General features: G+C 59.0%; 87 protein-coding genes and 22 pseudogenes (1 of these 109 only partly in view). 55 read left to right on the top strand and 54 right to left on the bottom strand.

Translation table 11 applies throughout. From position 1 onward, the window contains the following. The 3 genes from B4968_RS09260 to B4968_RS09250 form a co-directional block, all read left to right on the top strand. A protein-coding gene (locus tag B4968_RS09260; protein WP_139792673.1) for a hypothetical protein crosses the window boundary here: on the top strand, positions 1–1,049 show its 3' portion. The gene continues 223 nt to the left of window position 1, outside the view; 1,049 of the gene's 1,272 nt are visible here — the last part of the coding sequence; the start codon falls outside the window, past its left edge; it ends in the stop codon at positions 1,047–1,049. A gap of 124 nt (positions 1,050–1,173) precedes the next feature. Then, positions 1,174–3,975 (top strand): protein kinase domain-containing protein, encoded by a 2,802-nt coding sequence (locus B4968_RS09255; protein ID WP_083098375.1) that lies wholly within the window; start codon positions 1,174–1,176, stop codon positions 3,973–3,975. 312 nt (positions 3,976–4,287) lie between these two features. Next, positions 4,288–4,764: a GNAT family N-acetyltransferase gene (locus B4968_RS09250; RefSeq protein ID WP_083098373.1), complete on the top strand. Its 477-nt coding sequence runs from the start codon at positions 4,288–4,290 to the stop codon at positions 4,762–4,764. Between the two features lie 304 nt (positions 4,765–5,068). Here the strand turns inward: B4968_RS09250 and B4968_RS09245 are convergent, their stop codons facing one another. Beyond that, a complete protein-coding gene (locus B4968_RS09245) occupies positions 5,069–7,069 on the bottom strand; it encodes a calcium-binding protein (protein WP_083098372.1) in 2,001 nt (666 codons plus the stop codon). Positions 7,070–8,038: 969 nt separating this feature from the next. On the opposite strand from B4968_RS09245, the gene B4968_RS09240 reads away from it, so the two are divergent. The 5 genes from B4968_RS09240 (at position 8,039) to B4968_RS09210 (ending at position 15,303) form a co-directional block, all read left to right on the top strand. After that, positions 8,039–9,925 carry a DUF3604 domain-containing protein gene (locus tag B4968_RS09240; protein ID WP_083098370.1) on the top strand — a complete coding sequence of 629 codons (1,887 nt, stop codon included), beginning with the start codon at positions 8,039–8,041 and terminating at the stop codon, positions 9,923–9,925. A 362-nt stretch (positions 9,926–10,287) separates the two neighbouring features. Next, entirely contained in the window at positions 10,288–11,127 is an 840-nt protein-coding gene (locus B4968_RS09230) for a hypothetical protein (protein WP_083098367.1), read from the top strand. 226 nt (positions 11,128–11,353) lie between these two features. Next, positions 11,354–12,205: a peptidyl-prolyl cis-trans isomerase gene (locus B4968_RS09225; RefSeq protein ID WP_083098366.1), complete on the top strand. Its 852-nt coding sequence runs from the start codon at positions 11,354–11,356 to the stop codon at positions 12,203–12,205. Beyond that, positions 12,205–13,221 (top strand): HupE/UreJ family protein, encoded by a 1,017-nt coding sequence (locus B4968_RS09220; RefSeq protein ID WP_083098364.1) that lies wholly within the window; start codon positions 12,205–12,207, stop codon positions 13,219–13,221. The genes B4968_RS09225 and B4968_RS09220 overlap by 1 nt, the downstream gene beginning before the upstream one ends. Positions 13,222–13,848: 627 nt before the next feature. Further along, entirely contained in the window at positions 13,849–15,303 is a 1,455-nt protein-coding gene (locus tag B4968_RS09210) for a sensor histidine kinase (RefSeq protein ID WP_161492562.1), read from the top strand. Between the two features lie 559 nt (positions 15,304–15,862). Here the strand turns inward: B4968_RS09210 and B4968_RS24310 are convergent. Both B4968_RS24310 and B4968_RS24305 read right to left on the bottom strand, forming a co-directional pair. Continuing rightward, positions 15,863–16,171 (bottom strand): glutathione S-transferase C-terminal domain-containing protein, encoded by a 309-nt coding sequence (locus tag B4968_RS24310; RefSeq protein WP_241525653.1) that lies wholly within the window; start codon positions 16,169–16,171, stop codon positions 15,863–15,865. Positions 16,172–16,310: 139 nt separating this feature from the next. Then, positions 16,311–16,484, bottom strand: a pseudogene (locus tag B4968_RS24305) (thioredoxin domain-containing protein); the annotation flags it as partial. Positions 16,485–16,715: 231 nt separating this feature from the next. On the opposite strand from B4968_RS24305, the gene B4968_RS24300 reads away from it, so the two are divergent. Continuing rightward, positions 16,716–17,714, top strand: a complete 999-nt coding sequence (locus B4968_RS24300; RefSeq protein WP_277620934.1) for an AMP-binding protein — start codon at positions 16,716–16,718, stop codon at positions 17,712–17,714. After that, positions 17,699–18,589 carry an AMP-binding enzyme gene (locus B4968_RS25180; protein WP_277620933.1) on the top strand — a complete coding sequence of 297 codons (891 nt, stop codon included), beginning with the start codon at positions 17,699–17,701 and terminating at the stop codon, positions 18,587–18,589. The genes B4968_RS24300 and B4968_RS25180 overlap by 16 nt, the downstream gene beginning before the upstream one ends. Before the next feature lie 77 nt (positions 18,590–18,666). On the opposite strand, the gene B4968_RS09195 is transcribed toward B4968_RS25180, so the two are convergent. Both B4968_RS09195 and B4968_RS09190 read right to left on the bottom strand, forming a co-directional pair. Beyond that, positions 18,667–19,056, bottom strand: coding sequence for a GFA family protein (locus tag B4968_RS09195; protein ID WP_083098359.1), 390 nt, complete (start codon positions 19,054–19,056; stop codon positions 18,667–18,669). Between the two features lie 57 nt (positions 19,057–19,113). Next, positions 19,114–21,387: pseudogene (locus B4968_RS09190) on the bottom strand (NADP-dependent malic enzyme). A gap of 184 nt (positions 21,388–21,571) precedes the next feature. Between B4968_RS09190 and B4968_RS09185 the strand changes: the two are divergent. From B4968_RS09185 to B4968_RS09160, 6 genes and pseudogenes are all read left to right on the top strand, one after another. Then, the gene (locus B4968_RS09185; RefSeq protein WP_083098358.1) at positions 21,572–22,666 is read left to right on the top strand and encodes a cupin domain-containing protein; all 1,095 of its coding nucleotides are present in this window, start codon (positions 21,572–21,574) and stop codon (positions 22,664–22,666) included. 160 nt (positions 22,667–22,826) lie between these two features. Next, positions 22,827–23,219: a cytidine deaminase gene (locus B4968_RS09180; RefSeq protein WP_083098356.1), complete on the top strand. Its 393-nt coding sequence runs from the start codon at positions 22,827–22,829 to the stop codon at positions 23,217–23,219. Between the two features lie 3 nt (positions 23,220–23,222). After that, positions 23,223–24,525 (top strand): annotated as a pseudogene (locus B4968_RS09175) (thymidine phosphorylase). Next, entirely contained in the window at positions 24,525–25,748 is a 1,224-nt protein-coding gene (locus tag B4968_RS09170; protein WP_083098355.1) for a phosphopentomutase, read from the top strand. Before B4968_RS09175 ends, B4968_RS09170 begins: the two are co-directional and overlap by 1 nt. Before the next feature lie 92 nt (positions 25,749–25,840). After that, positions 25,841–26,472: pseudogene (gene upp / locus B4968_RS09165) on the top strand (uracil phosphoribosyltransferase). A gap of 138 nt (positions 26,473–26,610) precedes the next feature. Next, positions 26,611–28,014 carry an SPOR domain-containing protein gene (locus B4968_RS09160; protein ID WP_083098353.1) on the top strand — a complete coding sequence of 468 codons (1,404 nt, stop codon included), beginning with the start codon at positions 26,611–26,613 and terminating at the stop codon, positions 28,012–28,014. A gap of 193 nt (positions 28,015–28,207) precedes the next feature. Here the strand turns inward: B4968_RS09160 and B4968_RS09155 are convergent. Then, positions 28,208–29,217, bottom strand: a pseudogene (locus B4968_RS09155) (hypothetical protein). A gap of 153 nt (positions 29,218–29,370) precedes the next feature. After that, positions 29,371–30,997 (bottom strand): annotated as a pseudogene (locus tag B4968_RS09150) (AMP-binding protein). A gap of 78 nt (positions 30,998–31,075) precedes the next feature. On the opposite strand from B4968_RS09150, the gene B4968_RS09145 reads away from it, so the two are divergent. The 4 genes from B4968_RS09145 to B4968_RS09135 all read left to right on the top strand — a co-directional run bounded on the left by B4968_RS09145 (position 31,076) and on the right by B4968_RS09135 (position 33,570). Beyond that, on the top strand, positions 31,076–32,011 hold the full coding sequence (locus B4968_RS09145; protein ID WP_083098440.1) for a DMT family transporter: 936 nt from the start codon (positions 31,076–31,078) through the stop codon (positions 32,009–32,011). Positions 32,012–32,099: 88 nt separating this feature from the next. Next, positions 32,100–32,795: a sulfotransferase family 2 domain-containing protein gene (locus tag B4968_RS09140; RefSeq protein WP_083098352.1), complete on the top strand. Its 696-nt coding sequence runs from the start codon at positions 32,100–32,102 to the stop codon at positions 32,793–32,795. 113 nt (positions 32,796–32,908) lie between these two features. Continuing rightward, the gene (locus B4968_RS24290) at positions 32,909–33,115 is read left to right on the top strand and encodes a Hint domain-containing protein (protein ID WP_241525652.1); all 207 of its coding nucleotides are present in this window, start codon (positions 32,909–32,911) and stop codon (positions 33,113–33,115) included. Next, the gene (locus tag B4968_RS09135) at positions 33,100–33,570 is read left to right on the top strand and encodes a Hint domain-containing protein (protein ID WP_241525651.1); all 471 of its coding nucleotides are present in this window, start codon (positions 33,100–33,102) and stop codon (positions 33,568–33,570) included. The genes B4968_RS24290 and B4968_RS09135 overlap by 16 nt, the downstream gene beginning before the upstream one ends. 245 nt (positions 33,571–33,815) lie before the next feature. Here B4968_RS09135 and B4968_RS09130 read toward each other — a convergent pair whose 3' ends face one another. The 10 genes and pseudogenes from B4968_RS09130 to B4968_RS09085 form a co-directional block, all read right to left on the bottom strand. Continuing rightward, positions 33,816–34,967 carry an amidohydrolase gene (locus tag B4968_RS09130; RefSeq protein WP_083098350.1) on the bottom strand — a complete coding sequence of 384 codons (1,152 nt, stop codon included), beginning with the start codon at positions 34,965–34,967 and terminating at the stop codon, positions 33,816–33,818. 311 nt (positions 34,968–35,278) lie between these two features. Continuing rightward, positions 35,279–37,485: pseudogene (locus tag B4968_RS09125) on the bottom strand (3-hydroxyacyl-CoA dehydrogenase NAD-binding domain-containing protein). Then, the gene (locus tag B4968_RS09120) at positions 37,482–37,967 is read right to left on the bottom strand and encodes a cupin domain-containing protein (RefSeq protein ID WP_083098349.1); all 486 of its coding nucleotides are present in this window, start codon (positions 37,965–37,967) and stop codon (positions 37,482–37,484) included. The pseudogene B4968_RS09125 and the gene B4968_RS09120 overlap by 4 nt, the downstream one beginning before the upstream one ends. Continuing rightward, a complete protein-coding gene (locus B4968_RS09115; RefSeq protein ID WP_083098347.1) occupies positions 37,967–39,178 on the bottom strand; it encodes an acetyl-CoA C-acetyltransferase in 1,212 nt (403 codons plus the stop codon). The genes B4968_RS09120 and B4968_RS09115 overlap by 1 nt, the downstream gene beginning before the upstream one ends. 10 nt (positions 39,179–39,188) lie before the next feature. Beyond that, a complete protein-coding gene (locus B4968_RS09110; protein WP_083098345.1) occupies positions 39,189–39,821 on the bottom strand; it encodes a glutathione S-transferase family protein in 633 nt (210 codons plus the stop codon). A gap of 280 nt (positions 39,822–40,101) precedes the next feature. Continuing rightward, entirely contained in the window at positions 40,102–41,253 is a 1,152-nt protein-coding gene (locus B4968_RS09105) for an acyl-CoA dehydrogenase family protein (protein ID WP_083098344.1), read from the bottom strand. 42 nt (positions 41,254–41,295) lie between these two features. After that, positions 41,296–41,508, bottom strand: a complete 213-nt coding sequence (locus B4968_RS09100) for a hypothetical protein (RefSeq protein ID WP_083098342.1) — start codon at positions 41,506–41,508, stop codon at positions 41,296–41,298. Positions 41,509–41,597: 89 nt separating this feature from the next. After that, a pseudogene (locus B4968_RS09095) lies at positions 41,598–43,379 on the bottom strand (acyl-CoA dehydrogenase C-terminal domain-containing protein). A gap of 82 nt (positions 43,380–43,461) precedes the next feature. Beyond that, positions 43,462–43,863, bottom strand: coding sequence for a MerR family transcriptional regulator (locus B4968_RS09090; protein WP_083098439.1), 402 nt, complete (start codon positions 43,861–43,863; stop codon positions 43,462–43,464). Positions 43,864–44,201: 338 nt separating this feature from the next. Continuing rightward, positions 44,202–44,570, bottom strand: coding sequence for a MerR family transcriptional regulator (locus tag B4968_RS09085; protein WP_083098340.1), 369 nt, complete (start codon positions 44,568–44,570; stop codon positions 44,202–44,204). 128 nt (positions 44,571–44,698) lie between these two features. On the opposite strand from B4968_RS09085, the gene B4968_RS09080 reads away from it, so the two are divergent. From B4968_RS09080 to B4968_RS09070, 3 genes and pseudogenes are all read left to right on the top strand, one after another. Continuing rightward, positions 44,699–45,121 (top strand): PaaI family thioesterase, encoded by a 423-nt coding sequence (locus B4968_RS09080; RefSeq protein ID WP_083098339.1) that lies wholly within the window; start codon positions 44,699–44,701, stop codon positions 45,119–45,121. Then, positions 45,118–45,637: pseudogene (locus tag B4968_RS09075) on the top strand (PaaI family thioesterase). Before B4968_RS09080 ends, B4968_RS09075 begins: the two are co-directional and overlap by 4 nt. Before the next feature lie 52 nt (positions 45,638–45,689). Beyond that, a complete protein-coding gene (locus tag B4968_RS09070; RefSeq protein ID WP_083098337.1) occupies positions 45,690–47,024 on the top strand; it encodes an MATE family efflux transporter in 1,335 nt (444 codons plus the stop codon). Between the two features lie 42 nt (positions 47,025–47,066). Here the strand turns inward: B4968_RS09070 and arsC are convergent, their stop codons facing one another. From arsC to B4968_RS09050, 4 genes are read right to left on the bottom strand one after another with little or no spacing between them, the layout of a single operon-like run. Continuing rightward, a complete protein-coding gene (gene arsC / locus B4968_RS09065) occupies positions 47,067–47,408 on the bottom strand; it encodes an arsenate reductase (glutaredoxin) (protein WP_083098335.1) in 342 nt (113 codons plus the stop codon). After that, positions 47,405–48,463 (bottom strand): quinone-dependent dihydroorotate dehydrogenase, encoded by a 1,059-nt coding sequence (locus B4968_RS09060; protein WP_083098333.1) that lies wholly within the window; start codon positions 48,461–48,463, stop codon positions 47,405–47,407. The genes arsC and B4968_RS09060 overlap by 4 nt, the downstream gene beginning before the upstream one ends. Next, positions 48,460–48,891 (bottom strand): DUF1330 domain-containing protein, encoded by a 432-nt coding sequence (locus B4968_RS09055; protein ID WP_083098331.1) that lies wholly within the window; start codon positions 48,889–48,891, stop codon positions 48,460–48,462. The genes B4968_RS09060 and B4968_RS09055 overlap by 4 nt, the downstream gene beginning before the upstream one ends. After that, positions 48,888–49,226, bottom strand: a complete 339-nt coding sequence (locus tag B4968_RS09050) for a DUF952 domain-containing protein (protein ID WP_083098329.1) — start codon at positions 49,224–49,226, stop codon at positions 48,888–48,890. Before B4968_RS09050 ends, B4968_RS09055 begins: the two co-directional genes overlap by 4 nt. A gap of 301 nt (positions 49,227–49,527) precedes the next feature. Between B4968_RS09050 and B4968_RS09045 the strand changes: the two are divergent. The 4 genes and pseudogenes from B4968_RS09045 (at position 49,528) to mnmH (ending at position 53,296) form a co-directional block, all read left to right on the top strand. Next, positions 49,528–51,104, top strand: a pseudogene (locus B4968_RS09045) (bifunctional metallophosphatase/5'-nucleotidase). A gap of 210 nt (positions 51,105–51,314) precedes the next feature. Then, positions 51,315–51,992, top strand: a complete 678-nt coding sequence (locus B4968_RS09040) for an SOS response-associated peptidase (protein ID WP_338153236.1) — start codon at positions 51,315–51,317, stop codon at positions 51,990–51,992. Beyond that, entirely contained in the window at positions 51,989–52,126 is a 138-nt protein-coding gene (locus B4968_RS25665; RefSeq protein WP_338153235.1) for a hypothetical protein, read from the top strand. Before B4968_RS09040 ends, B4968_RS25665 begins: the two co-directional genes overlap by 4 nt. 123 nt (positions 52,127–52,249) lie before the next feature. After that, positions 52,250–53,296 carry a tRNA 2-selenouridine(34) synthase MnmH gene (mnmH, locus tag B4968_RS09035; protein ID WP_083098328.1) on the top strand — a complete coding sequence of 349 codons (1,047 nt, stop codon included), beginning with the start codon at positions 52,250–52,252 and terminating at the stop codon, positions 53,294–53,296. Between the two features lie 357 nt (positions 53,297–53,653). Here the strand turns inward: mnmH and selD are convergent, their stop codons facing one another. The 7 genes from selD to B4968_RS09000 form a co-directional block, all read right to left on the bottom strand. Continuing rightward, a complete protein-coding gene (gene selD / locus B4968_RS09030) occupies positions 53,654–55,813 on the bottom strand; it encodes a selenide, water dikinase SelD (RefSeq protein WP_083098326.1) in 2,160 nt (719 codons plus the stop codon). A 177-nt stretch (positions 55,814–55,990) separates the two neighbouring features. Further along, positions 55,991–56,359 carry a Na+/H+ antiporter subunit G gene (locus B4968_RS09025; protein WP_083098325.1) on the bottom strand — a complete coding sequence of 123 codons (369 nt, stop codon included), beginning with the start codon at positions 56,357–56,359 and terminating at the stop codon, positions 55,991–55,993. Between the two features lie 13 nt (positions 56,360–56,372). After that, on the bottom strand, positions 56,373–56,642 hold the full coding sequence (locus tag B4968_RS09020; protein WP_083098323.1) for a K+/H+ antiporter subunit F: 270 nt from the start codon (positions 56,640–56,642) through the stop codon (positions 56,373–56,375). Further along, a complete protein-coding gene (locus tag B4968_RS09015) occupies positions 56,639–57,136 on the bottom strand; it encodes a Na+/H+ antiporter subunit E (protein WP_083098321.1) in 498 nt (165 codons plus the stop codon). Before B4968_RS09015 ends, B4968_RS09020 begins: the two co-directional genes overlap by 4 nt. Then, positions 57,133–58,725, bottom strand: coding sequence for a monovalent cation/H+ antiporter subunit D (locus B4968_RS09010; RefSeq protein WP_083098320.1), 1,593 nt, complete (start codon positions 58,723–58,725; stop codon positions 57,133–57,135). Before B4968_RS09010 ends, B4968_RS09015 begins: the two co-directional genes overlap by 4 nt. Beyond that, on the bottom strand, positions 58,722–59,075 hold the full coding sequence (locus B4968_RS09005) for a Na+/H+ antiporter subunit C (protein WP_083098436.1): 354 nt from the start codon (positions 59,073–59,075) through the stop codon (positions 58,722–58,724). The genes B4968_RS09010 and B4968_RS09005 overlap by 4 nt, the downstream gene beginning before the upstream one ends. A gap of 17 nt (positions 59,076–59,092) precedes the next feature. Next, positions 59,093–61,954, bottom strand: coding sequence for a monovalent cation/H+ antiporter subunit A (locus B4968_RS09000; RefSeq protein WP_083098318.1), 2,862 nt, complete (start codon positions 61,952–61,954; stop codon positions 59,093–59,095). Positions 61,955–62,364: 410 nt separating this feature from the next. Between B4968_RS09000 and B4968_RS08995 the strand changes: the two genes are divergently transcribed. After that, positions 62,365–62,835, top strand: coding sequence for a rhodanese-like domain-containing protein (locus B4968_RS08995; RefSeq protein WP_083098434.1), 471 nt, complete (start codon positions 62,365–62,367; stop codon positions 62,833–62,835). A gap of 14 nt (positions 62,836–62,849) precedes the next feature. Continuing rightward, complete coding sequence (locus B4968_RS08990; protein ID WP_338153234.1) at positions 62,850–63,572, top strand: CE1 family esterase; 723 nt, start codon at positions 62,850–62,852, stop codon at positions 63,570–63,572. Between the two features lie 426 nt (positions 63,573–63,998). On the opposite strand, the gene mdoH is transcribed toward B4968_RS08990, so the two are convergent. The 10 genes and pseudogenes from mdoH to B4968_RS08940 form a co-directional block, all read right to left on the bottom strand. After that, positions 63,999–65,885, bottom strand: a complete 1,887-nt coding sequence (mdoH, locus tag B4968_RS08985) for a glucans biosynthesis glucosyltransferase MdoH (RefSeq protein ID WP_083098317.1) — start codon at positions 65,883–65,885, stop codon at positions 63,999–64,001. Beyond that, on the bottom strand, positions 65,882–67,408 hold the full coding sequence (locus B4968_RS08980) for an OpgD/OpgG family glucan biosynthesis protein (RefSeq protein WP_083098315.1): 1,527 nt from the start codon (positions 67,406–67,408) through the stop codon (positions 65,882–65,884). Before B4968_RS08980 ends, mdoH begins: the two co-directional genes overlap by 4 nt. Next, positions 67,405–68,697: an OpgC family protein gene (locus B4968_RS08975; RefSeq protein ID WP_083098314.1), complete on the bottom strand. Its 1,293-nt coding sequence runs from the start codon at positions 68,695–68,697 to the stop codon at positions 67,405–67,407. Before B4968_RS08975 ends, B4968_RS08980 begins: the two co-directional genes overlap by 4 nt. Before the next feature lie 59 nt (positions 68,698–68,756). Next, positions 68,757–70,122, bottom strand: a pseudogene (locus tag B4968_RS08970) (tetratricopeptide repeat protein). A gap of 288 nt (positions 70,123–70,410) precedes the next feature. Next, a complete protein-coding gene (locus B4968_RS08965) occupies positions 70,411–71,670 on the bottom strand; it encodes a CaiB/BaiF CoA transferase family protein (RefSeq protein ID WP_420916499.1) in 1,260 nt (419 codons plus the stop codon). Continuing rightward, a pseudogene (locus B4968_RS08960) lies at positions 71,654–73,264 on the bottom strand (thiamine pyrophosphate-binding protein). The gene B4968_RS08965 and the pseudogene B4968_RS08960 overlap by 17 nt, the downstream one beginning before the upstream one ends. Positions 73,265–73,407: 143 nt before the next feature. Then, the gene (locus tag B4968_RS08955; RefSeq protein WP_083098311.1) at positions 73,408–73,968 is read right to left on the bottom strand and encodes a DUF302 domain-containing protein; all 561 of its coding nucleotides are present in this window, start codon (positions 73,966–73,968) and stop codon (positions 73,408–73,410) included. 210 nt (positions 73,969–74,178) lie between these two features. Then, positions 74,179–75,237, bottom strand: coding sequence for a YeeE/YedE family protein (locus tag B4968_RS08950; RefSeq protein ID WP_083098309.1), 1,059 nt, complete (start codon positions 75,235–75,237; stop codon positions 74,179–74,181). Between the two features lie 323 nt (positions 75,238–75,560). Then, on the bottom strand, positions 75,561–75,902 hold the full coding sequence (locus B4968_RS08945; protein ID WP_083098308.1) for an ArsR/SmtB family transcription factor: 342 nt from the start codon (positions 75,900–75,902) through the stop codon (positions 75,561–75,563). 62 nt (positions 75,903–75,964) lie between these two features. After that, positions 75,965–76,419: pseudogene (locus tag B4968_RS08940) on the bottom strand (thioredoxin fold domain-containing protein). A gap of 95 nt (positions 76,420–76,514) precedes the next feature. Here B4968_RS08940 and B4968_RS08935 point away from each other — a divergent pair. The 11 genes and pseudogenes from B4968_RS08935 to B4968_RS24285 all read left to right on the top strand — a co-directional run bounded on the left by B4968_RS08935 (position 76,515) and on the right by B4968_RS24285 (position 86,574). After that, a pseudogene (locus tag B4968_RS08935) lies at positions 76,515–77,252 on the top strand (cytochrome c biogenesis CcdA family protein). A gap of 42 nt (positions 77,253–77,294) precedes the next feature. Next, the gene (locus B4968_RS08930) at positions 77,295–77,873 is read left to right on the top strand and encodes a thioredoxin family protein (protein ID WP_083098306.1); all 579 of its coding nucleotides are present in this window, start codon (positions 77,295–77,297) and stop codon (positions 77,871–77,873) included. 124 nt (positions 77,874–77,997) lie between these two features. Then, complete coding sequence (gene soxX, locus B4968_RS08925) at positions 77,998–78,474, top strand: sulfur oxidation c-type cytochrome SoxX (RefSeq protein WP_083098305.1); 477 nt, start codon at positions 77,998–78,000, stop codon at positions 78,472–78,474. A gap of 50 nt (positions 78,475–78,524) precedes the next feature. Then, entirely contained in the window at positions 78,525–78,941 is a 417-nt protein-coding gene (soxY, locus tag B4968_RS08920; RefSeq protein WP_083098303.1) for a thiosulfate oxidation carrier protein SoxY, read from the top strand. Positions 78,942–79,039: 98 nt separating this feature from the next. Further along, complete coding sequence (gene soxZ, locus B4968_RS08915; protein ID WP_083098302.1) at positions 79,040–79,369, top strand: thiosulfate oxidation carrier complex protein SoxZ; 330 nt, start codon at positions 79,040–79,042, stop codon at positions 79,367–79,369. 75 nt (positions 79,370–79,444) lie between these two features. Next, on the top strand, positions 79,445–80,296 hold the full coding sequence (gene soxA / locus B4968_RS08910; protein WP_083098300.1) for a sulfur oxidation c-type cytochrome SoxA: 852 nt from the start codon (positions 79,445–79,447) through the stop codon (positions 80,294–80,296). Between the two features lie 114 nt (positions 80,297–80,410). Further along, positions 80,411–82,121: pseudogene (gene soxB, locus B4968_RS08905) on the top strand (thiosulfohydrolase SoxB). Between the two features lie 119 nt (positions 82,122–82,240). Then, a complete protein-coding gene (gene soxC / locus B4968_RS08900) occupies positions 82,241–83,521 on the top strand; it encodes a sulfite dehydrogenase (RefSeq protein WP_083098299.1) in 1,281 nt (426 codons plus the stop codon). Continuing rightward, positions 83,505–84,566 (top strand): c-type cytochrome, encoded by a 1,062-nt coding sequence (locus B4968_RS08895; protein ID WP_083098297.1) that lies wholly within the window; start codon positions 83,505–83,507, stop codon positions 84,564–84,566. The genes soxC and B4968_RS08895 overlap by 17 nt, the downstream gene beginning before the upstream one ends. Before the next feature lie 369 nt (positions 84,567–84,935). Then, entirely contained in the window at positions 84,936–86,027 is a 1,092-nt protein-coding gene (locus B4968_RS08890) for a class I SAM-dependent methyltransferase (RefSeq protein WP_241525650.1), read from the top strand. Next, positions 86,020–86,574, top strand: coding sequence for a hypothetical protein (locus B4968_RS24285; protein ID WP_241525649.1), 555 nt, complete (start codon positions 86,020–86,022; stop codon positions 86,572–86,574). Before B4968_RS08890 ends, B4968_RS24285 begins: the two co-directional genes overlap by 8 nt. Before the next feature lie 145 nt (positions 86,575–86,719). On the opposite strand, the gene B4968_RS08885 is transcribed toward B4968_RS24285, so the two are convergent. After that, the gene (locus B4968_RS08885; RefSeq protein WP_083098432.1) at positions 86,720–87,727 is read right to left on the bottom strand and encodes a GlxA family transcriptional regulator; all 1,008 of its coding nucleotides are present in this window, start codon (positions 87,725–87,727) and stop codon (positions 86,720–86,722) included. 359 nt (positions 87,728–88,086) lie between these two features. On the opposite strand from B4968_RS08885, the gene B4968_RS08880 reads away from it, so the two are divergent. From B4968_RS08880 to B4968_RS08850, 7 genes and pseudogenes are all read left to right on the top strand, one after another. Next, positions 88,087–88,719 carry an ATP-dependent Clp protease proteolytic subunit gene (locus B4968_RS08880; protein WP_083098296.1) on the top strand — a complete coding sequence of 211 codons (633 nt, stop codon included), beginning with the start codon at positions 88,087–88,089 and terminating at the stop codon, positions 88,717–88,719. Between the two features lie 143 nt (positions 88,720–88,862). Then, positions 88,863–90,132, top strand: a pseudogene (gene clpX / locus B4968_RS08875) (ATP-dependent Clp protease ATP-binding subunit ClpX). Positions 90,133–90,234: 102 nt separating this feature from the next. Next, positions 90,235–90,597 (top strand): RidA family protein, encoded by a 363-nt coding sequence (locus B4968_RS08870; protein WP_083098294.1) that lies wholly within the window; start codon positions 90,235–90,237, stop codon positions 90,595–90,597. A 251-nt stretch (positions 90,598–90,848) separates the two neighbouring features. Then, positions 90,849–91,412 (top strand): glyoxalase superfamily protein, encoded by a 564-nt coding sequence (locus B4968_RS08865; protein WP_083098293.1) that lies wholly within the window; start codon positions 90,849–90,851, stop codon positions 91,410–91,412. A 113-nt stretch (positions 91,413–91,525) separates the two neighbouring features. Continuing rightward, a pseudogene (locus tag B4968_RS08860) lies at positions 91,526–91,910 on the top strand (NADH:ubiquinone oxidoreductase subunit NDUFA12). Between the two features lie 125 nt (positions 91,911–92,035). Continuing rightward, positions 92,036–92,488: an outer membrane lipid asymmetry maintenance protein MlaD gene (mlaD, locus tag B4968_RS08855; protein WP_083098291.1), complete on the top strand. Its 453-nt coding sequence runs from the start codon at positions 92,036–92,038 to the stop codon at positions 92,486–92,488. An 80-nt stretch (positions 92,489–92,568) separates the two neighbouring features. Then, on the top strand, positions 92,569–92,922 hold the full coding sequence (locus B4968_RS08850; RefSeq protein ID WP_241525656.1) for a DUF2155 domain-containing protein: 354 nt from the start codon (positions 92,569–92,571) through the stop codon (positions 92,920–92,922). On the opposite strand, the gene aat is transcribed toward B4968_RS08850, so the two are convergent. The 4 genes from aat to B4968_RS08830 all read right to left on the bottom strand — a co-directional run bounded on the left by aat (position 92,886) and on the right by B4968_RS08830 (position 96,192). Continuing rightward, positions 92,886–93,518 carry a leucyl/phenylalanyl-tRNA--protein transferase gene (aat, locus tag B4968_RS08845; protein WP_083098290.1) on the bottom strand — a complete coding sequence of 211 codons (633 nt, stop codon included), beginning with the start codon at positions 93,516–93,518 and terminating at the stop codon, positions 92,886–92,888. The two genes, B4968_RS08850 and aat, sit on opposite strands and share 37 nt — an antisense overlap. A gap of 105 nt (positions 93,519–93,623) precedes the next feature. After that, positions 93,624–94,973, bottom strand: coding sequence for an acetyl-CoA carboxylase biotin carboxylase subunit (gene accC / locus B4968_RS08840; protein WP_083098288.1), 1,350 nt, complete (start codon positions 94,971–94,973; stop codon positions 93,624–93,626). 9 nt (positions 94,974–94,982) lie between these two features. Further along, the gene (gene accB, locus B4968_RS08835; RefSeq protein ID WP_083098287.1) at positions 94,983–95,471 is read right to left on the bottom strand and encodes an acetyl-CoA carboxylase biotin carboxyl carrier protein; all 489 of its coding nucleotides are present in this window, start codon (positions 95,469–95,471) and stop codon (positions 94,983–94,985) included. Positions 95,472–95,652: 181 nt separating this feature from the next. Continuing rightward, on the bottom strand, positions 95,653–96,192 hold the full coding sequence (locus tag B4968_RS08830; RefSeq protein WP_083098285.1) for a helix-turn-helix domain-containing protein: 540 nt from the start codon (positions 96,190–96,192) through the stop codon (positions 95,653–95,655). A 120-nt stretch (positions 96,193–96,312) separates the two neighbouring features. On the opposite strand from B4968_RS08830, the gene B4968_RS08825 reads away from it, so the two are divergent. Continuing rightward, positions 96,313–97,818 (top strand): class I adenylate-forming enzyme family protein, encoded by a 1,506-nt coding sequence (locus B4968_RS08825; RefSeq protein ID WP_083098284.1) that lies wholly within the window; start codon positions 96,313–96,315, stop codon positions 97,816–97,818. A gap of 157 nt (positions 97,819–97,975) precedes the next feature. Here the strand turns inward: B4968_RS08825 and B4968_RS08820 are convergent. The 5 genes and pseudogenes from B4968_RS08820 to B4968_RS08800 all read right to left on the bottom strand — a co-directional run bounded on the left by B4968_RS08820 (position 97,976) and on the right by B4968_RS08800 (position 103,302). Beyond that, positions 97,976–98,732: pseudogene (locus B4968_RS08820) on the bottom strand (ABC transporter ATP-binding protein). A gap of 76 nt (positions 98,733–98,808) precedes the next feature. Beyond that, positions 98,809–99,564, bottom strand: coding sequence for an ABC transporter ATP-binding protein (locus B4968_RS08815; RefSeq protein WP_083098282.1), 756 nt, complete (start codon positions 99,562–99,564; stop codon positions 98,809–98,811). Positions 99,565–99,576: 12 nt separating this feature from the next. Then, positions 99,577–100,779: a branched-chain amino acid ABC transporter permease gene (locus tag B4968_RS08810; protein WP_083098281.1), complete on the bottom strand. Its 1,203-nt coding sequence runs from the start codon at positions 100,777–100,779 to the stop codon at positions 99,577–99,579. 4 nt (positions 100,780–100,783) lie between these two features. Next, entirely contained in the window at positions 100,784–101,806 is a 1,023-nt protein-coding gene (locus B4968_RS08805; protein WP_083098279.1) for a branched-chain amino acid ABC transporter permease, read from the bottom strand. 149 nt (positions 101,807–101,955) lie between these two features. Then, the gene (locus B4968_RS08800) at positions 101,956–103,302 is read right to left on the bottom strand and encodes a substrate-binding protein (protein WP_083098277.1); all 1,347 of its coding nucleotides are present in this window, start codon (positions 103,300–103,302) and stop codon (positions 101,956–101,958) included. A gap of 232 nt (positions 103,303–103,534) precedes the next feature. On the opposite strand from B4968_RS08800, the pseudogene B4968_RS08795 reads away from it, so the two are divergent. The 5 genes and pseudogenes from B4968_RS08795 to B4968_RS08775 all read left to right on the top strand — a co-directional run bounded on the left by B4968_RS08795 (position 103,535) and on the right by B4968_RS08775 (position 109,804). Continuing rightward, positions 103,535–104,833 (top strand): annotated as a pseudogene (locus tag B4968_RS08795) (short-chain fatty acyl-CoA regulator family protein). Between the two features lie 95 nt (positions 104,834–104,928). Continuing rightward, on the top strand, positions 104,929–105,354 hold the full coding sequence (locus B4968_RS08790) for a response regulator transcription factor (protein ID WP_083098276.1): 426 nt from the start codon (positions 104,929–104,931) through the stop codon (positions 105,352–105,354). Positions 105,355–105,367: 13 nt separating this feature from the next. Next, the gene (locus tag B4968_RS08785; RefSeq protein WP_173907539.1) at positions 105,368–105,691 is read left to right on the top strand and encodes a hypothetical protein; all 324 of its coding nucleotides are present in this window, start codon (positions 105,368–105,370) and stop codon (positions 105,689–105,691) included. Next, a pseudogene (locus B4968_RS08780) lies at positions 105,691–108,380 on the top strand (ATP-binding protein). Before B4968_RS08785 ends, B4968_RS08780 begins: the two are co-directional and overlap by 1 nt. Positions 108,381–108,448: 68 nt before the next feature. After that, positions 108,449–109,804, top strand: a complete 1,356-nt coding sequence (locus B4968_RS08775) for a FliM/FliN family flagellar motor switch protein (RefSeq protein WP_083098273.1) — start codon at positions 108,449–108,451, stop codon at positions 109,802–109,804. Between the two features lie 247 nt (positions 109,805–110,051). Here B4968_RS08775 and B4968_RS08770 read toward each other — a convergent pair whose 3' ends face one another. The 4 genes and pseudogenes from B4968_RS08770 to B4968_RS08755 form a co-directional block, all read right to left on the bottom strand. Further along, the gene (locus B4968_RS08770) at positions 110,052–110,477 is read right to left on the bottom strand and encodes a protein tyrosine phosphatase family protein (RefSeq protein ID WP_083098272.1); all 426 of its coding nucleotides are present in this window, start codon (positions 110,475–110,477) and stop codon (positions 110,052–110,054) included. A 9-nt stretch (positions 110,478–110,486) separates the two neighbouring features. Continuing rightward, the gene (locus B4968_RS08765; protein WP_083098270.1) at positions 110,487–110,921 is read right to left on the bottom strand and encodes a DUF6691 family protein; all 435 of its coding nucleotides are present in this window, start codon (positions 110,919–110,921) and stop codon (positions 110,487–110,489) included. Beyond that, positions 110,921–111,349 (bottom strand): annotated as a pseudogene (locus tag B4968_RS08760) (YeeE/YedE family protein). The gene B4968_RS08765 and the pseudogene B4968_RS08760 overlap by 1 nt, the downstream one beginning before the upstream one ends. A gap of 124 nt (positions 111,350–111,473) precedes the next feature. After that, positions 111,474–112,337 carry an MBL fold metallo-hydrolase gene (locus tag B4968_RS08755; protein WP_083098269.1) on the bottom strand — a complete coding sequence of 288 codons (864 nt, stop codon included), beginning with the start codon at positions 112,335–112,337 and terminating at the stop codon, positions 111,474–111,476. A 315-nt stretch (positions 112,338–112,652) separates the two neighbouring features. On the opposite strand from B4968_RS08755, the gene B4968_RS08750 reads away from it, so the two are divergent. Next, positions 112,653–112,886, top strand: a complete 234-nt coding sequence (locus B4968_RS08750) for a hypothetical protein (protein ID WP_083098267.1) — start codon at positions 112,653–112,655, stop codon at positions 112,884–112,886. 160 nt (positions 112,887–113,046) lie between these two features. Here the strand turns inward: B4968_RS08750 and B4968_RS08745 are convergent. Beyond that, positions 113,047–113,266 (bottom strand): annotated as a pseudogene (locus B4968_RS08745) (hypothetical protein). Positions 113,267–113,673: 407 nt separating this feature from the next. Here B4968_RS08745 and B4968_RS08740 point away from each other — a divergent pair. After that, positions 113,674–113,940: a DUF2312 domain-containing protein gene (locus B4968_RS08740; protein ID WP_083098423.1), complete on the top strand. Its 267-nt coding sequence runs from the start codon at positions 113,674–113,676 to the stop codon at positions 113,938–113,940. 594 nt (positions 113,941–114,534) lie between these two features. Here B4968_RS08740 and B4968_RS08735 read toward each other — a convergent pair. Beyond that, positions 114,535–115,224, bottom strand: a complete 690-nt coding sequence (locus B4968_RS08735; protein WP_083098266.1) for a response regulator — start codon at positions 115,222–115,224, stop codon at positions 114,535–114,537. Between the last annotated feature and the right edge of the window lie 119 nt (positions 115,225–115,343).

The raw sequence follows: 115,343 nt of genomic DNA, 5'->3' as shown, positions 1-115,343 counted from the left end.
CCTGCCCGGAAGCCCCCCCGGGCGGAATTGCCAAGCGGACCAAGGCCTTTCTGATGCTGATCAAGATGCCAATGAAAGTCATTTTCCTGGACGCAAACGGTGCCGTTATCCAAGATGACGGAGAGGACGAAACCAGCGACGATGCCGAAGGCGCGACGCAGGCCCCGCTGGCCGAAGACACGCCGGGCCATAAAGCTGCCCCCGATCAAGCTGCGGCTTGGGCAAGGGTCGAGAGCATGACGACGGCGATGGTGCAGAAAATGGCTGACCAGGGCGCTGCAAAGGCCGGGCAGGTGCAAGCCGCCTGGAAGGCGGCACAGGCCGCTGCCGCAGCAGGAGATTTTGCCACCGCAACTGCGGTTGTTGCCAAGCTTAAACCCATTCTGACAGCCTTTTCTGGACAGGCCTCTGATGCTGCGCAGGCGCCGGATGCTCTGGCGGCGCAATGGGCCAAGGCACAGGCCGCCATAGGGCCGCGATATGAAATGGCAATGGCGTTACAACCCGAAAACGCGGGTAAATTGCGCGCCGCCTGGGCAATGGCAGTGCAAAAGGCCGATGGCGCAGATTTTCAGGCCGCCTTAACGATAATAGCCCGCCTAGAACCCGCCGTGGAAGCCGTGATAGCCGCCGGCCCCGCGCAGTCCGTGGTTGCTGCCGGTACGGTGGCATTCCAGAAATCCCGGGTTCTGTGGGTCACAGCGCGCAGTAAAATGATGGCAGAGGTTCATAAACTGGCAGAGGCCATCAACGCTGCCGCCGAAGGCGATGAACTGGCCGATGAGATCCGCGCCGCTGCGGCTGATATCGTGGCAGAGGTCGAACAGATCGACACCAGACTGCAAGAGGCGCTGGATAGTCTGACCAATGCCGAAGGGGCCAGTCGGGACGCGATGAAACGCCAGGCGGCAGGCATTTTAGCAGAGTATCAGGCGCTGCTTGCCAAAGGTATTTTCACACGGATTGATGACAATCCGTTTGCGCCCGTGTCGGTCGCGACCACAGCACGAAATGCGTTGAACGTGATTTCCCGAACCCTGGCCGCCTAAATGGCGTTGCCCGGTTAAGGCGCAGCAGCTGGTTGCGGGGTGTATATTATTTCGTCTCCTCGGAAACAGCCTGCCTTTCCCTGCATACGCCCTCCGGAGCCTCTGGATTTCAAAGGAACAGATTATGCCCGCTACTCAAGAACAAATTAAATGGCTGAAGCTCGCGAGCGCGAAAAATCCGAAGAAAAGCAAGAAGAAAATCATGCGCGAGTATGAAGATTTTGAACGCCGCAGAAATAGAGTCGAAGAGCTCCTCACCGGTATCAGCTATGTCGGGAGCAATAATCCTCGCGGCAAATTGGTTGAGATTGTAAAAGCCGCAGATGAGATTGCCAAAGGTGGCGATTTCAAGGGGGCCTATGACCAGCTTCTCCTAGCGAAGGAAATGGCAAGTATTTACATCAGGAAATTTCCAAAAAGTGAGGCCGCAAATAATATCCGGCCAAAGCTTGAGCTGATTTCACATAATTTCCTGGAAAGAGCCTCGATTGTCGATCGGTTCGAAGCAACGGTTCGACATGTCACCGAAACGCTGAAAGGGCTTCTGCCGGTTTCTGGCGCGCAAACATTCGAAGAGGCTATAAATCGCGCGTCGAGGCTGGCGGAATTGGAGCCGGAATTGCGGGCCTCTTGCTACGAATTTATCGCCAATATACCTGTGAATGAAAAATTGTCATCTTTTGGCTATAGCCAATTGGAGGGTTTAAAGGTTTTAATTCAGGCATTTGAGCTGGCTGACAAAGGCCATCTGGTTGCGTCAGAGTACGCGCTTGCGCAGGAGCTGACCAGTATCTACGAACAGTATAAAGACCGCTTCAAGCCGCATGATTTCCAGACACTTGCAGAGCAGGCGCTGCTGAAATTCGAATTAAAGGTTCAGGACCTCAAGGATACCGAGCGGATGCACGCGCTGTATCAAGACGAAAACAAAGGCGGGGATGCCCAAAGCCAAAAGGCTGTGTCCGGTCTGAGAAAGAATTCCGAACATGAAGTGCTGCGTCTGGAGAAAGAAGAAGACCGGCTGCGTCTTGCGCAGCAACAATACCTCGATCTCCAAGATGAATTTAATACACAGACAGAACGTGACGCGGTTACACCTGCAAATGGGTTGGATCAGTTTTTTATCGCGGATGTTCTCTCTGATTTATTCAGCCCTGATGAGATGAAGGAAACTAGCAACGGGTCTTTATTCGTTAGCTTGTCAGATAAGCGACTTAAAGAGGTTAAGCACTATGCGGTGAGTCGGCTTACTGAGCACCTGGCAATTCTGGATACCGATGCGGATGAGTTTTTCCAACTTATGGCATGGCAGGCTCCGGAATATGCCGACCGCATTTTGCAAGATGTGTTCAACGGAAGTAAAATATCCGGAGTATACGATACCTGTTTGGAAATTGGCAAAGCGCTGAATGCGGTGGCCTGCCTACACTGCCCTGATCAGATGAGTGATGATGGCCACTCGCTTTCCTTTGGCGGTACGGATTATGTCTTAGACCGAATTCTGAAATCCGGCGGTAACGCCAGGGCGTGTCGATTTGTTGATCCAGAAACAAACAGGACGATAGTTGTTAAGACCAGCCTGAATGCGAGGGATACCGGCAAGGTGGCGATTGAGTTGGAGAACCACCGACGTCTGATGAACAATTTGGCTCCCGGGGGGAGGGCCGAAAGCGGACTTGTTGCTTTGGAAGGGCTGGCCCGCAGCCCGGATGGTCTGGTGCATATGATATTGGAAGATGTGCAGGGCGGCGATCTTGAGGATGTGGCGAAAACAATGTCTGTCTTGTCTGACGCAGGTATTTTGCCCGCATCGGCGCGGCAAATTCTGATGTGCGACGTCATTGTCAACACTGCCCGCGCCATGAAGGAGATGGAAGCAAGCGGTCTGGTGCATGGTGACCTGAAGGGCGAAAACGTCATGATGACCAGCGATGGCCGCATCAAGATCATCGACTTTGGTGAATCTGACTTCATTGACACGCACCTGGGCGGGGCGGATACGCGGGGGGCGACACCGGGATATGTCTCTCCTGATTTGGCCCAACACCCAAAACACATGGACGCGCGGGCAGATACCTTTGCCCTTGGTGGCATGTTGCAAAAGCTGATCCTTACAGACACCCCGCGCGATGGCAGGACCTACAGCGCGGGCAGCATGGGCAAATTGATCGCCAGTCTGAAAGAAACAGACCGAGATAACCGCCCAAGCCTTGACGCTGTAATGTTCAATACCCTGCATGCATCAGGGGCGGCAGATTTTGCTCAGTCAGACATCGAAAAACTAAAAGAGGCCATGGCGGAAACCGCGTCAATGGTGTCTCGAATAGAGACCCAGATTAGCGCGGATGAGATCGCACAGAACATGCCTAATTGTGGCTCAGTGGTGTCAGAAGGGGATGTAAGTCTCAGAAAGCTCAAGAGTTTAGTTGGCGGCTTGGAAAGTAAGATTGTCAAGCTACGCAATGGCGCGCGGGGAGATAAGGCGAGCTACCTGATGAGCATCAAACCGGAAATCGCGGCTTATCAGCAGGAAATCGATTTTCTAAATCAAAAAGTCAAAGCGGCGATGAAGGCTAAGTCTGTTCAGGCGGAAATGGCTTTTGCAACGGCTTTGGCCAACCCTGAGCTTAAGGTAAGGATTACCCTGGCCGACCAGACCGGCAACATTCCCCTGCCGCGGCTTTATACCGAGCGCAGTGTGATGGTCGAAAAACTGGATAGGCTGAGGCATGAGTTTGAACAGTCGCTGTTTCCACCAGATCAAGCCGATTTTGAAAAAGCCGAAGGTCTGAGCGCCCGGATTGAAAAGGGCGAAGACAATCTTCGCCTTTTGGATGATGCGGTTTATGCGGCCGTCGATGAGCAGGCGAAGTTTTTCCTGAGTCAGGAAAAGCTGAAAGCCGTGGCGAAGGCCTTTGAAAGATAGGCGCGCAAGTCATAGCCGAAAGTCATAGCCGCAGGGCAAAGCCGGCGCGTTTGCTTTGCGGGTCTGGCAGCGCATGCCTATGTCGGGGATCGGAAAATCTGGCGGCCTCTCTCGCGCCCCCAGCGACATCCCACTAGCTCCTCCCGCTATCTCTGGCTTGCAGCCTGCAGAACGCCTCAGGGCCTCAGCGCACCGACGAGGGCAACGACCCTCCTGCTGCAGCGCCGCCAGATCGCCTCAAGCCGTCTTGCAATTTTTCTGCAGAGTGGCGAGAGTCTGCTTGCAAACTATTCCCGTTAAAAGGCGCGGCTTATGGAAAACGAAATCACCATTCGAGACGCGTCTCAAGCCGACTTTGCTCAATGGCGAACGCTCTGGGATCAATACAATGCGTTCTACGGCAGAGTTGGCGCCACGGCTCTTTCCGAAGAGATTGTATTGACGACATGGCACAGGTTCCTCGATCCAGCTGAGCCTGTACAATGTTTGCTCGCCGAGAATCAGGAACAACTTGTTGGTTTGGCTCATTTTATTTCGCACCGAAACACTATAACGGTTGAAAATACCTGCTACCTGCGAGACCTCTTCTCGCGGCCCTCATTGCGCGGCAAAGGCATTGGTCGCAGGCTAATTGCGGAATTTTATGATCGGGCAAAACAGGCGGGAACGATCGGTGTTTACTGGCATACGCACTCTTCTAACGAAACAGCGATGAGGCTTTATGATCGCGTAGCGACGAACACCGAGTTCGTTGTCTACAGAGAGACGCTTTCAAAAACTCCAATTTGAACCAGCCATTAGGCGCATATGCAGCGAGGGGGCGCATGCGTAGCTAATGGGCGCTTGCTGCGCCCTGCTGTTGTCCAACCCCAAAGTTTCCTTGCAAGCCTTACCGATGACCGGATCTCACGCGGCATCGCAGCGGTTTCAGGCTGTGTTCCCAGGGCGAGGACATGTCCTCAAACAGGAGGGCGCACGGGTGTGTGGCAGCCTTGGTCTTCGCTCTGGATGGTGCGGATCATGCCGAGGCCGACGGGGCCTGGGCCTTCTTTGTCTTTCCCGTCTTAAATCGTTTAGATTCAGAGCAGCAGGGCTACAAAAGCAAGTTGGTTTCTGTGAGATCTGAGAGGTTGGTATCGCGCAGCACAAGGCTGTCACCACCGCCAAGGCTGAAGACCAAATCACCGCCGTTTTGCGCGGCAGACCCCTGCGCGTCAGCGAGATCGTCAAATTCAAAATCGGTCAGATCCAGATTATCAACTGCTGCATCGAAATCGACGATTTCATCCGCCCCGCCTGTGCGTGCAAAGAGGAAGCTGTCGCTTCCTGCTCCGCCGTAGAGCAGGTCGTTTCCACGGCCCCCGTTCAGGACACCCGAACCTTGACCGCCATAAAGTGTGTCGGAGCCTAGACCGCCCTCCAGCGTATCCTTTCCGCCCCCACCGTAGAGCGTGTCGTTGCCAGCTTCTCCGTCCAGGGCATCGTTGCCCGAGCCGCCAGACAGAGTGTCGCCTCCGGCGTTGCTAAAGCAACGATCATTGCCTGCACCGCCAAAAATGAGGTCGTCACCATTGCCACCCGCGACCTTATCGGCGCCAGAGCCGCCAAAGACCGTGTCGTCTCCCGCTCCGGCATTGATACTGTCGTTGCCTGCATCCCCGTCCAATCGGTCATTGCCAGATTGACCAAGCAAAGTATCGTTGTCTTCACCTCCCCGCAGGACATCGTTTCCATCGCCGCCTTCCAAGGTGTCATTGCCTGCAAATCCCAGCAGGGTATCGTGTTCATCGCCGCCCACGATGGAGTCATTGGTCTGGTTCTGATCATCCCCCGAGATCGAGACATCTGCGTCCAGAGTGAGCTCAATTTGGATAAGCTCATAGGGTGACAAAGTCACATTTAAATTGTTTGACCAGAGCGTGTTATGATCAATCGCGACCAGCTGTGCATCAGCATCAGCCTCCAACGGGTCATTGTTGGGGGTATCATCCACCGCGATTACGGTTGCGTGAATATGATGGCCTGGATAGTCCGATCTCAGGTCCAGAATGGTCGAGGTGATATCGATATCCGCGTCCACCGCTGACGCGATATAGAGGACAACTTTTTTGTTGTCGGTGCTTCTGAACGTATAGCTATAGCCAAGGTCTGTTCCGGATGTGCTGGTGAAGAGGTAGTCGCCTCTACTGAGCTCGTTATTGTTGCTGGGATCCGCCAGTCTGGTGCCGCTCAGGGCGTCCTTCATTAAGCGGAACAGATACCCTGTCGGCGTCAACTCATCCTCAAACTGCTCACTCAGGCTGCCATTGCCGTCACCGGTCGCCTGGGTCGTCCAGATTGTCGCAAAGTCAACGCCGCTTTGAATAATATCGGCGAAGAGGCCGACAAACAGGGGGAGGCGCTCAAAACCGGTGATGGTGTTAACCCTGTCAGCCCGCACGTTCCATTCCGTGGTCACGTAGTCGAGGCCGGATATATCCCAGGGGACATTTAAATTGGCGACGTCTGTTTCAAGACGCCCCAGGCGCGTTGTGGCAACCGTAGGGTCGAAATCCAAGGCGTCAATGACACCGTCGCTATTATGGTCTTTGTCGTCGGTGCGAAAATATAGGTGATCGATAAATCCATCCACCGCAGCGCGTTCGATGCTGCCAAATTCATTCAGAATTTCTATGTTATCGTGAATGCCATTGTTATCCCCGTCTTGTTTGCCATCGCTATTGGTCTGCACCCAAATCTTCGGATCATCTGTGGTTGCGGATTCTGAAATGGCCTCGTTCACCCACTTTGCAATAAGGCTCGATACTCTGCCAAACTCCGAGGGGGACCAACCGTCCAAATTGTACCATTCATTGCCAATTTCAAAGGCGAGGATATCTGCGTCTCCGAAATTCCCGTTCAATAATTTCTTTACAAAGTTCTTAATTGCATCCTTTGCAATGGGCTTGTCATTTGCATCCCGTTTCAGGTCGCGGGTTGCCGGATCAAAATATCGCCAGGTCGGCAGTACCACTACTATCTGTGCGTTTTCCTGATTGGCGATCGAGATGAAATCGCTGATGGGGACAACGTCTGCCTGAGTCCCATTAAACACTGCTGGCTGCACAGATATATCCGGATTGCTTGGATCAAAGTGGTTCTCTGTGCCTGTGCCTCCCGGATATCGCAGAATGGTGGGCTCAACAAGATCAAAAATCTCATCAATCGGATATTGATTGTCGTCCTAATGAACAAACTCATAGCCTGTGCCAAAATGATTTTCGCTGATCGTATTGTTAATCAGGGATCCTTGCGTTTCGAGGGTTTCAGCAGTGTGCATGTGATTTTTGTTCCTATGGATTTGGCAAAAAGACTGGATTTTGAGAGAGCTCATGACACGTCATATGCAATTTTTACGTGGGCAAAGATCGCATTGCAATCAGTAGTAGTGTAGTTCTCACCATTAATGCGATGGTGGCCTGTTTGCTGTCGGAGAAAATTATATTCAATCGATGGCGAAAGGGGAGGGCGGTTGAATCTTTTCGCGATCGCCGGACCGCTCAGGCATTCCAATGGGGGCGGGAAATTGATGGATGTACGCCTGACGCCCGCCCGATATAACAAGCGCCGCCACAGAGTGCGGCCCCGGTATCGCTGCGCACTGACCGCGTCGTTTCAAGGCGCGCCCAGCTATCTGTAACACTAGAAAATCTGAATTTGAAAAATTGTGGAGAACGTTCTTTTTTCGAAAGCTCGTCAGGGTCTAACTTTTTAGGGCGTTCCCCGGTTAACATAGTGTTAATCTGGGGGGAGGGTCGCGCCGAAGTGTCTTGAAATATTAGAGATTTTGAATTTTGCGAAAAAACCAATACCATTAAATGCGGGCTGAACAGCAATTGCGCCGCTCAGCGTGCTCCTTTTGAGACAAGGAGAAGGGGGTAAGACGAGGATAAAAACGATCCAGAATGACTGACCCTGTGGCAGGGGCAGATCAGGCCCAAAGGTCGCATCTACAGCGGGCCAAAAATGACAGCTGACCAAATAGAACAACTGACCAAATCAATTTGATATGTTGGAGAGAGAAATGTCCGGAATTAGGAACGCAGTTAAATGGATAGGCCTGCTCGTTTTTGCTGCACCAGCAGCGGCACAGGATTTGTTCCCGCCCAAAGATCAGGTTCCCGCGCCAAAGGCAGAGTACTCTCCTTTTGTGGGCGACCATTTCCCCAATCGCCCAATGTTTGGTGATACCCACCTGCACACCTCCTGGTCGGGGGATGCGGGGCTTGTCGGTGCGTCGATTGGACCAGACGACGCCTACCGGGTTTCCCGGGGGGAAGAAATCCGCAGCCATCAGGGGATGCGGGTGCGGCTGCATAAGCCATTGGACTGGGTGGTGATTGCGGACCATGCAGAGAACCTTGGGGTTGCCGATTTTATCGACCGGTCAGATCCGATTTGTCTGGCCAATGTGGTCTGCAAACGCTGGCATGATATGAACAGATCAGGGCAGGGCTATGATGCCTTTCTGGAATTTGTGCGCGACATCACCACCGATCAGATCAACGAGCCCCGGATGATGGAGGCCATCTGGAAGCGGGTGGCGGAAAACGCTGACAAGTATTACCAGCCCGGCGTGTTCTCGACCTTTACGGGCTTTGAGTGGTCGCCGCATCTTGCAGGCGACAATATGCACCGGGTGGTGATCTTCCGTGACGGGGCAGAAAAGACCACTCAGGTAAATCCGTTCTCCTCGCATAACTCCATCGATCCCGAAGACCTCTGGCGCTATCTGGAGGGCTATGAAGAAAAGACCGGAGGGCAGGCTTTGACGCTGGCGCATAATGGCAACCTGTCAAACGGCAAGATGTTTGACGATGTGACCTGGACCGGCCAGCCGCTGACCAAAGACTACGCCGAGCTGCGGATGCGCTATGAGATGATCTATGAGGTCACGCAGATCATAGGTGACGGCGAAACCCACCCGGATCTGTCGCCCAATGATGAGTTTGCCGATTTTGAGCGGATGGATCTGGGCAATATCATGGGAGAGGTGGCCAAGACGCCTGAGATGCTGCCGCGTGAGTATGCCCGTGCGGCCCTGATGCGGGGTTTGGCCTACGACAAAGAGCTTGGAGCGAACCCGTTCAAATTTGGCCTTGCGGGCTCAACAGATGCCCATACGGGCATTCCAACCACGCGTGAGGATAACTTTTTTGGCAAGGCCGCCCCCTATGAGCCCGCAGCGGATCGTTGGGAACATGTGCTGATCAAAGGCATCGTGCCAGAGCTGTCCTTGCTGGTCAAAGACACCGGAGCCTCGGGTCTGACAGGGGTCTGGGCACGGGAAAACACCCGCGAAGAGATCTTTGACGCCTTTGCCCGCAAAGAAGTCTATGCCACCACCGGATCGCGTATTTCGGTGCGGGTCTTTGCGGGCTGGGATTTTGACGCTGATGAGGTGGAAACTCAGGATTTTGCCCGTGAAGGCTATGCCCGTGGTGTTCCAATGGGCGGCGATCTGAGCGCCGCACCCGAAGGCGAGGCGCCCCGTCTGATCATCCGTGCCCTGCGGGATCCTGACAATGCCAATCTGGACCGGGTCCAGGTGGTCAAGGGCTGGCTGGATGCCGATGGCTCGCTCGAAGAACGCATCTATGATGTGGCCTGTTCGGATCAGCGTGCCATTGCGGAGCGCCGCTGTGCAACCGAAGTCGGGTCTACCGTTGATGTGGCAGAGGCCTCCTATAGCAACTCTATTGGGGACCCGCTGCTGACAGGATTTTGGCAGGACCCAGATTTCGACGCCAGCCAACGCGCCTTTTACTATGTGCGGGTGATCGAGATCCCCAAGCCCCGCTGGACAGCCTATGACGCCAAATTCTTTGGCACCGAGATGCCCGAAGAAACCCCGATGGTGGTGCAGGACCGCGCCTATACCTCGCCGATCTGGTACGCGCCAGAAGGGTAAGATTTTTCCGTGGGCGGTGATTTGAGCCGTCCCCAGAAACCACCTTAAAGAATATCGGGAGATCTTGCTGAACACGATCCTTCGCGCGCTTGGCTTGGCGGGGGGGATGGTAACACCGGTCGCTGCTGATGATTTTGCAGAGGGACAAAAGGTGTTTGATACCCAGATTGGGAGGTTGACGTTCGATCACGGCTATGCCGCGCCTGAGACCACCCAGGCGCTCTATGACAGTCTTGGTTTTCCAGCGGGCTGTTCAGGTCTATCTCCGGGCGCTGCCCTTTGTCTCGATGCAGGCGATGCATGAGGCGTACTCCGCCTTTGGCGGCGGCAGGGGCACGTAGCTGCCCATTCACGAAAACCGGTTGAAGCCAAACACCATTGTCTTCACCGGCAATGCCACAACCATTTATGGCTACAACACCTTCCTTCTTGAACCGGACCAGCCAACAGTGAGCGAAGTGCCAAGCGATGTGCTGGGGGGATCAACAATGCCTGGCAGGGTGCCTTTGCCGCTGACTCGAACCAGCGGAGCAGTGAAGAACGAGCGGAGCAGTGAAAAGGACAAGCAAGCAGAGCCATACATCGGCATATTGCCGGTTTTGCAATTCATGGTGCCCTGGTCGGCCGTGCTGGAGCTGCGCTCACCGGAAAGCCGGACACCGCCGCCCGAACAGGTGGTCTACACCCGAAAACTGCCGTTTTTTGCCCAGAACGCCATCGACCGGGGGTATGCGTTGCCGCAGCCTTTTGGGCTTAGCCTTATGGGGGCTGCCGAACGTGAATGTTTTGGCAGCTTCGGCAGAGCTGTCGGCTCCGTGCCACTGACCGTGTCGGTCAATGTGGAGAAATTTCTGCCATCGCCGATTGGTCGCCCGACCAATCCCTGCGGCCTGGTTGAGGGTAATTTTGCCGCCGAGGTCGATACCAAAGTTTTGACAATGGGTATTATTGCCACCCATGGGTGGCGCAATTATTGGCAGTCTGGTGCTCTCTCCGGAACGGCCTCAGTCGGCAGCCGATCAGAAACCGTGATCCGCTCTTACACCGCCGGTGTGCGATTGGGGCGACGCTGGAGCACCGGCAGGGGGCGGGTGTTTTCGCCCTGCATTGGCGCAAGCTATCTCTACTTTAAACAAAGGGGTCACGGCACAACGCGCCTGAATAATGCCTTTCTTGATGGTGACAGCCTTGATGTGCGCTAAGAGGCCGACGTAACAAACCTTGATCGGTTGTCAGCCGTTGCCGGATTTAACTATAGTTTCAGGAACGGCATCAGCATCCAAAGTGGGCACAATTGGAACGCCTCAAATGATCGCTTTGTCCTTGCATTGAATAGGAGGTTTTCGATTTCGCCATCTTTGACTGCTCAGCCACTTTGCAGCCAAAAACACCATTCCAGCCCAAACACAGCTCAAAAGGAGCACTCATTTGACTTTCTTCCAACGCGCCCTGCGTGAGCCGCTGCTCCATTTTCTTGCGCTTGGGCTGGTGGTTTTTGCCTATTACGCGGCCGTGGCTGACCCCGAGGAGGTCGAGGTGGCGCAAAAGCGCGTTGTTGTAACCGTTCAGGACGCAGAGCGTCTGGCAGCGCAGTTTAAACAATCCTGGCGGCGCCAACCTGACTATGAGGAAATGCAAACTCTTATCGAGACCTTCGTGCGAGAAGATGTTTTGGTGAAAGAAGCACTAGAGCTGTCGATGGATCAGGGCGATGCTGCGATCCGCCGCCGTTTGGTGCAAAAGATGACGTTTTTGACAGAATCTGCAGCCGGTGCACAGCAATTTGATGATGCGGCTGTTGTGGCTTTTTGTGAGGAAAACCAGCAGGATTATGCCAGCTCGCCCCTGTTGGCTTTTGAACAGGTTCACCTGGGAGAGGTCAAAGCTCAAGTGGATGTTGCGGCCGCGCTTGCCGCGCTGCGGCAGGGGCGGGATCCGGGCAGGATGGGGGCATTGACCATGCTGTCGCCCAGCCTGCCGCTTGCTCCTGCGCAATCGGTTGACGGTGCCTTTGGGCGTGGGTTTTATGACATCCTGGATGCGCTGGAGGTGAATACCTGGCAGGGGCCGGTAATCTCGGGCTTTGGCGTGCATGTGGTTCGGGTTACTGAAAAACGCCCCGGTTTGGTGCCAAAGCTGGACGAGATCCGCAGTCGGGTGGAAAAAGATCTGCGCGATGCCAGCGCAAGCGCGCTGGCAGCAAAGCTGTTTGATCAGATGCAGGCGGCCTATGTGGTGGATTTGCCCAGCGAGGCCGAACTGAAAGAGGTCATCCGGTGATGCTGCGCTTTGTTCTGCTGACGGCGTCTCTGATCCTGACGGCTTTTGTGGCGCCCCCCGAGAGGGCAGAGGCGCATGCGCTGGAGCCCGGCTACCTTGAAATCACCGCTGTCACGCCCGAGAGCTACCGGGTTTTCTGGCGCAAACCGGATGTTAAAGGCCGGCCCATGGCGATTGATGTCATCCTGCCGGAAAACTGCGATCTGCTCCGGGGGCCTCAGGCCTTAAATGATGGCCGCGCCTGGGTTGCCCGCTGGATCGCCACCTGTGCGGGCGGGCTGGCAGGCGGCACCGTTGTGGTTGAGGGGCTGGAGCGGCAGCGCACCGATGTCTTGCTGCGCTACGCGGTTGCCGCAGGCCAGGCGCTGTCCAGCCGCATGACGCCGGAAAACACAGCGGTCAGCCTGGCGCGCGATCCTGGTGCCTGGGACGTGCTTGGCAGCTATGTCCCACTGGGGATTGAGCATATTCTGGAGGGCGCAGATCACTTGCTGTTTGTCTTTGCGCTGTTGTTGCTGATCAGCAATCGCTGGCGGTTGCTGGGGGCCATCACGGCTTTTACCCTGGCCCATTCCTTCACCATGGCAGCTGCCACCCTGGGATGGGTCTCTTTGCCGGGGCCGCCGGTTGAGGCAATCATCGCGCTGTCGATCATGTTTGTCGCCTCGGAACTGGTGCTGCGCAAAGGCGGGCAACACCGCCTGTCAGAGCGCTACCCCTGGAGTGTGTCGTTCAGCTTTGGCCTGCTGCACGGCTTTGGTTTTGCTGGTGCTTTGCAAGAGATTGGCCTGCCCCAGTCGGATGTGCCGCTGGCCTTGCTGTCCTTCAACCTTGGGGTCGAGCTGGGGCAGCTGATGTTTGTCGCCGTGGTGCTGGTGACGGGCTTTATCCTGTCGCTGATCTGGCCGCCGATCAAACGCCATCTTGAACCCGGAGCCCTAGTGGCCCTGGTGGGGGCCTATGCCATTGGCGGCTGGTCTGCCTATTGGTTTTTGGATCGTTTGTCTGGCTTTTAAAACGCGCCATACCGGGAACAAAACGGGCTCCTTAAAGGCGTGTGTTGATTTTGATCGGGTGCAACCCTGGCCAGTTTTGTATGTGCAAAAATGATGAGGTATAGCCACGGTCCTGTATGGAGGCGGCGCATTGGGTTCTCATTTTGGCACCCATTGCAGCTCGTCAGTATTTCAAATCGTCCTCTTTGTTGCCTGAACGAAGATCAGATGCTGCGGCTCCGGCCATTTTTGCCGCAGTAGGCCAAGGCGCCCCAGCTGCCAGCCGCGCGCCTTCCTGTCGGCCTTGGCGCAAAAATGCCCCGCGCGGCCTTTCTGGAGATGGGGAGGACGGCCTGCAGCCCCGGGCGAAAGTTTTGCGGCCAGAGCCGTCGGATTTACCACGCGTTGATACAAAAGGCCTAGCCGCATAGTGACCCTGTTTGGCGGTCTCAAAGACTGGCGATTTGTGGCAACTCGGCAATACAGCGACCCGAAAGTCTTTGTTTGCGTCATCGCTCTCACGACGACGCTGATCTATTGACTATAAGGCAAGAGCTTAGAATCTGTGCGCTTAACGCGCATAAGCTAATTATTTACGACTAGATGGTAAACCTCTGCGAAACCCAGCTAAGGAAGGGATTGTCTGCTATGCCGTTGATTGAAAAGTACCAGCTCGCATTTGATATCTCCCCCGTGCCGATGCTCCTTGTCGCCGGGGATGGTCGCATCTTGCTGGCAAACAACGATTTTCTGGACCTTTTTGAGTATAGCGCTGCGGAATTGATTGGCATGAGTGTTGAGGCGCTGGTCCCAGAGCCCATTCGTGGTCACCATCCTGAGTTGCGAAATGCCTACAGCCGGGTTTCAACAAAGCGCAGTATGGGGGCTGGCCGCGATCTTTTTGGGGTGACCAAAACGGGAAAGGTGATCCCGCTGGAACTGGGCCTGGAGCCTGTCACTGACGGCGAGGAAACCATGGCATTGGTGGCCGCGATCGATATCCGGCACCGTAAAATACATGAAGAGCGCATGCGCCGGGCGATGGATGCGGCGGCAAGTGCGATGGTCATGGTTGATGAGCGGGGCGAAATTGTTTTTGTCAACCGGGCGGCGTCGTCGCTCTTTGGCTATGAAGAAGATGAGTTGCTGGGGCACCCGGTTGAGATGCTTGTTCCCGAAGAGTTTCGCCGCGCTCATCCTGTCTATACGGGCAGTTTTATGAACAACCGTACTGAGCGCTCCATGGGGCTGGGGCGGGATCTTTTTGCGCGGCACAATGATGGCCGTCGTATACCAGTCGAGATTGTGTTGACGCCGGTTGATTCTCCTTCCGGAAAGCTGGTGATGAGCACGATTGTAGATTTGTCGGAACGTGTTGCGGCGGCGCAAGAGGTGGCAAAAAAGAGCGCGGAACTTGAGGCACTCAACGTTGAGTTGTCCCATTTTGCATATAGCGCAAGCCACGATCTAAAGGCGCCTTTGTCAACGATTGCGGGCATCCTAAAGCTGTGCATTGAGGATCTGGGCGACAATAATATAGAAGAGGTCCGCTTGAATTTGATCAAGGCGGTAGACATCAGCGGCCGGAGTGCCCAAAAAGTCGAGGGTGTTTTAAGGATTGCCCGTGCAGGGCGCGACAAAATCCCTGTCACAACAGTGCAGCTTGAACCGGTAATTCAGGAAATATGGCTGGATCTGACCGGCGGAGGAAGTGGTATCGAGCTGCAGCTGGAGCTGAACCACACGGATCCAATCGGAACGGAACTTCCGACGCTGAAAGTGATTGTTGAAAATATTCTATCTAATTCAATACGTTATATGGATGAGAAAAAGCCTGATCATTTTGTGCGCATCACAAGCGAAGATGTCGAAGGCGGCTTTAAAATATCGATTGCGGATAACGGAATTGGGATTCCGGAAAAAAACGTCTCCAAGATTTTTCAAATGTTCAAACGGCTGGATGACCGAAGCGGTGATGGGTTGGGACTGGCGTTGGTGCAAAAACAGGTTGAACGACTTGGCGGAACAATTATGCTCGAAAACACTGGGGCAAAAGGCACAACATTCTGCTTTACGCTCCCATCACAGGGAGAACATATGTGAATAAGGTTCCAGTCGTGATCGTCGACGACAGCGACGCAGACCGTTTCACAATGTAACGGAGGCTTTCGAAATCTGGAGGTTTTGGCGAGGTCAAAGAGGCGAGAGACGGCGTTGTCTTTCTGGAAGAGTTCTTTAATTGCCCGGGCCGGGGTGCGATTGAAGACTTGCCGCTTCTTGTTTTGATGGATGTGAATATGCCAGGTTAGAACGGCTTTGAAACGATTGAGGAGCTTCAGCGCCGCGTCGCATTGGGAGAGGGCCCTACCAGCTTGGTTGTTATGATGTTTACCTCCTCTAGCAATCCTGAGGACCTGGCGCTGGCGGAAAAGCTTAGTTCAGTTAAGGGGTATATACAAAAGCCTCTTGATGAAGCGGGAATAGCAAAAATTCTCGAAATTTATCACGCATAATTCTGGCAGGTTGAACCACCGTCTGCTGCTGAAATAGTTTTGTATTCAGGCATGTCTTTTCTCAGGCATGTCTTTTTTCTGCCGTGTCTTTTGGCGCCTGCTAGGCAGGTCTGTCATACACCAACTGTGCGGGATCAGCTGGCGCTCTTTTAGGCAAATGCGTAGGTGCCGCCTTTTTCGATCGCCCGCCGGTAGGCTGGTCGCGCATGAATATGGTCAACATAGGCCGCGAGCTTTGGCAATTGGTCGCGATATCCCTGCAGAACGGCTATTTCAGCAGGAAAGCTCAGCATGATGTCCGCCGCCGACAGCTCGTCCAGCACGAAATGGCCTGATGGCCGAAGCAGAGTTTCCATATAGGTGAAATGGCTTTCCAGCTGCTGCGCAATGCGTGGCGCCAGTGGCGCGCCTGCCTCTCCCAGCTTGCTTATGTAGAGGTTGAGCAGGATCGGTGTCATCGCCGAGCCTTCCGCAACAATGCATCAGCTCCAGATGGCTGACATAGGCTGCGGACTCGCGCGTGGGCACCATGTGCGGCCCGTGTTTGGCGCAGAGATATTCAACGATTGCACCGCTTTCGGTGATCACGCGGCCATCGTCTTCGATCATGGGGGATTTGCCCAATGGGTGCCGGGCGATCAGTGATGCGGGGGCCAGATTGGTCACGGCATCCCGCTGATGGGTCTCAAGCGCGTAGGGCAACTCCAGTTCTTCCAAAAGCCAAAGAATGCGCTGCGAACGGGAATTGTTCAGATGATGTAGGGTGATCATGAAGGCCTCCTGTCTCTGTGACCCCCTAAGGCTGACCTGCCTGACCTTGTAGCGCCAGCATCACGTGGGGTCACATACTCAGATCCGTGCACCCACCAGCCCCGCCTGACAGTTTTTCGCGGGGTCATTCCCGTTTTTGCAGGCGCTGGACGCGGGAGCCATGCATTGAACTTAGCGCGTGTCTGGACAAGACTGCGGCTTAGGGGACAAATTTCATTGGGGAGGTAAGGGATGGCAGATCTGGGACATGATCCGATCCGCAACGCGGCCGGTCTTGCGGCTTTTGAGGCGGAGATGTCGCTTGAGGAACGTATGCCCGAGCGCAGCATTTTTGATGTGTTTGTGGCGGCGGCTGAGCAGCGCCCCGACGCCACAGCGATCACCATGCTGATAACGGGCGCTGCCGACGAGCAGCCGCGCAGGGTGAGCTACAGCGCCTTGCTGGGGTTGGTGAGACGCGCGGCCAACCTGTTTTCGGATCTGGCCGGCCCCGCACCCGGCCCGGGACCTGGAGTGGCCTATATGTTGCCGTCATTGGTCGAAACCCATGTCACCCTGTGGGGGGCAGTAACTGCGGGCTTTGCGGTTCCTATCAACTTCCTTTTGCAGCCCGAAAGCATCGCTGAGTTGCTAAAAGCCTCTGGTGCAAAAATCCTTGTCGCGCTGGGGCCGCATCCGCAGCTGGATATCTGGGAAAAGGCGCAGCATTTGCAGGCGCAAATGCCGGATCTGGTGCTGGTGCGGGTCTCGCCTCCCGGAACTGCTGCGCAAGAGGGGGTGGTGGATTTTGCGACTGCGCTGATGGCGCAGCCGGAGGACCATCTGACCTTTGGCGCGGCGCGCAGCGGTGCGGATGTGGCGGCGTATTTTCACACCGGCGGTACCACGGGGGGGCCGAAACTGGTGGCGCATACGCATCATAGCCCGTTGGTTGCGGGTTTTGGCGGTGCTGCCATGTGCGGCTACAGGCCCCACGATGTCTTGACCGCAACCTTTCCGCTGTTTCATGTCGCAGGGACAATCGTCGCCGGGTTAAGTGTGTTTTTGGCCGGAGCCCAGATGCTGATCATGTCGCCTGCGGGTCTGCGCAATCCCGCAATGGTCGAGAGCTTTTGGCGACTGAGCGCACAATATAAGGCCACTCTGCTGGCGGGGGTGCCAACCGCGCTTGGCGCCGTTTTGCAGACCCCTGTGGAGGGCCAAGACCTCGCGCCGTGGGGGCCGGGTTGACGGGGGCGGCTTTGCTGCCACCGGCTGTGGCGCAACAGTTTGCGCAGGTCACGGGCTGCACACTCTTTGAGATCCTTGGCATGACAGAGGCCTCAGGTCTGATCAGCATAGATCCGCCCTGCGGCGAGGGGGCCGCTGGCTCTGTTGGCTGGGCCTTGCCCTACACCCAGGTCGAGGTCCGGCGCCAAAATGCGGATGGCACGCTGGCCGAGATCTGTGAGACCGGCGAAATTGGCGTCGTGGCGATCCGTGGCGGGCATCTGTCGCCCGGCTATCGCGACCCGCAGCACAACGCGGGGACCTTCTCGGCGGGATGGCTGAAATCTGGCGATCTGGGATATAAGGATGACCAGGGGCGGCTTTACATTGCGGGTCGCTCCAAGGATCTGATTATTCGCAGCGGCCATAACATCGACCCTGCGATGATTGAGAACGCCACGACCACGCACCCGGCCGTTGCTGTTGCTGCCGCCGTTGGCATGCCGGATGCCTATGCCAGTGAGGTGCCCGTTTGTTTTGTGCAGTTGCATCCGGGGCAGAAGGTGAGCCATGAGGCGCTACAGGCGCATGCGCAAGACACAATTGATGAGCGTCCTGCATGGCCAAAGCGCATTGAGGTGATCGACGCGGTGCCCCTGACCACGGTTGGAAAAATTTACAAACCGGGGCTGCGTTGTGAGGCGGCAAAGCTGAGGATCACTGAGCTGGTACAGGGTGAAATGGGGCTGTCAGATGCAGAGATCACTGTCGTCGACGGTGGTGCGCGCGGCATGCGGGTGACTGTGACACTAGGCGCTGCAGATCACGCCTCGGGTGCCGCGCTTGAGCAGGCGCTCGCGGCCTATCTGTTCGAGGCCGAGGTGCGGCTTTGTTAGTCTGAAACCCGAGGGCTCGGGATGGGCAGAGTTGGGGCAGGCAGGCATACAGTCTGTTCATGCCCCGTCATCCCCTGTCATCCCCCGGCACTCTCGTCATCGCGGCCGCGTTCAAATTGCACCATGTCGGGAAAGGCTGGCAGCCAGGCCTCACGGCGGCATGTCCAGCCCTCGTAGCTGGGGGGCAGGACATCCGGTGTATCCAGCGTGCCAAGATGCACCTCGACCTCGTCGCCGCTGCGGGCAAAAACCGGCGCGCCACAGTTGGGGCAAAAGCAGCGCCCGGCATAGTCGCGGATCTCGCCCGCAACCGTGACAGCTGCCTGCGGAAAGACGGCAGCCGCATAGAACAGTGCCCCATGGTGTTTTCGGCAGTCGAGACAATGACATATCCCGACCCGGTCGGGGCGCCCGACGGCCTTTATTCTGACCCTGCCGCAGGCGCAGCCACCGGTGAAAACCTCCATGGGGGCATCCTTTACTTTGCCGGTCTTGCGCCGGTCTTGTGCCGATCGTGACGGCGCCTAGCCGTATTGCGCCACAGGGGTGCCTGCGATGGCGGCCATGTTCAGCAAGCCACGTGCGGTAATCGACGGGCTGACAATATGGGCGCGATTGCCCATGCCCATCAGGATTGGCCCAACTTCCAGACCGTCCGAGCGCATCTTGAGGATATTGCGCACGCCAGAGGCCGCATCGGCATGGGCAAAGACCAGCACATTGGCAGCGCCTTCAAGCCGGGAATTGGGGAAGATCCGCTCCCGCAGGTCCGCATCCAGCGCCGTGTCGATATTCATCTCGCCCTCATAGGTGAAATCACATTTTTTCGCGTCCAGAATCTCGATCGCGGCGCGCAGGCGGGCGCCGGCATCACCGACGATATTGCCAAACTGCGACTGCGAGCACAGGGCGATCTGTGGCTCCAGACCAAAACGGCGCACATGGCGCGCTGCGCCCATGACGGTCTGTGCAATCTGTTCTGGCGACGGCTCAATGCGCACCTGAGTGTCGGCAATAAACAGCGGGCCGTCCTCAAGGATCATCATCGACTGCGCCCCATGTGGCGCAAAGCCGTTACCGCCAAGGACCTGATTTACATAGTTCAGATGCCAGCGGTATTCGCCAAAGGTGCCACAGATCAGGCTGTCTGCCTCATCGTGATGCACCATGATGGCGCCAATCGCGGTGGTATTGGTGCGCATGATCGCCTTGGCCAGATCCGGTGTGACCCCCTGACGCTGCATCAGCTGGTGGTAGCTGTTCCAGTAGTCATAATAGCGCGGATCGTTTTCCGGGTTCACGATTTGAAAATCCCGGTCGGGACGGATGCGCAGGCCCAGCTTTTCACAGCGTGCCTCAATGACTTCAGGGCGGCCAATCAGGATCGGCGTCTCCGTGGTCTCCTCCAGCACTTCTTGTGCCGCGCGCAGCACGCGCTCGTCCTCGCCTTCAGAAAACACGATGCGGCGCGAGGCAGCGCGCGCGGCCTCAAAGACGGGGCGCATCAGAAGGGCGGATTTGAACACGGTCTGGTTCAGCTTCTGGCGATAGGCGGCAAGATCCTCAATCGGGCGGGCGGCAACGCCGCTTTTCATTGCGGCCTCGGCCACAGCCGAAGACACCACCGCCACCAGACGCGGATCAAAAGGTTTTGGGATCAGATAGTCGGCACCAAAGGTCAGCTGCTCGCCCTTATAGGCGGCGGCGGCTTCAGCCGAGGTGGTTGCCCGCGCCAGCTCTGCGATGCCTTCGACACAGGCAATCTGCATCTCGTCGTTGATCTCGCTGGCGCCCACATCCAGGGCACCGCGAAAGATGAAGGGAAAGCACAGCACGTTGTTGACCTGATTGGGGAAATCACTGCGGCCGGTGGCAATGATCGCGTCTGGTGCTACCGCGCGGGCGGCATCAGGCATGATCTCGGGGTTGGGGTTGGCCAGGGCAAACACGATGGGTCGTGCGCTCATCTTTGCGACCATCTCAGATTTCAGCACATTGGGGCCAGAGAGGCCGAGAAAGAGATCGGCCCCGGCAATGACGTCATCCAGTGTACGCAGATCGCTGGCCTGGGCAAAGGCGGCTTTTTCCGGGTTCATATCCTCGGCGCGGCCCTCATAGACCAGCCCGTGAATATCGCAGAGCCAGATATTTTCGCGCTTAACCCCCAGTTTTACCAGCATGTTCAGGCAGGCAATCCCGGCGGCACCGCCACCGGTCGAGACGATCTTGATGTCCTAAAAGGATTTCCCCGCCACATGCAACGCGTTTTTGGCAGCAGCGCCGACAACAATCGCGGTGCCGTGCTGATCGTCATGGAACACCGGGATATTCATCCGCTCGCGGCAGATTTTTTCTACGATAAAGCAATCCGGCGCCTTGATGTCTTCGAGGTTGATGGCGCCAAAACTGGGCTCAAGAGCGCAGACGATATCGGCCAGCTTTTCGGGGTCGCTCTCATCCACCTCAATGTCAAAGCAATCAATGCCGGCAAAGTTCTTGAACAGAACCGCCTTGCCCTCCATCACCGGTTTTGAGGCCAGCGCACCGATATTGCCCAACCCCAGCACTGCCGAGCCATTGGTGACCACGGCCACCAGATTGCCCCGCGCCGTATAGCGCGCCGCATTGGCAGGGTCCGCTTTGATTTCCAGACAGGCCTCTGCCACGCCAGGAGAGTAGGCGCGCGCCAGATCGCGGCCATTGGCCATTGGCTTGGTGGCGGGGATCTCCAGTTTTCCAGGGCGGGGGAACTCGTGATAGTGCAGCGCCGCGTCGCGCAGGGAGGGGGTGTCAGACATGAGGGGCTCCAGAAATCAGTATAGTTTAACGTTAAACCAATTGTGACGTGGGGTGAACAGGCTTTTGCCAACCTAACGTGATCTGCACTCTCTTGCGCAATGAAAAACTTCGCCGCACTGTGTCGCAAACTGTCGGCGCAAGCCGTCTGCCAGCCATCTGGATGCCACGAACAGGGACAAAGACATGAGCGAAATCATAGCAGAGATGCGGCTGCCAACGCAGGAGTTGCGTGATGATATTCCGTTTTACACCAAAGTTTTGGGGATGAAGATGGATATGATCTACCCGGCAGATGATCCGCGGGTTGGGGTGTTTTCCGGCCACGGTCTGCGCCTGCGGATCGACCGGGATGCCACCGAGGCCCCCGGCACTCTGCGCATTTTGGGCGACGACCCGGACAGCTTTGCCGGTGGGCAGCGGCTGTTGCACGCGCCCAATGGCACCAGGGTTGAGATCGACGACCGGTTTCCGCCTGTGGTGATGCCCGAGACCGTGCATAGCTTTGTGGTGCGCCGCCTCAAGGATCAGGCGCCCTGGGTGATTGGGCGTGCGGGTATGCATTACCGCGATCTGGTGCCGGACCGGTTGGGCGGGTCAATTATTGCCAGTCATATCCGCATTCCCGATGGCGGGCCGGTGCCGGATATGGTGCATTTCCGGCACCGGGTTGGCTTTCAGCTGATCTTTTGCATCCATGGCTGGGTTGATGTGGTCTATGAGGATCAGGGCGACAAAATACGTCTCACTGCGGGCGATTGCTTTATCCAGCCGCCCGAGATCCGCCACCGGGTGCTTGAGGCCAGCGACAATGTGCAGGTGATCGAGATTGGCGTGCCAGCCGAGCATGTAACCGAGATCGACCATGAGAGGCAGCTGCCCACGCCGCATCTGCGCACTGAACGTGAATGGCAGGGCCAGCGCTTTGTCTACAACGCCGCCAAAGGCGCCCTCTGGCAGCCCTTCCGCTTGCCGGGGTTTGACTGCCGCGACACCACCATTGCTGCCAACACCAAAGGTGTTGCCGGGGTGCAGGTGGTGCGTCCGGCACCGGATGCAGGTGATGCGGTCTGGGCCGCTCATGATACCGACATTCATTTCACCTTTGTGATGTCTGGCGCGGTGACGCTCGAAGGCGAGGGGCGCGATCCCTATCCGCTGGAAGAGGGCGATGCTTTTGTCATCCCGCCGGGGATGAAGACCCGTCTGAGCAGCCCAAGTGGTGATCTTGAGCTGCTGGAAGTCAGCCTGCCGGGGGTGTTCCAGACCCGGCTTTTTTGACCGGCGCCGCTGTGGCCTGAGGAGCCGTCAAAAGCGCGGGGCAGGGCATGGGCCGGGGCGCAGGGGCAGGCGCGCGGGCAAACAGGGGCTTCACCTTTGCCCGCCACATCCCTTATTCTGCGGTCTCTTGACCGATTGATCCAAAACAGGATGCCTCCGAATGAGCCTTAAAGACGCAGCCCTCGCCGTGCGCAAAAACGCCCATGCGCCCTATTCCAATTTCCTGGTAGGCGCGGCGCTGCGCAGTGCCTCTGGCACCATCTACGTGGGCTGCAATGTCGAAAACGTCGCCTATCCCGAAGGCACCTGCGCCGAGGCGGGGGCCATTGCCGCCATGGTTGCTGCAGGCGAGCGTGAGCTGGCCGAGGTCTATGTGGTGGCGGATAGTCCGGCTCCGGTGCCGCCCTGTGGCGGCTGTCGTCAAAAGTTGAAAGAGTTTGGCGCGGGCGATGTCAGGGTGACCATGGGCACTGTCGCAGGGCTTGAACGCGAAACCACCATTGCTGAGCTGCTGCCCGGTGCCTTTGATGCCGGCCATATGGAGCGGAGCTGATCAATGGATGCACGCGCAATTTGCCGCCCTGCGGCGGGGAGAGCAGCCCAGTGAGGCAGAGCTCAGCTGGTTTGCCGAAGGTCTGGCCAATGGGGACGTCAGTGATGCCCAGGCCGGCGCCTTTGCCATGGCCGTCTGCCTGCAGGGGCTGGAGCAGCCGGCGCGGCGGGCTCTGACGCTGGCGATGCGGGACAGTGGGGATGTGCTGACATGGGATCTGCCCGGCCCCGTGCTGGACAAACATTCCACCGGAGGGGTGGGCGATTGTGTCTCACTGCTGCTGGCGCCCGCTTTGGCGGAATGCGGTGCCTATGTGCCAATGATTTCGGGTCGTGGACTGGGCCACACCGGCGGCACCCTCGATAAGATGGAGGCCATACCGGGCGTCTTAACCCAGATCTCAGAACAACGCCTGCACCGGATCACCAAAAAGGTCGGCTGTGCCATCGTGGGGGCTACGGGACGGATCGCTCCGGCAGACAAGCGGCTCTATGCCATTCGCGATGTCACAGCGACAGTCGAAAGCCTCGATCTGATCACCGCGTCCATTCTGTCCAAGAAACTCGCCGCCAGCCCCGAAGCGCTGGTGCTGGACGTCAAAATCGGCTCTGGCGCGTTTATGAAAACCCCTGCAGAGGCGGGCGCCCTGGCGCGCTCTTTGGTTGCGACGGCAAATGCGGCGGGCTGTAAAACGGTGGCGCTGATCACCGATATGAACCAGCCGATTGCAAGCGCGCTGGGCAATGGGCTTGAGGTTGCCGAGGTGATGCGCGCCCTGACCGAAGGCAAGCCCTGTCCCCTGACCGAGATCACTGCCGCGCTGGGGGCTGTTGTGTTGGTGCTGGCCGGGCTGGCACCCGACGAAGACGCCGGTGTTGCGCAAATGAGCGAGGCGCTGCTGGGCGGCGGTGCGGCGGCGCGGTTTGGCCGAATGGTTGCAGCACAGGGCGGGCCTGCGGATTTTGCCAGCCACTGGGCGCGCTATCTGCCGGTCGCCCCGGTGATCCGCGAAGTACTGGCGCCGCGCTCTGGATATGTCGCGGCGATGAACGGCGAGGAGCTGGGGCTGGCTGTGGTGCGCCTTGGCGGCGGCCGCATGGTCGAGGGCGACGTGGTGGACCCGGCTGTTGGTCTGTCCGATCTGGTACGGCTGGGCCAGTGGGTCGCGCAGGGCGAGACCCTGGCCCGCGTTCATGCCGCCCGCGAAACGGCAGCCGTTGAGGCCGAAGCGACGCTGTTGCAAGCACTTACCCTCACAGCTGACGCGCCTGAAGTGCCTGCCCTGATTTATGAAAGGATCAGCTGATGCCGCGTGCCTTTTTGGTGGTGATGGATTCTGTGGGCATTGGCGGCGCCCCCGACGCCAGCGCCTTTTATAACGCAGATCTGCCGGATCTTGGGGCCAATACCCTGGCCCATATTGCCCAGGCCTGCGCCGCAGGTCAGGCAGAGCAGGGCCGCAGCGGTGCATTGAAACTGCCCAATCTTGAGCGTCTGGGGTTGGGGGCGGCGATGCGGCTGGCGTCCAGCGTGCCTTTTCCCGGCTTTAATGCCCATCCCGAGGGATTGTGGGGCGCGGCCGCCGAGGTCAGCCTTGGCAAAGACACCCCCTCGGGCCATTGGGAGCTGGCAGGCCTGCCGGTGCCCTGGGACTGGTGCTTTTTTCCGGACACAAACCCGGCGTTTCCTGCAGACCTAAGTGATTTTGTGGCGCAGGCCGCAGGCAGCGCGGGCATTCTAGGCAATTGCCACGCCTCGGGGACAGCGATCATTGCCGAACATGGGGCTGAGCATATGCAGACAGGGCAGCCGATCTGCTATACCTCTGCCGACAGCGTGTTTCAGATCGCCGCCCATGAAGAGACATTTGGCCTGGAACGCCTGCTGGATCTGTGCCGGGCTGTGGCCCCGCGGCTGCACGCCATGAAGGTTGGGCGGGTGATCGCGCGGCCCTTTGTTGGCACGCCCGAGGAGGGGTTCAGCCGCACCGCCAACCGGCGCGACTTTGCCATTTTGCCGCCAGCCCCGGTGCTGACCAATTGGGTGCAGGACGCCGGGCGCCGGGTGCATGCCATTGGCAAGATTGGGGATATCTTCACCATGGCGGGCATAGACACGCTGAAAAAAGGCCCGGATGCGCAGCTGATGCAGTACCTCGCTACGGCCATTGAGGAGGCCGAAGAGGGCAGCCTGACCTTTGCAAATTTTGTCGAATTCGACAGCTTGTATGGGCATCGCCGCGATGTGTCGGGCTATGCCCGCGCGCTTGAATGGTTTGACGCAGAGCTTGGTAAGCTGCTCGGCAGGCTGCGCCCCGGTGACATGCTGCTGCTCTGTGCCGATCACGGCAATGACCCCAGCTGGCCGGGTACGGACCACACCCGCGAACAGGTGCCCATTCTGGTGGCGGGCTGTGGTGTGGGCGGCATCGGGCAGCGCCGGTTTGTCGATGTGGCGGCCTCGATCGCCAGCCACCTTGGGGTGCCTGTTCCAGAGGCCGCTGGCGGCGGTGGCAAGAGCTTTCTTTGACCCTGAGATCAAAACCCGCTTGCCCCAGAGGGGGCAGCCCGCATATGACCCGCCTGAAGAAACGTCTGAATTGATTGTAGGAGACAGCCCAAATGAGCGACCATCTGACCGTTGTTGATCACCCGCTGGTACAGCACAAGCTCACTTTGATGCGCGACAAGGGCACGTCGACCTCTGAGTTCCGCCGCCTGTTGCATGAAATCACCCAGCTGCTGGCCTATGAAATTACCCGCGAGCTGCCGCTGACCCAGACCACCATCGAAACCCCGATGGAGACCATGGAGTCGCCGATTCTGGCGGGCAAGAAACTGGCACTGGTGTCGATCCTGCGCGCAGGCAACGGTATGCTGGATGGCGTGCTCGACCTGGTGCCCTCGGCCCGCGTTGGCTTTGTTGGTCTGTACCGCGATGAAGAAACCCTGCTGCCGGTGCAGTATTACTTTAAGGCGCCAAAAGAGCTCGGCGATCGTATGGTCATTGCGGTGGATCCGATGCTGGCCACCGGCAACTCTTCGGCGGCGGCAATGATCTTCTGAAAGAGGCGGGTGCCACCAATATCCGTTTCCTCTGCCTGCTGGCCGCCCCGGAAGGTGTTGCGCGGATGAAAGAAGCGCATCCGGATGTGCCGATTGTCACCGCCTCCTTGGATCGTGAATTGAACGAGAAAGGCTATATCATGCCCGGGCTTGGCGATGCTGGCGACCGGATGTTCGGCACCAAATAGCGCCGACGGTGTGAGTGGTTAAGTGCTTGCGGTGATTGGGCAACGATTTGCCCGATTGCTGCTGCATTGTTGCCAAACGTGGCTTTACTACATTTGCGAATTGAGGCATCCTGACCCCATATATTGTGGGGCCAAGGTATGAAACTAACAAGAATTGTTGCGCTCGCCATCCTAGCGGCCTCTACCGGATTTACGCTGGAGCAGTCGCCGCTGCAGGCGCAGACGCTGCGTTCCTCTGGCCCTCCGGCGGAATACCCCCCGGCCGCCTTTAAGGGAAAGCAGTTTGTTGACAGCCGCGGCTGCGTCTACATTCGCGCCGGTATTGATGGCAATGTGAACTGGGTGCCGCGGGTGGCCCGGAACCGAAAACAGCTGTGTGGCTACAAGCCAACAGCCATTGCAGGCAGTACCGCACGTCCGACGCAAAAGGCGCCGGAACAGATCACCCTGCGCGGCACCAGCACAGCGGCGGCACCTGCGGCGCCGGTTGCAACCCAGCCTGCCGCCAAACCAGCCGCCAAACCACGTGTCGCAGCCGCGCCGCAGGTTGTGACCACGGCCAAACCCCGGCGCACGCCCCAGACCACCACGGCGCGGGTTCCCCCTGCACCTGTGGCCACGCCACGCCGTGTTGTGGCGCCGGCGCCTGTGGCTAAGCGACCCGCACCTGCTCCGCAGGTCACAACCAGCCGTCCGGCAGCGGGCAGTCCCGCGACGGCTGCGCAGGGCGGCTGCGCCGGCGCTTCGGCGATCAGCCAGCAGTATATCAACAAGGGCAGTGCCCGCTGTGGTCCGCAGGCTGAATCTCCCGTGACCTATCGCGATGGGCTGGGCAATGGGCTGGGCATTGGCCCGCAGTCCTCGGTTATCCTGACACCCAATACGCGGGTGCTGCCGGTGCATGTCTATCAGGACCGGCGTCATAGCCAGGACCTCAGCCCGCCCCCCGGCTACAAGGCTGCCTGGCAAGATGACCGGCTGAACCTGCAGCGTGCTGAGCGCGACTTGCGTCCTGCAGTGCTGACCAGTCAGGCCCAGGTGCCACCGGGCTATATCCTGGTTGACCGGTCTGACAACCGGATGAACCCGATGAGGGGCGTGCGTACTGCACAGGGCGATGCGCAGATGGCCGCAATTTGGGAAAACGGCACCCCCCGGACCCTGCGGACCCTGCCACTGGACCGTCAGGTTGTGCGCGCAGGCCAGTCGCGTCATGACGGATTTCAGGGCGAGTCCAAAGGCGGCTTGGCGCTGCGTCTCTCCAGCCGCTCGGCGCCCCGTGCCAGCCTGGAAACCGCAACCGTCCCGGCGGCCCCGGCCCGCTATATTCGGGCCGCAACCTTTGCCGATGCGGCCGAGGCGAAACAGGCCGCACAGGCGCTTGCCGCTCATGGCGTTCCTGTGCGTCTGGGATCGCTGTCGCGTCAGGGTGTGCCGTTCAAGGTCGTTCTGGCCGGGCCATTTGGCGACCTGAATGGGGCACAGGCCGCCCTTAGTACAGTGCGCGCCGCGGGCTATCCTGGCGCCCGGATCAGCCGATAATCCCCTGATGAGGCTGTAATAATTGGGAGAGGCGCCGGGGAATTCCCCGGCGTTTTGTCGTTTCTGGTCTGCGATTTGAAAAAGAGGCGGCAAGTTGAGACAGGGGCATAGAGGCTTGGGTCAGGGTCTTTGGCCGCTGTTCAGCAGAGCCAACATCTGTTGATCCGCCCTCTCAGATGCGTCTGTTGGCGCGCTAGCCGCAGATGTTTTGCAATTGCACCCAGTCCCGATCATTCAGCACCGGTTCCAGCTCGCGTCCGGCCATAGGGTCGGCTTCGATCAATCCCAGCGTGGTCTCGCCGGTGATGTCCAGCGCATAGGCATAGGGCGTTGAGGGAATGGCCGCGCGGGCAAACTCTGCCAGCAACAGATCATCCGGCAGGTCGGGGCGTGGCGCTGCCAGCACAGTCTCGGAATAGCGGTCCAGCGTCTCGCGGGTCAGCGCCCCGGTGGTCAGCAGGCGAAAGGATGCAAGAAAGCCGCCGGCCTCCAGCAGCTCTGCCAGCGGGTCGCGCAGCGCAGCACGGGCGCGCTCTGCCAGCACAGCACCGGCAGCAACGGCCGGGTCTTCGTGATCCTCAACCAGACTGCGGTTGAGCAGCACGATGCCTCCGGGCAGATGCAGGCTGCTCGCCACGCCCGAGCGCATGATGACAAGCTGCCGCACACCGGTGCGCAGCGCCAGCTTGGCCAGAATAGGCATCGCCTCCGGGGTGGCACAGGCCTGCCCCGAGACCCGTTCAATGCGCCCCAGCATCGCCTGACCTATGGCCTTGGTCTTGATGTCCGGCACCACCTTGACCGCATGGTTTTCGCAAGGCTTGGCAGCCAGAACACCAAAAGCAGGGCCACCAGCGAAAGGCTTCCAAGGATGCTCATGACGCGCAGGCGGCCCGGGTGGGGGCGGGCGCGCTCAATAGCATAGCGGACCCGCTCAATAGCCTCCAGCATGGTCTGCTCATCCTGGGGGATTTCCAGCGTTTCGCCGGTGTCGCCATCGGGGTGGAACAGGGCTGGAAAGACGCCTGGATTGGAGCGTTCAACGGCTGCCAGCGACCAATGGGCCAGAGGCCTGTCCTGCATGTCGGTAATGGTGAGCGTGGCATCGCCAACCGATATGATCACATCGCGACGCTGCGCATCGGGGCTTGCACGCCACAGGCCCGCAGCCTCTAGTCGTTCGAATTCCCTGAGAACGGTCATTCAGCCTGCCTGTTTTGCCTGTTTTCGTTGTCCGCAGCGTAGCATGGCAGCCGGGCAGGCGGCAAATGGCTTTCGATGCCAAATGCCGCCTGCTGTGGTGAATTTTGCCTGTGACTTTCCAAGAGCTTGCCCCCGTTGGGCATGCTAGAGGGGTTACAGGGTTTTGGAAATCTCGCGCAGCTCGAACTTCTGGATTTTCCCGGTCGAGGTTTTGGGCAGCTCCTGAAAGACGATTTGCTTTGGCGCTTTGAACCCGGCCAGGGTTTCGCGGGCAAAGGCGATCAGCGCGGCCTCTGTTACCTCGGCGTCTTCTTTCAGCTCGACAAAGGCACAGGGCACTTCGCCCCATTTGTCATCGGGCTTTGCCACCACGGCAGCAAGGTTCACCGCAGGGTGGCCCATCAGCACGCCTTCGACTTCGACCGACGAGATGTTTTCGCCGCCGGAGATGATGATGTCCTTGGCGCGATCCGAGATCTGGATATAGCCATCGGGATGCTGCACCGCGATGTCGCCCGAGTGGAAATAGCCGCCCTCAAAGGCCTCGGCGGTGGCTTTGGGGTTTTTCAGGTAGCCCTTCATCACCGCGTTGCCGCGCATGACGATCTCGCCCTGATCCGTGCCGTTCCTGGCGATTGCTGCATCTTGTCGTCGAGCACGGTGATATGGTCCATCATCGGGAAGGCGACCCCCTGACGGGCCTTGATCGCGGCGCGGCCCTGATGGTCCAGCCCGTCCCATTTGTCGCCCTTCCACAGGCATTCGGTAACGTGACCGTAGGTTTCAGTAAGGCCGTAGACCTGTGTGACGTGCAAGCCCAGGGTCTCGATCTTTTGCAGCGTGGCAGGCGCAGGCGGGGCTCCTGCGGTAAAGACCTCTACCGTGTGATCAAAGGCGCGGCGCTCTTCTTCCTTGGCGTTGACCAGCAGGTTGAGCACAATAGGGGCGCCGCCAAAATGGCTGACGCCCTCGTCGGCAATCGCATCGTAGATCGCTGAGGGGGTGATATTGCGGCAGCACACCAGCGTGCCGCCCAGCACCGGCATCATCCAGGTGTGGTTCCAGCCATTGCAGTGAAACAGCGGCACAATGGCCAGATAGACCGGGTTCATCACCATGCGCCAGGAGATCACCGTGCCCATGGTCATGAGGTAAGCGCCCCGGTGGTGATAGACCACGCCCTTGGGGCGCCCGGTGGTGCCGGAGGTGTAGTTCAGCGCCAGGCTTTCCCATTCGTCCTGCGGCATGATCCAGTCAAAATCATGGTCGGCCGCGTCCAGCACCTGTTCATAGGCGGGGTGGCGACCACTGGCGTCAAACCCTGCCTGCGGGTCGGGAACCTCAACCAGCAGCGGCGCCTTGCCCTGCATCCGGGCAAGGGCGGCCTCGGCCAGCTCGAGAAACTCGGTGTCGACCAGCACCACCTTGGCGCCGCCGTGCTCTAGGATATGGTGACGGTATCCACATCCAGCCGGGTGTTGATGGTGTTGAGCACAGCGCCACAGGCCGGCACGCCAAAATGCGCTTCGGCCTGGGCGGGCAGATTGGGGATCAGCGTGGCAACCACATCGCCCGGATTGACCCCCATGCCCGCCAGCGCCGAGGCCAGCCGGGTACAGCGGTCGTAATATTCGGCATAGCTCTTGCGGTGACTGCCATAGATCACGGCGGGCACCTCGCCAAAGACATGCGCCCCCCGGCGCAGGTGAGACAGCGGTGTCAGCGGCACATAGTTTGCGGCGGTTTTCTCCAGACCCGCCTCGTCAGCCATCCATCCCATCCGCTTTCCTTCCATGATTCTGTCGTTATGTCGGTTTGAGGACAGATAATGATCAAAGTTGCGGGCATTGGAAGGGATATGAAACAAGACATAACCCTTGCAGGCCCCACCAGCAATCAAACATCTGCGGCGCAGGCGATGCTGCTGGCCATGCTGATCATTGGCGTGACGGACAATGCGGTGCCTTTGATCGCAGAGCAGATCGGGCCGGGGCAGTTCTATGTGCTGCGCACTCTGGTGGCGCTGCCAATCCTCTGGACGATGTCGCAGATGGGATTTGGCAGTCTGGCTTCGGTGCGTTTTGGCGCTGTCGCGCTTCGGGCCCTGCTGGTGGCGGTCTCGATGGTGTTCTATTTCTCTGCCGTGGCCCTGATGCCCATCGCACAGGCGCTGGCGGGGTTGTTTACCTCACCGATTATAATCGTGGTGATCTCGGTGCTGTTCATGCGGATGCGGATCGGCAAGGTGCGCATTGCTGCGGTGGCCACTGGTTTTGTCGGAGTGTTGTTTGTGCTGCAGCCGGATGTTGCGGCCTTTGACTGGATGATCCTGCTGCCGGTTGCGGGGGGCTTTTTCTACGCCCTTGGCTCGATCGTTACAGGCTGCCTGTGCAAAGATGAAAGCACCGTGTCGATGCTGTTTATCTACCTGCTGGCGCAGGGGCTGATTGGGGCTGTGTTCCTGGCGGGGATTGAGATCTGGCCGCTGCCGACTGCAGACGGCGCAGATGGGTTTGTGACGCGGGGCTGGATCTGGCCGGTTTGGCAGCTGTCGCCTCTTATCGTGCTGCAGGGCTTTGCCGCTGTGGCGGGCGTGTTTCTGATCACCAAGGCCTATCAGCTGGGAGAAGCCTCCTTTGTCGCGGTCTTTGAGTATTCTGTGCTGCTGGTGGGGCCGGCAATTGCCTGGATCGCCTATGGTCAGGTGTTGAACCTGGGACAGATGGCGGGGATCGCACTGATCGTTCTGGCGGGCTCTACGCTGGCGCTGCGCTCGTCCAAAGGGGCGCCCTAAAGACGTTGCGGTTGTCTCAGGGCCTGCGTTTGAGGCGCGTGTTTTCTTCCCCTTCCCCTTACCCCGCGCCTTGGCCTAAGTTGCGGCCATGATCCTGTCCCCCGGCCGCAAATACCTGTTCATCCATATTCCCAAAACGGGCGGCACATCCCTTGCGCTGGCGCTGGAGGCGCGTGCCATGGCGGATGACATGATGCTGGGCGACACGCCAAAGGCTAAAAACCGCCGCCGCCGCCTGCAGAGGTGCAAAACGGCCGGTAGGCTGTGGAAGCACTCAACCCTTGCCGATATTGCCGGGCTGATCCCGGAGGATGAGCTGCGCGCGCTCTTTACCTTTACTCTGGTGCGCAACCCCTGGGACCGGGCGGTGAGCTACTATCACTGGCTGCGTCAGCAGAGCTTTGATCACCCTGCCGTTTTGCGTGCCAAGGCAGTGGAATTTGGGGATTTTATCCTCACCCCTGAGGTTTTGCAGAGCTTTGAGAGGCAGTCAGCCTCCAGCTATATGCGGCACAGGGATGGCAGCACCCAATGCCAGCTGTATATCCGGATAGAGCACTTTGCCCAGGATGCCGCCCCCTTGTTTGACCACCTGGGATTTCCCCTGCAGCTCACGGTCGAGAACCGCTCAGAGCGGGCGCGTGACTGGCGAGACTACTATGACAGTAAAACCGAGGCGGCGATTGCCGCGGCCTGCGCTGAAGAAAATGCACGATTTGAATATTCTTTTAACGATTTCGATCTAGCTTTGGAGCAAGCGCGCCAGAGGCCGGGAGAGGGATGATACAGATCCTGCCCTGACCAAATATGGCGCTGACAAGAATTGCGGCGCCGTGCCAGTGGTCTTCTCATGAGAAGCCTCACAGGGACTGTCGCCGCCGAAGAGGAGGTGTTGAGATGCTGGATTGGTTTCAAAAACGTATGAACCCGGAGTTTGACCTGACCATTCCGCCTGTTTCGGTGGGGGAGGGTGGGCTTTTGGCCGGAACCCATGTGGCGTCCAATCTTGGCTGGCGTCCGGTTGAGGCGCTGTGTGCTGGCGACAAGGTGCTGACCTTTGATCATGGCATGCAGACGATTGTTGAGGTGTGCGCGAGACCGTGAGCCTTGATGACGGTGCGATTGATCCCACACGCTGCCCGATGCATGTGCCGCGTGATGCGCTGAACAACCGGGTGCCGATGTGGCTGCTGCCGGACCAGGGCGTGCTGCTGGAAAGCGATCTGGTCGAGGACCATCAGGGCGATCCCTTTGCGGTGGTGCCTGCCTCGACGCTGGACGGCTATCGTGGCATCTGCCGCCTGCATCCGGACAATAACCTGCAGCTGGTAACGCCGCGTTTTGAACAGGACGAAGTGATCTATCTCGAAGGCGGGCTGCTGGGGTTTTGCCCGGCGCCGCGTGATTTGCTGACCATCGGGGTTGAGCTGCAAGAAAACATCTACAAGGTTCTGCCCATCACCGAGGCCTGCGCGCTGGTCGCGGCGATGGCCACAGCAGAGACGCTGATGATTGCTGGTGGCATGCCCGCAATGGCACCGGGCGCTTTTCAGATGTGAGCCTGGCTTTTGTGACCAACACCGGGTCACATAGCTGACCAAACGCTGCCCAAAGCCCGCGCGCTTTGGGCAGCGTTTGGTTTCAGAGCGCTCGCTTTTGCAGGATCGGCGCTTTGCAGTGCCAGAGGTGTTCCATACGCCGTCCTAGATACTGCGCGCACAAAAGGTCCGCTTTGGGCCCATTCTAAAAACGTTCTGCGTAGCGGCGACTGTCGGGTTATGCGCCAGCATGGTTCGCAACAGGGTTAAGCGGTTCCCAGCAAATCTCGCGCGATACGTTCAAAGATAGCACTCCCGATGGGGATCAGGTCATCAGGGAAATCATAGTCTGGATTGTGTAGCGCTGCGTAGTCTTCGCCCGGCCCCAAACACAGCATTGCAGCTTTGGCGTTCCACCCAAACACGCCAAAATCTTCAGACGCGCGCATGGGCACACCCGCATCCCCATACCTGACGCCTATCGCATCCATGGCTGTTGTTGCCACATTGTAAGCGTTTGGATCATTGATGGAGGCTGCAAAGTTATCGCAGACTTCAAAATCCACGCTAAGCCCGAATTTCTCTGCCGCGGTATTCGCAAGGGCCCGGGCTGTCGTTTCCAGACTTGCCATGCCTTCGTCACCCGCCGTCCGCAGAGTGGCAAAAATCTCAGCTTCACCGGGAGCCACACCAAATGTTGGTTCGCCAATTTTTACATGGGTTATCGTAACCAATCGGAAATCATGATCAATCGCTCCACCCTGTCCTATAGCGTCGAGCGCCGGGATCAACTCTGCAACTGCCAGCGACGGAGAAACACCATCCTCTGGGTCGGCTGCATGGGCGGTTTTGCCAGTGAGCCGTATTTTTAGCCCCAATGACGCGCAGTTGATCAGCCCTGCACAGGTAGAGACATATCCGAACGGCCGTCCTGGTTCGATGTGAATGGCAAACGCCCAGTCGGCTTGGATTTCTTTGTAAGCAGGATCGGCGACCACAGCTTTCGCGCCGCTGCCGTCCTCTTCGGCGGGCTGGAACATAAGAACGATACGCCCCTGCGCGACGGGTTGCCGAGCAATCATACGGCCCAACGCGAGAAGCATTGTCATATGGCCGTCATGACCGCAAACGTGGCTTTTTCCCTGCCTCTGCGACGACCAGGGGATGTCATTGCATTCCTCAATTGGTAGCGCGTCAAGTACGGCTCGAAAAAGCACCGTCGGACCATCTTTGCCGCTATCAAAAACCGCTGCCACGCCGTGGCCACCTAATCCGGTCAGGATGCGGGTTGGTGACAGCGGCTTTAGCGCAGCGGCAATTGTACTGGCTGTTTCCAATTCTTCGCCAGATAATTCCGGGTGCCGGTGAAGGTCACGGCGAAATTCAGTCAATTCCAATAGGTCAAGATTTGTTAGCATTTCAAGCTCTGCTTCCGACGTCAGTTCCGCTGATCCTTCTATTCCTAAATCAGAACTGGGACATTCGCCAAGCGCCGTATTGCAAAACGCGGCATTTCACGGCTTTTGATGCCGCTCCTAAACATTTCACCCTAAGAGCCTGAAAAGAGTGCAGATTAGATCTTTTATTTGCTTCACTGGCTTTCAGCTTTGTTTGCCAGCCAAACAGTGTTCCCTGTATGGGGTGATCCTATGAAAATGATCCCGTGAAAAACAAAACCGCCCCCCAAATGATAGGGGGCGGTTGCAGTGGTGTCAGATGAGATGCCGGTTTAGGCAGCCGAGACAGCATCCGGGTTGAAGCGACCGTAGAAGCTCTGGCCCTTTGCAGCCATCTCGCGCAGCAGATCCGGGCAGGCGAACCGGTCGCCGTAAGCTGCGGTCAGCTGATCGCAACGTTCGGCCGCGTAGGGCGTGCCGATGATGTCGAGCCAGCTGAGCGGCCCACCAGACCATGGCGCAAAGCCCCAGGCCAGAACCGCGCCCACGTCACCTTCGCGGATGTCTTCCAGTACGCCTTCTTCCAGCGCGCGCACCGCTTCCAGCACCTGGGCAAACATCAGACGTTCCTGCACCTCAATGAGATCAGGTTGATCTTCCAGCAGCGGGTATTTGTCCTGCATGCCTTTCCAGTAGCCGGTGCGCTTGCCTTTGTCGTCATAGTCAAAGAAGCCGGCATTTGCCTTGCGGCCCAGACGTCCCAGATCTTCCAGCCAGAAGATCAGATCATCCGCCGGGCTGTCAGGGTATTCATTGCCCATGGCCGCCTTGGTGGCGCGGGCAATCTTGGCTCCCAGATCGATCGAGGTCTCATCATTGAGCTGGATCGGACCCACCGGGAAGCCCAGCTGGCGGGCGGCATTGTCGATCAGCACGGGCGACACGCCCTCGGTGATCATGCGCAGACCTTCGTTGATATAGGGAATGATGCAGCGGTTGGCGTAGAAGAAGCGCGCGTCATTGACAACGATCGGCGGCTTCTTGATCTGGCGCACATAGTCGAGCGCCTTGGCCACTGCACGCGAGCCGGTCTCGCGGCCCTTGATGATCTCTACCAGCAGCATCTTCTCAACCGGTGAGAAGAAGTGGATGCCGATGAACTGCTCTGGGCGCACTGATGCCTTGGCCAGCTCAGAGATCGGCAGGGTCGAGGTGTTGGAGGCAAAGATGCAATCGTCGGGAATGATTGCCTCGACCTTTTTGGTCATATCCGCCTTGACGGCTGGATCTTCAAACACCGCCTCGATGATCAGATCACAGCCCTTCAGCGCCTCAAGATCAGGGGTGGCGTTGATGCGCGCCAGCATGGCGTCTTTCTTGTCTTGCGTGACCTTACCGCGCTTCATGCCCTTGTCGAGATAGCTCTCGGTATAGGCTTTGCCCTTGTCGGCGGCGGCCTGATCGCGGTCGACCAGCACAACTTCGATACCGGCCTGGGCCGAGACCAGCGCAATGCCGGCGCCCATCATGCCCGCGCCCAAAACGCCCAGTTTTTGCACGCGTTGGTCGGGCACATCCTTGGGACGCACAGCGCCTTTTTCCAGCGCTTCTTTTGTTGATGAACAGCGAGCGGATCATCGCGCCCGACGAGGGGTTCATCAGCACCGAGGTAAACCAGCGGGCCTCGATTTTGAGGGCCGTGTCAAAATCCACCAGCGCGCCTTCATATACGGCAGAGAGCAGCGCCTTGGCCGCCGGGAAGGCACCCTGGGTCTTGCCATGCACCATCGCCGAGGCGCCAACAAAGTTCATGAACCCTGCAGGGTGATAGGGCGCACCACCTGGCATTTTATAGCCCTTGGCGTCCCAGGGTTTCACCAGGTCGGCAGGCTTGGCGTTCAGCACCCACTCGCGGGCGGCGGCAACGGGATCAGCTGCGATCTCGTCAACATAGCCCGCGCCCTTGGCCTTTTTCACGTCCAGCATCTTGCCTTCGAGCAGCAGGGGCGCGGCCCCGATGGCGCCAACCTTGCGCACCATGCGGGTGGTGCCACCGGCCCCAGGGAAGATGCCAACCATGATTTCCGGCAGGCCATATTTGGCCTTTGGGGTTCTCAGCGGCAAAGATCCGGTGGGTTGCCAGCGGCAGCTCCATGCCGATACCTGCGGCGGTGCCGGGCAGGGCGGCTGCAATGGGCTTGCCGCCTTTTTTGGTTTTCAGATCCATGCCAGCAAGTTCGATCTTGCGCAGCAGGGCGTGCATTTTCATGGTGCCTTCAAACAGGCCCCGGGCAGGCTCGTCGCCGGCCTCTTCCTTCATAACGGCCAGCAGGTTCAGGTCCATGCCGCCCGCGAATGTGCCCTCTTTACCAGAGGTGATCACCACGCCTTTGATCTCGTCATCGGCCAGCGCCTGATCAATGCAGGCCTCCAGCTGCGTAAGCCCGTCAAAGGACATTACGTTCATGGTTTTTCCGGGCACATCCCAGGTGATGATGCCGACGCCATCTGCGTCCTTGGAAAGCGTAAACTCACTCATGTCTCGTCTCCGATCTGGTCAGCCGTCAGCGGGCTGCCGTCTTTACGGGTGAAGCTGCTGCCATTGGCATCGTCCTTCACCATCATGTCGATATCGCTGTAATAAGCGGTTTCAGTCGGGGTCCGCGTGCCCACCACCAGGAAAGTGGCCGGCGCGTCGGTCGTATTTTTCAGGTGATGGCCATTGGCCTCACCGGCTGGAAAGGCGGCACAATCGCCCGGTAGCATCTCGTGTGCGCCCTGATCGTCGATCAGGATGCAGCCGCCGCTCAACATCACCAGGAATTCATCCTGTTGCATGTGGTAGTGGCGCAGCGAGGACAGACCACCAGGTTCAAGCCGGACGATATTGACGCCAGATTGGGTCAATCCGCTGGCATCCCCAACACGCTGTACGAAACGGCCAGAGACCGCCTCGGCCAGCTTTCCAGGGTAGTCGGAGCCACCCTGAAAGGGGATTTGCGCCAGATCCAGCTTTGGCATCAGACGCGCTCGATGATGGTTGCTGCACCCATGCCGGAGGCGATGCACAGCGTCGCCAGACCCATTTCTTTGTCCTGACGCTCCAGCTCATCCAGCAATGTTCCGATGATCATCGCACCTGTGGCGCCCAGTGGGTGGCCCATGGCGATAGAGCCGCCGTTGGGGTTGATCAGCGCGGGGTCCACTTCAAAGGCCTGCTGGAAGCGCATGACAACAGAGGCAAAGGCCTCGTTGACTTCAAACAGGTCCAGATCCGAGATCACCATGCCATTGTCGGCGAGGATCTTCTGGGTCACAGGAACCGGGCCGGTCAGCATGATGGTGGGGTCGGTGCCGATCTTGGCGGTGGCTTTGATGCGGGCACGGGGCTTCAGGCCATATTGCTCACCAAATTCCTTGTTGCCGATCAGCACAGCAGCGGCACCATCCACGATACCCGACGAGTTGCCGGCGTGGTGGATGTGGTTGATCCGCTCAAGGTGGGGGTATTTCAGCATTGCCACCTTGTCGAACCCGGGCATCTGCTCGCCCATCATCTGGAACGAGGCATTTAGCGCGCCAAGCGATTGCATATCGGTGCCGGGGCGCATGTACTCATCCCGGTCCAGAATGGCGATGCCGTTCTGGTCGCGCACGGTGATCACCGATTTGGCAAAGCGGTTGTCGTCCCAGGCGGCCTTGGCGCGGCGCTGGCTTTCAACTGCAAGGGCGTCGGCCTGCTCACGGGTGAAACCGTATTCAGTCGCGATGATATCGGCCGAGATGCCCTGTGGCACAAAATAGGTGTCCATCGCCAGCGAAGGATCCACTGCGATAGCAGCCCCATCAGAGCCCATGGCAACGCGGCCCATCATCTCAACGCCGCCGGCGATATAGGCCTGGCCTGCGCCACCCTTTACCTGGTTGGCGGCGAGGTTCACAGCTTCCATGCCGGAGGCACAGAACCGGTTGATGGCGAGGCCGGGAATGGTCTCGTCCAGATCCGAGGCCAGCACGGCAGAGCGCGCCAGACAGCCGCCCTGTTCCATAACCTGGGTAACATTGCCCCAGATCACATCCTCAACGGCGTGGCCCTCAAGGTTGTTGCGCTCTTTCAGCGCGTTCAGCGTCAAAGCTGACAGACGCACGGAGGTGATTTCGTGCAGGGCGCCATCTTTGCGGCCCTTGCCTCGCGGGGTGCGAATGGCGTCGTAAATATAAGCTTCGGTCATGAGTGTCTCCTCAAGCGCGGTCCGACGGGTTGCCGGGCATAAGATCATAGGGATGTTTCCAGCCGGGCGTATCACTGATGCGCGTCAGCCAGGCGTCGATATTCGGATAGTCCTTGCGGTCAAACCCAAAGGGTTCGGGATAATAAAGGTAGCCACAGCAGGACAGATCGGCGTTGGTGAGCCCCTTGCCAACAATCCAGTCGCGGCCCTCAAGATGGCTGTTCAGCGTGTCATAGGCCGCCTTGAGGCGCCCCTGCATAAAGCCAATCACCTGTTCGGGGCGTTTGTCCTCGGGCAAAAAATTCATCAGGAAGCGGGTCATGCCTGCCTGGCTGGAGAGCTTGTGGTTGTCCCACAGCACCCAGCGCAGCACCTCGTATTTGTCTTCAGGCGCGCCGCCCAGTTTGCCGCTCTTGTCTGTGATATACTGTTGGATGGCCCCGGACTGGGTCAGGCGCATGTCGCCGTCTTGCAGCACCGGCGCTTCACCCATGACGTTCATTTCGCGAAATTCCGGTGCGCGGCTGGCGCCGGCAAAGAAATCAACAAAGACCGGCTCCCAGTCCAGCCCGGAAAATTGCAGCGCCAGCGCTGCCTTGTAGGCGTTACCGCTCTCGCCAAAGCAATACAGTTTGATTGTCATGCTGTTCTCCTTGCCGCAAAGGTGGCGCCGGGGGTTTCACACCCCCGGACCCCCGTGAGGTATTTAGAGCAAGATGAAAGAGAATCTACACTCTTTCTGTGGTTGTGTGCTATTCTGCTTTTGCGGTACAGGCTGAGGAGCCGATGACCGCGCAAGGTGAAGTCGTCCCTGCCCATTTGGCGAAGGCCTGGGGGCAGGGGCGCGCCTTTGATTTCATCTGGCGAAAAATACCTCCGCCGGAGGCATCCGTCAGCCGCAGTTGAAGGAAACAGGCGTTGTGTCACAGTGACCTGCCAATCAGTTCCTTCATGATTTCATTGGTGCCACCGTAGATGCGTTGCACCCGCGCGTCAGTCCACATTTCCGCAACCGCGTATTCCTGCATGAAGCCATATCCGCCGTGCATTTGCACACATTCGTCCAGAACCTCGCCCTGGACATCCGTGATCCAGTATTTTGCCATCGCGGCCTTCTCAACAGTCAGCTCGCCGCGAAGGTGTTCCACCATGCACTCATCCAGAAAGGCGCGCGCCACTTTGGTTTTCGTCAGGCATTCCACCAGTTTGAACCGGGTGTTCTGGAACTGGGTCAGTGTCCCGCCAAAGGCCTCGCGTTCCTTGCAATAGGCGATGGTGCGTTCAACCGCGCCTTCCATGGCCCCAACGGCGCCACAGGCAATGATCAGACGTTCCTGCGGCAATTGCTGCATCATCTGATAAAACCCTTTGCCCTCTTCCTGGCCCAGGATATTTTCCGGCGGGATCTCGACATTGTCAAAGAACAGCTCTGAGGTGTCGGCCGCTTTCAGCCCGATCTTGTCGAGGTTACGTCCGCGTGAGAAGCCTTCGGCTCCGTCTGTTTCCACGGCAATGAGCGACACGCCTTTGGAACCGAGACTGGGGTCTGTCTTGGCCGCAACCAGAATAATATTGGCATGTTGCCCATTGGTAATAAAGGTTTTTTGACCAGACAGGCGGTAAGCGTTGCCATCGCGGATTGCCTTGGTCTTGATCCGCTGCACGTCTGAGCCGGTGGAGGGCTCGGTCATGGCCAGTGCGCCAACCAGCTCGCCGCTGATCATCTTTGGCAGCCAGCGTTTCTTTTGCTCTTCGGTGCCGTATTTCAGGATATAGTGCGACACGATCCCTGAGTGGATGCCGTGGCCCCAGCTGGCCAGATTGGCACGGCTGCCTTCGATCAGGATCGCGGCCTCATGGCCAAAATCGCCACCAACGCCACCATATTCCTCGGGGATGGAGGGGCAGAGCAGGCCGAGGTCGCCAGCCTGGTTCCAGGTGTCACGGTCCATCATGCCCTGCTTGCGCCATGTCTCGTATTTTGGCATCCACTCATTGGTGATGAACTGGGCCGTCATATCAGCAAGCATCTGGTGCTCGTCGGTCATCCAGCTGGAACGGGTCTCGCTAGTCATTTCTCTCCAATCGACCCTGTTGCGCCTTCTTGCGCCGGGCCTTTATCTTTTGCGGCTCTCCAGCTCGCTGTTGAACAGTCGCAGCCGGTGGCCGAGGTTTTCCTGGTCTGTCACGCTGTCGAAATTTTCAAACAGGAATGACAGTGCTTCGCCTTCGTCCAGCCCGGCCTCGGAGGCAAAGCGTTTCAGCCTGCGATAGCCGTCTTCTGTCATGGCGACGGGAAAGCGGCGGGTCAGGCGGAAACGTTTTGGCATTGGTGCTCCAATTTTCGTGCATCAAGAGCCCCGGACCGGATCAGGCACCCCCTGAAGAGCAGGGGAGGCCCGGTGAGTTTCCTTACGGATCAGAAGCTTGCCGCGTCCAGAGCCATCACTGTCTCGGCACCCGTGAGAATACGGGTCAGATGCAGTTGGGTGGCGGGCAGCCTCCGGGCCATATAGTATCGGCCGGTGGCGATTTTTGTCTCATAGAACGCCGCGTCAGAGGAGCCAGCGTCAAGCACTTCCGTTGCGGCCTTGGCCATCTGCGCCCAGACGAGGCCGAGGCAGACATGGCCAAACATATGCATGAAGTCGTTGGAGCCGGACAGGGCATTGTTCGGATTTTTCATACCGTTTTGCACAAAATACATTGACGCGGCCTGCAGGTCTTTTGATGCCGCTTTCAGCGGTGCGATAAAGTCCTTGGTAAAGTCGTCGTTGACCTCAGCGCTATCCTTGCAAAAGGATTTTACCAGCTCAAAGAAGGCCATCAGGTGCTTGCCGCCATCCACGGCCAGTTTACGTCCCACCAGATCCAGCGCCTGAACACCGTTGGCGCCCTCATAGATCTGGGCGATGCGGGCATCGCGGGTATACTGGCTCATGCCATGCTCTTCGATATAGCCATGGCCGCCGTAAACCTGCTGCGCCTTCACGGTCATGTCGTAGCCTTCGTCGGTCAAAAAGCCCTTGATCACCGGCGTCAGCAACGACACCAGACCATTGGCGTCCTTGTTGCCGTCACGGTGCGCCTGATCAATCATCTGCGCGCCCCACAGCAGGAAGGCACGACCGCCTTCAACAAAGCTCTTCTGGTCCATCAGGCTGCGACGGATGTCGGGATGTACAATCAGGGGATCAGCAGGCCCATCGGGGTTTTTCACGCCAGTCACATCGCGGCCCTGCAGCCGGTCCTTGGCGTATTCAACCGCGTTCTGATAGGCGGCTTCGGCCTGGGACACACCCTGCATGCCAACGCCGACGCGGGCCTCGTTCATCATGGTGAACATGGCGCGCATGCCTTTATGCGCGTCGCCCAGCAGATAGCCGGTTGCCTCGTCATAGTTCATCACACAGGTCGAGTTGCCGTGGATGCCCATTTTCTTTTCAATGTTGCCCACCGAGACACCATTGCGCGTGCCGGGGGTGCCATCGTCATTCAGCACAAATTTGGGCACGATAAACAGCGACACGCCTTTGATGCCATCCGGACCACCGGGGATCTTTGCCAGCACCAGATGGATGATGTTGGCGGCCATGTCGTGATCACCCGCCGAGATAAAGATCTTCTGGCCGGAAACCTTGTAGCTGCCATCCTCCTGCGGCTCTGCCTTGGTGCGCATCAGACCCAGATCGGTGCCACAGTGTGGCTCGGTCAGGTTCATGGTGCCGGTCCACTCGCACGAGACCATTTTCGGCAGCTAAGGGTCTTTTTGCGCGTCAGTGCCATGGGCCAGGATCGCCGAGGCGGCGCCATGTGTCAGGCCCTGATACATCACAAAGGCCTGGTTGGCAGAGGAAAACAACTCGCCAACGGCAGTGCCCAGCACGTAGGGCATGTTCTGTCCGCCATACTGTTCCGGCATATCGAGCCCGGTCCAGCCGCCCTCTTTCACCTGCTCGAAAGCAGCCTTGAAACCGGTTGGGGTATAGACCACGCCGTTTTCCAGACGGCAGCCTTCGGTGTCGCCAACCACGTTCAGCGGGTGCAGCACGCCGGAGCTGATCTTACCGGCTTCTTCCAGAATGGCTGCGGTGAAATCACGCTCCAGTTCATCATAGCCAGGGGTGCTGGCCTCAGAGACTTTCAACACGTCATGCAGGATGAATTGGGTGTCTTTGGTGGGAGCTGTGTAGACTGGCATCGCGCGGTCCTCGTTGGTGGTAAACTGTTGTGATTAAAGGCGCTGCCCGGCGGGACAGCACGAAAGGGTGGCTAATGAGCCGCTACTCGGCGGCCTCCTGATCGGATTGCATGGAGGCGATGACTTTTTCGCCCCACTTCAATTGGTCCTGAAGCTCTTCAATGGCTTCGTTCAGCTCATCGCGTTGACGCACCATATCGTTGAGGCGGTCGCAGGCGATTTCAAAGGTGCGAGACAGCTGGGTAATCTGCTGGTCGCCAATATGATAGAGATCCAAAAGCTGGCGGATCTCTTCCAGACTAAACCCAAAACGCTTACCGCGCAGGATGAGTTTCAGCCGGGCCCCGTCGCGTTTGGTGAACAGACGTTTCTGACCGTCTCGATGGGGAAACAGCAGCTCTTTTGCCTCGTAAAACCGCAAAGTACGTGGCGTTACCCCAAAGGCATCACACATCTCGCGGATCGATTTTGTGTCTTCGCTCATATCTGTCATCGTCGTCACTCTGTTGTCGCGTCAGTCAGTTTGCATGTTGCAAGACTAAACTGGGCTGGCCTGTGCGCATTTACAACAGCATCTTGACGTTAACGTAAGCTGGACGCCACGTCACTTTCTGAGGTGACGTGGCTGTCGCTTTTTTTGGCCAGAGATCAAGAGACCAGAGACCAGAGACCTGTGCGGAGCCAGGGGGCTGCCTGGTCCTGAAACCCGGCGCGCTGGGGAGGGGAGAGGTTAGGGGGCAGGGTGAGGCAGCCAAAATGTTTTGGCCCACCCTGCGAAACAGGATGGGCCAGATAATTTGGGTCAGGTCAGTGCCTGTCTGTCTATTTCAAAAGGCCATGTGTCGTTGCGCGCAGGCTCCCCAGCTCATCCAGAGCCTCTTCCAGCTGTTCGCGTTGCTGCTGCAACTCGCCCATCTGACGGTCGGCCATCTCGATAAAGGCCTGCATCTGAGCCTTGTTGCCATCATTTTCGTATATCAGCAGCCATTGGCGGATTTCCTCCAGCTGAAAGCCGAATCTGCGGCCCCGCAGAATCAGCTTCATCCGTGCCCGCTCGCGCGCGCCGTAAAACCGTGATCGACCTTCGCGATCAGGCTGCAGTAATTCGATATACTCATAATAACGCAAGGTTCGCGGCGTAACATCAAACGCAGCGCACATTTCCTTGAATGACAATCTTGCTTCGGTCATCCATCATCTCCCTCGCGCGCAACCTATGCACTTGAATAGATCAGTGCAACCACCCTGCGTGTTGCGGGCTTGCTCTTTGTTTCGGGCGGGGCCACAAACGAGTTCAGCCAAGACAGGAAACACTTAGTATGGCAGATAAGACCAAAGTCGCCCGGCAATTCATCGAGGCCATTCCACATGCCAAAGAGCTGGGATTGGTGCTGACCGATATTGGCGACGGGATGGCGCATATTTCCATGCCTTATGACCCAAAGCTCATTGGCGACCCCGAGACCGGCGTGATCCATGGCGGGGCCGTCTCTGCCCTGATGGATACCTGTTGCGGCGCCGCAGTCATGAGCCACCCTGCGGCGCCAGGCGGCACTGCGACAATTGATCTGCGCATCGACTATATGCGCGCGGCCACCCCCGGCCAAACCATCATCACCAAGGCAACCTGTCACCATATCTCGCGCAGCGTTGCCTTTGTGCGCGCCGTGGCAATGGATGACGACACCGACCGTCCCGTGGCCACCGCCGCAGGGGCCTTTACTGTGGAGGCAGGATTTTGAGCCGTTCCCGTCCTGAACCCATTCAAGTCGTCAAACAGCGCCGCGATGCAGCTCTGAAGGCGCTGCTGGACTCTGTGCCCTATATCCGGTTCCTCAATGTCAGTTTTGACCGGCGCGGAGATGAGCTGACGGCACAGTTGAATTTCCAAGACAAACATATCGGCAACCCCTTCCTGCCCGCCATCCACGGCGGCGTCACGGCCGCCTTTTTGGGAGATCACCGCCATGGTGAGCCTCAACTGGTCGCATCTCTGGGAGCGGATCGAGAGCGGCGCGCTGGATCCCGAGGAAATGGCGCGCGGTGTTCTGCCCCGGCAGCCAAAAACCATCGATTTTACGGTGGACTATCTGCGCTCCGGCCTGCCGCGCGATGCCTATGCCCGGGCGACCATCAGCAGATCGGGGCGGCGCTATGCCTCGGTGCGTGTCGAGGCCTGGCAGGATCACAAGGATAAGCTGTTTGCCCAGGGCTCGGGCCATTTCCTGATGCCGCAGCCGCCAAAAGACAAAACCTGATCTGAACGAGAGGGCATAGTGCCGTCGCATTAAACAGGAAATCCGATTGCAGATGGCCCCGGCTCAGGACGAAATCACCCTTAGGCGCGTGCTCAGGATCGCTCTGCCGATTGTGCTCTCCAATGCCACCGTGCCCATTTTGGGTGCGGTGGACACGGGCGTTGTGGGCCAGATGGGGCTTGCGGCGCCCATTGGTGCGGTGGGCATCGGTGCGGTGATTCTGGCGACGCTCTATTTCATCTTTGGATTTTTGCGCATGGGCACAACCGGCCTGGTGGCGCAGGCCCGGGGCGCGGGGGATGCGGCCGAAACCGGCGCGCTCCTGATGCGGGGCGTTTTGTTGGCCGCGGCAGCCGGGCTGGTCTTTATCCTGTTGCAGACAGCCCTGTTTTGGGGCGCCTTTGCCCTGGCCCCGGCCAGTCCCGAGGTCGAAGCGCTGGCGCGGGACTATCTGCAGATCCGCGTCTGGGGAGCGCCTGCCACCATTGCGCTCTATGCGGTCACCGGCTGGCTGATCGCGGTTGAGAAAACCCGCGCTATCTTTGGGCTGCAAATCTGGATGAATGGGCTCAACATTGCGCTGGACCTGTGGTTTGTTCTGGGGTTGGACTGGGGAGTCGAGGGCGTTGCCATTGCCACCCTGATCGCCGAGTGGACGGGTGTGGCGCTGGGACTTTACCTTTGTCGTTCGGCTTTTGCTGGCCGGCAATGGTGCGACTGGCCCCGGGTGTTTGATCCCACCCGCATCCGGCGGATGGCGCAGGTGAATGGCGACATCATGGTGCGCTCGGTGCTGCTGACGGGCTCTTTTACCAGCTTTCTCTTTATTGGCGCCAAATTTGGCGATGTCACCCTTGCGGCCAATCAGGTGCTGTTGCAATTTGTCGAAATCACCGCCTTTGCGCTGGACGGGTTTGCCTTTTCGGCCGAGGCCCTGGTGGGCAGTGCTGTTGGCGCCAAGAATCGCCTGAACCTGCGGCGTGCGGCCTGGATCTCGTCGCAATGGGGCGTGGCGAGTTCCGTGCTTCTGGGTCTGAGTTTTGCGCTTGGCGGGCCCTTTCTTATTGATCTGATGGCCACAGCCCCCGAGGTGCGGACTGCGGCGCGCAGCTATCTGGTCTGGGCCGCAGTGCTGCCGCTGATCTCGGTGGCGAGCTATATGTACGACGGCATCTATATTGGCGCCACCTGGACCGGTGCGATGCGGCGCGCGATGGTGCACTCCGTGGCGATCTACCTGCTGGCGCTGTTGCTGCTGGTGCCGCTGCTGGGCAATCATGGCCTATGGGCGGGGCTTTTGGTGCTGAATGTGACACGTGGCCTGACGCTGGGGCTGCGCTATCCCGGACTTGAGGCCAGTGTCGGGGCAAAACGCCTTCGGCCATAGGCGAGGGTTTTTTCGCAGTCGCCGACTAATCTGGCCTGCTGGCTAAAGCAGCGCCTCCAGTGCTTCGGTAGGACGGCCAATGACGGCCTTGCCCTGTTTGACCGCGATGGGCCGCTCGAGCAGGATCGGCTCCTGCACCATTGCTGCAAGCAGATCCGCCTCAGGGCTGTCCTTGCTCAACCCCAGGGCCTTAAAGGGTTTTTCCCCGCAGCGCATCATGTCGATCACCGCACCGCCAAGGGCCTTGTGCAGCGCGGTGATGACTTCCAGACTGGGCTGCTCCTGCAGGTAAAGCCGCAGGGCCACCTCGGCGCCGCGTTCTTGCAGCAGCTGAAGCCCCGCGCGCGATTTTGAACAGCGCGGATTGTGCCAATAGGTGATCATAGCCAGTCCGCGCGTTTTGAGCCCACGGCCTCCGCAACGTTTGCAAAACCATCGCGGGCCAGCTGCGCGTCCAACTCGCGGGCGATATCTGCCCCCAGCGACAGCCCGCCATAGACCATGGCGGTATAAAGCTGCACCGCAGAGGCGCCGGCGCAGATCTTGGCATAGGCCTGCTCTGACGTGCTGATGCCGCCCACCCCGACCAGCGGCACCTTGCCCGCCAAAAGCTCAGAAAGCTGCGCCAGCACCCGGGTTGATTTTTCAAACAGCGGCGCGCCGGACAGGCCTCCGGCCTCATCGCGGTGGGCACTTTTGAGGCCCTCGCGCGACAGGGTTGTATTGGTGGCAATCACCGCATCAATACCGGTTTCCAGTGCCACTTCGGCGATATCCTCAATGGCGGCGCGATCCAGATCAGGGGCAATTTTCAAAAACACCGGCACCCGGCGCGGCAGGGCGTCACGGGTCTCGATCACCCCGCGCAGCAGCCCCGAGAGCGCCGCCTTGCCCTGCAGGTCGCGCAGTTTCTCTGTGTTTGGAGAAGACACATTCACCGTGGCAAAATCGAGGTGGGCGCCACAGTGGGCCAAAACCCGGGCAAAATCGGCGGCGCGGTCGTCGCTGTCCTTGTTGGCCCCAAGGTTCAGACCAATCACCGCATCCTTGGGCCGCTGGGCAAGGCGGGCGGCAATCACCTGCATGCCTTCGTTGTTAAAGCCAAAGCGATTGATCGCGGCGCGGTCTTCGCTGAGACGAAACAAGCGCGGTTTGGGGTTGCCGGGCTGCGGGCGCGGCGTGGCGGCCCCCACCTCGATAAAGCCAAACCCGGCCTGCGACAGCGGCGCCAGCGCCTCGGCGTTTTTGTCAAAACCAGCCGCCAGCCCAACGGGATTGGCCAGCGCAATGCCGGCAATCTCACATTTCAGCCGCGTTGACGTCACAGGGCCGGGGGTGGGGGTGAGGCCGAATTTCAGCGCCCTGATCGACAGGGCATGGGCGGTTTCCGGGTCAACCCTGTGCAGCGCCGTGAGGGCCAGTTTTTCAGTCAGTTTCATGCAAAAGTCGCTCCGGTGTCGCTTGGTTTTGTACGGATCAGCCGCGAGGTCGCAACAGCCGCCTGTCGGTGCACCACGGCCTGTTGATACGCCGGGTCCGTCACCATGGCCATAAAGGCGTGGGCGTCGGGGTAGCGGGCAACAAAGACTTCATCCCAGGTTTCATCCGCGGGGCCGATCAGGGTGGTCTCATAGCTGCCACGCCACAGGATGCTGCCGCCAAGGGAGGCAAAAATGGGACCGCTTTCGACGCCGTAGTTCCTGTAGGCCTCTGCCCCGCTCAAACCGGCCGCGGCCAGCGGATGGCCCTCCGGGTAGGCTGCTTTGGCATTGAATCGCACCAGATTGAGCATCTCAATGGGATGGCCACGCTCCAGCGCCTTAAAGGCGTCAAACTGCGCCCGGCTGGGGTCGATAGTGCGGCTCATGCCATCTCATCTGGGAACTGATGCGCGCCCGCCACCAGTGGCAAAGGTTTCGACCAAAGAACCTCGCTGAGCAGCATCTTGCGATAGAGATGCGGAAATTCAGCGCCACCGCGTGACACTTCCCATTTCAGCGCCTCCCCCAGTGCCGCACCGTCGAGAGCCAGCAGCCAAAGCCCCTCTGCTCCGGCAAAATGCTTGGCTGCGGTCTCGGCGGCCTGCGTGGCCGTGGAGAAGTGAATGAAACCATCGCTCAGGTCGATGGGCGCGCCAAGGGCTTCGCCCTGGGACTGCAAGGCCGACCATTCATCGGCGCGGAGGATTTTATAGATTTGCATAGGGATCTGATGCCCTGCAGCGCGTTTGGAATCAAGTGCCAAGCGACATGTGCCAAGCCAGAAGGGAGCTGCGTTGCGGCCAGTACGGCTGCCAGTACAGGAGCCAATACGGCGACCAGTGCGGCGAAACTCTATGCAAGGCAGGGCAGAAGCAGCGCGGGCACTGTCGCTTTGCGCTGAATTACTGCTCCTGGCGGGCTGATTGCCCCTAGGAAAACCGGCAGGGTTGTTTTTCCCCTTTGACTGACAGCGGCTTTGGCCGCACCATCGGAGGCAAAGAAAAACAACGGGAGTGATTTTGATGTTTACGCGTTTTCTGACCACGGTTGCCGCACTGGGCCTTACGGCGGGTATGGCCACGGCTGACTACAAGCTGACCATTCTGCATACCAATGATTTTCACGCGCGCTTTGAGCCGATCAGCAAATATGACAGCGGCTGTCGCGAGAGTGACAACGCCGAGGGCAAGTGCTTTGGCGGCACCGCGCGTCTGGTCAGCGCCATTGCAGAGGCCCGCAGCCGTGCCGAGAACTCCATTCTGGTGGATGGCGGCGACCAGTTTCAGGGCTCGCTGTTTTACACCTACTACAAGGGCAAGGTCGCGGCCGAGATGATGATCAAGCTCGGCTATGACGGCATGACCGTTGGCAACCACGAGTTTGACGATGGCCCCGAGGTGCTGCGTGGCTTCATGGATGCGGTGGGCTTTCCGGTGTTGATGTCCAATGCCGATGTCTCGGCCGAGCCTGCCCTGGCCGGTGTACTGCAGAAATCAACCGTGATTGAGCGGGGCGGCGAAAAGATTGGCCTGCTTGGCCTGACACCAGAAGATACCCATGATCTGGCCAGCCCCGGCAAGAACGTCTCGTTCTCGGATCCGGTGGCGGCTGTACAGGGCGAGGTGGATCGTCTGACCGCCTTGGGCGTCACCAAGATCGTGGTCCTCAGCCATTCAGGCTATTGGGTTGACCAAAAGGTAGCCGCTGGCACCAAAGGCGTTGATGTGATTGTTGGCGGCCATTCCAATACCTATCTTTCCAATGTTTCGGAAAAGGCTGTTGGCCCCTATCCAACCATGGTCAACGATGTCGCCATCGTGCAGGCCTATGCCTATGGCAAGTTCCTCGGCGAGCTGAACCTAACCTTTGATGATGCCGGCACCGTCACGCAGGCAGCGGGAGAGCCGCTGATCATGGATGGCACCGTCGCTGAGGACAGCGACACCCTGGCCCGGATTGCCGAGCTGGCGATGCCACTGGACGAGATCCGCAACAAGGTGGTCGCCGAGGCGGCAACCTCGGTTGATGGCGATCGCACGGTTTGCCGCGTTCAGGAATGCCAGATGGGCAATCTGGTGGCTGATGCCATGCTGGCGCGGGTCAAGGACCAGGGCGTGACCATTGCGATCGCAAACTCGGGCGGCATCCGCGCAAGTCTTGAACCCGGTGCTGTCACCATGGGCGAAGTCCTGACCATTCTGCCCTTCCAGAACACGCTCTCGACCTTTGAGATCACCGGTGCAGACCTTGTCGCGGCGCTGGAAAATGGTGTGAGCCAGGTGGAAGAGGTCAAGGGGCGCTTTCCGCAGGTTGCGGGGCTTAAATTCACCTGGGACGGCAGTGTTGCCGCCAACGCGGGTCGGGTACAAGAGGTGCTGGTTGCTGCAGGCTCTGGGTTTGAGCCAATTGATGCGGCCAAAACCTATCTCGTCGTGACAAACAACTACGTGCGCAACGGCGGTGAGGCTACAAGATCTTTGCTGGCGAAGATAAAAACGCCTATGATTTTGGCCCCGACCTTGCAGATGTTCTGGCCGAATATCTCGCGGCGCAAGGCGCCTATCAGGCCTATACAGAGGGGCGGATTGCGCAGAAATAAGGTTTCGCGCGCGAAACACACTCGCGTTCTTTGATAGCCTATCTTGCGAGCCCCGCCATAGATTTTCTGGGATTTTCTGGCGGGGCTTTTTCGTGGCCCGGAATTGAGAGAGACTGGAAAAAGAGCGACCGGAGCAAGAAAGAGAGAGGGAGGCGTGACCAAGCGCCGCGCGGCTTGGTTTTTCTGCTTTGATTGCGATAAGCTGGTTACATGTGTGGACGTTTTGCCCTGACCCTTCCCAATGATGCCATAGCGCAGCTGTTTGCAGCGCAGCCTGCCAATGACCTGCCGCAGGGGCCGAACTATAATATCTGTCCCACAACCCCGGTGCATGTGGTGAGCGCAGGCGAGGGCATCCGCCGGCTGCAGGCGATGCGCTGGGGGTTCTTGCCGCATTGGTACAAAACCGAGACCGCAGGCCCGCTACTGATCAATGCACGTGCCGAGACGCTGGCAGAAAAGCCCGCCTTTGCAGAGGCTTGCCGCAAGAGGCGCTGTCTTATCCCGGCCAGCGGGTTTTATGAATGGCCCCGCGCGTCGCGGGGCAGACGTTTGCCGTGGTACATTCGGCGCTGCGATGATGCCCCCCTGGCCTTTGCCGGGATCTGGCAGGACTGGAGGCAGCACAGTGGGCAGAACGGGGGACAGGACTGTGGGCAGCACGACAGCCAGGCCACCTGCGCAATCGTGACCACTGCGGCCAATCAGAGCTTTTTGCCTATTCATCACCGCATGCCGCTGATGCTTGAGCCGCAGGATTGGTCCCTATGGCTGGGCGAGAGCGGCAAAGGGGCGGCGTCGCTGATGCAGCCGGGCCCGGAAGGGCTGCATCTGATGCACCGGGTGGCGATGGATGTGAACAGCTCAGGGCCAGCGGACCCGAGGTGATTGAGCCTTTCTATGAGGATCCTGTCGAACAAGACCTGCCAGCCACGCCGGATGCTGCAAACAAGACACCTGAACCAGAGCAGAAGCCCGATACCGAAACGACCAGCTCTATGCGGCAGCCGCGCCTGCTGTGATCCAGCAAACGGGGCACAGATTAGCGATATTGCGTGAAATCCATGCTGTCTCTGCGGGGAATTGGCGCTACAAGGTGGGAAAACATACCCAAATTCAAACGCCCTATGCGGTAAGGCAAACCTATGCCAGAATGCTATAAATCCCTGCAAGACATCCTGGCACATGGCCGCGATGATGTGATCGATGTGCGCAGCCCGGCCGAATTTGCCGAAGACCACATCCCCGGTGCCATCAACCTGCCAGTGCTGGACAATGAAGAGCGCGCGCAAGTGGGCACCATCTATGTGCAAGACAGCCCGTTCCGGGCGCGCAAACTCGGCGCGGCGCTGGTTTTTCGCAATGCAGCCAATCACATAGAGAATAGTCTCAGCCATCATGACGGCGGCTGGCAGCCTCTGGTCTATTGCTGGCGTGGTGGCCAGCGGTCGGGGAGTTTTTCCTGGATGCTGCAGCAGATTGGCTGGCGGGCTGACCTGGTCGAAGGCGGCTATCAAAGCTATCGGCGACTGGTCAAATCATACCTCTATGATCAGCCCCTGCCATTTCGCCTGATCGCGCTGGATGGTTATACCGGCAGTGCCAAACCGGATATTTTGCAACGGGTTGCAGCTCTTGGCGGGCAGGTTCTCGATCTCGAGGGGCTCGCCAACCATCGTGGCTCGCTTTTGGGCGCCATGCGGACGCCTCAGCCCAGCCAAAAGGGGTTTGAGACCGCGCTGGCCTCGGCTCTGGTGCAGATGGATGCTGCCCGCCCGGTTCTGGTTGAAGCCGAATCCAGCAAGGTGGGCGCGCGGATTATTCCTCCCAGTCTCTGGAGCGCGATGAAGCAGGCCTCACGGGTCGAAGTCACCGCCCCGGTGGCGGCGCGTTGCCGTTATTTGACACAGGTCTATGACGATATCCTGTCGGACGCACCGACGCTGCGCGAAAAACTGGGACGCCTGCGCGGCCAACGCGCAAATGCGGTGATCGATCACTGGTTTTCGCTGATTGAGGCGGGGGACAAGCCTGCACTGACTCAGGCCTTGATGCGGGATCACTACGATCCCTCCTACCAAAAGTCGCGCAGTACCAAAGCTAGCCCGCCTGTCCTGAGCATAGAACTTGAGGAAATGACGGAGCAGGACCTTGCGGGAGCCGCAAAAAGAATTGCGCAGCTGATTGAGTAAAGCACTGGTGTCAAAGGTGAATACGGGCGGCAAAGGTTTATGTCTAGGTTATGCGCAGCTCCGCAATCCAGACATGGGCCAGACGGCTAGATGAGGGCCGCGCAATGGAGTTGATGAGGGCGCTCGGTCTCGCCAAGGGGGGGCGCCCGCGCCGCAGGTGCGCCTGCTACGCAGACACCCCTTGGCGGCCTTGGGCGTGGCACCGCGCCAAAGGCGCGGTGCCACGCCCAACGGGAAGAGATCTCTGTTAAGAGAGCGATGACGGGCGGGAGCGCTTTGGTGTTTGGTCTTTACCGATGCTTGGGCAGGGGACCGGGGAGTGGTTTTTCATCAAACTCTCCGGGGCGATGATCCTATCTAGGTGATTTTGATTTCAGGAGTACCGGCCGTGAGCACGCCGATTCTGGCGGCGGGGTAGCCAGCTGCGTGCAGCTGCAACAGCAGGTCTTCTGCCATGTCGGGGCTGACAGCCGCCAGCAATCCTCCAGCGGTTTGGGGATCAAACAGCAGATCCAGTGTGGCTGAGCTGCCCAGCGTGGGGCAGATGGCGCGGTTTTCTTCAAACAGCGACGAGCGCAAACCGCTTGCACTCAGGTCTGCCGCACCCTGCATCAGTGGCACAGCGGCCAGATCCACCTGGGCAGCTACTCCAGAGGCCTCGCACAGTCCCAAAAGATGCCCGGCGAGGCCAAAGCCGGTGACGTCCGTCATAGCATGGGCCTTTGAGAGAATTCGCGAGGCTTCTGCCTGCGGCTGGCACATCTGCCTCAGCGCAGCCGCGACCCAGACGCCCCGCGCCTCGCCTGCCATTTCGGCCGCCATGATCACGCCCGAGCCAATGGGTTTGGTCAGGATCAAAACATCTCCCGCCACGGCACCCGCCAGAGTGATTGGGGCGGTCTCGCACAGGCCAGTCACGGTAAAGCCAATCGAAAGCTCATCCCCGATCGAGGTATGGCCGCCGACAATATCGGCCCCGGCGGCCTGTATCACCTCGCTGGCGGCCGCCATGATCTCGGTCAGTGTGCGCTGCTGCAGCGCAGGCGACAGCCGGGGCAGGATGAGGTTTGCCGTTGCCACCTGCGGCGCGGCACCCATTGCCCAGATATCGCCGAGGGCATGGGTGGCTGCGATCCGCGCCATCATATCGGGGTCAAGAACCGAGGCCCGCAGATGGTCGGTGCTGATCACCTGCCGCACGCCGCCTGTTTGCAAAAGCGCCGCGTCATCGCCGGGCAGGGGTGTTACATCACTGCGCTGTGGCGGCGCGAGCCTGGCAAGTGCTGCGCGCAGTGCACCGCGCCCGGCCTTGGCGCCACAGCCGCCGCACATGGGTTTTGTGCCCAGGGCCGCAGGCAGATCATGAGTATGCTCCACCGGAAGCTCAGCGGGCTCCATCTTGGGCAACTGATGAAACTGCTCCATGAAGTTCTGGTCGATCCGGTCCTTCCAGCGCCAGACCAGCGCGCCTGCGAACTGCTGACCAAAACGATCCCCGAGGGCTTCTTTGCTGCCCAGTGAAATCAGTTTCAGATAGTCCTTTTGCGGCTTGTATCTGCGCAGGGGATCGCCGGTCAAAAGAGCGCGCAGATTGTGGTAGAGGATTGGGGCCTGCCGCACCGCAAAGACGCCGGCCTTGGGGCGGGGCGAAAATCCGAGGTGAGCGCAGTCGCCGACTGCAAAGACACCGGGGCAGGAGCTTTGCAATGTTTCATCCACCTCGACAAAGCCCTGATGCAGTTTCAGCCCGGTGCCAGCGATCCAGTCATGCGGATGCGCACCAGCAGCCCCTGAGGTAAAGTCAGACAGCACCATGCGGCCATTCGCAAGATGGACCACACCGGGCTCCAGCCGGGCAACGCTGGTGTTTTCCACCAGTGAGATGCGGTGCTCGCTAAAGGCGCGTTTCAGGCGTTTGCGGACCTCAGGGCTGGCCTGACCCAGCACCGGCCCGCTGTCAATCAAGGTGGCCTGTCCCAGGCGCCCAAGCCGCGACAGCGCATGTGTCATCGCGAGGATCAGCTCGGCTCCGGCGATGCCGCCGCCAATGACCGCGATATTCGCTGGGCCGCTGCCGTGGCGGAACGCATCCCAGGATTGGGCAAAGACTCCGAGCGGTTTTGCGGGAACGCCGTGTTCGCCAAACCCGGCGAGGCCCGGCATTTCGGATGTTATACCCACATCCAAAGAGGCCAGATCATAGGCAATGGGCGCACGCCCCGGCACATGAACAAGCTGCTCTTGCGCATCTAGCGCCTCAGCTGCGGCCAGAATGATGCGGGCGCCGACAAAACGCGCCAGTTTGACCAGATCAATATCCAGATCCTCGCGCGGGTAATGACCGGCGACAAAACCCGGCAACATGCCGGAGTAGGGCGCGGTTGGGCCGGGATTGATCAGCGTCAGCCGGCCCCCCGGCAAAGGCCGCATGCCCCATTTCAACAGCACAAGCGCATGGGCGTGCCCCCCGCCGATGAGAACCACATCTTTGGTTGCGGGCAGAGGGGGCGTATGCATTGCGGGTGCGCCTTTATGGTGAAAATGACAGTCAGAGCGGTTTCAAAAACAGGGCCATTATACAAAAGCGCCATTATACAAAAGCGCCATTTTACAGAATGGTCGGCCAAATGTCCCTGTGCTGCAAGGGGGGCAACAGGTGCAAGCGGGGCGGAGCTGGCAAGAGGGGCAAGGGGGTTAGTCCTGCGTCGGTGGCTCCTCGCCAATGTTATGGGTGGCCCAGATGCCGTCTTGGCCGGCTTTTGGCAGGCTGGTCTTTGTTTCATGCAGGTGAATGTGGAGCTTGGCAATAAACAGCGCCGTGACAGGGGCGGTGAGAAACAGAAACAGGGTGATCATCACCTCGTGCAGCGACAGGTGTCCTTCTATGGCGACCCCATGGGCCATAGACGCCAGCAGCACGCCGCCAACGCCCAGAGTTGTGGCCTTGGTCGGGGCATGCAGCCGTGACATCGCATCGTTGAGTTTGAGCAGCCCAAAGGATCCGACAAAGCCAAAGACACCGGCAATGATCAAAAAACCTGCAATCAGATATTCGGCAATCATAACAAACCTCCCATCACTCGATAATATTGCCGCGCAGGATAAAGCGGGCGTAGGCAACTGTGGAGACAAAGCCAAGCATGGCAATGATCAGCGCGGCTTCAAAGTAAATCTCGCTCCCTAGGGCAATGCCATAGAGGATCATCAGGGCCAGCGCGTTGATGAACATCGCGTCCAGCGCCAGAATGCGATCGGCGATCTCGGCGGCCGAGATGATTTTCCACAGGTTCATCAGCACGGCGAGGGCAAAGCAGACAAAGGCAAAGACAGTGGCAAAGGCAATCATTCGAAGATCTCCATCAGGCGGCGCTCGTAGCGGTGTTTGATCTCGTCACGCACAGCTTTTGGATCGCTGGCGTCCAGGCAATGCACTAGGAGGGCATGCCCCTCGGCTGAGACATCTGCCGCGACGGTTCCCGGCGTCATGGTGATGGTGCCGGCCAGCACGGTGATCGCTTCTGGTGTGCGCAGCTCTAGTGGTACGGCGATCCAGCCGGGCTGACGTTTGCTGTTGGGTTTGAACACCACGATGCGCGCAACAATGACATTGGCGACAACGATATCATAGAGCACCAGCAGAATGTACTCGATGATTTTCAGGGGCTTTTTCAGCCGCATCTGTTGTGGCCAGTAGGGCTGGGTCAGAAAAGGGATCACAATGCCCAGCACAAAGCCAAACACCAGTGAGTTCAGCGTCCAGGTGCTGGTCAGCAGAACCCAGGTAATGGTGAGCAGCAGCGTCAGGAACGGGTGCGGCACCAACCGTTTCAGCAGTCTCATGGCGTCACCTCTCCAAGTACGGCTCTTATATAAAGCTCTGGTGCAAAAAGCTGTGCCGCTGTGGCCTCAGCATAGCGGTTGGCGGGGCCTGCAAAGATCGTGAGCAAAACCAGCCCGCTCAGCAGGGTGAAGCAGGCAACAAAGGGCAGGGCGGCAGGGCGCTCAGTGATCTCGGTGCCGGACACATCGGCGATTTCTTCTGGGGCGTTTTCGTCTGTGGGTTTGTCCGCATCGGGGGCCGTGGCGTTGGGATCTTCGCTGTCGTCAAGCAGGCCATGGCTTTTCCAGAACAACAGGCTGCCGGCGCGCGCCATGCCAAGAATTGTAATCAGCGATCCGACCAGCACGGTGCCCCAGATCCACCAGACCAGATCATGCGACCTTGCGGCATCAAGCACGAGCAGTTTGCCGAGAAAGCCTGAAAGGGGCGGCATCCCAGCCATTGCAATGGCGCCGGCAAAGAACAAAACCGCGATCAGACCGCTTTGTGGCATGGGGCGCTGGGGCAGAATTTCGATGCCCTGACGCTCAGCCACCAGATCGGCCACCAGGAACAGGAAGGCGGCTGCCAGTGTCGAATGCACAATGTAGTAGAGCGCCGCTTCCACGCCTTCAGGGGTGAACAGGGCAATGGCCGTGAGCAGGGTGCCCATAGAGGTGATGGCACTAAAGGCGACCAGCCGCCCGATCCTGTAGGAGCCAAGAATGCCAATGGCGCCGATCATCAGGGTGATAAGGGCAGCGGGCATCAGCCAGGCCCCGACAAGCCCATGCGTGGCTGCCAGATCCGGGCCAAAGACCAGCGTATACATCCGCAGGATGGCATAGGCGCCAACCTTGGTCATGATGGCAAACAGGGCCGCAACGGGCAGCGGCGCATTGGCATAAGAGGCCGGCAGCCAGAAATGCAGCGGAATAACCGCCGCCTTGATGGCAAAGACCAGCAACAGCATTACCGCACCGACCCGCAAAAGCGCGGTATCCTCGGGCGGAATTTCCGCCACGCGCACCGCCAGATCCGCCATGTTGAGCGTGCCTGTCACCGAATAGAGTGTCCCCAGCGCAAACAAAAACAGGGTCGAGCCCAGCAGATTATAGACGACATATTGCACTCCGGCCTGAAACCGGCGGGTGCCGCCGGCATGGATCATCAGCCCGTAAGAGGCAATCAGCAGCACTTCGAAAAAAACAAAGAGATTAAAGGCATCGCCCGTCAGAAACGCGCCGATAATGCCCATCAGCTGGAACTGAAACAGCGCGTGAAAATTGGCGCCACGTTTGTCCCAGCCCGTGCCAATCACATAGAGGTTGACCACCAGCGCCAGCACCGAGGTCAGCAGCACCATCATGGCCGACAATCGGTCCAGAACCAGCACGATGCCAAAGGGCGCCGCCCAGTTACCCAGCTCGTAGATCTGAATCTCACCGGTAGAGGCCTGCGCGGCCAGCACCAGTGAGATGGCCACCAGCAAAACAGTGCTGGCGAGCGAAAAGATCCGCATAAGATCAATATGATGGCGCACCACCATAATGATGAATGGGGCAACCAGTGCGGGCAGAACAACCGGTGCAATCAGGAAATGGTTCATGCGTTTTCCCCCTCGTCTTCCGGGTGGTTCGGCATGTCGATCAGGTCATCCTTTGACGACAGATAGGCGGCAAGGGCGATCATCACCACGACCGCCGTCATGCCAAAGGAGATCACGATAGCGGTCAGCACCAAGGCCTGTGGCAGCGGATCGGTATAGGGCACCTCGGCGTATTTGTTCAGCACCGGGGGGGCATTGACCATCAGCCGACCTGTGGCAAACAGAAAGATATTCACCCCATAGGTCAAAAGGGACAGCCCAAGGATGACGGGAAAGGTCCTGCGCCGCAGGATCAGGTAGATCCCGGCGGCGGTCACGATGCCGACGGCTGAGGCCAGCAGAAATTCCATATTCAGGATTTCCATGTTCATCCCTCACCCTTTGCTGCCAGCGCGTCATCACGGGCCGGGTTGATATCCATTGCATGTTCTGACGACATGCCGGGCTGCCAGGCAAAGCGCGCCAGACTTTCAAGCGCCAACAGCACAGCCCCCACAACCGCCAGAAAGACGCCTAGATCAAACAGCGCGGCGGTGGCCCATTCAAACTCTTGCAGCGGTGGCCAGTCGACATAGCCAAAGGCGCTGGTCAAAAACGGCATGTCGCTGAACCAGGAGCCAAGGCCCGTGGCGGCCGCGATCAGCACCCCAGAGCCGATGGTGCCGTGATAGAACATCCGTTGCCGCTCGGCGGCCCAGCTAAAGCCGGAGGCCATGTACTGCATCAGGAGCGCAATCGCTGCGATCAGGCCGGCAATGAAGCCGCCGCCCGGCAGATTGTGGCCGCGAAAGAAGATATAGGCCGCGACCATCAGGGCCAGAGGCATCATGACGCGGGTGGCGACAACCATCATCATCGGATGGGCGTCACCTGCCTGCGGCATGTCGGGTTTGCGATTGAGCAGATAGGCCCGCACGCGGGAGCCGAGCAGGGCCTCGGTCAGGGCGTAGATAACCAGGGCAGCAATACCAAGCACGATGATTTCGCCAAAGGTGTCATAGCCGCGGAAGTCCACCAGAATGACGTTGACCACATTGGTGCCGCCGCCGCCTTTGTAGGAATTGGCGAGGTGGTACTCTGAAATGCTTGGGTGCGAGAAATCACGCAGCATCAGCACATAGATCAGCGCAGCGGCGCCCAGGCCGCCCAGGATGGCAATGCCGCCATCGCGCACCCGCACCCAGACAGGCGCCTCAACCGGGCTGTCCTTGGGCATGAAATTCAGCGCCAGCAGCAACAGGATCATTGTCACCACCTCAACCGAGAGCTGGGTAAGGGCCAGATCCGGCGCAGACAGGTAGTTGAACCCCATCGAGACCACGAGGCCAACCACTCCGATCAGGACCAGCGACAGCTGGCGCTGACGATGGTTGGCCACCACGGCCAGTGTTGCGACCAGCAGGCAGAACCAGGCGATGATCGGAATGGGCCCGACGCTTTGCACCGTGCGGGTGGCAGCGGCCAGGGTGCCGGTGGAATAGGCATAGTAGCTGAGGCCAATAATAAACAGCATCATCACAGCGGCATAGCGCGTAATGGCCCCATTGTGCAGACCATCGGTAATGAGTTGCGAAAGCTTCGTCAGCCCCCGCAACAACCCGTCAAAGATCTGTTTGGCCTCGGGACGCGGGGCACCGTTCCAGGCCGCAGCCAGGGGGCGGTGCAGTTTGAACAGCACAAACCCGCCGCCAACAGCAACAGCAGACATATAGAGCGCCGGGGTAACCCCGTGCCAGAGTTTCAGCGAGTAGTAAGGCAAATCCGCGCCACCAATCACCGCGCCTGCGGCCACAGCCACCAGCGGTCCGGCCAAAGTGGCAGAAAACAGACCAATCAGGACGACCAGCACAACCAACAGGGCAGGGCCCATCCACATGCCGACGCCCGGGTCATGGGGATGTGCCGGGTAGTCTTCGCGTGTTTGGCCCATAAAGACATGGCCGATAAAGCGAAAGGAGTAGGCGGCAGAAAACAGCGCTGCCAGCAGGGCGAGGCCAGGCACCAGATACTGCGAGCTGCCCCACAGGGTGTGCACGGTTTCTTCCAGCATCATCTCTTTGGACAAAAAGCCATTGAACGGCGGCACACCCGCCATAGACAGGGCGGCGACAATCGCAATGGTTGCGGTGACCGGCATCAGGTGGCGCAAGCCCCCCAGACGTTTGATGTCGCGGGTGTGGGCCTCGTGGTCGACGATGCCTGCGGACAGGAACAAAGCCGCCTTAAAGGTCGCGTGGTTGATGATGTGAAACACCGCCGTGACCGCGGCAATCTTGGTGCCAAACCCCAACAGCATGGTGATCAGGCCCAGATGCGACACGGTGGAAAACGCCAGCAGCGCCTTCAGATCATCCTTGAACAGCGCAATCACCGCGCCCAGCACCATTGTTACCAGCCCGGTGGTGGCGACGATATAGAACCACTCTGGGGTGCCCGCCAGCACCGGCCAGAGCCGCGCCATCAGGAACAGGCCTGCTTTGACCATGGTGGCAGAGTGCAGATAGGCCGAAACCGGCGTTGGTGCCGCCATGGCATGCGGCAGCCAAAAGTGAAACGGGAACTGGGCGGATTTGGTGAAACAGCCCAGCAGAATCAGGATCAGCGCGGGCAGATACAGCGGTGAGCTCTGGATGAGGTCCTTGTTTTGCAAAATGACGCTGAGGTCGTAGGAGCCTGCGATATTACCCAGAATCATCATGCCACCGATCATCGCGAGGCCGCCGGTGCCGGTGACCGCCAGCGCCATCCGCGCGCCCTGACGCCCCTCAGGCAGATGCTTCCAAAAGCCGATCAGCAGGAAAGACGACAGCGAGGTGAGCTCCCAAAATATCAGCAACAACAGGATGTTGTCCGACAGAACAATGCCAACCATGGCGCCCTGAAACAGCAAAAGATAGGTGTAGAACTGCCCCATGGGGTCTTCGCGCGACAGGTAAAACCGGGCGTAGAGGATGATCAGCAGGCCGATGCCCAGAATCATGCTGGCAAACAGAAAGCCAAGCCCGTCGAGAAAGAAATTGGCATTGAGGCCAAGAGCGGGCAGCCAGTCGACGCCGACCTGGATGACCTCGCCGCGAAACACCGCAGGCGCGTGCAGCATCAGCCCGACAAAGGCGAGAAAACTCGTAAGGCCTGCGGCCGAGGCCGAGGCGTTACGCCCGGCACGGATAAGCAGAGCGGGAAACAGCGCTCCAAGAAACGGCAGGGCCGCAATCAAAAACAGGGACACGTGCAGTTCTCCTGGCTGGGCTTGGCAATAGTCAAACGCCTAAGCAATTTTTCGCAATTGTTCCAGTCCTGTGAGGCCGGAAGTGTCGCAGGAGTGGGGATTGTACGCCATGTAGGGGAGCTTGGCCGCGTTTTTTACTGTCCAGGCTCATTTTCTGCCGCTTGGGACGGTGTTTTATCTCGTGTTTGAGAAGCTCAGGATCTGCGCGTTGACAGGAAGTTGAACAGCGCAGGTGCTGTACAGGCTGCACAGGCGCTGTACTGGGGCTGTACTGGGGCTGGGCATGGCTTATGGTCACACTGAAAGCTGCTATGAGACGTCGAGACAGCGGCACTTTTTGACATCAGGTTGACATCAGGCGCTGCAGCAGGCGTGAGCAATTGAAACGGGGCGCGAGGGTGGGACAGGATTTGGACGGAGGCGCAGATCAGACACGGCGACGGTTGCTCTTGGGGCTTGGTGGCACTTCGGTGGTTGCCGGGCTCGCAGGGCTGTGGTGGTGGCAAAGCCAGCCTCCGGCGCATGACAATCCCCGGCTGAGCCCGGCTGTGGCCTTTGCCAAAGCCCAGTCCGGGGCGATTACTTTGATTGATATTCGAACGCCCCGCGAGTGGCGCCAAACCGGTGTGCCGGTCGGGGCTGCTCCGATTGATATGCGGCGCAAAGATTTTGTGCAGGCGCTGGAGCAGATGCTTGGCGGTGCGCGTGATGCCCCTGTCGCGCTGATCTGCGCCCGCGGGGTGCGCTCGGCGCGGATGACCAGGGCGGTGGTGGCTGCGGGCTTCACCAATGTGCTGGATGTGCCGCAGGGCATGTTGGGCTCGGCCAGTGGGCCGGGTTGGCTGGCAGGAAATTTGCCGGTGGCACGATGGCAGGGGTAGGGACCCAAAGGCCCGTGCCGAGGACTTGGCGTAGCTGGGCCTTTGGCAAGAGGGATTCTTCAATCTGCAATGGGCTGACCCGCAAGAGTGTTGCCGCCAAAATGGTCATGTTTGTCTTTGCAGCCCTCAGTTGGCCCAGCCGGGGCGACGCGGGCTGTGGCACGCTCTCTGGCGCCTGTACGCTGTCACAAGGCAGCTATCATATTGAACTCCCCGTGTTGCCTGTGCAGCCTGTGAAGCCCGTGTCGGCAGGGCAGGAGGCAGAGCTGCTGCCTGCCGTTTTGTTTTTACATGGCTACGGGGGCTCAGGAGAAGGGGCGCTCAGGAACAAGGCGATGGTGCGGGGTCTGACAGAGCGGGGCTATGCGGTGATTGCGCCGGATGCGCTGCCACGGCGCGAGGGGCGTCGGTCGTGGAACTTTTTTCCCGGCTGGGAGGGCCGTGATGAGGTGGCGTTTTTGCAGCAGGTTGCCCAGGATGCCGCGGACCGGTTTGGTCTTGATCGTGAGGAGATGGTCTTGGCCGGCTTTTCTGCCGGGGCGTTCATGGTGAATTATCTGGCCTGTGCGGGCCCCCAGGGCCTTTGCGGCCTATGCCCCCGTTTCTGGTGGGTTCTGGCGACCTCAGCCCGACAGCTGCGCCGGAGCTGTCCGGTTGTTTCACAGCCATGGCTGGACGGATGGCGTTGTGCCGCTGGAAGGGCGCGTCCTTGGGGGTGGCCAGTTTCAGCAGGGTGATATCTTTGCGGGGCTAGAGCTGTGGCGGACAACCAACCAATGTGCGCAACAGGCGCCGGATACCCGCCGAGGCGGCGCTGCGGTTCTCCGGCGCCGCTGGGTCTGTGGCTTGGGCGCGGATATCGAGTTTGTGTTGTTCTCCGGGGGGCACCGGGTGCCGTCCATGTGGCCTGTATGGATGCTGGATTGGTTGGAAAGGAAAGAGCCCGGCGAGGGAGGCTAGCGTGGCGCGATGAACATGGCCTCTGGCTGGTCAATCCGGATGTTGCAGCACAAGATGCCTGAGCAACAGCATAGAGGGGGGGGCTCCCGCGCCTTTGCCTCTCATCTGTGATGAGAGAAAAAGCCTTGGGCCCGGCAGCGCCCCTGCCGGGGCGCTGCGGTCACGCATCTCGGGACCGTTGCATCTGGGATCCTTCGAAAAAGCTATTCCGCCGGGTGTTGGCTCCTTACATCCAGGTAGGCCTTTAGCTGGGCGCGATAGTGCCGGGCGGTTCTGGTGATCTTTGGCTCTGAATAGACGACGGGCGTTGCCATCCAGCCGCGCTGAGAGGTCCCGGCGCGCAGGCCCGAGAGAGCAGAAAGGGGGATTGCCAGGATCAGTGACACAGCAATCGGTATGAGCCAGACAGAGACCAGCCCGGCCAGAATGCCGCCCCAGAGGGCGATGCCGCTGAGGGTTTCCAACGCATGGCAGCTGAGCAGGGTGCTGAGCCCATAGCGCCCTCCGGCGCGGGCCTGCGGGGACCAGCCACGCTGCAGCCCAAAGGCGGTGCGAAACACTGCAATCATTTGTTGTACCATCAAAATTGGCGCATACAGCACCGCCAACAGGATTTCGGAGGCGGCGGACAGGGCAAAGCGGGCTGGGCCGCCATAGTCGGCCAATCGCCCGCCACCAAAGACCACTGCCAGCACCGCCAGAAGCTTTGGCGCCAGTAGCATGGCGTAGATCAGCAGGATCACCAGAATATGGCGTGGCTCTGACATATCGGGCCAGGACGGGCGTGAGGGATTGGTCTCGCTGAAATAGCGGATGACCGAGCTGTCGGCGCTGTGGCCAATCAGAGCCCAGATCACCAGCAGGGCAAACCAGATCGGGGCCATTAGATAGCCGATGGCGCCGTGCAGCAAATGAAACCGCGACATGGCAAAAAATCCGCGGGCCGTGAGCAGGTTCAGGTGTTGCAAATTGCCCTGACACCAGCGCCGGTCCCGCAGTATATGGTCGATGAGGGTGGGAGGCGTCTCCTCAAACGAGCCGCCAAGGCGCGGCAGAAAACGCACCCGCCAGCCGGCCCGGCGCAACAGGCCTGCCTCGACAAAATCATGGCTCATGATCAGCTGTTCGCGGCCCGTGAGGCGCGAGCGCAGAGGCGGCAGGCCCGCGCAGGCGGCAAAGGCGCGGGTGCGCATTATGGCGTTGTGACCCCAGGAGTTTCCTTCAAAGCCGCACCAGCGCGCAAGGCCTTCGGCCAGGGCCAGGCCATAGACACCATTAGCAAATTGCTGCATGCGACCAAACACCGACTGGGCGCCAATCAGCTGTGGGAAGCTTTGGATCAGACCGGCGCTGGGGTCGCGCGACAGCGCATCGGTCAGCCGTGAGATGGCACGGCCAGTCATCAGGCTGTCGGCATCAAGCACCAGCATGGCGTCAAAGCCGGCGCCCCAGCGCCGCAGCCAGTCGCTGATATTGCCGACCTTGCGCCCGGTGTTGTTGGCGCGGCGGCGATAGTACAACTCCAGCCCGGAGGGCAGGTCGGCGCGCAGGGCGTCAAAGCTCAGCCGCTCTTGTTCGGCCAAGGCGTCATTGCGGGTATCAGACAGGATGAACATGGCATAGCTGTGCGCGCTGCGGCGGGCGCTCAGCTCTTCCAGCATGGAGCGCACATTGCCCAGCACATACCAGGGCTCTTCGTTGTAGACGGGCACCAACAGTGCAACCTTCATCGCGGCAGGAGGGCGGTCTGGCCGGGTGCGATCGCGTTTGGACAGGGAAAACAGTCCCAGCAGAACGGTCGAGACTGAAAAGCAGATCCAGAAAAAGTTAAAGGCGATAAGCGCCAGCAGCAACAGTTCCAGCACCATGAAACCATCCAGAGCGAACCAGACCCGCATCACCCAAACCAGCAGGCCCGTGGCCAGCATGGCGGGCGAGAAGGCCAGAATACGCCACAGCGCCATGTGGCCGGATGGCGCAAACTTTGGCGCGTTCTGGTCGCTAAAAGCCGTGCTGAAATCCTGCTCGGGCATCTCCATCTGCTGGAGAGGCGGCATCAGGGGGGCGGGGGCTTGCAGGGGGCGGCTCATGCCGTCCACCGATACAGCCAGACTTCGCTTGCCGGGGCGCCTGCGCGTCTGAGCTGCAGGCGCAGTTCAACGTGGTTCTCGGCATTGGGCGCAAAGCTGAAGGCAAGCCGCAACCCACCTGTGGAGGGGTTGCGCTGCAACACGCCGGGGCTGGTCTCAACATGCGGCGAGGACAGATGCACCTCAATGTCATCAGGATCGCCCTCCAGCAGGGGATGCGCCTCAAAATCCACTGTCATCAAACGGCCCGGCTCGCCAAAGATGCGCGCGCCAGCTGCGGTATCAATCACCCGCGCCAGCTCAAGATCCGGATCCCCCCCCCAGCTGAGCCGATAGGCCAGCGGCAGCTCCGCGCCTGCCGGGAGGGGCGCGTGCGGGCGCCAGTAGGCGACGACATTGTCATAGATCTCTTTGTCGGCGGGGATTTCGACCAGGGTGACAGCGCCTTTGCCCCAGTCTCCCCGTGGCTCGACCCAGAGGCTGGGGCGGCGGTGGTAGTTGGCCTCAAGATCCTCAAATGTGTCCAGTCGGCGCGAGCGTTGCATCAGGCCAAAGCCACGCGGGTTTTCATCGACAAAGGACGAGACCTGCAGATGGGTGGGATTGGCCAGCGGCCGCCAGAGAGTCTCGGCGGTGCCATTCCTGATCAACAGCCCATCACTGTCGTGCACATTGGGGCGGAAATCGTCAAATCGGTCGCGGTTGGTACGGTCAAACAGGAACATTGAGGTGAGCGGGGCCAGTCCGGTATGGTCGAGGTCTGCACGGGCAAAGAGCCGTGCCTCCACATCCATGAGGGTGGTGGCACCGGGGGTGATGGTAAACCGGTAGGCCCCGGTGACCGAGGGCGAGTCCATCAGCGCATGCACCACCATGCTGCGCTGACCGGGGGCAGGGGCCTCCAGCCAGAACTCGATGAAATCGGGAAACTCCTCGCCCATGGGGTCGCCAGTTTTTAGCGCCAGCCCGCGGGCCGACAGCCCATAGGACTGGCCAATGCCAATGGCGCGGAAATAGCTGGCACCCTGAAAGACGCAAAACTCGCTTTTCTTGTTGGGGACATCCAATGCGGTGCGCAGGCGCAAACCACTATAGCCAAGCGCGCCTGAGGTGCTGAGCGGCGGCGCGATCTCACCGCGATCAAACAGGCTCATATCAAAGCCAAAGGGCCGGGCCATGCCCTCTGTTACCGTGTTTATTTGCACCGCATGGCGAAAATACAGCCCCGGCAGGAACAGATCCACGTTGTAGCTGTGGTCGCTCTTGGCCCAGATCGAGTCTTTCACGCGGAAACGGTGCGCCTTGTATTGATCATAGGACAGCTTGAGCCAGTCCTGCGGCACCTCGGCGCGGGGGCTATAGGCCTGCTGCGCCAGTGCGCGCGCCCGCGCCACCACCTGATCATGGTGAAATGGCTGTGCCCCGGCCTGATCTGTCACGGCGGCGGACAGGCTGGGCAGGGCTGACAGCGCAGTGCTGCAAAGTGCTGAGGCGACAAAGGCGCGGCGGCTGAGGCGGCTCATGGTTTTGCCCTCCAGGGGTGGGATTTAAACCATCCGGCCGCAAAGGCGCAGCAGATGATCAGGCCAAAGCCCGCAAGGTTGGCCAGCGCGGTGATGGCGATGCCGCGCTCGGACTGATCCAGAGCAAAGCCAATGAGGCGGGCCAACGCCATGGAAAAGACAAACACCGCAAGGCTTTGCTGGCCGACCCGGGTGATGATCTTGAGCAGGCGCGCCCAGATGCGCGCGCCGAGGCTGTGGCCCGAGGCCATGAGGCGCTTGCCACCTTCTCCCGCCAGCAGCCAGCCCAGATAGGCCAGAGCGAGGAAATGCGCATAGCGCAGCAGGCCAAAATCGGTCTTTTCGCGCCACTGCGCCGATGCTTTCCATGCGGGGCGGATCATCTCGGCCAGATCGGCATTGGCGGCTTCGACCCAGAGAAAGACTTTCCACGAGCCAAAAGGCGCCGACAGGACCAGAAAGGCGGCAGCGGCAACGCCCAGCAGGGCAGAGACCGGCGGCTTTGGCAGCCAGCCTTTCATGAAGGCAAAGCCGGTAAAGAACAAAAGCTGCCAGCCAAAAGGGTTGAAAAACCACTCTCTCGCTGACCAGGGCTCGGCAGGCAGCGAGAGACCATCGGGGCCCAATCCTATGAGGTAGGGGTTCGCGGCAAGCCAGATCAGGCCTGACGCCAGCGCGATGGCCCAGAAGCCCAGACGTTCCAGCCCCATCATCAGCGGCATCAGCGCCAGCACCACCAGATACATCGGCAGTATGTCAAAGTAGTTTGGCACATAGGTCAGGGTGAACAACCCGACCAGCTGGGGCGCCGGATCATTGAAGAAATGCTGCAGGTTCAATGAGTTGATATAGGATTTATCAAAGGCGCCATAGGTGTCCAGCGCCGCCATCGACATGGCGACAAAGCAAAACAATCCGATATGGGCCCAGAAAACCTGCCAGCAGCGAAACACTCCCCTTGCGGAGCCGAGCCACCAGCCCCGCCGTGCAAAGGAGCCGCCAAAGGCAATGGCCGAGGCCATGCCGGAACAGAAAACAAAAATCTCGGTGGCATCAGAAAAGCCAAACCGGGCCGGGATCCAGCCAGTCCAGCGATTGCCCGGAATATGGGCCACCAGAATGATGAACATGGCAATGCCGCGATAAAAGTCGAGCCGGGGATCGCGCAGCCGCGCCTTGGGCGGCGTGATCTGGCCAGAAACTCCAGGGGACTGCGTCCGGTTGGCGGCAGCTCTGTCTGCAGCTGCGCGCTCTGGTTGAGGCGTTGGAAAGGGCGAGATGTCCGCCATGCTGGGCTGATCCTTGTAGGTCTTGAACGCGGCACGTGGCCGACTGGCTAATCTGTTGGTTATTCTGCGGGCATGCTTTGGGCGTTGGGAGAGGTTCTGCCTGCGGCAATGAGGGCGCGCCGGGCCAGTGCATAATTGTCTTCGCGCCCGCTACGTTTGGCACGGCGGTCGTCCAGGATGGCTTCGGCGGCGTCAAACTCTCCGGCCCGCAGCCCGGCATCAATTGTCATACGCTCAAACACATCGCGCTGGGCGTGGCTGCCTCCGGCGAGCTGCATGGCACTGCGGGCCCGCCGCCAGATGCGCAAAGGCCATGGCGTAGTTGCCATCGCCAAAGGCCTCGAGACCATTGGCGGCGTCACAGCCCGGAATGGCCATCCGGTCCTGCGCCTCGTTGTGGCGGTGTTTGGCATCGGCATGGATGCGGCTGACCAGACGGCGGGTCTCAGCGGCGCGATCGCGGCCGGCCAGGGCCAGAAGATAGTGCAGATCTGCAAAGATCAGGCTGCCGTCCTCGGTGCGGTTGGCGCAAAGCTGTGACAGCTCTTCCCAGCGATTGCCAACCTGCACCCCGTCCAGCTCAAGCCGCATCAACAGCGAAGTGGCGTTGGAGATGTCGCGGTAGTCGTCGGTCTTGTCGCGCCGAACCTGGGTGTCATAAAGCGCCAGCGCCTCGTCGATCTGGCCAAGGTCAAGATGCATCAGCGCCTTGTGCCACCAGACGTGATAGCGAAAATTGTTGCAATGGGCCCAGGCCTCTTCGCGCTCGGTGAGCCAGCTGAGCCCGGCGGCAGCGTCACCGGTCATATCATGCACATGCGCCACCGCGTGCAGACCCCAGGCATCATTTGGCGCCATCCACAGCGCCTGACGGCCGGTTATGCCGGCTTTCTCATAGGCGCCGGTTTCTTCCAGCGCAAAGGCGTGACAGCCCAGCAGATAGCCGCGGCCTGCGTGATCAGGGTCATAGGCGGGCATCACGCGTTCCACCGAGGCGCGCATACCACTGGCGTCGCCCAGAATAAACCGGATGCCATGGCTGAGTTTCATCGCCAGCGAGTCACCGGGGTCCACAGCCAGAACCTGTTCCATCAGGGCAATCGAGGTCGAGGGACGCCCCATAAGCCAGGCCTCAAGGGCGTCGACATATTTCCGCTCGCGCGGCAGGGCGGCTTCATAGCCCAGTCTGGCGCTTTTGAGGGCATCGCGCGCCATGGGGATCAGCTCGGAACGGCCCAGCATCAGCACCGACAGACCCTTGATTGCCTGTGCCAGTGCAAAATCGGGGGCTGCTGTCAGAACTGCGCCCAGATGATCGGCGGTTGACGCCGCATGGGCCAGCACCCCCATCTGAACCGCATCCCAGTTTTGCAGCGTGGCGGCGCAGGTGAGGCTGGTCTCTTGTCCAAAAATGTCTTGAGTCATTGCGGGTCCAATCTGTGCCGTGGTGTTTGAAGTCAGTCGTGTTGGGGTCAGATTAAACCAGGCAATGGGGCCATGCGACGCTGCTCGCGCTTTGGTGAAGGCGCGTGTGCAGGAAACGGCGCATTTGGCCAATTCCCTTGAAAAGTCAGGCGGATTTTCGCGCCTTTGTAACCTTCTGGTGCAAAAGAAAAGCCAGCATCCGCTTGTGAGGCGGATACTGGCCGGTTTTTGTAACATTGCGCGTTTGAGACGCTGCGGGTTTTGGCCGTCCAGGCGGCAGGTTCCGCCTCAGGTCTCGTCTTCGCTTTCGGCAAAAGGATCTGCGGCGGCGAGAACCTCGTCTGTTGCAGCGCCGCATTGCGGCGGCGCATGGCGGTAGGTCACGGGGGTGCGAGAGAAATTCAACGGGTTCCCCAAGAGCTGCACCGGCCCGGCGCTGGACTGCATTTCGATCGCCATCTCGCGGGCGGCCACCTGATCGGAGGCAAAGACACGGTCGAGGGTCTGCACCGGGCCTGCGGGTACCTTGCGGGCCTCCATGTCGGCGATGACCTCGTCCATGGTAAACCGCTGCAGCGCCGGGATCAGAATGTCATTCAGCGCGTCGCGGTGCTGCAATCTGGCAGGGTTGGTCGCAAACCGCGGGTCCTCGGCCAGACCTTCGAGCCCGAGGAACTCCATGAAACGGCGGAATTGGCTGTCATTGCCAACCGCCAGAATGACATGGGCATCCGAGGTCTCATAGAGGCCATAGGGCACAATGCTGGGGTGTTCGTTGCCCCGGCGCTGCGGCAGGGTGCCGGTGTTGAGATAGGCAACGCCCTCGTTGATCAGCCAGGCGACCTGTGCATCGACAAGGGCCAGATCGATCTGTTGGCCTTCGCCGGTTTGGTCCCGGTGATGCAGCGGGGCGAGCACACCAAGGGTGGCATACATGCCGCACATGACATCGGCGATGCGGACGCCTGCTTTGACCGGCTGTCCCTGCGGCTCACCAGTAAGGGACATCAACCCGCCATAGCCCTGCGCCATCAGATCATAGCCGGGTTTGTGCGAATTGGGGCCGGTCTGGCCATAGCCCGAGATCGAGCAATAGATCAGGTTTGGCAGCTTGTCCTTCATGCTGGCGTAGTCCAGCCCGTATTTGGCCAGACCGCCGGGTTTGAAGTTTTCCACCACAATGTCGGCCTCAGCCGCCAGCCGGTGCACGATATCCTGCCCCTCAGGGGTAGCAATATCCAGCGCGATAGAGCGCTTGTTGCGGTTTGCGGCCATGAAATAGGCGGAAAGATCAGACTGTTTGCCCTGCGCATCCACCACATAGGGAGGTCCCCACTGGCGGGTGTCATCGCCGCCGGTTTTGGGATTTTCCACTTTCAAAACCGTGGCACCAAGATCGCCCAGCAACTGTGTGCAGGTGGGACCGGCCAGAATGCGCGACAGGTCAAGGACCTTGATGCCTTTCAGGGCACCGTGAGACAGGGGGCCGTGAGGCGGGGGGCTTTTGTCTTGGCTGTCAGCGGGAAATTGATCAGATGCGTCCATCATATCCTCCGGGTTCGATCTCGGCAGAAATGACAGTGAAGCGGTCCGAGGCCAAGGCTTCGCGCAGGGCTTTGTTCAGTTCGGCGCGGTTACGTACCGTTATACCGTTGCCGCCAAAGGCGCGGCCGATGGCAGCAAAGTCGTGCCGCGCCATATCGACGCCTGCATTGCTCAGCTGACGCTGGCGCTGTTTCAGCTCGATCAGCGCCAGACTGGCGTCGGCAAAGACCACAAAAATGGGCGCGACCCCCAGCTCGGCGGCGGTGGCCAGATCGCCCGCCACCATGAGAAAGCCGGCATCGCCGGAAAAGCTGACCACCGGGCGGTCTGGGCTCGCCAGTTTGCGGCCAATTGCCATCGGCACAGCGCAGCCCATGGTACAAAGCCCCGAGGACTGTATCAGATCGCGCGGCGCGGCGCAGGTCCACATCTGGCTAAGCAGAATGCGGTGGGCGCCGCTGTCAGCACTGGCCAGGGTGTTTGCGGGCAGGGTGGCCTGGCACTCGGCGATCACACCGGCCGGGCCCCAGTCATCCCATGCGGAAAGGCCGCGATCAAGGCGGCCTGTGCGGCGGAGGGTGCTCCACAGGGCCAGGTGGCTGTTTTTCCCGCACCTGAGGTCAGGGCCGCCAATGTGGGGTTCAAGGCGCTTATGAGTGCCAGGCTGTCGTGATGCATGTAGTGGGTATTGGCCTCGGGGGTGATGTCTATCATGCGGTGCACCCGGGGGTCCCAGACATTGCGCCAGCCGGGGCGCATCTCGATCGGGTCATACCCCAGGCCAAGGATCAGGTCCGATTTTTGCACCACTGGCAGCAGGTGTGTGTCTGCGAGGGGCGATAGTCCAGTCGCCCCTAGGCACAGCGGGTGATCCTCGGGCAGGATGCCTTTGGCCTTATAGGTGGTGACAAAGGGGATTTGGTAGTGCTCAAGGAAGGCGCGGATCTCGTGGCCGGCCTCTTCGTGCAGGGCGTCGAGGCCGATGATGGCGAGTGGGCGCTGGGCCGCGCCAAGCCAGCCAGCGCCTGCGCCAGCGTTGCGTCATCTGGTCGGGTAAGGGCAGCAGGCGCGCGGCGGGCACCGCGATCTCTGGCAGGGCTATCCGCGACCGAGCTCGGCACATCAATATGCACCGGGCCATTGCGGGCCGTGCAGGCAATGGCGCAGGCCTTGTCGGCGATCAGATCTGCGGCTTGCGCATCCAGCCGAAAGGTTGCTTTGGTGATGGGGGCAAAGACCGCACGGTGGTCCAGGACCTGATGCGTGTAGCTGAGCTCTTCGGCGGCATCAACGCAGCCGGTCAACACCAGCATTGGCACCCGGGCCTGATGCGCATTGGCCACCACATTCACGCCGTTGAGCGCACCAGGCCCAAGCGTTGCCACCAGAATGACCGGGGCCCCATCGCTGTGGTGGACACCTTCTCCCATAAAGCCCGCAGCATTTTCGTGTTTGGCCAGATGAAAGCTGATGCCAGCCTTGATCAGCGCGTCCACCAGGGTCAGGACCTCACCGCCGGGCATGCCAAAGGCGTGACGGCATCGGGCCTCGTATAGTCGACGGGCCAGATATCGGCGGCGCGAAGGGTCTCAGCCATGTCATAGACATCCCACTGTTTCTTGTCGCAAGAGATCGCGGGTTCTGCGCGAGGGCCCAAGCCATATCACGGCTCTGTGACAAGGTTTGAAGGCGCGGCGTCACAGCGCCGCCTTCTAAGGTTGGGGGCTTCCAAGTTGGGGGTTAGTCGCGTGCCGCGCGGGCGATGGCGGCAAAGCGCTGGTCCAGCTCTGCTGCGATCTGCATCAGCTGCGTGCCGCCCTCATTGAGATAGGGGGTGAAGACATGGCTGGGTTTCTTATAGGACAGACTGGCAGTGCCATCGCCGCCTTCGGTGACATAAAGCCGGATCGGGGCCTCTATCATCGCGGCGGTCGAAAGCGCCAGAACCCGCAGGGCGTAGTCATTGTTGAAGACGCCGATCACCCGGTTGCCCGGAATGGTGATGCCGCGCGCAGCAGCGCCCCTGGTTGGTCCGGCCTGCGTGACCACACTGAGGCCTTCGGCCTTCACCGCCGCCAAGACATCGCGAAGAAGCGCAGCATAGGATTTATCGGTCTGATGAACCTCCCAGCCTATGCGCTTGTCCAGGCCTGCAGCCCATGCTGGCCGGGTCAGAATAATGGCCAGAAGGACCGCCAGAAAGACCGCCAGTGTGACCACCAGACCCCGCAGGAGATGCGCGGTATTCCGGGGGATCTGCGCTGAGATATGCGCCGGGGCTGGGAGTGATAGGGCGGGCATGAGAGGCCTTCACGACAAGGAGTTGCAGCTACCATAGCCGGGATATGAAGCCGGAGGGCTCACATTGTTGTGTGTGCTGCGCGAGGTGCAGGTTTTTTGGGGGGCGCGTGCGTTCCTGATGCGATCTGAGGAGGTGTCCTGTCCTATCGTTTGACCTGCCTTTAACCTGCCTGCCTTTAACCTGCCCGCATGCCTTCATGCGCAGCTTGGCTAGGGCGCGAGGCGGAAGCCGACGATGAGTTGGCGCAGGCCAAGCGCCGCTCCGGCAAAAATTGCCAGAAAGGTGACCGGAGCCGAGATCGACAGCAACGAGAAGGCGCTGAGCCCCTGGCCCACGGTACAGCCCATGGCAATGACCGCACCGGCTCCCATTATGGCGGCGCCAATGATCTGGCGGCGCAGCTCGCGCGGATCGTCGCAGGCCTCCCAGCGGAAATGCCCCTTCATCAAAGAGCCGATAAAGGCGCCGGGCCAGACGCCGGTGATCGAGCCCACCGCAAAGGACAGAGGCCGCAGGCTGCCGGTCATGGTCCACAGGATGGTCTCGCCCAAAGGGGCCGAGAAGGAATGCGAGGCCAGAGGCAGCGCCTCAAAGCCAGGGCGATTGATATAGGCGGTGCCCGCCCAGCCCGAAACCACGGCAATACCAACAACAACGGACCAAAACAGGCTCTCTCGGTCCCGGCGCAGCTCAGACCCCCAGAGGGCGGCTGCAACGATGAGGCAGCCCGCCGCAATGCCAATCGCGGCAAGGGGCAGGGTGGTGAGCTGAGCCAGATGATGCGCCCGCCCCGGCCGCAACTCGCTGGTGACGTCCTGTTGTTGAAACAACATGTTGCGCAACGGCGCCAGTGGGCCAGAGAGCACCACATAGGTGGAAACCCCCATCACCAGCACAATGACAAAGCTGCGCAGATCGCCACCGCCAAGCCGGGCGATCGCGCCGTAGCCACAGTTGCCGCTCAGCGCCATGCCATAGCCAAACATCAATCCTCCGGTGATGGAGGCCAGCGGCATCCAGCGCACCGAGAGATAAAAGGACTGGGTTTCATCAAGGAGCCCAAGGCCGATGAGAGAAAAGCTGCCGATAACCGCAGTGCCAATCGCAAGCAGCCACATACGCATGCGCTCTGACGAGCCGCCATAGAGCAGATCTTCGATGGCACCGAGGGTGCAAAACCGGCCCAGCCTGGCTGCAAGCCCCAAAAGAATGCCGCCCAACAGGCCAACGGCGGCTACCAGCTGGTGATCGCCGAACAGATCACACATGGGCGTGGTCTCCGGTGCAGGGGGGCATGTGCAAAGATGGGGGCCTGTGAAAATCGGGGGCCTGTGAAAAGTCGGGAGCCTGTGCAAAGTCAGCCATATCCTTGGCAAAGCTGCAAGCGGCTTAGGTGAGAACAGGTGCAAATAATGGGAGCTGGAAGGCCCGGCGCCGGTGCGCTGCCTGGACCAGAGAGGCTGTTGCAGCAGCAGGTGACATCAAACGCAGGCTGCCGCCTGCAAGCGCGCTGGGCCCTGGCCTGTGACCTCCGCAGTTGTCGCCATGTTGTCGCAGAGTTGTCGCCATGTTTACAGCCTGGAGCGGCGGGTCAGGTTTTGCCTTCGGCGCAAAACAGATCATACACCACTTCGAGGATCCGGCGCGGGCGGTCATCCGCAAGGCGATAGTAGATGGCCTTGCCATCGCGCCGTGGCACCACCAGGCCTTCGAGGCGCAGCCGTGATAACTGTTGCGAGACGGCCGCTTGCCGTGCTGCCAGCAGGTCTTCTAGCTCGGTCACGGATTTTTCGCCGGTGACCAGATGGCACAGGATCATCAACCGGCCCTCGTGGCTGATCGCCTTGAGGAAATTCGAGGCCTTGGTGGCGTTGTCCACCATGTCGTCCAGCTCTTTCGGTGCCATGTCGGCCGAGAATTTTGGTAGTGCCATAGTCTTGTCTCCTCTGGGGTGGCGCCTTCTTGCGCCGCCGCCCCAAACATTTTCAGTGCAGGCTAGCTGTCCGGAATCCCTGTGGTATCAGGAACAAAGCCCAGATTCTTGCTCAAAAGCTGCGCCAACAGTGGCCAGAAAAAATCTTCGCCGGGGTAGCCTTCGAGACGTGCCATCTCACGACCGTCTTTCACGATCAAGAAGGTTGGGGTAAGTTTACCCGGCGTGTTACCTGCAAGTCATCGGGGATTGCCCGCAGATCCACCCGGCGCAGCGGCGCAAAAGCACCTTCGCTGGTTTTTGGATAGATAGGGCCGATCTCCTCGTTCCAGCGCTTGCACCATTCACAGCCTGCCTGCTCGACCATGACCAGGGCGTTCGTGGTGCTGCGCGCGGCCTCAGGCTCGCCTGCCTGGGCAGGGAGGGCGGCCGAGATGCACAGGGCCGCCGTTGCCAGAATGTGGCGCAGTGCAAGACAGGAACGTTGAATAATCATGACCTCAACCGTTGACGGCATCCGCGAATTGCGGCTTGATACTACATAATTTGAATATGTGAATAAAACAAGCCTCGTGCCCCTGGGCGCCCGGGCTGGAGGATCATAAGACCGTGATGTTGGAAATCTCATATCTGGGAGCGGCCTTTGCTGGCCTGCTGAGTTTTTTCACTCCCTGTATTCTGCCGATGGTGCCGTTTTACCTGTCCTATCTTGCGGGTTGTCGATGGCAGAGCTGCGCAGTGACGGTGAAATCGCGCCCGGAGCCCAGCGGCGCATGGTGCTGGCGGCCTTGTGTTTCGCAGCCGGAGTGACCTCGGTCTTTATGCTGATGGGCATGGGGGCCACGGCGCTGGGGCAGCTGTTTGGCCGCTATATGGAAGGTGCTGAGCTATGGTGCGGCAGCGCTTTTACTGCTGTTTGGTCTGCATTTTCTCGGTGTGTTGCGCATCCCGTTGCTGTACCGTGAGGCACGGGTCGAAAGTTCGGCAGATCCCTCCAGTCTTGCGGGGGCCTATCTGATGGGGCTGGCTTTTGGTTTTGGCTGGACGCCCTGTGTGGGGCCGGCGTTGGCCTCCATCCTGATGGTCGCGTCCGGCCTGGGAGACATCTGGCGCGGTGGTGCATTGCTGCTGGTCTACGGCGCGGCCATGACCGCACCCTTTGTGGTGGCGGCGTTTTTTGCCAAGCCATTCCTGGCCTGGGTCGGCCGTCATCGCGCCGCGTTTCACTGGGTGGAAAAGATCATGGGGGTGATGCTTATCGTATTTGCCGTGCTGATTGTGACAGGCGGTGTGCGCTGGATCGCTGATCTGATGATCCGCTGGATGCCCGGCTTTGCCACAATGGGATGATTTTGTATTGATTTTGGAGGGGATGAGATGAAGCACTGGAGTATGAAACTTGCCGCTATGGCGCTGGCGCTGCCGTTGATCGCCACTGACGTTGCTGCGGCTGAATTGGGCGACGACGGGCTGCACAAGACGCCGTGGATGCGCGAAACCTTCAAGGATCTGCGCGAAGACCTCGACGAGGCCAATGCCGAGGGCAAGCGTCTGGTGCTGTTCTTTGAACAGCGCGGCTGCATCTATTGCACAAAGATGCACCAGGAAGTTTTTCCGCGTCCCGAGGTCTCGGGCTACATTTCTGATAACTACTTTGTGGTGCAGATGAACCTCTATGGCGATGTCGAGGTCACCGATTTTGATGGCGATGTGCTGGCGGAAAAGGACATGGCGCGCAAATGGGGTGTGCTGTTTACTCCAACGATTCTGTTTCTGCCCGAAACGGTCAGCGAGGGGCAAACCGCCACACAGGCGGCCGTTGCGATCATGCCCGGCGCTTTTGGACCGGGCACCACTCTGGACATGTTCACCTGGGTGAGCGAAAAGAGGTATCTTCTTGACAATGGGGAAGATTTTCAGCGCTATCACGCGCGGCGCATCTCTGAGCGCAACAATGGGTCCGCAGATTGATCGCCGATGAACAGACATAATAATTCACACTATTGAATTTGTTGTTGCGTTGGCCGGCCTGGGTGCCCTACGGTATACATAGCTAAGCCCGAACAAACGCGGGTGGCAGCCAACGGGAGGAACCATGAAGAGACTATCTCTGACACTGGCCGCGAGCCTGATCGGGAGTGCAACTCTGGCGGCAGAGGTCGCGCCAAAGGATGTGCAATTTGACGAGGATGGCGCGGTTGCGGCCTCCTTGACCGGAGTGGCGGGAGACGCGGCAAGCGGCGCTGTTATCGCCGGCACCAAATCGCTGGGCAACTGCGTCGCCTGTCACCAGCTTACTGCTTTGGCAGATGTGCCGTTCCACGGCGAAATCGGCCCGTCGCTGGACGGGGCGGGGGATCGCTGGACCGAAGCAGAACTGCGCGGGTTGATGACCAATGCCAAAATGACCTTTGAGGGCACGATGATGCCCGCATTCTACAAGGTCGACGGTTTTGTGCGTCCGGGTGCAGCCTATACAGGCAAGGCCCCCACTGAGGCGCTGACGCCGATCCTGACGGCACAGGAAATCGAAGATGTGATCGCATTCATTGCGACGCTAAAGGAAGAGTGAAGCCAGGGCCTAAGCCTTGCCGCTTTGCGGAACGTCAAAGGAGACATATGATGGAGTTCTCACGTCGTGAGACCCTGGGCCTGGCCCTGGGAGCCGCTGCAATGACAGTGCTGCCGTTGCGCCTGCACGCCAGCACAGAGGATCGCATTGCTGCATTCACTGGTGGCGCTGATATGGCAGACACCGGCATTGAGCTGACTGCACCAGAGATTGCTGAAAACGGCAATACCGTGCCAATCGAAGTGAACGCCCCCGGCGCCACGGCGATCATGGTGCTGGCCACCGGCAACCCAACCCCCGGTGTTGCCACCTTCAACTTTGGCCCGCTGGCTGCCAGCCAGTCTGCCGCAACCCGGATCCGGCTTGCCGGCACCCAGGACGTGGTCGCTATTGCCAAGCTGGCCGATGGCAGCTTTGCCAAGGCAAGTGCCGCTGTGAAAGTGACCATTGGGGGCTGCGGCGGCTAAGTCGTTCGCCTGGCAGATACCCGAATACGGCCTGAAAGAAGACGGCCTGAAACATGGCCCGAATACGAAAATGGCCCGAATACGAAGGAGTTTACGACATGGCATCCGGTGTAAAACCCCGCGTCAAAGTCCCGAAGAAAGCCAAAGCTGGTGAAGCAGTGACGATCAAGACCCTGATCAGCCACCAGATGGAAAGCGGCCAGCGCAAGGATAAAGAGGGCAACCTCATTCCGCGCTCGATCATCAACCGCTTTACTTGTGAATTCAACGGCCAGCTGGTCACTGATATCACCATCGAGCCCGCAGTCTCGACCAACCCTTATTTTCAGTTCGAGGCCCTGGTGCCCGAAGCCGGTGACTTTGCTTTCACCTGGTATGATGATGACGGTTCGGTCTATGACGCCACAAAATCGGTCGCGATCGCCTGATCCCTTCCGGATCTCAAAGGCACGGCACCCTGGCCACAGATGTGGCCCGGGTGGATACCCAAGGGAGGACAAGGAATGAACTATAAGGCGCTTACCGCCATTGCCGTCGTGCTTAGTCTGCCGTTATCTGCTTTTGCGGATGCGGATGATGACACGTTGGTGATCAACGAAGAAGACACGCTTGTGACCAAAACCGCAGCGCCGGCGCATGTGTCGGATGTGCTGGATGAGGTCATGTCTGGCTGGAATTTCCGCTCGGATGAAACGCAAGCCCTGCAGATGGACGACTTTGAGAACCCTGCAATGGTGTTCGTCGACAAAGCCGCCGATGCCTGGAATACCGCCGAAGGCTCTGAAGGCAAATCCTGCCAGTCCTGCCACGACGACGTGGAAGAGAGCATGGCAGGGGTGCGGGCCGTCTATCCCAAGTGGAACGAAGAGGCCGGCGAACTCCGTACTCTGGCGATGCAGGTCAACGACTGCCGCGAAAACCAGATGGGCGCAAAAAAGTGGAAATACACTGGCGGCAGCATGACTGCGATGGAGGCACTGATTTCGGTGCAATCGCGTGGCATGCCGGTCAATGTTGCCATTGATGGCCCCGTGCGCGAGATGTGGGAACAGGGCAAAGAGATGTACTATTCCCGCACCGGTCAGCTGGAGCTGTCCTGTGCAAATTGCCATGAGGAAAGCTATGGTAAGATGATCCGTGCGGACCATCTGAGCCAGGGTCATATCAATGGCTTCCCCACCTACCGTCTGAAAAACGCCAAGCTCAACAACGTTCAGGCGCGTTTCAAGGGCTGCGTGCGCGACACCCGCGCCGAGACCTACAAGCCAGGCTCGACAGAGTTCACGGCACTTGAGCTCTATGTCGCCTCGCGCGGCAACGGCCTGTCGGTTGAAGGACCGTCTGTCCGTAACTAAATACAATTTGCACCCCGCGTCCAAACCGGCGCGGGGTGTTTCGCACTTAACAAATTCATAGATGCGAATATGAATCATATTTGCTGCTCATGACCAACAGGAAGACAGATAGACATGATCTCGCGCCGTGACTTTTTGCAGGTATCGATGGACGCCTCGGCCCTGGTCGGGGCTTCTGGATTTGGCAACTGGGGCCGATTGGCCGCGCAGCAGAGCCTGACGCAGGACCAGCTGCTGGAGTTTGACACCTATGGCAATATCAGCCTGATCCATATCACTGATATTCATGCGCAGCTGAAACCGATCTACTTTCGCGAGCCCTCGGTCAATCTGGGCGTTGGCGGCAACAAGGGCCATGTGCCGCATATCACTGGCGCTGATTTTCGCCGCGCCTATGGCATTGCTGACGGCAGCCCCTCGGCCTATGCGCTGACACATGATGATTTCTCGTCGCTGGCGCAGGGCTATGGCCGGGTTGGCGGTCTGGACCGGGTCTCGACCGTGCTCAATGCCATTCGCGCCGCGCGCCCGGACGCCTTGCTGCTGGACGGCGGCGACACCTGGCATGGATCCTACACCTGTCATCACACGGCCGGTCAGGACATGGTCAATGTGATGAATGCGCTGAAACCCGATGCGATGACCTTCCACTGGGAGTTCACTCTGGGCTCGGACCGGGTGAATGAAATCGTCGAAGGTCTACCCTTTGCCGCCCTGGGTCAGAACATCTTTGACAGTGAGTGGGACGAGCCTGCCGAGCTGTTCAAGCCCTATAAATTCTTTGACCGCGGTGGCGCAAAGGTCGCCGTTATCGGCCAGGCCTTCCCCTATATGCCCATTGCCAACCCCGGCTGGATGTTCCCGGAGTATTCATTTGGTATTCGCGATGAGCACATGCAGGACATGGTTGACGAGGTCCGCGCTGCGGGCGCCGATGTGGTGGTTTTGCTGTCGCATAACGGCTTTGACGTCGACAAAAAGATGGCCAGCGTGGTCACTGGCATTGATGTGATCCTGTCGGGTCACACCCATGATGCGCTGCCCGAGCCGGTTCTGGTTGGCAAAACCCATATCATTGCCTCGGGCTCCAACGGGAAATTTGTCAGCCGGGTTGATCTCGATGTGCGCGACGGTCAGATGATGGGCATTCGCCACAAGCTGATCCCGATCTTTGCGGATGTGATCGCGCCGGATCCTGTCATCACCAAAGATCATCGACGAGCAGCGCGCGCCCTATGCGGACCAGCTGGCAGAGGTGATCTGCCAGCTGGATTCGCTGCTCTATCGGCGCGGCAATTTCAACGGCACCTGGGATGATCTGATCTGTGACGCCCTGCTCAGCGAGCGCGACGCCGACATCGCCATGTCGCCCGGTGTGCGGTGGGGGCCATCGCTGAACCCCGGCGACGACATCACCCGCGAAGACATCTGGAACGTCACCTCGATGAGCTATGGCGCCGCCTACCGCTCTGAAATGACGGGTGAATTCATCAAGGTGATCCTTGAGGACGTGGCCGATAACATCTTTAATCCGGACCCCTATTACCAGCAGGGCGGTGACATGGTGCGCATCGGTGGCATGGGCTACCGGATCGACATCACCAAACCGCAAGGCGCGCGTATCAGCGAGATGACCCTGCTGAAAACCGGTGAGAAAATCGATGCCAGCAAATCCTACGTGGTCTCTGGCTGGGCCAGCGTCAATGAAGGCACCGAAGGCCCAATGATCTGGGATGTGGTCGAAGACCATATCCGCAAACAGGGGACAGTTTCTGTCACCCCAAATACATCGGTCAATGTGGTCGGGGCCTGGCCCCGCCTCTGATTTGGCGCCTGAGCCGGGAGGTTCGGGCGCCAAACCCAGAGATAAAACCCAGAGACCAAAATGTTTTGCTCTGACGAATTCATCTAATTGAATTGGTCTATGTAAGGAGGCAAGAGAAGATGAGCGATAAAGCAAAGACATTTGCGCCCTCGCGCCGCCAGTTTCTGGCCGGTGCCGCTGCTGGAGCCACAGCCGCAGCCGCGAGTGCGGCACAGGCCGCAGGGCCGGACCCTTTGATCACCGAGGTGCAGGACTGGGCCAGTGGTTTGGGCGACGGCGTTGATGCAACCCCTTATGGGCTGCCGATCCAGTTTGAACAGGATGTGGTGCGGCGCAATGTGGAATGGCTGACGGCGGATACCATCAGCTCGATCAACTTCACACCTATTCACGCGCTGGATGGCACCATCACGCCGCAGGGCTGTGCCTTTGAGCGGCATCACTCTGGCGCGATTGAGCTGACCAAGCAGGACTACCGCCTGATGATCAACGGGCTGGTGGACACACCGCTGGTGTTCTCCTATGCCGATCTTGAGCGTTTCCCACGGGAAAACCGGGTGTATTTCTGCGAATGTGCCGCCAACTCGGGCATGGAATGGGCAGGCGCCCAGCTCAATGGCGCGCAGTTCACCCACGGCATGATCCACAATATGGAATATTCCGGCGTCTCGCTGCGAACCCTCCTCGAAGAAGCTGGCCTTGCCGCTGCAGGCGATTTCAAAGACAAATGGGTCTATGTCGAAGGCGCTGATGCCTCGTCAAACGGACGCTCCATTCCGCTGGAAAAAGCGCTGGACGATGTGCTGGTGGCCTTTAAGGCCAATGGCGAAGCCCTGCGCAAAGAGCACGGCTATCCGGTGCGTCTGGTTGTCCCCGGCTGGGAAGGCAACATGTGGATCAAGTGGCTGCGCCGCATCGAGGTCATGGATGGCCCGGTCGAGAGCCGCGAAGAGACCTCGAAATACACCGATACGCTGGAAAACGGCGTGGCGCGCAAATGGACCTGGGAGATGGATGCCAAATCCGTCGTCACCAGCCCCAGCCCGCAGGCACCGATCACCCATGGCTCTGGGCCGCTGGTCATCACTGGTCTCGCCTGGTCAGGACGGGGATCCAGAACCGGCGTTGATGTGTCGATTGATGGTGGCAAAAGCTGGTCTGAGGCGCGTCTGGGCGCTCCGGGTGTCGACAAGGCGCTGACGCGTTTTTACCTCGACATCAACTGGGACGGCTCAGAGATGCTGTTGCAAAGCCGGGCACGCGACAGTTCTGGCTATGTGCAGCCGAGCAAAAGCGAGCTGCGCGAGGTGCGCGGTCTCAATTCCATCTATCACAACAATGCCATCCAGACCTGGTGGGTCAAGGCTGATGGGGAGGCAGAAAATGTCGAAGTTTCCTAAAGTTATCGCCGGAGCAGCTGTCTCGCTGGCGCTTAGCCTGCCTGCCTATGCAGGTACCTGTGGTCTTGGCGGTACGGCCCTGCCGGAAGAAATTGCGGCCTGGGATAGCGACGTCTCTCCGGATGGTACTGGGTTGCCTGCAGGATCGGGCGATGTATTGGTCGGCGAAGAGGTCTTTGCCGAGAAATGCGCTGCCTGCCATGGCGATTTTGCCGAAGGGGTCGACAACTGGCCCAAACTTGCAGGCGGCCACGGCACCCTGGACCATGATGACCCGCTCAAGACGGTTGGATCGTACTGGCCCTATCTGTCCACCACCTGGGACTATGTGAACCGTTCGATGCCCTTTGGTGCGGCACAGACGCTCGAGCCTGACGAGGTCTATGCCATCGTCGCCTATATCCTCTATTCCAACGATCTGGTGGACGACGATTTTGTGCTCTCGAATGAGACATTCTCCGAGGTCACGCTGCCGAATGCGGATGGGTTTATTGTCGATGACCGGCTGCAGAGCGAAAAGCACTTTTGGACGTCAGAGCCCTGCATGCAGGACTGTAAAGAGAGCGTTGAGATCACTATGCGGGCGCGGGTTCTCGACGTAACACCGCAAGAAGAGAGCGCCGCCGCCGTTCCGGTTGTCGCCCAGGCGGCAGCAGAAGAGGTGGCTGTTGTAGAACCCGTTGCAGAACCGGTTGCAGAGGCGGCTGTCGAGGAGGTGGCGTTGGACCCGGAGCTTTTGGCCAAGGGCGCCAATGTCTTTAAAAAGTGCAAGGCCTGTCACAAGGTCGGCGAGGGGGCCAAACACAGCACCGGCCCGCTGCTGAACGGGATTGTCGGAGCCGCCGTTGGTCAGGCCGGTGGGTTCAAGTACTCCAAGGGCATGCGGGCTGCAGGCGAGACCGGCTTGGTCTGGACCGAAGAAGAGCTTGCGGCCTTCCTGACCAAGCCACGCAAATACATGAAGGGCACCAAAATGTCCTTTGCTGGCCTGCGCAAAGAGGCCGATATTGAGGCCGTTGTCACCTACCTCAAATCGTTTGAATAACCGATAGAGGTGACCCTGTAAGACCTGGAGCGATCCGGGCCTTACAGGGGTTTTCTGCGACTGGATTGCCAGCGCTTGGTCTCAGGCTGATCTCATTTGGGTCGAAAAACCATGTGCTTGTTTGAGCGCTGGCCGCTGCCCCCTGAGCCCCCCCCCTGCATCTGAAACAGCTTCCATTCCAAATCACGGCGCGTTTGTGCGCTGTGCAAGGCGAGGCCGTGAAGGCCTGACTCTCGGGATCTTGCCAATGGGGATGGCGAAAAAAATGGACAATTTCGTCTGAATTTTCGGCCCGATTAACCTCTTCATCATCAATTTTAGACAATTTGGCCTGGAACCTTGTCTTCAATTTATACCAAAGGGTAGTTTATGGGCGATTGGACCTCCGGCTATGTAGCCGACCTTGACTATACTCATGACTTTTTCAACGAGTTGGCACCGACGATGATGGCTATGGCAGCCGTCTCTCGGGGGCAGAGACATGGATTGAACAAAAAGAGCCTCAGCTATTGCGAATTGGGCTGTGGCCAGGGTTTCACAGCAAACGTTCTGGCAGCGTCCAATCCGCATATCGATTTTCACGCGATGGACTTTAACCCGGCCCATATCGCAGGTGCCATTGAGCTGGCCGAAGAGGCGCAGTTGGATAATGTTCACTTCTATGAGCGCTCATTTGCTGATTTTGATCAGGAAACTGCCCTGCCGGAGCAATTCGACGTCATTGCGCTGCATGGGGTTATGAGCTGGGTATCTCGCGAAAATCAGCAGCTTATCATTGATTTTATCGGTCGGCGCCTGAAGGCGGGCGGGATGCTCTATGTGAGTTTCAACTCGCTTTCGGCCTGGGCCACAGCGATGCCGCTGCGGCGTATTCTGGTTGACCGGGCCGCCCAGGGCACAGGACCTCTGGAGAATAGAATTGATGAGGCTCTGGATTTTGCCAGACAGCTGGAACAGGCAGGGGCCAAGTTTTTTCGCGATAACCCCTCTGCCAGCGCCCGGCTGGAGAGTGCCGCCTCAATGTCGCGCAACTACCTTGCGCATGAGCTGTTCAACGCGGATTGGACCCCCTTTCATTTTGCCGATATGGCCGCAGACCTGTCACAGGCCAAGGTGAGCTTTCTGGGGTCTTCCAATATCATGGAACACCTGGATGACCTTTCGCTGACGCCGCAGCAGATTGCGGTGCTGGACGCCCAGAGTGATCCCGTGCAGCGCGAAAGCCTGCGTGATGTTCTGATCAACGAGCAATTCCGTACCGATCTTTTTGTTAAAGGCGCGCAAAAACTTACAGAGCGCGGCGCTATCGGCGCCTGGTTCCAGACCCCGCTTAACCTGATGACGCGCTATAATGGCGGCCAGGTAAAGCAGAACTGGCGTCTGGGTGAAATCGCGTTGGACCATGCAGAATACGGGCCAATTCTGGAAGCTCTCAGTTCAGGGCCTGCAACGGGTGCGTAACCTGTTGGATCAGGGAGTTTTTGGCCGCATGACCTGGCGCGAGATTTCCCGCCTGCTGACGATCCTTGTGGGTTCGGGCATTCTGGCGCCCTGTTTGCCGCTTGAGGGGCTGGAGGCGCGCCGCGAGCGGTGCCAGGTCTTTAATCAGGCGATTTGCAAACGGGCAGAAGACAGCGATACCCTCGGCTTTCTGGCGTCGCCCGTCACCGGCAGCGCTGTGGCGCTGGATCGCTTTGAGCAACTGTTCTTGCTAGCCCTGAGTGAGGGAAAACAGGATCCGATGGACTGGGCCGCGTTGGTCTGGAGCATTCTGTCGGCCCAGGGGCATCGGCTGCAACACGAAGGACGCGTGCTTGAACATGACGCGGAAAATCTGGCGGTACTGCAGGCCCGGGCCAAGGCCTTTGCCGTTCGCCGACTGCCGGTTTGTAAAAGCCTTGGCCTGGTGCTGACCCCAGATCCTGAAGCTGAGCCTGACGCAAAACAGGAGCTGACGGATTTTGCCAATGCGGAGGCCGCCTCGCTACCCTGCAACGCCGTTGCGTGATGCGCACCAGTTGAGCCTCTGAAGGCTGCTAGTGGGTCCGTTTTTCAAAGAGACAAAATACAAGGGTCGCAGCGGTCGTCTGCGGCCCTTTTTTCCTTTGTAAACTGGGCTATCCCTTTGTTTTAGGGCGCACGAGCAGAGAGGACTAGTTCCAGCCTTTGCGGAAAAAATGCGGTGATGCGCCGAATTTGCGTTTAAACTGTCGTGAAAAATGGGTCGAGCTGTTGAACCCCGAGGCCAGTGCTATTTCGGTCACGCTCATGGAGGTTTCATTCATCAGGGCAAAGGCGTGGGCGAGACGCATGTCAAAGTATACATGCATCGGGCTTTGGTTCAGGTAGCGCGAGAACAGCCGTTCCAACTGTCGCCGCGAGATGTCGAGCTGCTCACAGAGCGCGCCAATCGAGAGCGGCTCTTCTATGGCGGATTGCATCAGTTGCAGGGCATTGAGCAGGCGCTGGTTGCGACTGCCGATTGCGACGGCGTAGTTCGATTTTTGCGGCGCGGCCTGACCGCCTGAGCGCACGTGCAGGCACATGTCTGCGATAATGATGGCGAGCTGTTTGCCATGACGGGCTTCGATCAGGTTGAGCATCAGGTCGGTCGCCGCATTGCCGCCGCCGCAGGTCATCAACGGCCCGCTGATTTCAAAACTATTGGCGGTCGGGTGCAGGTCGGGATAGCTTTCCTGAAACCCCGGCTGGTTTTCCCAGTGCAGGGTAAAGGCCTGATCGCGGATCAGCCCTGCCTGAGCCAGCGCAAAGGCGCCGGTGCAAATGCCGCCAACCGAACGGCCAAACCGGCTCTCACGGCGCAGCCAGTTCAGGGTTGCGTCACCGGCCGTGGCTTGTGGCTCAACCCCGGCGCAGACAAACCCGATCGCATCAGAGGGCATTGGCTGCAGCGGCATGTCCGGGGTCACCATCATGCCGTTCGAGCAGCGTATCGGTTTGCCATCCTCGGTCAGGATGAACCAGCGATAAAGCTTTGTATTTGTGACCTGATTTGCGATGCGCAGGGGCTCAATCGCGGCGGCCACCGCCAGCATCGTCGCCTTGGGCAGCAAGAGAAAGTAAAAATCCTGTGCGGTGCCCTCAAATGGAACTTCCAGGGTGGCGGATGCACCTTTTTGAACAAAATTATCTTCTGTCATGGCGGGCTCCTGGTCCACAGCGGGCAAGCTCTGCTGGGCATGATAAGGACTGGTTTTGGCGCGGGTGTTGCGGCTCAAACGGCAATGCTGGGCTTTGCGACATAAAAACAGCAGGCCGCGTCCGTCTTTTTCTACTGCCTTTTCCTACTGCGCATTTGGCGCATCTAGCCCTGAATTTACGACCGCGTTGTGATGATTTGCGACGCCAGTGCCACAGGTCGCCACCAAGCAGCGCCGGATTGGCAGGAGATCGGTAAAAACAACCGCCACCTCTTGCAGGCCTAAGGGGGCGATACTAAGACTCGGGTAATACTCTGTCGGGTATGGTACCGGACATAACACAACGCAGGCAGGTTCGCATGATTGATCCCAGAGAAACTTACATGAATACCCTCGTGCCCATGGTGGTCGAACAGACCAGCCGGGGTGAGCGGGCCTATGATATCTTTTCCCGGCTGCTGAAAGAGCGGATCATCTTCCTGAACGGTCCTGTGCATGATGGCATGTCCTCGCTGATCGTGGCGCAGCTGTTGCACCTTGAGGCCGAGAATCCCTCAAAAGAAATCTCGATGTACATCAACTCTCCCGGCGGTGTTGTGACCTCGGGTCTGTCGATCTACGACACCATGCAGTATATCAAACCCAAGGTCTCGACCCTGGTGATTGGTCAGGCGGCCTCGATGGGCTCATTGCTGTTGACCGCTGGCGAAAAAGGCATGCGTTTCTCGCTGCCCAACTCGCGTGTCATGGTGCACCAGCCCTCCGGCGGCTTCCAGGGCCAGGCCACCGACATTATGATCCACGCCGAAGAGACCCTGAAACTGAAGCGTCGCCTGAACGAGATCTACGTCAAACACACCGGTCAGGAGCTGGACAAGGTTGAAGCCGCGCTGGAGCGTGACAACTTTATGGATCCTGAAGAGGCCAAAGCCTTTGGCCTGATCGACGAGATCGTGGAAAACCGCGCCAAGGGCGATGAAGAAGAGAGCTGAGGCGCGCTAAACGAGAGTAACATGTGTCCCGCATTTTACGGGGCACATATTTTGGCGTTGTGGCGGCGGATGGGCTGTCATAAGCTGGAAATAGGCGGATAGCCCGGAGAAGCCGGCTGTCCGAGCGGACTGAAAGGTAGACCATGGCGACGAATTCGAGTGGCGACAGCAAGAACACGCTTTACTGCAGCTTTTGTGGCAAAAGCCAGCATGAGGTGCGCAAACTGATTGCGGGCCCCACTGTGTTCATCTGCGACGAATGCGTCGAACTCTGCATGGATATCATCCGTGAGGAGACCAAGGCCTCTGGCCTGAAAGCGACAGATGGCGTGCCCAGCCCGAAAGACATCTGCCAGGTTCTGGATGACTATGTTATTGGTCAGGCCATGGCGAAAAAGGTGCTCTCTGTGGCGGTTCATAACCACTACAAACGCCTGAACCATGCGCAGAAGGCTGGCAATGATATCGAGCTGGCAAAATCCAACATCCTGCTGATTGGCCCCACCGGCTGTGGTAAGACGCTGCTTGCGCAGACGCTGGCGCGCATCCTGGATGTGCCCTTTACCATGGCGGACGCCACCACCCTCACCGAGGCCGGGTATGTCGGCGAGGATGTTGAAAACATTATCCTCAAGCTGCTGCAATCCTCGGAATACAACGTTGAGCGGGCGCAGCGCGGCATTGTCTACATTGACGAAGTCGACAAGATCACCCGCAAATCGGAAAACCCCTCGATCACCCGCGATGTGTCGGGTGAGGGTGTGCAGCAGGCGCTGCTGAAACTGATGGAAGGCACTGTCGCAAGCGTGCCTCCGCAGGGTGGCCGCAAGCATCCGCAGCAGGAATTCCTGCAGGTGGATACCACCAATATCCTGTTTATCTGCGGCGGCGCTTTTGCCGGTCTTGACCGCATCATCGCCGCGCGTGGCAAGGGCTCAGCAATGGGTTTTGGCGCCGATGTGCGCAACAATGATGACCGCGGTGTTGGCGAGGTCTTTCAGGATCTTGAGCCCGAGGATCTGCTGAAATTTGGTCTGATCCCGGAATTTGTCGGCCGTCTGCCGGTTCTGGCAACGCTGGAAGATCTGGACGAGGACGCGCTTGTCACCATCCTGACCAAGCCAAAGAATGCGCTGGTGAAACAGTACCAGCGCCTGTTTGAGCTGGAAGACACCGAGCTGGATTTCACAGAGGAAGCCCTGAGCGCTATTGCCAAGCGAGCGATCGAGCGTAAAACCCGGCGCCCGTGGTCTGCGCTCGATCCTTGAGGATCTTTTGCTGGAAACCATGTTCGAGCTGCCGGGAATGGAGAGCGTCACCAAGGTTGTGGTCAACGAAGAGGCTGTCACTTCGGATGCGCAGCCGCTGATGATCCATTCGGATGCGGAAAAGGAGCCCGCTTCGGCGAGCTAAATCTCTGCAAATGCTAAATGATACAAAAACGGCGCAGGTTTTTCCTGCGTCGTTTTTGTTTGCAGCTCAAACGACAGCAAATGGCACAAAGGGAAAGAAGAGATGATCAAACGTATTTCGTCGGGCGGTGAGTTCGAGGCCAAAGTGGGCTATTGCCGCGCCGTTGTCGCAGGCGGTTTTGTGCATGTGGCCGGAACGGGCGGGCAGGGCGCGGATGTCACAACGCAATGCGCCTCGGCGCTCGAAACCATCGCAAAAGCCCTGGGCGAGGCCGGGGCGAGTTTTGCCGATGTGGTGCGGGTCAACTACTATCTGCCGGACGCTGCAGAGTTTGCACCCTGCTGGCCAATGCTGGCCGAGGCCTTCGGCGCTAACCCGCCAGCAGCGACGATGATCGAATGCGGCCTGATTGATGCAAAATACCGCATTGAGATCGAAGTCACTGCCCTGGCGCCCGCCGCGTGAAACCTGGCCCAGAAGCGTGCAGCCTAGTACCTGCTTTCTAAAACAACCTGTTTTAGTCAACTAATACGTTGCAACAGCAAAGCTGAGTGTTTACCAAGGCGGCAGGCTGATATGGCCTGCTGCTCGCAGTCGGCATTCGACAGGGTGAACATATCATACTGCCAAGGCACGTCTCCTTTTTTGCAAAGGGTAGATCCTGAGGTAACGCGAGCGCTGACAGCTGGATCTCCCGTTGTAAAAGGACAGGCGCAATGCGCGATTTTACCGATGCCACGCTCATGGCAAAATCTCTGCGAGCAACACTGGCACAGCAGGGCATAGAGCTTTCTCACGCACAATCACTGGAGATGGTGGCGCGGCAGTTTGATCTGCCGGACTGGAATATCCTGTCGGCCAGGATTGCCACCACATCATCCCACTCGTCTTCCAGCCCGGAGATTCCGATCAGCCCCGCGTTTCCAGGGATCCGAAGCTTTGATGGCGCCAAGGCAGATGAATTCTATATCAAATACCTTGGGTTCAGGGTCGATTGGGAGCACAGGCACGCAGACCATCTGCCGCTTTATCGCCAGATCTCACGGTCGGGTTGCTTGCTGCATGTCAGTGAGCATCATGGCGACGCCACCCCGGGGGGGCGTTGTTTTATCCCGATGCAGCGACTGCAACAGCTGCATGCGGAACTGCAGACCAAAAACTATCCCAACATGAACCCGGGTGTTGAGACCATGCCCTGGGGGCTTCAGATCACTGTGACCGACCCGTTTGGCAACCGGCTGACCTTTTGTGAGCAACTGACGGAAGCTACCAAACCTTAAGGCTATCGCGATAGCTATGCTAAAACCCGCCGGGGTTGGCTGTGCGCCGCGCAAGCCACTGGACCTCGGTGGGAATTTGCGTCATATCGGTATGGAAATCTTCGGAGGCATCTATGGGAATTCTGAACACTCTTTTGCGCGCTGTGACCTGGTGGAACGGCCAGACGCTGAATACCCAGATCTTTACCGCCCGCAAGGGCATCAAGGTGGGCGAGGATGAAGGGCAATGTGTTCTATCACAACGCGGATGACAGCCGCCGCTGGGTGATTTTCAATGGTGAGATCGAGGCGTCGCGCATTGACACCGACTGGCATGGCTGGCTGCACCGCACCTTTAATGAGCTGCCCAGCAAAAACCCTTTGCCACATAAGCCATGGGAAAAACCGCATCAGGAAAATCTGACCGGCACCCTGAATGCCTATGCGCCCGCAGGTTCTATCCGCAGCGGCGGCGCCCCAAAGACGCGCAGCGACTACGAGGCCTGGGCCCCGGAATAAGCCCACTGGCTGAGGCTCACTGGCTGAGGCTCACTGGCTGAGGCGATGCGCATCAAGTGGGACCAGGGGCCGCAGGCTCTTTGGTCCTTTCCCTTTTTTGACCCACAGATCTAGGCAGACACGTCATGTCGCACAATATCACAGAAGTTTTCGCAGGCGGGGTTGTGCTGGCCGCAGCGCTTGGATTTGCCGTCTATGCCGGGCAGGTTGCCGGGTTTTCGACGGCGCGCTCCGGCTATGAGCTGGCGGCCTCCTTTCGCTCGCTCGAAGGGGTGAGCGTCGGGACGGATGTGCGCCTTGCGGGCGTCAAAATCGGCACGGTGACCGGGGTTGAGCTCAACTCTGAGACCTTCCGGGCCGATACCCGGTTTTCTGTGCTCGAAGGCATCCAGGTTCCCGACGACAGCTCAATTGTCATTGCCTCCGAAGGGCTGCTGGGCGGCAACTTTGTTGAGGTGATGTCAGGTGGCTCGCCTTACTATTTTGAACCGGGAGATGAGGTTCTCGACACCCAGGGCGCCGTCAGCCTGATCTCGCTTTTGGTGAAATTTGTCTCCGGCAGCGGGGGCGACTCGTGAGGGCTGCTTGGCAGGCCCTGACAACAGGCGTGACTGGCAAAGGCCTGATACGGCGTTTTATGGGTCGCGCAGCGGGGCTCATGGCTGGTCTGGCGATTGGGGTTTTCGCCAGCACGTCGGCCGCGGCACAGCAGCCGGCAGAACGCGGGAATTCCGCGGTTTTGCGTGGGCTCGACAAGGTTAATGGCCACAATATGGATGTGGAAATCCCGGTTGGCGGCACGGCCGAGGTTTTTGGCCTGATTGTTACGCTGTCGGAATGCCGCTACCCGGTGGCCAACCCCACTGGCGATGCGTTTGCCTATCTCACAGTGCGCGACCCGCTCAATGGTGAAGTGTTCTTTGAGGGCTGGATGATTGCCTCCAGCCCGGCGCTCTCGGCGCTGGACCACAGCCGTTATGATGTCTGGGTCATGCGCTGCAAAAGCAGCTGAGGCGAGGGCAGCGCGGGCGGGCTAAAATCGGCCATGCCGTCGATGGCGGTTTTCAGGCGCGCCTTATAGGCTGCACGACTGATCTCTATCGCGCCCAGTGAGGCGAGATGCGGCGTCAGAAACTGTGTGTCGCAGAGGCGAAATCCAGCCTGCATCAGACGATCCATCAGGTAGGCCAGGGCCACCTTTGAGGCATCGCGCTGGCGCGAAAACATGCTTTCGCCAAAAAAACCTGCCCCCAATGAGACGCCGTAGAGCCCCCCCACCAGAACCTCATCTGACCACACCTCAAGCGAGTGGGCATTGCCCATGGCATGCAGGTCCTGATAGCGGGCGTAAATCTCGGCGTTGATCCAGGTTTCATCGCGATCGGCGCAGGCCTCGACCACCGCGCCAAAGGCGCGATTGACCGAGATGTCAAAACCGTTTTTGCGGATCGTTTTGGCCAGGGATCGGGAGATGTGAAAGTCTTCTATCGGAAAGATCCCACGGCGTTTTGGATCTACCCAAAAGATCTCGTCGTCTTCGCGGTGCTCTGCCATCGGAAAGACCCCGACGGAATAGGCATGCAGCAAAAGATCCGGAGTGAGGCTCATGAGATTGCGATAGCCTGTAAGTCGATAAGGAATGGACTGAAGGGCGCCAAAAGAAGGAGAGCCGGGCCGCAGCTTGCGCGCGCCCCGACCGGTCTGTGCGGGATATCAGCCCCCGAGGTTTTCTTCCAACCAGCGTTCCAGCCAGTGAATGCCGTAGTCACCGCTCTGCACATCGGGTTCGGCCAGCAGGGCATGAAACAGCGGCACTGTGGTGTCGATACCATCCACGATCAGCTCTCCCAAGGCGCGGCTGAGACGCGCCAGTGCTTCGGGACGGTCACGACCATGCACGATCAGCTTGCCGATCAGGCTGTCGTAGTAGGGCGGGATTGTGTAGCCGTCATAGAGCGCCGAATCCATCCGGACCCCCAGGCCACCAGGCGCATGGTATGCGGTGATCTTGCCGGGGCAGGGTGCGAAATTTGGCAGCTTTTCAGCATTGATGCGCACCTCAATGGCGTGACCATTGATCTGCAGATCATCCTGGGTAAAGGACAGCGGCAGGCCTTCGGCCACGCGGATCTGTTCGCGCACCAGATCGACGCCAAAAACGGCCTCGGTGACCGGGTGTTCCACCTGCAGGCGGGTGTTCATCTCGATGAAATAGAACTCGCCATCCTCGTAGAGGAATTCCACAGTTCCTGCGCCAGAATAGCCCATAGCGCCAACAGCATCGGCGCAGATCTTGCCAATCCGGGCGCGCTCTTCCGGGGTGATCGAGGGGCCGGGGGCTTCCTCAAAAACCTTTTGGTGACGGCGCTGCAGCGAACAATCCCGTTCCGCCAGATGCACGCCGTTGCCCTTGCCGTCGCCAAACACCTGTACTTCGATGTGACGCGGCTTCTGGAGGTATTTCTCCATATAGACTTCGTCATTGCCAAAGGCGGCCTTGGCCTCGGAGCGGGCTGTGGAGAAGGCAACATCGATGTCATCCGCCGATGTCGCGACTTTCATACCGCGACCACCGCCGCCAGCCGTGGCTTTGATGATGACGGGGTAGCCCATGTCTGCCGCAGCCTTGCGGGCAGATTCCACATCGGGCACGCCGCCTTCTGATCCGGGCACAACGGGAATTCCCAGCGCCTTGGCGGTCTCTTTGGCGGTGATCTTGTCGCCCATAGTGCGGATATCGGCGGCTGAAGGGCCAATGAACGTCAGCCCGTGGTCTTCGATGATCTGCACAAAATTGGCGTTTTCTGACAGAAAACCATAGCCGGGGTAAATGGCCTGGGCCCCGGTGATTTCGCAGGCCGAGATGATGGCCGGTATCGACAGGTAGCTCTGCGCGCCAGCCGGTGGGCCGATACAGACGGATTCATCGGCCATGCGCACATGCATCGCGTCGGCATCCGCCGTTGAATGCACCGCGACCGATTTTATGCCCATCTCACGGCAGGCCCGGATCACGCGGAGCGCGATCTCTCCGCGGTTGGCAATCAGGATCTTGTCAAACATGGGCTGCCCTTACTCGATGATGGCCAGCGGAGATCCGAATTCGACGGCAGCGCCGTCTTCCACCAGGATGCGCTTGACGATGCCCGATTTAGGCGCCGGAATGTGGTTCATGGTCTTCATGGCTTCGACGATCAAAAGCGTGTCGCCCTCGGCGACCTGCTGACCAACCGTGATGAAGGCAGGAGAGCCGGGCTCTGCCTGCAGGTAAACTGTCCCAACCATGGGAGAGGCCACCGCACCAGGATGGCTGGCGGGGTCCTCTGCGGCGGCAGCTGCCACGGGCGCTGCTGCAGCGGCGGCAGGGGCTGCGGCGGCCACGGGTACCGTGGTTTGAACGGGGGCAGGCGCGACAATGGTCTGGCGTGCGACGCGCACATTCAGGCTGTCGTCTTCGCTATAGTCGCGTTTGACCTCAAGTTCGGTCAGATCGTTGTCACGCAGCAATTCGGCCAATGCCTTGATGAATGCCACATCCGCTTCATGAGTTTTATTTGTCATTTTGTCCTCAGCGTGTCCTCAGCCGTCTCCAACGGGTCTGCCCAAAGGGCAGCCGGGAAATTAGAAGCGCTTATAGGGTAAGCTTTACCACAAGGAAAGCGCTGTCGATCTGGCGGATAAAATGGCCAGAGTTCACGGGATTCGCAATCACTGCGCCGCAAAATTTGCACGCGCGTCAGGGCTAAAGCGGCATGCCGGTCAGTTTGGCCACCAGTTCCGGCAGTTTGCGGGCAGAAAATTTCTGCAACAGATGGGCGCGGTGAGTCTCAATCGTGCGATAGGACAGATCCAGTTTCAGCCCGATTTCCTTGGCCGAGAGCCCCTTGCAGGTCAGGATCGCCACCTCGCGTTCGCGCGGGGTGAGGCTGACCACGGGGCGGTCCTCTGAAATGTCGGCAAAAGACCAGATGCCACTGCGAAACGGCGCCTCCGGGCTGATCGAGCGGCCCCGGACGCGACACCAGAACAGCTCTCCCTTGCGCCGCCGCATGATGCGCTCATCGTTATAAAGGCCGCTTTTGGCACCGGGGTCGCGTTGCAACAGCTCGCCAACCCGGTGGTAGTCTTCCTGGCTGGGGTAGAGTTCGGCAATCAGCACATCGGCATAGTCTTCTGCGGCACCGCCAAAGGTGGCGGCAAATTGCAGGTTGCACCGTATGATGACACGGTTTTCCAAAACGGCGAGGCCCACGGGGGCATGGTCAAAGGCAATATCGCTCATGCCCCCTATTAACCGGGTATTTATGCGGAATTGAAGGAAAAGCTGCCCCGTGGGAGGGTGTTTCTCACGCCAAACTGGTCAGCAGGTAAGATCAGGCGGGGCTAAGAGGAGGAAAGAGCGATGAATATCGCAGAGTGGCTGCACCGTCAGGCCAGGGCAGATGGCACGCGTCCTGCTCTGTTTCTGGGGCAGGAACAGGTGGCGGACTACGCCACATTTCACCAAAAGGCCGCTGCCCTTGCGGGCTGGTTGCAGGCCCAGGGCGTGGAGCCGGGAGACCGGGTGGCTTTGTTCATGAAGAACTGCCCGGACTATCTGATCACGCTCTATGGCATTTGGTATGCCGGGGCGGCGGCGGTGCCGATCAATGCAAAACTGCATGGCCGTGAGGCTGCGTTCATTCTGCAAGATGCCCAGGCCAAGCTGGTCTTTACCTCGCCGGAATTGCAGCCCGCATTACAGCAGGCCGGGGGTGCAGTGCGCATGGTCGATGCGACTGCGACTGATTTTAACGCGGGTCAGGCGGCAGAGCCAGTTGTGGCGCCGGTTATGCGCGATCCGCAGGATCTGGCCTGGCTGTTTTATACCTCTGGCACCACGGGACAGCCCAAGGGCGTGATGATCACGCATCGTATGCTGATTGCAGTCTCTCTGGCCTATTTTGTTGATGTGGACGCGGCCTCTGGCGCCGACCAAATCCTCTATGCTGCCCCAATGAGCCATGGGGCTGGTCTATATAATATGCTGCATGTCCGGGTTGGGGCGGCGCATGTCTGCCCGGTCTCGGGTGGCTTTGATGAAATGGAAATCCTGGATCTGGCGGCGCATTTTGGCCGGGTGCAGATTTTTGCAGCCCCTACTATGGTCACACGTCTCACAAGGGTCGCCAAGGCAGCCGGTCGCGAGGGCGCCGGGCTGCGCAGCGTGATCTATGCCGGCGGCCCAATGTATCTGGCGGATATCATCGAGGCCGAAGCCCAGTTTGGCCCGATCTTCATCCAAATTTATGGTCAGGGCGAATGCCCCATGGGGATTACGGCGCTGACCCGCGCTGAGGTGAGCGATCGCAGTGATCCCAACTGGAAAGCGCGCCTGGCCGGCGTCGGGCGGGCGCAAACCGGAGTGGAGCTGCGTATTGGCACCCCCGAGGGAGCGGCTTTGCCTGTCGGTGAGATGGGGGAAATCATGGTGCGCGGCGATGCGGTGATGCCGGGTTACTGGAACAACCCGGAGGCCAGTGCCGAGGCGTTGCAAGACGGCTGGCTGATGACGGGCGACATGGGCGTGCTGGATGACGCGGGCTATCTCACGTTGCAGGACCGCTCCAAGGATCTGATCATTTCTGGTGGCTCCAACGTCTATCCGCGTGAGGTGGAAGAGGTGCTGTTGATGCATGAGGATGTACGCGAGGTATCGGTGGTGGGACGCCCACATGCGGATTGGGGCGAGGAGGTGGTGGCCTTTGTGGTGGGGAATGCGGCGCCTGCGGCGCTGGATGCATTGTGCCGCAGCCAGATTGCCCGTTTTAAATGCCCAAAGGTCTATGTGCATGTGACTGATCTGCCAAAGAATAACTATGGCAAGGTGCTGAAAACCGAGTTGCGCCAGCGCCTAAAGGAGGGCTGAGGCGTCCGCTGCAGGCCTCAAAGGAGAGCAAAAGCCAGCACTGCGAAATAGCACAAGGCCGGACCCCAGAGGGCCCGGCCTTAAATTATTGCACCTGATCAAAATGTTGCACCTGAAAAGGGATCAGGGCCACGGGGCGTAAGTTTTTGCCCGGCGATCAGATCGCCAGATACTCGGCGCGCAGCTCGGCGTTTTCCAGAACTTCGGCAGCGGTGCCGTCAAAGACGATGCCACCAGTGTCGAGGATCACCGCCCGGTCTGCCAGCTCAAGTGCGCGCACGGCGTTCTGTTCCACCAGAATGGTGGTCATGCCCTGTTCCTTGACGTGCATGAGGGTCTTTTCGATCTCATCCACAATCACCGGCGCGAGGCCTTCATAGGGTTCATCCAGCAAGAGCACCTTGATGTCGCGGGCCAGTGCACGGGCAATCGCCAGCATTTGCTGCTCGCCCCCGGACAGGGTGATGCCCTCTTGCTTGCGACGCTCGCCCAGACGCGGGAACAGGTCATAAATCCGCTCAAGCGACCAGCCAATAGGCGGTGCAATCTGCGCCAGCTGCAGGTTTTCCTCAACCGTGAGGCCGGCGATGATACGGCGATCCTCGGGGACGAGGCCCAGCCCGGCCGTTGCGGCCTCATGGCTTTCCATCAGGTGCAAAGGGCTGGTGATCCAGCCAGATCTCGCCCTGGGTCACCATGGGCGACCCGATACGGGCAATAGAGCGCAGGGTTGAGGTCTTGCCGGCGCCATTGCGGCCCAGCAGGGCCAGGATTTCGCCCTCATGCACATTAAAGTTGATGCCCTGCACGATATAGCTTTCGCCATAATAGGCATGCATGTCCCAGACCGACAGAAAAGCCGGTGCCGTGGTCGCCGCATTGGCGTTCTTGGAGAAGTCGGGTTTGACGTTCATCTGTCTTGTCCTTTGTTACGCGCCTCATCCTGAACAGCGGCTGTCGCCAAACAGGATGAGGGTCGCGTGTCCGTTCTTACGCCGACTCGCCCAGATAGGCTTCGCGCACTTTTGGATTGCCACGGATGTTTTGCGGATCGTCCTCGACCAGAGGGGTGCCCTGGGCCAGAACAGTGATCCGGTCCGCCAGTGAGAACACCACATGCATGTCGTGCTCAATAATGGCGATGGTGATGTCGCGCTGCTCTTTGATCTCTTTCAGCAGATCAATTGTGTTGTTGGTATCAGCCCGCGCCATACCGGCGGTGGGCTCATCCAGCAACAACAGACGCGGCTCTTGCGACAGGCACATACCGATCTCAAGGCGCCGTTTGTCCCCCCGTGACAGTGAGGCGGAATGCATATGACGCTTGTCTGCCATATTCATCTCTACCAGCATCTTTTCGGCCGTTTCCAACATGTCTTTTTGGCCGGACACCGCAGAGATGGCATTCAGGGAAAAGGCCCCGTCACGCTTGGCAAAGCAGGGGATCAGCATGTTCTCAAGCACCGTAAGATCGCCAAAGATCTCGGGCGTTTGAAAGACGCGGCTGATGCCCATCTGGTTGATCTCGAAGGGCTTGCGCCCCAGCACAGACTGGCCATCAAACATGACAGAGCCCGTGTCGGGAATGAGTTTGCCCACCAGACAGTTCAGCAGAGTGGATTTGCCCGCGCCATTGGGTCCGATAATGGCGTGGACGGTGTTTTCTTTGACGCTGAGATTTACATCCCCCAGCGCCTGCAGGCCACCAAAGCGTTTGCCCACGTTTTTGACTTCAAGAATACCCATCAATCCGTCTCCTTATTCCGCGGGGGTTGTTTTGCCAGGGGTTTCGTCGTCGTTGCCTTTGCGGGTCTTGACCCACTTGGCGATGCGCTGACCGCCTTCGACCAATCCACCGGGCAGGAACACCACCACCAGCATGAACAGGATACCCAGCGTCAGATGCCAGCCCTTGCCGATAAAGGGGTGCACAACGAAGACCACGAAATCCTCAAGCCCGTCGGGCATAAAGGCGAACCAGCTGTGCAGAACCTGGTCGTTGATCTTGGAGAAGATGTTCTCGAAATACTTGATGAAGCCTGCGCCCAGAACCGGTCCGATCAGGGTGCCGGCACCGCCAAGGATGGTCATCAGAACAACTTCGCCAGAGGCGGTCCACTGCATGCGCTCAGCACCTGCAAGGGGATCCATCGAGGCCATCAAACCACCGGCCAGACCCGCATACATGCCGGAAATCACAAAGGCGGCAAGAGTGTAGGGTTTGGTGTTGAGGCCTGTGTAGTTCATCCGCTGTTGGTTTGACTTTACCGCCCGCAGCATCATGCCAAAGGGAGAGCGGAAGATGCGGATCGACAGGTAAAAGGCGGCCAGCAGCACCAATGCGCAGAGATAGTAGCCCGCATTGAACTGAAAGGCCCAGGGACCAACCACCATCTCGTAAGTGGAGCGCATCTCAATGCCAAACAGGTTGGTCACCGGGATTGATCCGTCGGCCGTGGCGGAAACACCAAGGATACGGGGGTCATCCAGGGTCAGCTGCAGACCTGTCTCACCATTGGTGATCGGGGTCAGAACTGAATAGGCCAGATTGAACGACATCTGCGCGAAGGCCAGCGTCAGGATCGAGAAGTAGATGCCCGAGCGACGCAGGCTGACAAAGCCGATGAGCAGCGCAAACAGGCCCGAAATCACCACAGAGAGCACAATGGCCGGGACGACGTTCATGCTCAGCAGTTTGAACATCCAGACGGCAGAGTAGGAACCGACACCGAGGAAAGCAGCATGACCAAAGGAGAGATAGCCTGTGAGACCAAAGAGGATGTTAAATCCAACGGCAAAGATGCCAAAGATCACAAAGCGTTGCATGAGATCCGGATAGCCCGCGTTGAACTGCGCCAGGGCGCTGTCCGTTGGGAACGGATTAAGGATGAAGGGAGCGCAAAGCGTCAGAACGGCGACGACCAGCAGCATCCGAATGTCTTTATTTTCTAGTCCGAACATGTGCTTATTCCTCCATCACACCTTTGCGGCCCATAAGACCCCGCGGACGGGTGAGCAGAATAATGATCGCGACCACATAGATGATGATTTGGTCGATACCGGGAATGATCGATTTGATCTCGTTCATCGAGGCAAAACTTTCGAGAATACCAAGCATAAAGCCAGCAAGCACAGCGCCCGGAAGCGAGCCCATGCCGCCAACAACCACAACCACAAAGCTCAGGACCAGAAAGTCCATGCCCATGTGGTAGTTGGGCGAGTTGATCGGAGTATACATAACACCAGCCAGGCCCGCGACTGCGGCGGCAATACCAAACATGATGGTAAAACGGCGGTTGATATTGATCCCCAGCAGGCCAACGGTTTCACGATCTGCCATGCCTGCGCGCACAACCATCCCAAAGGTGGTAAACTGCAGGAAGGAGAAGATGGCGCCGATGATCACGACTGAGAAGAAGAAGTAGACGATACGCCAGACCGGATATACAAAATCCATCCCAATCAGGGCACCAACATTGGCAACACCGCTCAGAGCCTCAGGCGAGGGGGTCTGAATAGGGTTGGCACCGTAGAAATACTTGATCACTTCCTGCAACGCGATGGCGAGGCCAAAGGTCACCAGGATCTGATCCGCATGCGGACGGCTGTAGAAATGCTTGATCAGCCCGCGCTCCATGATAAAGCCAACGGCGATCATGATCGGAATGGCAAAGAGGATCGCCAGCGGTACCGCCCAGTCTATTATTGCGCCCCCGAACTCGGGGCCAAACCAGGCTTCCACATAGGGTGTCTTTACTTTCAGCGCGTTGCCGAGAAAGTCTTTCTGACTTTCGTCGACGTCCTCATAGCTGAAGTTGAGCACACGTTGCAGGGTAACGGCGCAAAACGCACCGATCATGAACAGGGCGCCATGCGCAAAGTTCACCACGCCCAGCGTGCCAAAAATGAGTGTCAGACCCAGCGCGATCAGCGCATAGGCAGAGCCTTTGTCCAGCCCGTTTAAAATTTGCAATAGGATTGCGTCCATAGTCCCCACCCTTGGGTTCTTCGATGTGGAAGTGGTGGATTCCGACGCTTCGGGGTCTCATGCCCCGTTTCGCACGTCTCGTGCTGCGCAGTCGAAATAGAGATTAAGTGCCGGGCGCAATATGCGCCCGGCGTTGGCAGACCTGTGTATCAGGAGCCAGGGTTACAGCTGCCCAATGCGCCGCCGGCAAACATTGGGTGATCAACAGGATAGGTAACCTGCGCCGCTGGTGTGACCTCAACCACTTCGAGAAGATCGAACTCGGATGTTGGGTTTTCTTTACCACGCACAACCAGAACGTCTTTGAAGCACTGGTGATCATCACCGCGATACAGCGTCTTGCCATTGCCCAGACCATCGAATTCATAGTCTTCCAGGGCTTCACCGACGGCGCAGGGGTTGAAGGAACCTGCACGCTGAACGGCATCTGCATAAAGGAGCGTCTGGCAATATACAGTGTGAGCCGCCTGGCTGGGTGGGAAGCCGTATTTGGTGCCGAAGGAGCGTACAAAGGCTTGCGAGCCTTCGTCCTGCAGCGACCAGTGCCAGTTGGTAGAGCCGTGGATGCCTTTAACGTTGGCACCGGCACCTTTGGCCATCAGACGCGAATAGAGCGGAACAACGATTTCGAAGTTCTTGCCATTCACAACCTTCTCACGCAGGCCAAACTGAACCGCGTTGGTCAGCGAGTTCACCATGTTGCCGCCGTAGTGGTTCAGAACCAGCACGTCTGCACCAGAGTTCAGAACCGGCGCAATGTAGGAAGAGAAGTCGGTGGACGCCAGCGGCGTGCGCACTTTGTTCACAGTGGTCCAGCCCATTGCCTCGGTGGCAGCTGCGATGGATTCTTCCTGTGTCCAGCCCCAGGTGTAGTCTGCGGTCAGGTGATAGGCGTTACGGTCTGTGCCATAGAGGTTCTTAAGCACAGGCGCCAGCGCCGCGGCTGACATGTAACCGTTAAAGAAGTGACGGAAGCCATTGGCTTTCTTATCTTTACCGGTTGTGTCGTTGGAGTGTGTGAGACCGGCCATGAAGATCACGCCAGCTTCCTGGCACAGACCCTGAACGGCGATTGCCACACCGGAGCTTGAGCCCCCAGTGATCATCACAGCGCCGTCTTTTTCGATCATCGACTTGGCCGAGGCACGGGCGGCATCGGATTTTGTCTGGGTGTCGCCGGTGACATATTTGACTTCTTTGCCCAGGATGCCGTTGCCCTGCAACGCCTTGGACGAGAAAGTATTCATCATGCCGCCGTCGCCGCCACCGTTCAGGTGCTCAACCGCCAGTTTATAGGCCCGCAGCTCGTCGGCGCCTTCGTCGGCATAGGGGCCTGTCTGTGGCACGTTGAAACCCAGAGTAACCGAGCTACCGGTTGGGTCGTTGGTGAACGCGGCTGCAGAAGACGCGGTGAAAATTGTTGGAAGCGCAAGGCCAGTGCCTGCGAGAGCACCTGACTTCAGGACCCCGCGACGCGAGAATGCTGACTTGGACATTTATTCCTCCCTTAGATGTAAAACGCTGGGCAGCTCCTCACTTCTGCGCAACGTCTGCACGATTTGTGCAAAATCAGTATGTGAACGAGTTGTAAAATTGCGCAATAAAACCCTTGAAATGATCATCTATTCTGTAAACAACTGAACAGTAGACTGCGGTATTCTGTAAAGTTTTTTATGTTGCACTGCAGAAAGCCGTTGAAAATGTGTGGTTTTGACCGGGAGGCCCCCTATGGCGCGTGACACGCTGACAGGCAGCCGTATACGAGAACGTCGACTGATCCTGGGTATTCGCCAGGCTGAACTTGCCCGCAAGGCCGGAATTTCTGCCTCTTACCTCAATCTGATTGAACACAACAGGCGCAGAATCGGCGGCAAACTCCTGGTGGACCTGGCGCAGGTTCTGGGGGTTGAGCCCTCAATGCTGACCGAGGGGGCCGAGGCTGCGCTGATTGCCGCCCTGCGGGAGGCTGCGGCAGACAGTGGCACACCGGTGGCCGAGCTGGACAGAACGGATGAATTTGCCGGCCGCTTTCCCGGCTGGGCCGAGGTTCTGGCCAGCAATCACCAGCGCATTGCCCGCCTGACCCGCACGGTTGAAACCCTGTCTGACCGTCTGACCCATGCCCCGCATCTGGCGGCCTCGCTGCACGAGGTTCTGTCGACCGGGGCGGCGATCCGCTCCACCGCCTCTATTCTGGCCGAGACCGGTGAGCTGGAGGCCGAATGGCGCGACCGGTTTCACAAGAACCTCAACGAGGACTCATTGCGTCTGGCTGAAAGCAGCCGCGCTCTGGTGAACTTTCTTGATGAAAGCGACAGCAGTGCGGTACGGCGCGGGGTGCCACAGGAGGAGGCCGAGGAGTTTTTTCTCGCCCATGGCTATCACTTTCCCGATCTGGAAGCGGGGCGCGTCACGCCAAAGGCGCTGGTGGAGGCGGCACCGCAACTTGTCAGTGACGCCGCCCGCGTCATCGCCCGCAGCGCGCTGGAACAGTACCAAAGCGACGCGGTACAAATGCCGCTGTCTGAGGTGGATCAGATGATCAAAGCAGAAGGGCTGGATCCCTCAGCGCTGGCGCGCCGGTTCTCGGCCGCACTGCCGGTCGTGCTGCGCCGTCTGGGCGTGCTGCCGCCTGAGGTTCTGGGCCAGGACGCGGGCCTGGTTGTGTGTGATGCCTCGGGCTCGATCCTGTTTCGCAAGCCCGTTGCGGGATTCGCACTGCCGCGTTTCGGCGCCTCCTGTCCTTTGTGGCCGATCTACACCGCGCTGCAGCGGCCGGATGTGCCATTACGCCGCAATGTGGTGCAGCAGGGGCGCAGCGCCCTTGGCTTTGAATGTCTGGCCGTGGCCTGGCGTCATGTCCCGGGCTCCTTTGACACAGACGCCCTGCATCATGCTGTTATGCTGATCCTGCCACGCCGCGAGGTGCCGCAGGATGCGTAGCCGGTGGGGGGGAGCTGTCGGATTTGCCCGCGTCAGACCTGCGAAGCCAGGCGCGAGCCGTCGATCCTGAAGGAAGAGTTTTGACAGCCACCGGGCGGCAGGGCTAGTCTGTGCTGGGATGGGAACGCGGCCTCGGGTGAAATTGCCCGAAAAAGCTGCGCTGGGAGGAATATCTGCCAATGAGCAGACATGTAGTTTTAATCGAAGATGAGCCCAATATCGCCGAGGCCATTCGATTTCTTTTGAGCCGTGATGGCTGGAAGGTCGATGTCCACGGCAACGGCAGTGATGCGGTCGAGGTCATTCAGGCGGCAAAGCCTGATCTGGTCATTCTCGATCTTATGCTGCCGGGCAAGAGTGGTCTGGAAGTGATCCAGGAGCTGCGGGCCGTGCACGACTTGCAGGCGCTGCCGGTGCTGATGTTGGCCGCACGCGGCCAGCTCAGGGATCGTGAGATGGCGGAAAAGGCCGGGGTGACCCGGTTTATGACCAAACCCTTTTCCAACTCCGAAGTGCTGACGGCAGTGCGCGATCTTCACGCGCAGGCCTATCAGGCAGATCAGATCGCGCCTGGATCGGTCGTGCCTGGGTCGGCCACGCCATGACAGGGCTGCCCTGATGCGCCGCGATGGGGCAGGGCGTCAGGATGAACCCAATACGCCTTTTGTCGAGCGACGCACCTACCGGCGGCGGCGCCTGATGGATATCGCCCGGCTGCTGCCGATCCTGGGGGCGTTGTTGTTCACCGTTCCTCTGATGTGGCCGAACCCGGATCCCTATCCGGCACCTGGCAACCATGGTGGCATGCCCACCTCTGCGGCGATAACCTACATCTTTGTGGTCTGGGGCGGGCCGATCGCCGCCAGCTATGTCTTTGGTGTCGCGTTCCGGCTCTGGGCCGGGCACTGGACTGACGGCGGCCCCCGGGACGAACAGTCCTGATGGCCTCGCTCAATGTTCTGGCGCTGGTCTGTCTCTGCTATGTTGCCCTGCTGTTTTTTGTCGCCTTTCTGGCAGACCGAAGAGCGGCACGCGGCCATAGCTCTGCCTGGATGCGCTCGCCGCTGATTTATACGCTGTCGCTGTCAATCTATTGCACCGCCTGGACGTTTTACGGCGCGGTGGGCTATGCCGCCCGCTCGGGGCTGGAGTTTCTGACCATCTATCTGGGGCCAACCCTGGTCATGATCGGCTGGTGGTGGGGCCTGCGCAAACTGGTGCGGGTGGGGCGCAGTCAGCGGGTCACCTCGATCGCGGATCTTTTGTCGGCGCGCTATGGCAAATCCAATGCGCTGGCCATTGGCGTGACACTGCTGGCGGTGATTGGCATCACGCCCTATATTTCGCTGCAACTGCAATCCATTACCCTGTCTTTTGCCATCTTTGCCGAAGCTGACCCGCTGCGCAGCTATCACGAGACCACCACGGTGTTCTGGGTCACGGCTGGGCTGGCGATCTTTGCCATTCTGTTTGGCACCCGCAATCTCAACGCCAATGAGCGCCATACGGGGTGGTCACCGCCATCGCGCTGGAAGCCGTGGTGAAACTGCTGGCGTTGCTGGCGGTGGGGATCTTTGTGGTCTGGGGGCTGTCGGGCGGTGTGAGCGAAACACTGTCGCGGATTGATGCCTCGCGGATTGGCGACTGGCGGGTCGATGGCGGCCGCTGGGCCACCATTACCTTTTTGTCGGCGGCGGCATTCGTCTGCCTGCCCCGGATGTTTCAGGTCATGGTGGTTGAAAACGAGGACGAGCGTCACCTGCGGGGCGCGGCCTGGGCCTTTCCGCTCTATCTGCTGCTGATCTCGATGTTTGTGGTGCCGATTGCTGCCATCGGACTGGAGCTGCTGCCGGCTGGCTCCAACCCGGATATGTTTGTTCTGACTGTGCCGCTGTCACAGGGACAGCAGGGCCTGGCGATGCTGTCGTTTCTGGGCGGGTTTTCCTCGGCGACCTCGATGGTCATCGTCGCCGCAATGGCGCTCTCAACAATGGTGTCGAACCATATGGTGATGCCCATCTGGTTGCGGATGCAGGGGGCTGGGGCTTCGGTCTCGGGGGATGTGCGCAATGTGGTGCTGTTTGCGCGCCGGGTCTCTATCGCCGTCATCATGGCGCTGGGGTATTTCTATTACACCCTGTCGGGGGGCGGCGCGGCTCTGGCCTCGGTTGGTTTGATTTCCTTTGCCGGAATTTCCCAAATGTTGCCGGCCCTTGTCGGTGGCTTGTTCTGGCGTGGCGCCACGCGGAGCGGCGCCTTGACCGGGCTGTCTGTTGGCTTTGCAATCTGGGTCTACACCATGCTTTTGCCCGCCCTTGGCGGTGGCATGTTGCCGGATCATATTCTGGCGGAGGGGCTGTTTGGCCTGTCCTGGCTGCGCCCGCAGGCGCTGTTTGGCATCGAGGGGCTGGATTCTACGGTGCATGCGGTGCTCTGGTCCATGAGCCTGAATGCGATCACCTTTTGTCTGGTGTCGCTTGTGACCTTCCCCAGCCCGATCGAGCGGCTGCAGGGCGCCCAGTTTGTCAATGTGTTTGAGCATTCCTCGGGGCCGCGGGGCTGGACCGGGTCGGTGGCGCAGAGCGAAGACCTGATGGTGATGTCCCAGCGCATTCTGGGGGCCGCCGAAGCGCAGGCCTTTTTCCAGCGCGAGCTGGCACGTCAGGGCGGGCGCGGTACCCTGCCGGAACCCACTCCGGCCTTTCTGGAGCGGTTGGAGCGCGAACTCAGCGCCTCTATTGGTGCGGCGGCAGCCCATGCGATGATTGGCCAGATCGTTGGCGGATCGTCAGTCTCGGTGCCGGATCTTTTGGCGGTTGCGGATGAGACCGCGCAGATGCTCGAATACTCCAACCAGCTGGAGGAGCAGTCGGCGGAGCTGTCGCGCACGGCGCGGCAATTGCGCGTGACCAACGAAAAGCTGACGCAGATCTCGCAACAAAAGGATGCCTTTCTCAGTCAGGTGAGCCATGAGCTGCGCACCCCGATGACGTCGATCCGGGCGTTTTCCGAGATCCTGCGGGATGAAGGCGAAATCCCTGTCACGGAAAAAACCCGCTACGCCTCGATCATTCACGACGAAGCCCTGCGGCTGACCCGTTTGTTGAACGACTTGCTGGATCTGAGCGTGCTGGAAAGCGGCCAGGTCAGTCTGAACATGTCCGCAGGCACCCTGGGAGAGGTGATGGACCACGCGGTCTCGACTGCGCTGGCGGGGTCAGAGGATGCGATCAAGGTGAACCGCGATCCAAAATCTGAAACTCTGCGGATCTCCTCCGATCTGGATCGTCTGGCGCAGGTGTTTATCAATTTGATCGCCAATGCGCAGAAATACTGTGACGCAAAAACACCGGAATTGACGATACGGGTGACGCGGGGATTAGGGGAAATCTGGATAGATTTCACCGACAACGGCAGCGGCGTGCCCGCAGACCACCAGCAGTTAATTTTTGAGAAATTCTCGCGTGTTAGCCCGGAACGGGCCGGGGGAGCCGGGCTGGGATTGGCGATTTGTCGCGAAATTATGCAGCGGCTGGAAGGCGACATCGCGTATATGGCTGGGCAGAAAGGGGGCAGTTTCAGAATTTCCTTGCCCGTGGAGCGGAAAATCCTGTCCGAGACGCAGTTTTAAAGGTCTTGGTAACGAACGGTCGTTAAGACAATTAAAAAGGGAGCGCGAAACGTGCAGGTTGCTGACTGATGTCTGAAGCAAATATTGAGAAGGCCGGAGGCGGCGGGTCGGGTGCACTCGCGCGCAAACTTGCGGCGTCAAAGGATGGGGCTCCGGGCCTCAACGGATCCTTGACGCTCAAAGCTCTGCGTCGGTCTCTGGCACGTGCAGCCTCTGAGCAATGTGATTTGCCGCTGGCAGTGCTGGCAGCACGACAGTTCAACCGATCCCCCGAAGATTTGGTCGCCGCGCTTTCGGACAAGCACCTTCTGGTGGTTCTGGATGGGCCGGGTGGCCGCATTGGTGCGGCGACGATGGATGCAGCACTGGTGACAGCCCTGATCCAAAAACAGACCATCGGCCAAATCATGGGCAAAGCCCCCTCAGAGCGGCACTACACGCCGACTGATGCGGCAATGACGGCTGAGTTTCTGGAAAAGGCCTTTGGCAAGGTTGTCGCAATGCTGGCCGGGCATAAGGATCAGGCGATCTTTTCTGGCTATCGCTATGGCGCTCAGATTGAGGATGTGCGCTCGCTTGTTCTGGGTCTGGAAGCCGAGGATTACCGGCTGATCACGCTCAATGTTGACCTGGCAATTGGCGCCATGCAGGGCGTTCTGAACCTCATTCTGCCGGAACCCACCGCCGAAGAGCTTGGGTTGAGCGGCTCGCCTCCGGGCCCGTCTCTGGCGAGTGGCATGGGAGCGATGCGGGCCGAACTATCAGCGATTCTGTGCAAGGTGCGCGTGCCACTGAATGAGTTCTCAGCTCTCAAGGTCGGTGGAATTCTGCCGCTGGATCAGGCGTTTCTCTATGAGACGGACCTGATCAGTATGGGTGGGCAGGAAATAGCCAAGGGACGTTTGGGGCAACTGAATGGCTCACGCGCCGTGCGACTGAACGAAAGAAAGCACGACCAACAGCCGGACCTCATGGATATGAGCGATGGCTTTGCAGACGGTGTTGGTGGCGACGCCGCCCCTGCGTTGGCATTGATGGACGAACCCGCGCCGCTCTCGCTTGGTATTGCGGCGGAGGATCTGCAGGACCCGCTGGATGATGGCATGGGGTTTGGCGGGCCAGGCGCTCTTGATATGGGTGGCCTCGGCGGTGATCTCGATCCCGCAGGGTTGGGTGGCGGTCTGGATCCGGCAGGATTAGGCGGCGACCTGGGTGACTTTGGCGGCGGCCTTGGTGGCGATCTGGGCGGCGATCTTGGTGGCGATCTGGGCACGGATCTGGGGGCTGACCTTGGACTTGATGCCGCACCAATGGGGGATTTCCCTGGCTTAGGCGATGGTATGGACCAGTTTAACCCTGATGATGCTGCAGCTGAGATCTCGAAACTTGCAGGCCTCGAAGGTGATTCTGCACAGGGATTGTGACGAGACGCCTGGTAAGGCACTCTCATATTGACCACCCGCCTCTAGAAATTCCCGCAGCGGCCAGAGGGCTGGCTCCCTCTGATTGTTCAGTGCTGTCTTCGTGAGGAACTCCTCCTGGTTTTGACTGCACTCTGATTACACTATGACTGCGGCTGTCAGGCGCTCACGAAAAATCCCAGCCCTTTTGGGACTGGGATCTTTTTTGTCTAAAAAATCAAAAGGCTGCAGCAGGTCTTGCAGATCCCAATCAGGTGCCAGCGAGGGCCTCCAGCGTTGGGCGCAATCCGTCAAGCGGATAGCCCGCAGCACTGGTTTTACCCAATATTTCGTCGGCGGTCATCTCGGTGGCAACCCCCAGAGACCAGATGACCGAACTGCGGGTGCCCGAAGCACAATAGGCCAGAACCGGACCGGAACTACCCTCGTAGAATGCGCGCTGCTTGGCGACATTGTCAGGAGTCATGGTCTGATGGGTCAGCGGCAGCTCGTGAAAGGTCAGCCCGGCGTCTTCGGCTGCGGCCCGAATAGCAGCGGCCTGATGGCTGGGGGGAACCTCAGCATCAGGGCGATTGCAGATCACCGTCTTGAAGCCAGCGGCAACAATGGCGGGCATGTCTTCAGCCGAGATTTGCGGCGAGACGGCGTAGCGGGGTGTAATCACTCGTGCATCCATGATCCGCTCTTAAACCCTTGCTGCCAGCCAGTCTAGTTGCCGTCCTGCTTTTGGTGCCACAAGCATGCCAAAAAGCATCGCGCCTACAAATATGAAACCGGCCACACCATTGTAGCTGAGAGAGGCCACCGCGGGTCCGGGGCACAGTCCAGCCAGCCCCCATCCCATGCCAAACAGAACAGAGCCGGCAATAAGGCGGTGATCCATCTCGGGGCGCGGTTCTGCAGGGAAGTCGCCGCCGACCAGTGGCCGCCGTCCCTTTGTCAGGCGCCAGGCCACAAACATCGGCACAAGGGCACCGCCCATCACAAAGGCAAGGGTCGGATCCCAGTTGCCAAAGACGTCCAGCCAGCCCTGCACCTTGGTGGTGTCGGTCATGCCCGAGACAAAAAGCCCGGCGCCAAACAATCCGCCCGAAAGCAGAGAAAGAAACAAACGCTGCATCAGATCACTCCCAGAATATGACGGAACAGAACGATGGTGAGGCCGCCTGCAAGGATGTAGAACACGGTGGCCACGATGCCGCGCAGGGACAGGCGCGAGATACCGCAGACGCCATGACCAGAGGTGCAGCCATTGGCTATTCTGGTGCCGAGGCCGACCAGGACCCCGGCGGCAATCAGAACGGCGACATTCGAGGTCGCATGGGTGTCAACTCCACCCTTGAAAAAGGGCAAGAGCAGGATCGGCACGACAATGACACCCGCCAGAAAAATCAGACGTTCCGCCGCATTGTGCCAGCCAGAGCCATCGACCAGCCCGCCAATGATGCCGCTGGCGCCCATGATGCGGCCATTTCCAGCAGGAAAACCGCGCCTCCCAGCCCGATGAGCCCACCACCGATGAGCCCCGCAGATCCAATCCATTTCCATTGTCGCGCGTCCTTGTCTTGTTGCTAGCTGTCGCTCCGGGCCCTGGCCCGAGAGCGACTAAGTTATTGAGTGAGCCTGTCAAATTTGCCTGTTGGCCTGAGCTGAGCCGACCAATCCGCAGGCGCTAGATTTTGTTCAACGGGATCTTGAGGAAGACATCGCCCTTTTCATCGGGGTCCGGCATCTGGCCTGCGCGCATATTGACCTGCAGGGAGGGCAGGATCAGGAGCGGCATCCCCAGGGTCGCATCACGCGCGTCTCGCATGCTGGTAAACTCTTCCAGCGGGCGGCCTTCGCCGATATGCACGTTGAGCGCCTTTTGCTCTCCAACCGTGGTTTCCCAGGCATAGTCATCGCGTCCGGGGGCCTTGTAGTCATGGCCGACAAAAATGCGGGTTTCCTCTGGCAGGGCGAGGATTTTCTGGATCGACCAGTAGAGATCCTCGGACGAGCCACCGGGAAAATCGCAGCGCGCGGTGCCAAAATCCGGCATAAACAAAGTGTCACCGACAAAGGCCGCATCGCCAATGACATAGGTGAGACAGGCAGGGGTATGGCCCGGCGTATGCATGACCTCACCGCGCAGCTGACCGATCATAAAGCTGTCACCCTCTTTGAACAGGGCGTCAAACTGGCTGCCATCACGCTGAAAGGCGGTGCCCTCATTGAAGACCTTGCCAAAGGTGTCCTGAACCAGGGTGATATTGGCACCGATGCCAATCTTGCCGCCCAGATGCTCCTGCAGATAGGGGGCTGCTGACAGGTGATCGGCGTGCACATGGCTTTCCAGGATCCAGGCGCAGTTTAACCCTTCGGCCTTGATCCATTCGATGATTGCATCTGCTGATGTCGTGTCAGTTCGTCCTGACGCATGGTCAAAATCCAGTACGGAATCGATAACGGCGCAGGCGGACCCATTGGGATCGCGCACAACATAGGACACCGTATTGGTGGCCTGGTCGAAAAAGGCTTTGACAGTGGGGTGCATTTCTTGGGCGCTCCTTTATCGTTTCGATTGATATATACAAATTTACGAATGTGTTTCAAGTGGCAGGGTTCAAATCCAGGCTAAAATTTTGGCCTCAGTGTTTTTAGCTGGTGTTGTGAGCTGTGGTTTTGACCTATCTTAAGGTGATCGGTTGGGCGGAGTATTATAGCCATCGCATCGGCGCAGGGTTGAGTTTTTACGGATTTTTCCACGATCCTGCGCTCCCAGACGGGGTATAAACAAGATGTATCTGTAAAAGAGGTGTTTTCGGCGGGTGCCGCTGGGAAGGGCCGAGCTCAGGGGAGGAGTATTCAGATGACCAGTAACGGACAGACGACCAGTCGCGAAGTCCTGCAACGCGCAGAGCAATTGGCGATCAAGATACGCAAGGGACGCGGCGAGTCGCGGCTTTCTTTGCGCCCCGAATTTTTTCGCTTGCTCAGTCATCTGCGCATTGAGGGTATCCCTGTGTCGCGCAGATTGCGACAGCTGGATGAAGAGCTTTGTGAGCAGGATCTCGAAAGCCAGTTTGACAATATGACAGTTTGACAACATGCGATTCTGTGGTCAGGACAGCTACGAATAGGCCAAGAGGATCATGGCGGGGCTTAAGGTCTTATTGCCAGAAACCCTGCTACGACTGATTGGAAGTTTGAGCGGGCGCGTCGTCGCCCGGCAGCGCGTTGCGACTGATGTCCGGGAGGTGAAATTAGCCGAGCAAAATACCGGTCATCACCAGCATCAAACCAATGACCGGAAAGAAACAGCGCACCCAGAATATAGGGCAATACCGACTGCACGACAGCACGCAGCGCCTCGTCGTCCAGCGATTTGCGTCGCGCTTTGATGACGTAGAGTATGCACCAGAACAGACCAATCCGACCTGCAACCGAGAGGGCGGCTCCGGCCCAGACAAGAATATCAAACATAGCAGGGCTCCTGTGAAAATTGCGCTGCTCTGCGCCTAGCGGATTGCGCTTGCAGGTACAAGTCGCACTGGCAGGGGCTGTCCAAAAGGACTGGCGGGGTCTTTCAGGGCTCAACAAGCCTGCCAGGTAAGGATCTTTGTGCGCTGGGGGGGCAAAGGCAGCGAACCAGTGGCCATCATCGAGATGGGCCAAAGGTCAGCGAGGCACCTGCTTTCGACATGGACTATTTTACGACAGGTGCTCAGTCTCTTGGCTCCAAAGCTTTTGGCTGCAAAGGGAGAGCCTAAAGGTGAGATATCGCGTGATGCTGTTTTCAAGTCTTGCGATGGCGCCACTCTGTCGCTATCCCCTTGCCCCAACCACTATCACATGACAGCAGTAAAATGCTCGTGCAGACGGAGCCGGATATGGATCTGACCGAAGACGAAAAAAGCGAAAATTACCGTGTAACAGCTGGCGAGTTGCGGCAGTTTATTGAGCGTTTCGAGCGCCTGGATACGGAAAAGAAAGACATCGCCGAGCAGCAAAAAGAGGTCATGGCCGAAGCGAAATCGCGTGGCTATGACACCTTGGTGATCCGCAAAGTGATTGCCCTGCGCAAGCGTGACAAGGATGATATCGCCGAAGAAGAGGCGGTTTTGGAAATGTACAAAGAAGCGCTTGGGATGGCGTGATTTTAGCTTAAGGCTTTGATTATATGTTTAAAAATTAGGGCGTTGTGCAGGGCTTGAATCTGTTGTGCAGCGCCCGATTTATGACGGAAAACATGTTGTTCGTGAGGCTGGCATCCACGACACATTTTCGGTCGTTGCTGGGGCTGAGGCCCAGCGGGCAAATGCCATGGGTGAGATGTTCGCAACTGCTGAAACAAGGCTGAAGCAGTTGCAATCCCTCTGCCAGCCCTTGAGGCTCCTACGCACATCGGCCATTGAACCTGCGGCCTTTCGTTCAGGCATGCGCCTTTGAGCCTGTCCCAAACGATTTTGGGGACGCCATTCTGCCGGGTAGGGCGTTCGGTGAGCACGTGGTCTAGGTCACGCATAGCGCGCTGGCCCGAAAAGGATGTATCAGCATCCAATACCAGGTCCTCTCATGGTTTGCTGTGCAAGCGAGCACCCGGAGACAAGGGGGGGCGGCCCCCCCCGTGACGAGAATGTCCTAACGTGCCTCCGTCCAGTCCAGAGAAAGCGTCCAGTCCCGAGAAAGTATCCAGCCCCGAGAAAGCATCACTCCGTCAAGCCATGGGAGCAAACCATGGGAGCAAATATCTAATGCTTTGTCTTATCAAGCCCTTCGCTATAGTGCTCAACCTCATCAAAAAAGCGCCAGATCATCAGGCAATGCTTTTCGATTTCATCGAGAGCTTCAGGCGAAGGCAAGAGTTTGTGCGCATGGCAGGAGCGGATAAACTCCGCTTGCTTAAACACACGGCGCAGACGTGGCTGCAGTTCCGTGACACAGCCTTTGGAAAAGGCGCCAATCACATTATTGGTGGCGCGCAGGACCTCTTCGCCAAACTCTTCCGAAGAAAAGCTTTCGGACAGGGATTTGTAAATGACGTCGCGCAGCTTCTCGACGGTCAGGCCATCTTTCCCCAGAAAGCTCGCACATCCGGCGCGCATCGATTCAACGATCGTCTCGGTGTTTTCTTGCCCAGAAATCATGATCATTGGTATGTGGCCAATGCCCTCCTGAAGCTTTGCCATTTCCAAAGCGTCCAGGCCGGTGGCTTCACCCAGATGGTGGTCAATCAAACAGACGTCGATGTAGCCCTGTTCCAGTTCTTTTTTGAACTCATCAATATTTGAACAAGAAACGACCTCGGTATTTGGCTCAAGCTTCGATATCAGCCTTTGCAATCTCGTCCTGTCGAACTCACTGTCGTCCAAGACAAGGACTCGCAGGCTCATTGGCGTACCAACACCTTTTTGTGTGGTAGTCACTTTTCCCATTTCCATTTACTCATCCCCATAACACTACAAAAACACTACGATCGGATACTCATTTGTAGCACTATATCCCTAATAACTGGTTTTGAGTGTATGAAAGGTATTTACTATTTGAGATTGGGTGTCTC

Source organism: Pseudophaeobacter leonis (assembly GCF_002087335.1).
Lineage (GTDB): Bacteria > Pseudomonadota > Alphaproteobacteria > Rhodobacterales > Rhodobacteraceae > Pseudophaeobacter > Pseudophaeobacter leonis.
This window is presented reverse-complemented; position numbering and strand designations above follow the sequence as displayed.

What these genes read in the sequence shown, in the direction of transcription:
- B4968_RS09255 (WP_083098375.1), top strand. Translation starts at nt 1,174, where the DNA reads ATGCCCGCTACTCAAGAACAAATTAAATGGCTGAAGCTCGCGAGCGCG.
- B4968_RS09250 (WP_083098373.1), top strand. Translation starts at nt 4,288, where the DNA reads ATGGAAAACGAAATCACCATTCGAGACGCGTCTCAAGCCGACTTTGCT.
- B4968_RS09240 (WP_083098370.1), top strand. Translation starts at nt 8,039, where the DNA reads ATGTCCGGAATTAGGAACGCAGTTAAATGGATAGGCCTGCTCGTTTTT.
- B4968_RS09220 (WP_083098364.1), top strand. Translation starts at nt 12,205, where the DNA reads ATGCTGCGCTTTGTTCTGCTGACGGCGTCTCTGATCCTGACGGCTTTT.
- B4968_RS09210 (WP_161492562.1), top strand. Translation starts at nt 13,849, where the DNA reads ATGCCGTTGATTGAAAAGTACCAGCTCGCATTTGATATCTCCCCCGTG.
- B4968_RS24310 (WP_241525653.1), bottom strand. Translation starts at nt 16,171, where the DNA reads ATGACACCGATCCTGCTCAACCTCTACATAAGCAAGCTGGGAGAGGCA.
- B4968_RS24300 (WP_277620934.1), top strand. Translation starts at nt 16,716, where the DNA reads ATGGCAGATCTGGGACATGATCCGATCCGCAACGCGGCCGGTCTTGCG.
- B4968_RS09195 (WP_083098359.1), bottom strand. Translation starts at nt 19,056, where the DNA reads ATGGAGGTTTTCACCGGTGGCTGCGCCTGCGGCAGGGTCAGAATAAAG.
- B4968_RS09185 (WP_083098358.1), top strand. Translation starts at nt 21,572, where the DNA reads ATGAGCGAAATCATAGCAGAGATGCGGCTGCCAACGCAGGAGTTGCGT.
- B4968_RS09180 (WP_083098356.1), top strand. Translation starts at nt 22,827, where the DNA reads ATGAGCCTTAAAGACGCAGCCCTCGCCGTGCGCAAAAACGCCCATGCG.
- B4968_RS09170 (WP_083098355.1), top strand. Translation starts at nt 24,525, where the DNA reads ATGCCGCGTGCCTTTTTGGTGGTGATGGATTCTGTGGGCATTGGCGGC.
- B4968_RS09160 (WP_083098353.1), top strand. Translation starts at nt 26,611, where the DNA reads ATGAAACTAACAAGAATTGTTGCGCTCGCCATCCTAGCGGCCTCTACC.
- B4968_RS09145 (WP_083098440.1), top strand. Translation starts at nt 31,076, where the DNA reads ATGAAACAAGACATAACCCTTGCAGGCCCCACCAGCAATCAAACATCT.
- B4968_RS09140 (WP_083098352.1), top strand. Translation starts at nt 32,100, where the DNA reads ATGATCCTGTCCCCCGGCCGCAAATACCTGTTCATCCATATTCCCAAA.
- B4968_RS24290 (WP_241525652.1), top strand. Translation starts at nt 32,909, where the DNA reads ATGCTGGATTGGTTTCAAAAACGTATGAACCCGGAGTTTGACCTGACC.
- B4968_RS09130 (WP_083098350.1), bottom strand. Translation starts at nt 34,967, where the DNA reads ATGCTAACAAATCTTGACCTATTGGAATTGACTGAATTTCGCCGTGAC.
- B4968_RS09120 (WP_083098349.1), bottom strand. Translation starts at nt 37,967, where the DNA reads ATGCCAAAGCTGGATCTGGCGCAAATCCCCTTTCAGGGTGGCTCCGAC.
- B4968_RS09115 (WP_083098347.1), bottom strand. Translation starts at nt 39,178, where the DNA reads ATGACCGAAGCTTATATTTACGACGCCATTCGCACCCCGCGAGGCAAG.
- B4968_RS09110 (WP_083098345.1), bottom strand. Translation starts at nt 39,821, where the DNA reads ATGACAATCAAACTGTATTGCTTTGGCGAGAGCGGTAACGCCTACAAG.
- B4968_RS09105 (WP_083098344.1), bottom strand. Translation starts at nt 41,253, where the DNA reads ATGACTAGCGAGACCCGTTCCAGCTGGATGACCGACGAGCACCAGATG.
- B4968_RS09100 (WP_083098342.1), bottom strand. Translation starts at nt 41,508, where the DNA reads ATGCCAAAACGTTTCCGCCTGACCCGCCGCTTTCCCGTCGCCATGACA.
- B4968_RS09090 (WP_083098439.1), bottom strand. Translation starts at nt 43,863, where the DNA reads ATGAGCGAAGACACAAAATCGATCCGCGAGATGTGTGATGCCTTTGGG.
- B4968_RS09085 (WP_083098340.1), bottom strand. Translation starts at nt 44,570, where the DNA reads ATGACCGAAGCAAGATTGTCATTCAAGGAAATGTGCGCTGCGTTTGAT.
- B4968_RS09080 (WP_083098339.1), top strand. Translation starts at nt 44,699, where the DNA reads ATGGCAGATAAGACCAAAGTCGCCCGGCAATTCATCGAGGCCATTCCA.
- B4968_RS09070 (WP_083098337.1), top strand. Translation starts at nt 45,690, where the DNA reads ATGGCCCCGGCTCAGGACGAAATCACCCTTAGGCGCGTGCTCAGGATC.
- arsC (WP_083098335.1), bottom strand. Translation starts at nt 47,408, where the DNA reads ATGATCACCTATTGGCACAATCCGCGCTGTTCAAAATCGCGCGCGGGG.
- B4968_RS09060 (WP_083098333.1), bottom strand. Translation starts at nt 48,463, where the DNA reads ATGAAACTGACTGAAAAACTGGCCCTCACGGCGCTGCACAGGGTTGAC.
- B4968_RS09055 (WP_083098331.1), bottom strand. Translation starts at nt 48,891, where the DNA reads ATGAGCCGCACTATCGACCCCAGCCGGGCGCAGTTTGACGCCTTTAAG.
- B4968_RS09050 (WP_083098329.1), bottom strand. Translation starts at nt 49,226, where the DNA reads ATGCAAATCTATAAAATCCTCCGCGCCGATGAATGGTCGGCCTTGCAG.
- B4968_RS09040 (WP_338153236.1), top strand. Translation starts at nt 51,315, where the DNA reads ATGTGTGGACGTTTTGCCCTGACCCTTCCCAATGATGCCATAGCGCAG.
- mnmH (WP_083098328.1), top strand. Translation starts at nt 52,250, where the DNA reads ATGCCAGAATGCTATAAATCCCTGCAAGACATCCTGGCACATGGCCGC.
- selD (WP_083098326.1), bottom strand. Translation starts at nt 55,813, where the DNA reads ATGCATACGCCCCCTCTGCCCGCAACCAAAGATGTGGTTCTCATCGGC.
- B4968_RS09025 (WP_083098325.1), bottom strand. Translation starts at nt 56,359, where the DNA reads ATGATTGCCGAATATCTGATTGCAGGTTTTTTGATCATTGCCGGTGTC.
- B4968_RS09020 (WP_083098323.1), bottom strand. Translation starts at nt 56,642, where the DNA reads ATGATTGCCTTTGCCACTGTCTTTGCCTTTGTCTGCTTTGCCCTCGCC.
- B4968_RS09015 (WP_083098321.1), bottom strand. Translation starts at nt 57,136, where the DNA reads ATGAGACTGCTGAAACGGTTGGTGCCGCACCCGTTCCTGACGCTGCTG.
- B4968_RS09010 (WP_083098320.1), bottom strand. Translation starts at nt 58,725, where the DNA reads ATGAACCATTTCCTGATTGCACCGGTTGTTCTGCCCGCACTGGTTGCC.
- B4968_RS09005 (WP_083098436.1), bottom strand. Translation starts at nt 59,075, where the DNA reads ATGGAATTTCTGCTGGCCTCAGCCGTCGGCATCGTGACCGCCGCCGGG.
- mdoH (WP_083098317.1), bottom strand. Translation starts at nt 65,885, where the DNA reads ATGAGCCGCCCCCTGCAAGCCCCCGCCCCCCTGATGCCGCCTCTCCAG.
- B4968_RS08980 (WP_083098315.1), bottom strand. Translation starts at nt 67,408, where the DNA reads ATGAGCCGCCTCAGCCGCCGCGCCTTTGTCGCCTCAGCACTTTGCAGC.
- B4968_RS08975 (WP_083098314.1), bottom strand. Translation starts at nt 68,697, where the DNA reads ATGGCGGACATCTCGCCCTTTCCAACGCCTCAACCAGAGCGCGCAGCT.
- B4968_RS08965 (WP_420916499.1), bottom strand. Translation starts at nt 71,670, where the DNA reads ATGATGGACGCATCTGATCAATTTCCCGCTGACAGCCAAGACAAAAGC.
- B4968_RS08955 (WP_083098311.1), bottom strand. Translation starts at nt 73,968, where the DNA reads ATGCCCGCCCTATCACTCCCAGCCCCGGCGCATATCTCAGCGCAGATC.
- B4968_RS08950 (WP_083098309.1), bottom strand. Translation starts at nt 75,237, where the DNA reads ATGTGTGATCTGTTCGGCGATCACCAGCTGGTAGCCGCCGTTGGCCTG.
- B4968_RS08945 (WP_083098308.1), bottom strand. Translation starts at nt 75,902, where the DNA reads ATGGCACTACCAAAATTCTCGGCCGACATGGCACCGAAAGAGCTGGAC.
- B4968_RS08930 (WP_083098306.1), top strand. Translation starts at nt 77,295, where the DNA reads ATGAAACTTGCCGCTATGGCGCTGGCGCTGCCGTTGATCGCCACTGAC.
- soxX (WP_083098305.1), top strand. Translation starts at nt 77,998, where the DNA reads ATGAAGAGACTATCTCTGACACTGGCCGCGAGCCTGATCGGGAGTGCA.
- soxY (WP_083098303.1), top strand. Translation starts at nt 78,525, where the DNA reads ATGGAGTTCTCACGTCGTGAGACCCTGGGCCTGGCCCTGGGAGCCGCT.
- soxZ (WP_083098302.1), top strand. Translation starts at nt 79,040, where the DNA reads ATGGCATCCGGTGTAAAACCCCGCGTCAAAGTCCCGAAGAAAGCCAAA.
- soxA (WP_083098300.1), top strand. Translation starts at nt 79,445, where the DNA reads ATGAACTATAAGGCGCTTACCGCCATTGCCGTCGTGCTTAGTCTGCCG.
- soxC (WP_083098299.1), top strand. Translation starts at nt 82,241, where the DNA reads ATGAGCGATAAAGCAAAGACATTTGCGCCCTCGCGCCGCCAGTTTCTG.
- B4968_RS08895 (WP_083098297.1), top strand. Translation starts at nt 83,505, where the DNA reads ATGTCGAAGTTTCCTAAAGTTATCGCCGGAGCAGCTGTCTCGCTGGCG.
- B4968_RS08890 (WP_241525650.1), top strand. Translation starts at nt 84,936, where the DNA reads ATGGGCGATTGGACCTCCGGCTATGTAGCCGACCTTGACTATACTCAT.
- B4968_RS08885 (WP_083098432.1), bottom strand. Translation starts at nt 87,727, where the DNA reads ATGACAGAAGATAATTTTGTTCAAAAAGGTGCATCCGCCACCCTGGAA.
- B4968_RS08880 (WP_083098296.1), top strand. Translation starts at nt 88,087, where the DNA reads ATGATTGATCCCAGAGAAACTTACATGAATACCCTCGTGCCCATGGTG.
- B4968_RS08870 (WP_083098294.1), top strand. Translation starts at nt 90,235, where the DNA reads ATGATCAAACGTATTTCGTCGGGCGGTGAGTTCGAGGCCAAAGTGGGC.
- B4968_RS08865 (WP_083098293.1), top strand. Translation starts at nt 90,849, where the DNA reads ATGCGCGATTTTACCGATGCCACGCTCATGGCAAAATCTCTGCGAGCA.
- mlaD (WP_083098291.1), top strand. Translation starts at nt 92,036, where the DNA reads ATGTCGCACAATATCACAGAAGTTTTCGCAGGCGGGGTTGTGCTGGCC.
- B4968_RS08850 (WP_241525656.1), top strand. Translation starts at nt 92,569, where the DNA reads ATGGCTGGTCTGGCGATTGGGGTTTTCGCCAGCACGTCGGCCGCGGCA.
- aat (WP_083098290.1), bottom strand. Translation starts at nt 93,518, where the DNA reads ATGAGCCTCACTCCGGATCTTTTGCTGCATGCCTATTCCGTCGGGGTC.
- accC (WP_083098288.1), bottom strand. Translation starts at nt 94,973, where the DNA reads ATGTTTGACAAGATCCTGATTGCCAACCGCGGAGAGATCGCGCTCCGC.
- accB (WP_083098287.1), bottom strand. Translation starts at nt 95,471, where the DNA reads ATGACAAATAAAACTCATGAAGCGGATGTGGCATTCATCAAGGCATTG.
- B4968_RS08830 (WP_083098285.1), bottom strand. Translation starts at nt 96,192, where the DNA reads ATGAGCGATATTGCCTTTGACCATGCCCCCGTGGGCCTCGCCGTTTTG.
- B4968_RS08825 (WP_083098284.1), top strand. Translation starts at nt 96,313, where the DNA reads ATGAATATCGCAGAGTGGCTGCACCGTCAGGCCAGGGCAGATGGCACG.
- B4968_RS08815 (WP_083098282.1), bottom strand. Translation starts at nt 99,564, where the DNA reads ATGGGTATTCTTGAAGTCAAAAACGTGGGCAAACGCTTTGGTGGCCTG.
- B4968_RS08810 (WP_083098281.1), bottom strand. Translation starts at nt 100,779, where the DNA reads ATGTTCGGACTAGAAAATAAAGACATTCGGATGCTGCTGGTCGTCGCC.
- B4968_RS08805 (WP_083098279.1), bottom strand. Translation starts at nt 101,806, where the DNA reads ATGGACGCAATCCTATTGCAAATTTTAAACGGGCTGGACAAAGGCTCT.
- B4968_RS08800 (WP_083098277.1), bottom strand. Translation starts at nt 103,302, where the DNA reads ATGTCCAAGTCAGCATTCTCGCGTCGCGGGGTCCTGAAGTCAGGTGCT.
- B4968_RS08790 (WP_083098276.1), top strand. Translation starts at nt 104,929, where the DNA reads ATGAGCAGACATGTAGTTTTAATCGAAGATGAGCCCAATATCGCCGAG.
- B4968_RS08785 (WP_173907539.1), top strand. Translation starts at nt 105,368, where the DNA reads ATGCGCCGCGATGGGGCAGGGCGTCAGGATGAACCCAATACGCCTTTT.
- B4968_RS08775 (WP_083098273.1), top strand. Translation starts at nt 108,449, where the DNA reads ATGTCTGAAGCAAATATTGAGAAGGCCGGAGGCGGCGGGTCGGGTGCA.
- B4968_RS08770 (WP_083098272.1), bottom strand. Translation starts at nt 110,477, where the DNA reads ATGGATGCACGAGTGATTACACCCCGCTACGCCGTCTCGCCGCAAATC.
- B4968_RS08765 (WP_083098270.1), bottom strand. Translation starts at nt 110,921, where the DNA reads ATGCAGCGTTTGTTTCTTTCTCTGCTTTCGGGCGGATTGTTTGGCGCC.
- B4968_RS08755 (WP_083098269.1), bottom strand. Translation starts at nt 112,337, where the DNA reads ATGCACCCCACTGTCAAAGCCTTTTTCGACCAGGCCACCAATACGGTG.
- B4968_RS08750 (WP_083098267.1), top strand. Translation starts at nt 112,653, where the DNA reads ATGACCAGTAACGGACAGACGACCAGTCGCGAAGTCCTGCAACGCGCA.
- B4968_RS08740 (WP_083098423.1), top strand. Translation starts at nt 113,674, where the DNA reads ATGGATCTGACCGAAGACGAAAAAAGCGAAAATTACCGTGTAACAGCT.
- B4968_RS08735 (WP_083098266.1), bottom strand. Translation starts at nt 115,224, where the DNA reads ATGGAAATGGGAAAAGTGACTACCACACAAAAAGGTGTTGGTACGCCA.